At 69.2% G+C, this 110,888-nt stretch carries 108 protein-coding genes and 1 tRNA gene (2 of these 109 only partly in view); 66 read left to right on the forward strand and 43 right to left on the reverse strand.

Translation table 11 applies throughout. The annotated features are described in order from the left end of the window. Positions 1-278, reverse strand: partial view of a prolyl-tRNA synthetase associated domain-containing protein gene (locus tag PIB44_RS01060; protein WP_278071019.1) — the 5' portion only. The gene continues 277 nt to the left of window position 1, outside the view; the window shows 278 of its 555 coding nt (coding positions 1-278); it begins with the start codon at positions 276-278; its stop codon lies beyond the left edge, outside the window. Positions 279-370: 92 nt separating this feature from the next. On the opposite strand from PIB44_RS01060, the gene PIB44_RS01065 reads away from it, so the two are divergent. After that, on the forward strand, positions 371-1,111 hold the full coding sequence (locus tag PIB44_RS01065; protein WP_025976453.1) for a DUF6065 family protein: 741 nt from the start codon (positions 371-373) through the stop codon (positions 1,109-1,111). A gap of 362 nt (positions 1,112-1,473) precedes the next feature. Here the strand turns inward: PIB44_RS01065 and PIB44_RS01070 are convergent, their stop codons facing one another. The 4 genes from PIB44_RS01070 to PIB44_RS01085 form a co-directional block, all read right to left on the reverse strand. Beyond that, a complete protein-coding gene (locus tag PIB44_RS01070; RefSeq protein WP_025976454.1) occupies positions 1,474-2,028 on the reverse strand; it encodes a CC0125/CC1285 family lipoprotein in 555 nt (184 codons plus the stop codon). A 77-nt stretch (positions 2,029-2,105) separates the two neighbouring features. Then, positions 2,106-2,738 (reverse strand): LysE family translocator, encoded by a 633-nt coding sequence (locus tag PIB44_RS01075; protein ID WP_025976455.1) that lies wholly within the window; start codon positions 2,736-2,738, stop codon positions 2,106-2,108. A 52-nt stretch (positions 2,739-2,790) separates the two neighbouring features. After that, the gene (locus PIB44_RS01080; RefSeq protein ID WP_278070134.1) at positions 2,791-3,333 is read right to left on the reverse strand and encodes a hypothetical protein; all 543 of its coding nucleotides are present in this window, start codon (positions 3,331-3,333) and stop codon (positions 2,791-2,793) included. Positions 3,334-3,438: 105 nt separating this feature from the next. Continuing rightward, positions 3,439-3,906, reverse strand: coding sequence for a hypothetical protein (locus PIB44_RS01085; protein ID WP_227157618.1), 468 nt, complete (start codon positions 3,904-3,906; stop codon positions 3,439-3,441). A 228-nt stretch (positions 3,907-4,134) separates the two neighbouring features. Between PIB44_RS01085 and PIB44_RS01090 the strand changes: the two genes are divergently transcribed. The 11 genes from PIB44_RS01090 to PIB44_RS01140 all read left to right on the forward strand — a co-directional run bounded on the left by PIB44_RS01090 (position 4,135) and on the right by PIB44_RS01140 (position 12,685). After that, positions 4,135-4,695, forward strand: coding sequence for a NifU family protein (locus tag PIB44_RS01090; protein WP_278070135.1), 561 nt, complete (start codon positions 4,135-4,137; stop codon positions 4,693-4,695). A 66-nt stretch (positions 4,696-4,761) separates the two neighbouring features. Then, a complete protein-coding gene (locus PIB44_RS01095; protein WP_278070136.1) occupies positions 4,762-5,391 on the forward strand; it encodes a helix-turn-helix domain-containing protein in 630 nt (209 codons plus the stop codon). Positions 5,392-5,450: 59 nt separating this feature from the next. Further along, a complete protein-coding gene (locus PIB44_RS01100) occupies positions 5,451-5,819 on the forward strand; it encodes a type II toxin-antitoxin system RelB family anti-toxin (RefSeq protein WP_278070137.1) in 369 nt (122 codons plus the stop codon). 58 nt (positions 5,820-5,877) lie between these two features. Continuing rightward, entirely contained in the window at positions 5,878-6,576 is a 699-nt protein-coding gene (tsaB, locus tag PIB44_RS01105) for a tRNA (adenosine(37)-N6)-threonylcarbamoyltransferase complex dimerization subunit type 1 TsaB (RefSeq protein WP_278070138.1), read from the forward strand. Next, positions 6,573-7,007: a ribosomal protein S18-alanine N-acetyltransferase gene (rimI, locus tag PIB44_RS01110; protein WP_278070139.1), complete on the forward strand. Its 435-nt coding sequence runs from the start codon at positions 6,573-6,575 to the stop codon at positions 7,005-7,007. The genes tsaB and rimI overlap by 4 nt, the downstream gene beginning before the upstream one ends. A gap of 36 nt (positions 7,008-7,043) precedes the next feature. Beyond that, positions 7,044-7,514, forward strand: coding sequence for a Fur family transcriptional regulator (locus tag PIB44_RS01115; protein ID WP_025976463.1), 471 nt, complete (start codon positions 7,044-7,046; stop codon positions 7,512-7,514). Between the two features lie 64 nt (positions 7,515-7,578). Continuing rightward, on the forward strand, positions 7,579-8,982 hold the full coding sequence (miaB, locus tag PIB44_RS01120; RefSeq protein WP_278070140.1) for a tRNA (N6-isopentenyl adenosine(37)-C2)-methylthiotransferase MiaB: 1,404 nt from the start codon (positions 7,579-7,581) through the stop codon (positions 8,980-8,982). Between the two features lie 109 nt (positions 8,983-9,091). Continuing rightward, positions 9,092-10,111 (forward strand): PhoH family protein, encoded by a 1,020-nt coding sequence (locus PIB44_RS01125; RefSeq protein WP_278070141.1) that lies wholly within the window; start codon positions 9,092-9,094, stop codon positions 10,109-10,111. Next, entirely contained in the window at positions 10,111-10,581 is a 471-nt protein-coding gene (ybeY, locus tag PIB44_RS01130) for an rRNA maturation RNase YbeY (protein ID WP_278070142.1), read from the forward strand. The genes PIB44_RS01125 and ybeY overlap by 1 nt, the downstream gene beginning before the upstream one ends. Next, complete coding sequence (gene lnt, locus PIB44_RS01135; protein ID WP_278070143.1) at positions 10,578-12,167, forward strand: apolipoprotein N-acyltransferase; 1,590 nt, start codon at positions 10,578-10,580, stop codon at positions 12,165-12,167. The genes ybeY and lnt overlap by 4 nt, the downstream gene beginning before the upstream one ends. Positions 12,168-12,268: 101 nt before the next feature. Next, positions 12,269-12,685, forward strand: a complete 417-nt coding sequence (locus tag PIB44_RS01140) for a helix-turn-helix domain-containing protein (protein WP_278070144.1) — start codon at positions 12,269-12,271, stop codon at positions 12,683-12,685. Between the two features lie 79 nt (positions 12,686-12,764). Here the strand turns inward: PIB44_RS01140 and ahpD are convergent, their stop codons facing one another. Both ahpD and PIB44_RS01150 read right to left on the reverse strand, forming a co-directional pair. Next, complete coding sequence (gene ahpD / locus PIB44_RS01145; RefSeq protein WP_134581979.1) at positions 12,765-13,298, reverse strand: alkylhydroperoxidase, AhpD family; 534 nt, start codon at positions 13,296-13,298, stop codon at positions 12,765-12,767. A 251-nt stretch (positions 13,299-13,549) separates the two neighbouring features. Further along, positions 13,550-14,104 carry a peroxiredoxin gene (locus PIB44_RS01150; RefSeq protein ID WP_253111594.1) on the reverse strand — a complete coding sequence of 185 codons (555 nt, stop codon included), beginning with the start codon at positions 14,102-14,104 and terminating at the stop codon, positions 13,550-13,552. Positions 14,105-14,345: 241 nt separating this feature from the next. Here PIB44_RS01150 and PIB44_RS01155 point away from each other — a divergent pair, with 241 nt between their 5' ends. Beyond that, positions 14,346-15,239: a hydrogen peroxide-inducible genes activator gene (locus PIB44_RS01155; protein ID WP_278070145.1), complete on the forward strand. Its 894-nt coding sequence runs from the start codon at positions 14,346-14,348 to the stop codon at positions 15,237-15,239. A 169-nt stretch (positions 15,240-15,408) separates the two neighbouring features. Here PIB44_RS01155 and acnA read toward each other — a convergent pair whose 3' ends face one another. Continuing rightward, positions 15,409-18,114, reverse strand: coding sequence for an aconitate hydratase AcnA (acnA, locus tag PIB44_RS01160; protein WP_025976472.1), 2,706 nt, complete (start codon positions 18,112-18,114; stop codon positions 15,409-15,411). 186 nt (positions 18,115-18,300) lie between these two features. Between acnA and ccmA the strand changes: the two genes are divergently transcribed. Next, positions 18,301-18,921, forward strand: a complete 621-nt coding sequence (gene ccmA, locus PIB44_RS01165) for a heme ABC exporter ATP-binding protein CcmA (protein ID WP_278070146.1) — start codon at positions 18,301-18,303, stop codon at positions 18,919-18,921. Next, positions 18,918-19,583: a heme exporter protein CcmB gene (gene ccmB, locus PIB44_RS01170; RefSeq protein ID WP_278070147.1), complete on the forward strand. Its 666-nt coding sequence runs from the start codon at positions 18,918-18,920 to the stop codon at positions 19,581-19,583. Before ccmA ends, ccmB begins: the two co-directional genes overlap by 4 nt. Here ccmB and PIB44_RS01175 read toward each other — a convergent pair. The 3 genes from PIB44_RS01175 to PIB44_RS01185 are packed head-to-tail and all read right to left on the reverse strand — an operon-like array spanning position 19,580 to position 21,099. Further along, on the reverse strand, positions 19,580-20,227 hold the full coding sequence (locus tag PIB44_RS01175) for a Smr/MutS family protein (RefSeq protein ID WP_278070148.1): 648 nt from the start codon (positions 20,225-20,227) through the stop codon (positions 19,580-19,582). The genes ccmB and PIB44_RS01175 overlap by 4 nt on opposite strands. Positions 20,228-20,229: 2 nt before the next feature. Next, the gene (locus tag PIB44_RS01180; protein ID WP_024354407.1) at positions 20,230-20,463 is read right to left on the reverse strand and encodes a helix-turn-helix domain-containing protein; all 234 of its coding nucleotides are present in this window, start codon (positions 20,461-20,463) and stop codon (positions 20,230-20,232) included. Between the two features lie 24 nt (positions 20,464-20,487). Next, entirely contained in the window at positions 20,488-21,099 is a 612-nt protein-coding gene (locus PIB44_RS01185; protein WP_235599159.1) for a DUF2975 domain-containing protein, read from the reverse strand. Positions 21,100-21,540: 441 nt separating this feature from the next. Between PIB44_RS01185 and rdgB the strand changes: the two genes are divergently transcribed. The 9 genes from rdgB (at position 21,541) to PIB44_RS01230 (ending at position 31,762) form a co-directional block, all read left to right on the forward strand. Then, the gene (gene rdgB, locus PIB44_RS01190; RefSeq protein WP_025976477.1) at positions 21,541-22,143 is read left to right on the forward strand and encodes an RdgB/HAM1 family non-canonical purine NTP pyrophosphatase; all 603 of its coding nucleotides are present in this window, start codon (positions 21,541-21,543) and stop codon (positions 22,141-22,143) included. Positions 22,144-22,233: 90 nt separating this feature from the next. Continuing rightward, positions 22,234-23,433, forward strand: coding sequence for a radical SAM family heme chaperone HemW (hemW, locus tag PIB44_RS01195; RefSeq protein ID WP_278070149.1), 1,200 nt, complete (start codon positions 22,234-22,236; stop codon positions 23,431-23,433). Positions 23,434-23,466: 33 nt separating this feature from the next. Continuing rightward, positions 23,467-24,339, forward strand: coding sequence for a 16S rRNA (cytidine(1402)-2'-O)-methyltransferase (gene rsmI / locus PIB44_RS01200; protein ID WP_134581985.1), 873 nt, complete (start codon positions 23,467-23,469; stop codon positions 24,337-24,339). Beyond that, positions 24,336-24,779, forward strand: coding sequence for a YraN family protein (locus PIB44_RS01205; protein WP_278070150.1), 444 nt, complete (start codon positions 24,336-24,338; stop codon positions 24,777-24,779). Before rsmI ends, PIB44_RS01205 begins: the two co-directional genes overlap by 4 nt. After that, positions 24,776-25,588: a SirB1 family protein gene (locus tag PIB44_RS01210; protein ID WP_134581986.1), complete on the forward strand. Its 813-nt coding sequence runs from the start codon at positions 24,776-24,778 to the stop codon at positions 25,586-25,588. The genes PIB44_RS01205 and PIB44_RS01210 overlap by 4 nt, the downstream gene beginning before the upstream one ends. 121 nt (positions 25,589-25,709) lie before the next feature. Next, entirely contained in the window at positions 25,710-26,660 is a 951-nt protein-coding gene (gene gshB / locus PIB44_RS01215; protein WP_025976482.1) for a glutathione synthase, read from the forward strand. Between the two features lie 93 nt (positions 26,661-26,753). Further along, positions 26,754-28,364, forward strand: a complete 1,611-nt coding sequence (locus PIB44_RS01220; RefSeq protein WP_134581987.1) for a YifB family Mg chelatase-like AAA ATPase — start codon at positions 26,754-26,756, stop codon at positions 28,362-28,364. 72 nt (positions 28,365-28,436) lie between these two features. Continuing rightward, positions 28,437-29,969 (forward strand): response regulator, encoded by a 1,533-nt coding sequence (locus PIB44_RS01225; RefSeq protein ID WP_134581988.1) that lies wholly within the window; start codon positions 28,437-28,439, stop codon positions 29,967-29,969. 53 nt (positions 29,970-30,022) lie between these two features. Then, a complete protein-coding gene (locus PIB44_RS01230; RefSeq protein ID WP_278070151.1) occupies positions 30,023-31,762 on the forward strand; it encodes an AmpG family muropeptide MFS transporter in 1,740 nt (579 codons plus the stop codon). Between the two features lie 56 nt (positions 31,763-31,818). Here the strand turns inward: PIB44_RS01230 and PIB44_RS01235 are convergent, their stop codons facing one another. Next, entirely contained in the window at positions 31,819-34,098 is a 2,280-nt protein-coding gene (locus PIB44_RS01235) for an NADP-dependent malic enzyme (RefSeq protein WP_025976486.1), read from the reverse strand. Positions 34,099-34,185: 87 nt separating this feature from the next. After that, complete coding sequence (gene dapF / locus PIB44_RS01240; protein WP_278070152.1) at positions 34,186-35,088, reverse strand: diaminopimelate epimerase; 903 nt, start codon at positions 35,086-35,088, stop codon at positions 34,186-34,188. Between the two features lie 49 nt (positions 35,089-35,137). Here dapF and PIB44_RS01245 point away from each other — a divergent pair, with 49 nt between their 5' ends. From PIB44_RS01245 to PIB44_RS01275, 7 genes are all read left to right on the forward strand, one after another. Continuing rightward, complete coding sequence (locus PIB44_RS01245) at positions 35,138-35,941, forward strand: potassium channel family protein (RefSeq protein ID WP_278070153.1); 804 nt, start codon at positions 35,138-35,140, stop codon at positions 35,939-35,941. Between the two features lie 109 nt (positions 35,942-36,050). Next, positions 36,051-38,222, forward strand: a complete 2,172-nt coding sequence (locus PIB44_RS01250; protein ID WP_278070154.1) for a prolyl oligopeptidase family serine peptidase — start codon at positions 36,051-36,053, stop codon at positions 38,220-38,222. A 181-nt stretch (positions 38,223-38,403) separates the two neighbouring features. Next, positions 38,404-40,566 (forward strand): prolyl oligopeptidase family serine peptidase, encoded by a 2,163-nt coding sequence (locus PIB44_RS01255; RefSeq protein WP_376787752.1) that lies wholly within the window; start codon positions 38,404-38,406, stop codon positions 40,564-40,566. 183 nt (positions 40,567-40,749) lie between these two features. Beyond that, the gene (locus PIB44_RS01260) at positions 40,750-41,502 is read left to right on the forward strand and encodes a DUF1223 domain-containing protein (protein WP_025976491.1); all 753 of its coding nucleotides are present in this window, start codon (positions 40,750-40,752) and stop codon (positions 41,500-41,502) included. Between the two features lie 75 nt (positions 41,503-41,577). Beyond that, the gene (locus PIB44_RS01265) at positions 41,578-43,542 is read left to right on the forward strand and encodes a potassium transporter Kup (RefSeq protein WP_025976492.1); all 1,965 of its coding nucleotides are present in this window, start codon (positions 41,578-41,580) and stop codon (positions 43,540-43,542) included. After that, positions 43,539-44,936: an RsmB/NOP family class I SAM-dependent RNA methyltransferase gene (locus PIB44_RS01270; protein ID WP_278070156.1), complete on the forward strand. Its 1,398-nt coding sequence runs from the start codon at positions 43,539-43,541 to the stop codon at positions 44,934-44,936. Before PIB44_RS01265 ends, PIB44_RS01270 begins: the two co-directional genes overlap by 4 nt. A gap of 5 nt (positions 44,937-44,941) precedes the next feature. Continuing rightward, positions 44,942-45,709, forward strand: coding sequence for a class I SAM-dependent methyltransferase (locus tag PIB44_RS01275; RefSeq protein ID WP_278070157.1), 768 nt, complete (start codon positions 44,942-44,944; stop codon positions 45,707-45,709). A gap of 38 nt (positions 45,710-45,747) precedes the next feature. On the opposite strand, the gene PIB44_RS01280 is transcribed toward PIB44_RS01275, so the two are convergent. Beyond that, complete coding sequence (locus tag PIB44_RS01280) at positions 45,748-46,158, reverse strand: metallopeptidase family protein (protein WP_278070158.1); 411 nt, start codon at positions 46,156-46,158, stop codon at positions 45,748-45,750. A gap of 145 nt (positions 46,159-46,303) precedes the next feature. On the opposite strand from PIB44_RS01280, the gene PIB44_RS01285 reads away from it, so the two are divergent. Next, positions 46,304-48,628, forward strand: coding sequence for a PAS domain-containing sensor histidine kinase (locus PIB44_RS01285; RefSeq protein WP_278070159.1), 2,325 nt, complete (start codon positions 46,304-46,306; stop codon positions 48,626-48,628). Between the two features lie 54 nt (positions 48,629-48,682). After that, positions 48,683-49,537 carry an HAD family hydrolase gene (locus PIB44_RS01290; RefSeq protein ID WP_278070160.1) on the forward strand — a complete coding sequence of 285 codons (855 nt, stop codon included), beginning with the start codon at positions 48,683-48,685 and terminating at the stop codon, positions 49,535-49,537. 159 nt (positions 49,538-49,696) lie between these two features. Here PIB44_RS01290 and PIB44_RS01295 read toward each other — a convergent pair whose 3' ends face one another. From PIB44_RS01295 to PIB44_RS01325, 7 genes are all read right to left on the reverse strand, one after another. Beyond that, on the reverse strand, positions 49,697-50,488 hold the full coding sequence (locus PIB44_RS01295; protein ID WP_278070161.1) for a kinase: 792 nt from the start codon (positions 50,486-50,488) through the stop codon (positions 49,697-49,699). Position 50,489: 1 nt separating this feature from the next. Then, a complete protein-coding gene (locus PIB44_RS01300; RefSeq protein WP_024354432.1) occupies positions 50,490-50,810 on the reverse strand; it encodes a 2Fe-2S iron-sulfur cluster-binding protein in 321 nt (106 codons plus the stop codon). Positions 50,811-51,030: 220 nt separating this feature from the next. Then, the gene (locus PIB44_RS01305) at positions 51,031-51,828 is read right to left on the reverse strand and encodes a succinate dehydrogenase iron-sulfur subunit (RefSeq protein ID WP_024354433.1); all 798 of its coding nucleotides are present in this window, start codon (positions 51,826-51,828) and stop codon (positions 51,031-51,033) included. A 12-nt stretch (positions 51,829-51,840) separates the two neighbouring features. Next, positions 51,841-53,625, reverse strand: a complete 1,785-nt coding sequence (gene sdhA, locus PIB44_RS01310; protein WP_024354434.1) for a succinate dehydrogenase flavoprotein subunit — start codon at positions 53,623-53,625, stop codon at positions 51,841-51,843. A gap of 6 nt (positions 53,626-53,631) precedes the next feature. After that, a complete protein-coding gene (locus tag PIB44_RS01315; RefSeq protein WP_278070162.1) occupies positions 53,632-54,027 on the reverse strand; it encodes a succinate dehydrogenase, hydrophobic membrane anchor protein in 396 nt (131 codons plus the stop codon). Beyond that, complete coding sequence (gene sdhC, locus PIB44_RS01320) at positions 54,024-54,485, reverse strand: succinate dehydrogenase, cytochrome b556 subunit (RefSeq protein WP_278070163.1); 462 nt, start codon at positions 54,483-54,485, stop codon at positions 54,024-54,026. The genes PIB44_RS01315 and sdhC overlap by 4 nt, the downstream gene beginning before the upstream one ends. Before the next feature lie 128 nt (positions 54,486-54,613). Beyond that, a complete protein-coding gene (locus PIB44_RS01325) occupies positions 54,614-55,039 on the reverse strand; it encodes an HIT domain-containing protein (protein ID WP_278070164.1) in 426 nt (141 codons plus the stop codon). A 141-nt stretch (positions 55,040-55,180) separates the two neighbouring features. On the opposite strand from PIB44_RS01325, the gene mdh reads away from it, so the two are divergent. Beyond that, entirely contained in the window at positions 55,181-56,143 is a 963-nt protein-coding gene (mdh, locus tag PIB44_RS01330; protein ID WP_278070165.1) for a malate dehydrogenase, read from the forward strand. A 351-nt stretch (positions 56,144-56,494) separates the two neighbouring features. Here mdh and zapE read toward each other — a convergent pair whose 3' ends face one another. Next, positions 56,495-57,607, reverse strand: a complete 1,113-nt coding sequence (gene zapE, locus PIB44_RS01335) for a cell division protein ZapE (RefSeq protein ID WP_278070166.1) — start codon at positions 57,605-57,607, stop codon at positions 56,495-56,497. A gap of 149 nt (positions 57,608-57,756) precedes the next feature. On the opposite strand from zapE, the gene PIB44_RS01340 reads away from it, so the two are divergent. From PIB44_RS01340 to PIB44_RS01350, 3 genes are all read left to right on the forward strand, one after another. Further along, positions 57,757-58,803, forward strand: coding sequence for an aspartate-semialdehyde dehydrogenase (locus tag PIB44_RS01340; protein ID WP_278070167.1), 1,047 nt, complete (start codon positions 57,757-57,759; stop codon positions 58,801-58,803). Positions 58,804-58,908: 105 nt separating this feature from the next. Continuing rightward, a complete protein-coding gene (gene rarD, locus PIB44_RS01345; RefSeq protein WP_278070168.1) occupies positions 58,909-59,913 on the forward strand; it encodes an EamA family transporter RarD in 1,005 nt (334 codons plus the stop codon). Positions 59,914-59,946: 33 nt separating this feature from the next. Continuing rightward, positions 59,947-60,528 (forward strand): YybH family protein, encoded by a 582-nt coding sequence (locus PIB44_RS01350; protein WP_134582004.1) that lies wholly within the window; start codon positions 59,947-59,949, stop codon positions 60,526-60,528. Here PIB44_RS01350 and PIB44_RS01355 read toward each other — a convergent pair. The 3 genes from PIB44_RS01355 to PIB44_RS01365 form a co-directional block, all read right to left on the reverse strand. Then, entirely contained in the window at positions 60,525-61,670 is a 1,146-nt protein-coding gene (locus tag PIB44_RS01355) for a serine hydrolase domain-containing protein (RefSeq protein ID WP_278070169.1), read from the reverse strand. The genes PIB44_RS01350 and PIB44_RS01355 overlap by 4 nt on opposite strands. Positions 61,671-61,701: 31 nt before the next feature. Beyond that, positions 61,702-63,354, reverse strand: a complete 1,653-nt coding sequence (locus PIB44_RS01360) for a M28 family metallopeptidase (RefSeq protein ID WP_278070170.1) — start codon at positions 63,352-63,354, stop codon at positions 61,702-61,704. Positions 63,355-63,426: 72 nt separating this feature from the next. Next, positions 63,427-64,641, reverse strand: coding sequence for a TIGR03862 family flavoprotein (locus tag PIB44_RS01365; protein WP_278070171.1), 1,215 nt, complete (start codon positions 64,639-64,641; stop codon positions 63,427-63,429). 47 nt (positions 64,642-64,688) lie between these two features. On the opposite strand from PIB44_RS01365, the gene greA reads away from it, so the two are divergent. After that, positions 64,689-65,171 (forward strand): transcription elongation factor GreA, encoded by a 483-nt coding sequence (greA, locus tag PIB44_RS01370; protein WP_025976511.1) that lies wholly within the window; start codon positions 64,689-64,691, stop codon positions 65,169-65,171. A gap of 14 nt (positions 65,172-65,185) precedes the next feature. On the opposite strand, the gene PIB44_RS01375 is transcribed toward greA, so the two are convergent. The 3 genes from PIB44_RS01375 to groES form a co-directional block, all read right to left on the reverse strand. Continuing rightward, entirely contained in the window at positions 65,186-66,826 is a 1,641-nt protein-coding gene (locus tag PIB44_RS01375) for a leucyl aminopeptidase family protein (protein WP_278070172.1), read from the reverse strand. Between the two features lie 277 nt (positions 66,827-67,103). Further along, positions 67,104-68,747: a chaperonin GroEL gene (gene groL, locus PIB44_RS01380; RefSeq protein ID WP_278070173.1), complete on the reverse strand. Its 1,644-nt coding sequence runs from the start codon at positions 68,745-68,747 to the stop codon at positions 67,104-67,106. 56 nt (positions 68,748-68,803) lie between these two features. Next, positions 68,804-69,091 carry a co-chaperone GroES gene (gene groES, locus PIB44_RS01385; RefSeq protein ID WP_024354450.1) on the reverse strand — a complete coding sequence of 96 codons (288 nt, stop codon included), beginning with the start codon at positions 69,089-69,091 and terminating at the stop codon, positions 68,804-68,806. 240 nt (positions 69,092-69,331) lie between these two features. On the opposite strand from groES, the gene PIB44_RS01390 reads away from it, so the two are divergent. After that, complete coding sequence (locus PIB44_RS01390) at positions 69,332-69,817, forward strand: hypothetical protein (protein ID WP_025976514.1); 486 nt, start codon at positions 69,332-69,334, stop codon at positions 69,815-69,817. An 83-nt stretch (positions 69,818-69,900) separates the two neighbouring features. Here the strand turns inward: PIB44_RS01390 and pgi are convergent, their stop codons facing one another. Continuing rightward, positions 69,901-71,511, reverse strand: coding sequence for a glucose-6-phosphate isomerase (pgi, locus tag PIB44_RS01395; protein WP_278070174.1), 1,611 nt, complete (start codon positions 71,509-71,511; stop codon positions 69,901-69,903). 167 nt (positions 71,512-71,678) lie between these two features. Here pgi and PIB44_RS01400 point away from each other — a divergent pair, with 167 nt between their 5' ends. Then, positions 71,679-72,155 (forward strand): hypothetical protein, encoded by a 477-nt coding sequence (locus PIB44_RS01400; RefSeq protein WP_278070175.1) that lies wholly within the window; start codon positions 71,679-71,681, stop codon positions 72,153-72,155. A 92-nt stretch (positions 72,156-72,247) separates the two neighbouring features. Here the strand turns inward: PIB44_RS01400 and PIB44_RS01405 are convergent, their stop codons facing one another. The 4 genes from PIB44_RS01405 to PIB44_RS01420 all read right to left on the reverse strand — a co-directional run bounded on the left by PIB44_RS01405 (position 72,248) and on the right by PIB44_RS01420 (position 76,197). Beyond that, on the reverse strand, positions 72,248-72,922 hold the full coding sequence (locus tag PIB44_RS01405) for a thioredoxin family protein (protein ID WP_278070176.1): 675 nt from the start codon (positions 72,920-72,922) through the stop codon (positions 72,248-72,250). 22 nt (positions 72,923-72,944) lie between these two features. Further along, entirely contained in the window at positions 72,945-75,155 is a 2,211-nt protein-coding gene (locus tag PIB44_RS01410) for a protein-disulfide reductase DsbD family protein (RefSeq protein WP_278070177.1), read from the reverse strand. 104 nt (positions 75,156-75,259) lie between these two features. Then, positions 75,260-75,715, reverse strand: coding sequence for an OmpA family protein (locus tag PIB44_RS01415; RefSeq protein ID WP_235599157.1), 456 nt, complete (start codon positions 75,713-75,715; stop codon positions 75,260-75,262). 128 nt (positions 75,716-75,843) lie between these two features. After that, on the reverse strand, positions 75,844-76,197 hold the full coding sequence (locus tag PIB44_RS01420; protein WP_025976520.1) for a YMGG-like glycine zipper-containing protein: 354 nt from the start codon (positions 76,195-76,197) through the stop codon (positions 75,844-75,846). 155 nt (positions 76,198-76,352) lie between these two features. On the opposite strand from PIB44_RS01420, the gene PIB44_RS01425 reads away from it, so the two are divergent. Continuing rightward, positions 76,353-77,336, forward strand: coding sequence for a diacylglycerol/lipid kinase family protein (locus PIB44_RS01425; RefSeq protein ID WP_278070178.1), 984 nt, complete (start codon positions 76,353-76,355; stop codon positions 77,334-77,336). Continuing rightward, on the forward strand, positions 77,336-78,124 hold the full coding sequence (locus PIB44_RS01430) for a metallophosphoesterase family protein (RefSeq protein WP_278070179.1): 789 nt from the start codon (positions 77,336-77,338) through the stop codon (positions 78,122-78,124). The genes PIB44_RS01425 and PIB44_RS01430 overlap by 1 nt, the downstream gene beginning before the upstream one ends. 100 nt (positions 78,125-78,224) lie before the next feature. Here the strand turns inward: PIB44_RS01430 and PIB44_RS01435 are convergent, their stop codons facing one another. From PIB44_RS01435 to PIB44_RS01445, 3 genes are all read right to left on the reverse strand, one after another. After that, complete coding sequence (locus PIB44_RS01435) at positions 78,225-78,404, reverse strand: DUF1328 domain-containing protein (RefSeq protein WP_025976523.1); 180 nt, start codon at positions 78,402-78,404, stop codon at positions 78,225-78,227. Between the two features lie 101 nt (positions 78,405-78,505). Beyond that, positions 78,506-78,904 (reverse strand): hypothetical protein, encoded by a 399-nt coding sequence (locus tag PIB44_RS01440; RefSeq protein ID WP_134582015.1) that lies wholly within the window; start codon positions 78,902-78,904, stop codon positions 78,506-78,508. Beyond that, positions 78,904-79,248 carry a glycine zipper domain-containing protein gene (locus PIB44_RS01445; RefSeq protein WP_003167924.1) on the reverse strand — a complete coding sequence of 115 codons (345 nt, stop codon included), beginning with the start codon at positions 79,246-79,248 and terminating at the stop codon, positions 78,904-78,906. Before PIB44_RS01445 ends, PIB44_RS01440 begins: the two co-directional genes overlap by 1 nt. 139 nt (positions 79,249-79,387) lie before the next feature. Here PIB44_RS01445 and PIB44_RS01450 point away from each other — a divergent pair, with 139 nt between their 5' ends. The 9 genes from PIB44_RS01450 to PIB44_RS01490 all read left to right on the forward strand — a co-directional run bounded on the left by PIB44_RS01450 (position 79,388) and on the right by PIB44_RS01490 (position 91,532). Next, a complete protein-coding gene (locus tag PIB44_RS01450) occupies positions 79,388-80,041 on the forward strand; it encodes a fumarylacetoacetate hydrolase family protein (RefSeq protein ID WP_278070180.1) in 654 nt (217 codons plus the stop codon). Then, positions 80,038-80,685: a maleylacetoacetate isomerase gene (gene maiA, locus PIB44_RS01455; protein ID WP_278070181.1), complete on the forward strand. Its 648-nt coding sequence runs from the start codon at positions 80,038-80,040 to the stop codon at positions 80,683-80,685. The genes PIB44_RS01450 and maiA overlap by 4 nt, the downstream gene beginning before the upstream one ends. Positions 80,686-80,755: 70 nt before the next feature. Then, entirely contained in the window at positions 80,756-81,655 is a 900-nt protein-coding gene (locus PIB44_RS01460; protein ID WP_278070182.1) for an aldo/keto reductase, read from the forward strand. A 173-nt stretch (positions 81,656-81,828) separates the two neighbouring features. After that, the gene (gene mutS, locus PIB44_RS01465) at positions 81,829-84,459 is read left to right on the forward strand and encodes a DNA mismatch repair protein MutS (protein WP_376787753.1); all 2,631 of its coding nucleotides are present in this window, start codon (positions 81,829-81,831) and stop codon (positions 84,457-84,459) included. A gap of 150 nt (positions 84,460-84,609) precedes the next feature. After that, entirely contained in the window at positions 84,610-87,312 is a 2,703-nt protein-coding gene (gene glnD, locus PIB44_RS01470) for a [protein-PII] uridylyltransferase (protein WP_278070184.1), read from the forward strand. 30 nt (positions 87,313-87,342) lie between these two features. After that, positions 87,343-89,034, forward strand: a complete 1,692-nt coding sequence (murJ, locus tag PIB44_RS01475; RefSeq protein WP_278070185.1) for a murein biosynthesis integral membrane protein MurJ — start codon at positions 87,343-87,345, stop codon at positions 89,032-89,034. Positions 89,035-89,207: 173 nt separating this feature from the next. Beyond that, positions 89,208-90,245: a tryptophan--tRNA ligase gene (trpS, locus tag PIB44_RS01480; RefSeq protein WP_278070186.1), complete on the forward strand. Its 1,038-nt coding sequence runs from the start codon at positions 89,208-89,210 to the stop codon at positions 90,243-90,245. A gap of 100 nt (positions 90,246-90,345) precedes the next feature. Further along, the gene (locus PIB44_RS01485) at positions 90,346-91,071 is read left to right on the forward strand and encodes a GNAT family N-acetyltransferase (RefSeq protein WP_278070187.1); all 726 of its coding nucleotides are present in this window, start codon (positions 90,346-90,348) and stop codon (positions 91,069-91,071) included. Beyond that, complete coding sequence (locus tag PIB44_RS01490) at positions 91,068-91,532, forward strand: OsmC family protein (protein WP_278070188.1); 465 nt, start codon at positions 91,068-91,070, stop codon at positions 91,530-91,532. Before PIB44_RS01485 ends, PIB44_RS01490 begins: the two co-directional genes overlap by 4 nt. 1 nt (position 91,533) lies before the next feature. Here PIB44_RS01490 and PIB44_RS01495 read toward each other — a convergent pair whose 3' ends face one another. Continuing rightward, positions 91,534-92,274, reverse strand: a complete 741-nt coding sequence (locus PIB44_RS01495) for a dienelactone hydrolase family protein (protein ID WP_278070189.1) — start codon at positions 92,272-92,274, stop codon at positions 91,534-91,536. Positions 92,275-92,378: 104 nt separating this feature from the next. Here PIB44_RS01495 and PIB44_RS01500 point away from each other — a divergent pair, with 104 nt between their 5' ends. After that, positions 92,379-93,002 carry a PadR family transcriptional regulator gene (locus tag PIB44_RS01500; RefSeq protein WP_278070190.1) on the forward strand — a complete coding sequence of 208 codons (624 nt, stop codon included), beginning with the start codon at positions 92,379-92,381 and terminating at the stop codon, positions 93,000-93,002. Beyond that, on the forward strand, positions 92,999-93,814 hold the full coding sequence (locus PIB44_RS01505) for a siderophore-interacting protein (RefSeq protein ID WP_278070191.1): 816 nt from the start codon (positions 92,999-93,001) through the stop codon (positions 93,812-93,814). The genes PIB44_RS01500 and PIB44_RS01505 overlap by 4 nt, the downstream gene beginning before the upstream one ends. Before the next feature lie 77 nt (positions 93,815-93,891). Here the strand turns inward: PIB44_RS01505 and PIB44_RS01510 are convergent, their stop codons facing one another. Then, a complete protein-coding gene (locus PIB44_RS01510) occupies positions 93,892-95,193 on the reverse strand; it encodes an OmpP1/FadL family transporter (protein WP_278070192.1) in 1,302 nt (433 codons plus the stop codon). 171 nt (positions 95,194-95,364) lie between these two features. Next, positions 95,365-96,144 carry a competence/damage-inducible protein A gene (locus PIB44_RS01515; protein WP_278070193.1) on the reverse strand — a complete coding sequence of 260 codons (780 nt, stop codon included), beginning with the start codon at positions 96,142-96,144 and terminating at the stop codon, positions 95,365-95,367. Positions 96,145-96,293: 149 nt separating this feature from the next. On the opposite strand from PIB44_RS01515, the gene map reads away from it, so the two are divergent. From map to PIB44_RS01540, 5 genes are read left to right on the forward strand one after another with little or no spacing between them, the layout of a single operon-like run. Then, on the forward strand, positions 96,294-97,115 hold the full coding sequence (gene map, locus PIB44_RS01520; RefSeq protein ID WP_025976539.1) for a type I methionyl aminopeptidase: 822 nt from the start codon (positions 96,294-96,296) through the stop codon (positions 97,113-97,115). A gap of 26 nt (positions 97,116-97,141) precedes the next feature. Next, entirely contained in the window at positions 97,142-97,882 is a 741-nt protein-coding gene (radC, locus tag PIB44_RS01525) for a RadC family protein (protein ID WP_025976540.1), read from the forward strand. Further along, positions 97,879-98,445 (forward strand): GNAT family N-acetyltransferase, encoded by a 567-nt coding sequence (locus PIB44_RS01530; protein ID WP_278070194.1) that lies wholly within the window; start codon positions 97,879-97,881, stop codon positions 98,443-98,445. The genes radC and PIB44_RS01530 overlap by 4 nt, the downstream gene beginning before the upstream one ends. 55 nt (positions 98,446-98,500) lie before the next feature. After that, positions 98,501-98,743, forward strand: a complete 243-nt coding sequence (locus PIB44_RS01535) for a BolA family protein (protein ID WP_134582031.1) — start codon at positions 98,501-98,503, stop codon at positions 98,741-98,743. Between the two features lie 3 nt (positions 98,744-98,746). Next, positions 98,747-99,634, forward strand: a complete 888-nt coding sequence (locus tag PIB44_RS01540; RefSeq protein WP_278070195.1) for an aldo/keto reductase — start codon at positions 98,747-98,749, stop codon at positions 99,632-99,634. A gap of 10 nt (positions 99,635-99,644) precedes the next feature. On the opposite strand, the gene cysQ is transcribed toward PIB44_RS01540, so the two are convergent. Further along, positions 99,645-100,454: a 3'(2'),5'-bisphosphate nucleotidase CysQ gene (cysQ, locus tag PIB44_RS01545; protein ID WP_278070196.1), complete on the reverse strand. Its 810-nt coding sequence runs from the start codon at positions 100,452-100,454 to the stop codon at positions 99,645-99,647. A 77-nt stretch (positions 100,455-100,531) separates the two neighbouring features. Here cysQ and chpT point away from each other — a divergent pair, with 77 nt between their 5' ends. The 3 genes from chpT (at position 100,532) to PIB44_RS01560 (ending at position 102,507) form a co-directional block, all read left to right on the forward strand. Further along, the gene (chpT, locus tag PIB44_RS01550; RefSeq protein ID WP_376787724.1) at positions 100,532-101,236 is read left to right on the forward strand and encodes a histidine phosphotransferase ChpT; all 705 of its coding nucleotides are present in this window, start codon (positions 100,532-100,534) and stop codon (positions 101,234-101,236) included. A gap of 69 nt (positions 101,237-101,305) precedes the next feature. Continuing rightward, a complete protein-coding gene (locus tag PIB44_RS01555) occupies positions 101,306-101,698 on the forward strand; it encodes a response regulator (protein ID WP_029972356.1) in 393 nt (130 codons plus the stop codon). Continuing rightward, entirely contained in the window at positions 101,695-102,507 is an 813-nt protein-coding gene (locus PIB44_RS01560) for a CheR family methyltransferase (RefSeq protein WP_134582034.1), read from the forward strand. The genes PIB44_RS01555 and PIB44_RS01560 overlap by 4 nt, the downstream gene beginning before the upstream one ends. 16 nt (positions 102,508-102,523) lie before the next feature. Here PIB44_RS01560 and PIB44_RS01565 read toward each other — a convergent pair whose 3' ends face one another. After that, positions 102,524-103,915 carry a metallophosphoesterase gene (locus PIB44_RS01565; RefSeq protein ID WP_278070198.1) on the reverse strand — a complete coding sequence of 464 codons (1,392 nt, stop codon included), beginning with the start codon at positions 103,913-103,915 and terminating at the stop codon, positions 102,524-102,526. 241 nt (positions 103,916-104,156) lie between these two features. On the opposite strand from PIB44_RS01565, the gene PIB44_RS01570 reads away from it, so the two are divergent. The 3 genes from PIB44_RS01570 to PIB44_RS01580 all read left to right on the forward strand — a co-directional run bounded on the left by PIB44_RS01570 (position 104,157) and on the right by PIB44_RS01580 (position 109,470). After that, entirely contained in the window at positions 104,157-106,403 is a 2,247-nt protein-coding gene (locus tag PIB44_RS01570) for a TonB-dependent receptor (protein ID WP_278070199.1), read from the forward strand. A gap of 112 nt (positions 106,404-106,515) precedes the next feature. Then, positions 106,516-108,402 (forward strand): M20/M25/M40 family metallo-hydrolase, encoded by a 1,887-nt coding sequence (locus tag PIB44_RS01575; RefSeq protein WP_278070200.1) that lies wholly within the window; start codon positions 106,516-106,518, stop codon positions 108,400-108,402. A gap of 48 nt (positions 108,403-108,450) precedes the next feature. Next, complete coding sequence (locus PIB44_RS01580) at positions 108,451-109,470, forward strand: NAD-dependent epimerase (RefSeq protein WP_253121014.1); 1,020 nt, start codon at positions 108,451-108,453, stop codon at positions 109,468-109,470. Here the strand turns inward: PIB44_RS01580 and PIB44_RS01585 are convergent. Together PIB44_RS01585 and PIB44_RS01590 are read right to left on the reverse strand one after the other, a co-directional pair. Further along, the gene (locus PIB44_RS01585) at positions 109,467-109,712 is read right to left on the reverse strand and encodes a hypothetical protein (RefSeq protein WP_025976552.1); all 246 of its coding nucleotides are present in this window, start codon (positions 109,710-109,712) and stop codon (positions 109,467-109,469) included. The genes PIB44_RS01580 and PIB44_RS01585 overlap by 4 nt on opposite strands. A 155-nt stretch (positions 109,713-109,867) precedes the next feature. Then, positions 109,868-109,943, reverse strand: a tRNA-Ala gene (locus PIB44_RS01590). A gap of 122 nt (positions 109,944-110,065) precedes the next feature. Between PIB44_RS01590 and PIB44_RS01595 the strand changes: the two genes are divergently transcribed. Both PIB44_RS01595 and PIB44_RS01600 read left to right on the forward strand, forming a co-directional pair. Then, positions 110,066-110,371, forward strand: a complete 306-nt coding sequence (locus PIB44_RS01595; protein WP_025976553.1) for a YggT family protein — start codon at positions 110,066-110,068, stop codon at positions 110,369-110,371. Positions 110,372-110,520: 149 nt separating this feature from the next. Beyond that, positions 110,521-110,888, forward strand: partial view of a 3-hydroxybutyryl-CoA dehydrogenase gene (locus tag PIB44_RS01600; protein ID WP_134582062.1) — the beginning only. 511 nt of this gene lie beyond the right edge of the window; 368 of the gene's 879 nt are visible here — the first part of the coding sequence; the start codon lies at positions 110,521-110,523; its stop codon lies beyond the right edge, outside the window.

Genomic DNA, 110,888 nt, shown 5'->3' on the forward strand with positions numbered 1-110,888 from the left:
CGGTGAGCCCGTTTGAGGTCGATGACCGTGTCCTGGGCCGCCGAGATCAGCCACAGGCGGCCCTTCTTGTCCTTGAGGAACAGGTTCTTGGTGTGGACGCCGGGCAGGGCGGCCTTCAGCTCCAGCCCTTCCTCGACGCGGAAGACGGCGGGGTGGTCGTGGGTGGTTTGTTCGATCCCGTTTTCGGCCATCCAGGCCAGCAGGCGGGCGCGATCGTAGGCGGGATCGGGGGCGGGAGAAGACAGGGTTTGCGCGGCGGCGTCGGTGTTGGCGGTCATCTCGGTCTTGTCGGGCGGGCGGCGAGGGCGATAGGGGAGAGGGGCGACCCTCAGGGTCGTCACTTCATTCGTCAAGCTTGGGGAGCCGCGTCTTGGAACTGGAATGCTATCCGATGAATGCGCGTCCGTGCGACCTGGCGCCGGGCCGCCAGTCGCGCAACTGGATGGACGCCTTCGCCAGTCGGCACCCCTATCGCTGTCTGCCGCTGACCATGGCCAACACCACGGGCTGGGAGATCCTGTGTCCGTTCGGCTTCACCGCCGAGTGGAACGGCGGGCCGTCGCAGAACGACATCACCATCACGCCCGACCGGCCGCAGCCGGAGCTGGACCACTTCGTCACGTCGCACTTCTCGCGCGGGGTGCTGACCATGCACCCGCAGTATCTGTTCCGCACCCCGCCGGGCTGGGGCCTGATCGCGCAGGGGTCGCCCAATCATGTCAAGGACGGCATCCAGCCGCTGAGCGGCCTGATCGAGACGGATTGGCTGCCGTTCCCCTTCACCATGAACTGGATCTTCACGCGGCCGGGCCGGATCCGCTTCGATAAGGGCGAGCCGTTCTGCTTCATCCTGCCGGTCGAGCACCGCAAGGTGGAGGCGTTCGAGCCGGTGATCCGTTCGCTGGAATCCAATCCCGGCATGAAGGGTCAGTTCGACGCCTGGAACCGGTCGCGGACGGACTTCAACACCCGCCTGGCCTCGGGCGATCCCGACGCGGCCAAGGAGGCGTGGCAGCGCTTCTACTTCAAGGGCGAGGTGCCCGAGGCCCTGGGCAAGGCGCCGGCCACCCACGCCAATAAGCGCCGTCTGAAGAACCCGCGCGTGGGGTGAGGCGCGTTTCTCCTCCCCATGCCAATGGGGAGGTGGCGCGGAGCCGAAGGCGACGTGACGGAGGGGCTGCTGGGGGCCGTAGCTTTCGGCGCCTTCGTCTGTCGGCGCGGTCGTCAGCCCCTCCACCGCTACGCGGTCCCCCTCCCCATTGCATGGGGAGGAAAAGCAACGCCCGCCTCCGGTGACGGAAGCGGGCGTTGTCATTTTTCGCGCCCTTCGCCGCTCAAGCAGCGAGCCGCCGTGCGGTGAGCGATAGCGGTCTTTCATGCCGCTCAAGCAGCGAGCCGCCGCGCGGCGAGCGTTAGGGGTCTTTCATGCCGCTCAAGCAGCGAGCAACCCCGTCGCGAGCATTAGCGGCCTACTTAAGAAACCGGCCGGATCACGCGCGGGCCGAGGTTGTTGATGACCTCGCGGGCGTCGAAGGCGTTGACGTCGCCGGCGGGCTTGGGACCGCGGCCCATGACGATCTCGGCCGTGGCCTCATAGCGGTCCACCTGGCGGATGTCGCGGTCCCGGCCCCAGTAGGGGTCCCAGGTGCTCCAGTAGCCGCGCTGGTAGAAGCGCCAGGACGGACCCCAGAAGGGACCGTAGCGGTCGTAGTAGAAGGGGTCCGGCGTCGTGTAGAAGCGCGTGTCGCGGTCGGTGGCGCGGGTAACGGTGGCGAACCAGTCATAGCCGTTCTCGACCGTCAGTTCGGCCGAACGCAGCAGCAGCGACATCTCGACCTGATCGCGCGAGGTGACGGAGTTGCCCGAGAAGCTGACGGCGTAGCGGTTGGCTTCCAGACGCTGCTCGGCGTAGCCGCCGCGCTGGCCGTTGACGCCGGCAGGCTGGTAGGGGGTGGCCGTGGCGCACGCGCCGAGGGCGAGCGCGCCCGCCAGGGCGATCAGCACCGGGGTCTTGCGAAGCTTGATCATGGAAAACTCTCCTTGAGCGTTCACTGAACGCTCTTCGGTCTGAACGACGGGTGAACGGCCAAGTTCCGAAACGCGCTTCACAGACGCGAGACGATCAGGACGGCGGCCAACAGCAGAAGACATCCGACGACTATGCCGAACCCCTTGCGGAAACGCGGCGCGGTCATCTGTCGCGCCAGCGCCGCCCCGCCCAGGCCGTAGCCGCTCATCGACAGCGCATCCATGCCGACGGTGGTGACGGCGAACAGGGCCAGCTGGGGCGCCAGCGGACGGTTGATGTCCAGGAAGGGGGGCAGGACGGCGGTGAAGAACAGGATGGCCTTGGGGTTGGCGATCTGAACCATGAAGCCGTCGATCAGGGCGCTGCGCCCGCGCTTGACCTCGATGTGCGAAGGCTCGGCGGCGGTGGCGAAGGCGCCGCGCAGGGCCTTGACGCCCAGCCAGGCGACATAGAGGGCGCCCAGGACGGCGATGACGCGGAAGACCTGGGGGAAGGCCATCACCAGGGCGCCCAGGCCCAGGGCGGCGGCGCCGAACCAGACCAGGGTGGCGCAGTTCATGCCGACGACGGCGGTCAGGGCGGCGGCCTTGCCCTTCTCCATGCCGGTGGCGACGGCGAAGATGTTGGCGGGACCGGGCGTCACCGCCATCACGGCCATGACGCCGACAAAAGCCAGATACAGATGCGGATCGACGGGAAGCGCGGCCATGAGGCCCTTTCGAGCGCGCCGGGCGCTGCGTCAAGCCGTCGCGGTCATCGGATCAGGTTTCGGAGGGAATCGGCGGGACGGGCGGCGCGGGCGGGACGGCCAGGGCGGCTTCGACCTCGTCCATCGCATCCAGGGCCTGATCCATGCCGTACTGGGCGATCAGACCATAGGTGACCATGTGCTCGGGGTCGGCCTGGGCCCAGGCGCCGTTGGTCGACAGGCCCTCGACCATCGGGGCGATCCCGGCGGTCGCCTCGCGCACGACGGCTTCGATGTCGATTTCAGCCAGGGCGGCCTGGGCGATCTGGCTCGCCTGGCGCGTCGCCTCGGCGGTGAAGTCGGCGACGTGCGGCTGATAGTCCGACCACAGCGCGGCGATGCGCAGGCCCTTCTGGGTTCCGCTCAGGCTGTCGTCGGCCTGGATGCGTTCCGCCCGAGCGCCGAACTCCTCCATCTTCCGCTCGAAGACGGCGGCGGCGGATTCAAGGCTCAGTTCGGCGGAGGTCTTCTGGGTCTCGGCCACGGCGGTCGACACCGGCAGCAGCGCCAGGGCGGCGGCCAAAGACAGGGGAACAAGAGAGAGGGCGCGGACCATGACGAGGCTCCTTCGACGGACGCTGGCAGGGTCCGCCGAAGGGCGCGCGTGCTCAAGTGAAATCGCGGTAAGGCGCCGGGGGAGGGCGCCCTCTCTCCCGTTTGATCAGTCCTGGGCGTCGGGGGCGGCCGGGGCGGTCACGGCCTGGGCCACGGCCTGACGGATCTGGGCCGGAACGGCGCGGATCTGGGCCGGGGCGGCCTCGGCGGCGGCCAGGATCTGGGCCTTGTTCTCGGCGTTCTCGGGCTTCTCGGCGAAGGTGCGGAAGAAGGCGGCCAGTTCGTCGGCGAAGGCGTTGAAGGTCGGCTCATAGCGCGTGATGATGGCGTCGGCGCGCGTCTGCTTGGTCGCCGCGTCCAGAGCCGGGTCCTCGATCACGGCGTCCAGTTCGGCCTTCATGCGCTGGGCCTCGGCGTTGAAGGCTTCGCCCTTGGCCTGGAAGGCGGCTTCCTCGGGCGAGGGGGCGGGCTGGGCGGCGGGCGCAGCGGGCGCGGCCTCCTGGGCGGAGACGACGGCGGGGGCGGCGCAGACGGCCAGGGCCGCAGCAGCGGCGGCGAGGGTCAGGCGGGACATGTGGGGGGCTCCGGCAGGCGACGGGCGCGGCGCCCGTCAAGACTAAGAACTCGCCGGCCGGGAGCGACCGGAGATGGCCGCCACGGTGAGGGCGCCGTCGCCGAAGCGCAAGCGTGACCTTGTATGAAAGCGCTTTTGGGCGGGAAAGCGCGCGAGAGGCAGGAAAGCGCGTGAAGGCTGGCGGGCCGGCCTCTTGAACCCGTGCGCGACAGGGCGCATCTGCGGGCCATGTTCATCCAGACCGAAGCCACCCCCAACCCGAACGCCCTGAAGTTCCTGCCCGGCCGTGAGGTCGCGGGCGAACAGACGCTGGAATACCGCACCATCGACGAGGCGGCGGCCTCGCCCCTGGCCGAGGCTTTGTTCGAGCTGGAAGGCGTCGAGGGCGTCTTCTTCGGCGCCGACTATGTATCGGTCACGCGCGCGGCGGACGGGCCGGAGTGGACAGCGATGAAGGCGCCGATCCTGTCGGTGGTGATGGATCACTTCGTCTCGGGCGCGCCGCTGGTGCGGGCGGGGGCGGAAGCGGCGCCGGATGATGGGGCGCCCGACAGCGAGATCGTGGCCGAGATCAAGGGACTGCTGGACACCCGCATCCGTCCGGCCGTGGCCCAGGACGGCGGCGACATCCTGTTCGACCACTTCGACGAAGACACGGGGGTGCTGCGCCTGCGGATGCGCGGGGCCTGCGCCGGTTGTCCGTCCTCCTCGGCGACGCTGAAGGCCGGGGTCGAGCAGATGATGCGCCACTATGTCCCCGGAGTGACCAGCGTCGAACAGGTCATCTGACGCCTTCGCCGTTCTGTTTCACATGAAACGCTCGCGCCCGGCGGGGCGGCGCGGCATGATGGCGCGATGGCAGGTTCGGGCGAGACATCCGAAGCGCGGGCTCTGGGCGAGGCGCGGGCTCTGGGCGAGGCGCTGGCGGCGCTGCGGCGCGACTGCGGGCTGAGTCAGGCCGAAGCCGGCGCGCGAATCGGCATGACTGGCCAGGGCTGGGGCCTCTATGAAGCCGGCAAACGGTCCAGCCTGTTCCGCCCCGATGTTCAACGCCGGCTGACCGGAGCCCTGGGCGCGACGCCCGAGGCCTTGATGCTGCAAGCGCCGGGCGGTGCCGAGGTCTCGACCGACCGCCCGAAGACCTCCCATCCAGACAATGCGCCGGCGCACGGCCTTTCAGCGCGCGGTCGGGCGTTCGAGGGCGCCGCCTCGGACGTGCGACGGTTGCGGCTGGAGACGGACGAACTGGCGCCCTGGGCGTCGGCTGGCACGGTGCTGGAGTACGCTCTGGGACGTTGGCCGAGACGAGGCCAAGGCTGTGTGATCCAGCTTCAGGACGGCCTGCGCAAGGTCCGGCTGTATGACCGCGCCGACGAGGCGGAGATGGTGGTCTTGGGCGCCGGCGCCCTGGATCGGTCCGAGCGCATCGCGCGATCAGACGTCCAGTCCGTGTCAGCGGTCATCAGCCGCCTGGACGATGCGTGAAACGAAATAGTTGTATTTCATCGGCGGACGTGAAACGCTCTGGTTGAAACGGAGGGGTCATGCCGCGTCGCAGTCATCACATCGACCAGGTCGTCGGCCTGCGCATCGCCACGCGGCGGTCGGCCCTGGGGTGGTCTCAGTCGGCGCTCGCACGGGCGTTGGGCGTCAGTTTTCAGCAGGTCCAGAAATATGAGGCCGGGGCCAACCGGATCTCCGCGTCCCGCCTGCATCAGGCGGCCGCCGCCATGGGGTGTTCGGTCGCCGATTTCTTTCCCGCGCGCCCGGACGCCGAGGGTTCGGAGCCGCTGGTGCATCCGGTCATGGCCAGCGCCGAGGGGCGACACCTGGCCGAGGCCTTTGTCCGCATCTGCGACGCCGAGGCGCGCCGCGCTCTAACCCGCGTGGCCCAGGCTATGGCCGGAGCTTGATGAATCGGCGGGTCCGAAACGGTCGCATCGGCGCCGATTTCGCATTAGGAACAGGACCATGAAGGTCATGGTCATTGATACGGCGCTGGGCGCCTGCGTCGCCGGGGTGTTCGCGCCCGAGGCGGCGAGCGACGCGGTGCGCGCCCTGGGTCTGCGCCGGGAGCTGATGACCAAGGGCCATCAGGAACGGCTGGGCGGTCTGGCGCGCGATGCGGCGGCCGAGGCCGGCGGTTTCGACGGCGTGGATCGGATCGGCGTGACGGTGGGGCCGGGCTCCTTCACGGGGTTGAGGGTCGGACTGGCCTTCGCCCTCGGATTGGGCGCGGCGCTGGATCGGCCGGTGGTGGGAATCTCCACGCTGGACGCCCTGGCCGCTTCGGTTGCGGCGCCGGGTCTGGTCGCCGCCGTGATCGACGCGCGTCGGGGTCAGGTCTATGGGCGGCTGTTCCGCGACGGGGCGCCTGTGGGCGAGGCCGAGGCCTGGCCGCTGGAGACGGCGCGCGACCGTATTTTGGCCGAGGCGGGTCAGGGGGGCGTCCTGCTGGTCGGCAGCGGGGCGACGCTTCTGGCCGAGACCTTCCCAGACCTGGCGGGCGCAAGGATTGAGCCGCTGGCTGCGCCGAGCCCGGAGGCGCTGGCGCGTCTGACGATGGCCGCCGATCCGGCGAGGTCGCCGCCGTCGCCCCTATATCTTCGCGCCCCCGACGCCACCCCGCCCAGCCGCCTGCCGGGCCAGCCGCGCCAGCCCGCTGTATGAGCGAGGCGATCGTCCCGCCGGTCGATCCCGTTCGGCTGTCCGCCGTCCACGCCGAGGCCTTCGAGACGCCGTGGGACGCGGCGGCTCTGGCCGAACTTCTGGCCTCGCCGGGCGTGTTCGCCGTGGCGCAGGACGACGGCTTCATCCTGATGCGCGTCGTGGTCGACGAAGCGGAGATCCTGACCCTAGCGGTGCGGCCGTCGTCGCGCCGGGCGGGCCTGGGCCGGCGTCTGGTCGAGGCGGCGGTGGTGCGCGCCGCCGCCCTGGGGGCCGAACGGATGTTCCTGGAGGTGGCTGAAGGCAACGCCGCCGCCCGCGCGCTTTACGCCCGCTGCGGGTTCGTCGAGATGGGCCGCAGGCGCGGCTATTATTCGCATACGGACGGTCGCCGCGAGGACGCGCTGACGCTGGTCCTGAACTTTCCTCGATAGCTTCCATAAGGCGACGGTCCGGCCTATCTTCGCCGCATGGACCGGATCGAAAAACTCTGCGCCGAGCGCGGCATGCGCATGACCGAGCAACGTCGGGTGATCGCCCGCGTCCTGTCGAACGCCGAAGACCACCCCGATGTGGAAGAACTGTATCGCCGCGCCTCGGCGATCGACCCGCACATCTCCATCGCCACCGTCTATCGCACCGTGCGCCTGTTCGAAGAGGCGGGCGTGGTCGAGAAGCACGACTTCGGCGACGGCCGCAGCCGTTATGAAGAGGCCGGCGACGACCACCACGACCACCTGATCGACACCAAGACGGGCGAGGTCATCGAGTTCTTCGACGCCGAGATCGAACGGTTGAAGACCGAGATCGCGCGCAAGCTGGGCTATGAGCTGGTCGGTCATAAGCTGGAGCTCTACGGCCACGTCATCCCCGGCGCCGAGCCGGTCGAGCGCGAGGGCCTGATCTACAAGCGCCGCCCGCGCGACGAGGTCGAAGACTGATCCCGCCTGAGCCTGACCGGGGTCGCCGCTTGCCGTCGCCGGTTTCGGCGATCATAAGCCGGGCATGACCGATACGCTCCTAACGCCCGTCCTGGAGGACGGCGGCGCGCCGGAAGGCGGGGCCGCGCCCAAGCGCCTGTTCATCAAGACCTACGGCTGTCAGATGAACGTCTATGATTCCGAGCGCATGGCCGACGTGCTGCGGCCGCTGGGGTATGCGCCGACGGACACGCCGGACGGCGCCGACTTCGTCATCCTGAACACTTGCCACATCCGCGAGAAGGCGGCCGAAAAGGTCTATTCCGAACTCGGCAAGCTGCGGCAGATGAAGGAGGAGAAGGCGGCGGCGGGGCAGGGCGGCATGACCATCGCCGTGGCGGGCTGCGTCGCCCAGGCCGAGGGCGAGGAGATCATGAAGCGCCAGCCGGCGGTCGATCTGGTGGTCGGGCCGCAGGCCTATCACCAGCTGCCGGAGCTGCTGACCCGCACCGCGCGGGCGCGCGGCGAGCGCATCGGCGCCGACTTCGCCCCCAATGAGAAGTTCGACGCCCTGCCCGCGACGCGCGGGACCGAGGGCGTGACCGCCTTCCTGACGGTGCAGGAAGGCTGCGACAAGTTCTGCACCTTCTGCGTCGTGCCCTATACGCGCGGCGCCGAGTGGTCGCGGCCGGCCGCGGCGGTGCTGGACGAGGCCCGCGCCCTGGCCGACCGGGGGGTGCGCGAAGTCACCCTGCTGGGCCAGAACGTCAACGCCTATGACGGCGAGGGGCCGGACGGCAATCCCTTTACGCTGGCCAAGCTGGCCTACGCCTTGGCCGACATCCCCGGCATCGAGCGCATCCGCTATACGACCAGCCACCCGAACGACATGTCGGACGATCTGATCGCGGCGCATGGCGATCTGGACGCCCTGATGCCCTATCTGCACCTGCCGGTGCAGGCGGGCTCGGACCGCATCCTGCGGCTGATGAACCGCAAGCACGGGCGCGAGAAGTATTTCGACCTGATCGACCGCATCCGCGAGGCGCGGCCGGACATGGCGCTTTCGGGCGACTTCATCGTCGGCTTCCCCGGCGAGACGGATCGCGATTTCGAGGACACCATGGATCTGGTGCGGCGGGTGAACTACGCCAGCGCCTTCTCCTTCATGTATTCGCCGCGCCCCGGCACCCCCGCCGCGACCATGGCGGCGCAGGTCCCGGACGCCGTGGCCAAGGAACGGCTGCACGCCCTGCAGGCTCTGCTGACCGAACAGCAGGTCGCCTTCAACCGGTCGCTGGCCGGGCGCGTCCTGCCTGTGCTGTTCGAGAAGAAGGGCCGCCACGGCGCCCAGGCCATCGGCCGCTCGCCCTATCTGCAGTCGGTCCACGTCGAGGACGCAGATCAACTGATCGGCCGGATCGTTCCGGTCGAGATCGTCAGCGGCCAGCAGAACAGCCTGTCGGGCCGACTGATCCAGACGAACTGACGGATTCTTCTCAACCCATGCGGCGCGAGCGGCGTTAGGGACACTCACAATCCCCCCAAGCAGCCTCGCACCGCGTGCGAGGCGATAGGGGACCCAACAAGGAGACCTCATGGCGCGCGAGTCCGAGTTCCTGTCCCTCAGCGATGCGGCGTTGCGCGCCGTGATCGGGCCGCAGAGCCGCCACCTGGCCCTGATCGAGGACGCCTTCAAGGTGCTGGTCGAGACGCCGGGCGGCGGGGTGTCGATCAACGGTTCGACGCGGGACCGGGCCCAGGCGCGCCGGGTGATCGAGGCCTTGTCGACCCGCGCCGAGGCGGGCGCCGAGATCACCGAGGCCGACGTGCGCACCGCCCTGGGCGCCGCCGTCACCCAGCCGCGCGCCGAGCCGGCGGGCCGCAGCCAAGGCCGCAGCATGGGACGAAGCGTGCCTGAGGGCGCGGCCCTGCCGGTGGGTCGTCGCGGCGCCATCGCCCCCAAGACGGCGTCGCAGGCGCGTTATCTGGAGATGTTGGGCCGCTGCGAGCTGACCTTCGGCGTCGGTCCGGCGGGCACGGGCAAGACCTTCCTGGCGGCGGCCTATGGCGCCTCCCTGTTGAAGCGGGGGCAGGTGGACCGGCTGGTCATCACCCGCCCGGCCGTCGAGGCGGGCGAGAAGCTGGGCTTCCTGCCGGGCGATCTGAACGAGAAGGTCGATCCCTATCTGGCGCCGATCTGGGAGTCGCTGAACGACATCCTGGGCGTCGAGGACGTGCGCCGCCGCCGCGAGAAGGGCGAGATCGAAGCCGCCCCCATCGCCTTCATGCGCGGCCGGACGCTGAGCCACGCCTTCATCATCGTCGATGAGGCGCAGAACACCTCGCGGATGCAGATGAAGATGGTGCTGACCCGCCTGGGCGAGGGGGCGCGCATGGTGGTGACGGGCGATCCGTCGCAGGTCGATCTGCTGAACCCGCGCGATTCCGGCCTGGCCCACGCCCTGCGCATCCTCAAGGACGTGGAGGGCGTCGGCGTGCAGCAGTTCAAGTCCGAGGACGTGGTGCGCCACGCCATGGTCGAGCGGATCGTGCGCGCCTATGACAGCGACGCGGCGCGCAGCCGCCCCTTCCCGGACCTTGAGGACGACGCCTGATGATCGAGGTCGAGATCGACAGCGAGGACTGGACGCAGGCTTTGCCCGAGGCGGCGGCGATCGTCGAGCGCGCCGCAGCGGCGGCGCTCGGAACGGTCGAGGGCGATGTCGTGGTGCTGCTGGCCGACGACGCGGCGGTGCAGGATCTGAACGCGCGGTTCCGCGACAAGGACCGGCCGACGAACGTGCTGTCCTTCCCGGCGGCCGAGAGCGCCTTTCCCCATCTGGGCGACGTGGTGCTGGGCTACGCCTATTGCGCGGCCGAGGCGCAGGCGCAGGGCAAATCGCTGTCGGACCACCTGAGCCATCTGGTCGTCCACGGCGTCTTGCACCTGCTGGGCCGCGACCACGAGGACGACGCCGAGGCCGAGGAGATGGAGGCCGAGGAGCGCGAGATCCTGGCCGAACTGGGCGTCGCCGACCCCTATGCTGCGGAGAATGGCGCGGCCGAGCATGAGGGCGCCGCATGAGCGGGGCGCTCGCCGCCCGCTTCATGGGCCTGATGGACAACCGCTGGGGCCGGATCGCCTTGGCGCTTCTGGCCGGGGCGGGCGCCGCCTTGGTCCACCCGCCGTTCGGCGTCCTGCCGGGTCTGCTGGGTTATCCGCTGCTGTTGCTGCTGGCCGATCGGGCAGGCGGCATGAAGGGCGGCTTCTGGGTCGGCTGGCTGGCGGGCTTCGCCTATTTCTTCATCGGCTGCTGGTGGGTGGCCGAGGCTTTTCTGGTCAATCCGGCCCAGGCGTGGATGGCGCCGTTTGCGGCCAGCCTGCTGCCGGCGGGCATGGGGCTGTTCTGGGGGCTGGCGACGATGGCCTATCGCTGGATCCGTCCGGCCGGAGCGCGGCGCGTCGTGTTGTTCGCCGCCCTGTTCGCCCTGCTGGAGTGGACGCGCGGCCATGTGCTGACCGGCTTTCCGTGGAATCCGGCCGGCGCGGGCTGGGCGGCCGGATCGGCCATGTCGCAGTTCGCCTCGGTCGCCGGGGTCTATGGGCTGGGCCTGATCACGGTGGCGGCGGTCAGCGCCTTCGCGCCGCTGATGGACGCCGGGCCGCGACGCCCGCGTCTGATCGCGGCGGGGCTGGGCGCATTGATGCTGGGCGGTCTGTTCGCCTTCGGAGCCGTGCGCTTGTCCTCGGCGAAGGTGGTGGAGACACCGACGCTGGTGCGGCTGGTTCAGGCCGATATTCCGCAGGACTATAAGTGGAGCCCCGAGGCCTATCAGGCGATCCTGGGCCGCTATCTGGAGCTGACCGCGCGCCCGGCCGAGGCCCTGCCCGACGTGGTGATCTGGCCCGAGGGCGCCCTGCCGACCACGGCCAACGACCTGTTCTCTTCGTCGGACGCCCAGGCGGTGGCGGCGGCGCTGCAGACCGGACAGACCCTGCTGGCGGGGCTGAGCCGGGGCGAGCCGGACCCGAGCGCTGAAACCGGCGCCCGCTATTACAACAGCCTGTTCGCCCTGCATGACGAAGGGGCGGCGGGGCTGCGTATCGGCCCGATCTACGATAAGCACCGGCTGGTGCCGTTCGGCGAATACCTGCCGCTGGGCGATCTGATGGGCCGGATCGGCGTGCGCAGCCTGGTGCATGTGCCGGCCGACTTCAGCGCCGGGCCGGCGCCCGCGCCGATCAGCCTGGCCAACGCTCCGAGCGTGCAGCCGTTGATCTGTTACGAGGCCTTGTATCCCGGCTTCACCCCCGCGACGGCGGCGACGCGCCCGGCGTGGATCGTCAACGTCTCCAACGACGCCTGGTTCGGCAAGACGTCGGGGCCGCGCCAGCACCTGAACCTGGCCTCCTATCGGGCGCTGGAGACGGGCCTGCCGGTGGCGCGGGCGACGCCCACGGGCGTGTCGGCTATGATTGATCCGTGGGGGCGGATCGTCGAGGGGCGGCGACTGGACCCGGGCCAGGCGGGGATCATCGACGTGCGTCTGCCGCAGCCGGCGCCGCCGACCCTCTATGGTCGCTGGGGCGATCTGGGGTTTGCGATCCTGCTGATGATCATGCTGACGGCGGGGCGTCGTCGCGCCGGAAATGCGGGAGCGGATCGTTAAGCATGATAAGATGCCGGCGGCGCCCCTGTGACGCGAAAGCGCATGACAGGGGAGAGGGCGCGCGGCATGTGGATACCAGTACAACCGGGAAGGGGCTGGAGATGATCAGGCGTTCGGGGACGGAGGGTCCCCATCTGGTGGACCGGCATGTCGGGCGGCGCGTGTGCGAGAAGCGCATCGCCCTGGGCTATAATCAGACTGATCTGGGTCAGGCGCTGGGGGTGACCTTCCAGCAGGTGCAGAAGTATGAGAAGGGCGCCAACCGCATCTCGGCGTCCAAACTGTGGGACATCGCCCGCTTCTTCGGCGTGGATATCGGCTATTTCTTCGAGGGCCTGACCAAGGCCGCTCAGCCGGGCATGGCCGAGGGCGAGGCCGAGCCGTTCGTGCATGATTTTCCCGCCACGCGTCAGACGATCGAGATCGGGCGGCTGGCGCCGCGCCTGTCGTCGCGTCAGCAGAAGCTGGTGGTCGACCTGATGCGCGAGCTGGTCGAAGAGGCCGCCGAGGCCGACTGAGCGCCTCTGGGGAGGGGGTGCCAAGAAAAAAGGCGCGGGAAACGATCCGCGCCTTTCTCGTATGGGCTGCCGACCGGGATCAGGCGCGCAGCGCCGTCTCCGAGGCGATGATCCGGCTGGCGGCGTGGACCACGGCGCCGATGCGCAGGGCGGCCTGGATCTGGACGTTCGGCGTGCCGTGCTTGCGCAGTTCGCCTTCGTGGGCGTCCATGCAGGCGCCGCAGCCGTTGATGGCCGACACGGCGGTGGACCACAGCTCGAAGTCCAGCTTGTCGACGCCGGGATTGCCGATGACGTTCATGCGCAGCTTGGCCGGCAGGGTGGTGTATTCCTGATTTTTCATCAGGTGCAGCGACCGATAGTAGATGTTGTTCATGCCCATGATGGCGGCGGCGGCCTTGGCGGCGTTCATCGCCTCGGGCGACAGAACGGTCGCGGCGTGGGCCTCGATCAGTTTCACCACGGGGCCGACGCCGATGGCGTGGGCCGAGGCCAGGAAGCAGCCCCACTTCTGCTGGTCGTTCAGCACGGTCTCATTGGCGAGCGAGGACAGGTTCAGCGAGATGTCCTTGCCATAGGCCGGGATCAGATCGCGCAGGGCGTCGATGGACATTTTGGTTCCTTTCAGGAAGCGGCTATCGCGCGCGACGCGGTCGCTTGCTGCTTGAGCCGCAAATGGCGTGAAGGGGCGCTCAAGCCGAGGGACGATAGCGCTCCAAGCGCGCTCGAGCAGTCCGAAGGACGATAGCGCCCTAAAAACTAACAAAGGCGGCGACAGTCGCCCGCCGCCGCCTCTGTCGAGGGGCGGCCCGGACCCTACTCACGCGGTCCGGGCCTGGTCGTTGTCGACCTTTGGGCCGGTGCTTAGGCGGCCAGGGTGTCGCCGCCGACCGGGCGGTTGCAGGCGCACAGTTCGTCGGTCTGCAGGGCGTCGACGACGCGCAGCGTGTCTTCCGGCGAACGGCCGACGTTCAGGTTGGTGACATAGACGTGCTGGACGACGTTGTGCGGATCGACGACGAAGGTCGCGCGCAGGGCCACGCCTTCTTCTTCGTCCAGCACGCCCAAGGCGCGGGCCAGCTTGCCGCCGTTGTCGGCGAACTGCCAGATCGGCAGCTTGTTCAGGTCGGCGTGGTCGCGGCGCCAGGCCAGCTTGGTGAACTCATTGTCGGTCGAGCCGCCCAGAACCACGGTGTCGCGGTCCTCGAAGTCCTTGCCCAGCTTGGCGAAGGCGGCGATTTCCGTCGGGCAGACGAAGGTGAAGTCCTTCGGGTAGAAGAAGATGACCTTCCACTTGCCCTCGAAGCTGTCCTGGGTGATCGGCTCGAACGCCGAGGCGCCGTTTTCTTCGTGGCTGTTGAAGCCCGGCTTCACACCGATAATTTTGAAATCAGGCAGTTTTTGACCGACGCCGAGCATCGCGCTTCTCCTAGAGACGAATGATATTGACCGTCGGCTCGCCGGGGAGGGCGAACCGTCGAGGCCATGAGATGGGCCTTGGCGCTGCTTAAGTCAAATCGATCATTTTGCTCATGCGGATAGATTTGTCTTATGATGCGCGCCGTCCGCCGTCGTCTCCATAGAAACGATCGATGGATTTTGATTTCGGCATAGGCGACGCCTATGTCTGGAGCCGCCTCCCCAACAACCAGCGTGACCCATGTCCGTCCTGCCCACCTTGCGCCAGCTGCAATATCTGAAGCTCCTGGCCGAGCACGGCTCGTTCAGCCGCGCCGCCGAGGCCGCCCATGTCAGCCAGCCGGCCCTGTCGTCGGGGGTGCAGGAGCTGGAGCGCGTCCTGGGCGCCGCGGTGGTCGAGCGTACGCGCGGGGCGGTGATCCTGACCGCCGTGGGGGCCGAGGCGGTGCGCCGGGCCGAGGACGTGCTGGCGCGCGCCGAGGACCTGGTCGAGGCGGCCCAGAACGCGGGCAAGCCGCTGTCGGGCCGGTTCCGCCTGGGGATCATCCCGACGGTGGCGCCCTTCCTGCTGCCGCGCACCCTGCCGGGGCTGAAGACCCTGTATCCGGGCCTGCGCCTGTTCATCCGCGAAGACCTGACGCCGCGCCTGATCGCCGGGCTGAAGGCGGGCCAGCTCGACGCCGCCGTCATCGCCCTGCCTTACGACGCGCCGGGGATCGACCACGCCCATATCGGCGACGACGAGATCCTGGCCGCCGCCCCCGTCGGCCATCCGCTGGCGGGCGCCGGGCCGATCCCGGAGGGAATGCTGAAGGCCGACGACCTGATCCTGCTGGAAGACGGACACTGCCTGCGCGATCAGGCCCTGGCGGCGGTCAATATCGAGGCGCCGCGCGGCGAGGACGTCTTCGCCGCCACCTCCCTGCATACGCTGGTGCAGATGGTGTCCTCGGGACTGGGCGTCAGCTTCCTGCCGCAGATGGCGGTGAAGGCGGGCCTGGCCGATAGTCCGGGCGTCGTCGTGCGCCCCATTTCCGAAGACGCGCCGCGCCGCGAGATCGTGGTCGCCTGGCGCGCTGGCTCCAGCCGCGCGGCGGAGGCGCGCCTGCTGGCCGAGGCGCTGAAACTGGACTGAGGCGGGCGAGCGGCGAGGCGCCGCCTTTGACCATTCCGCCGTCATCCTCGGGTCAAGCCCGAGGATGACGGCGGGGTGGGGGGCGGGGGCAAAGAAAAAGGCCGGCGGATCGCTCCGCCGGCCTTCATTCTAGTCTGGTCTAACGCGCTTTCGCGCTGCTTGAGACCTCTTACTTCTCGTCGCCGCGCGCGAGGTTGCGCAGGACGTAGGGCATGACGCCGCCGGCCTTGAAGTAGTCCAGCTCGGTCTGGTTATCGATGCGGCAGCGGACCGGGAAGCGGGCCATCTTGCCGTCCGACGGGCGGAACAGCTCGACCCACAGGTCCTGACGCGGCTTCAGCTTGCCGACGTTGGCGTCGGTCAGGCCGCGGATGGTGACGATCTCTTCGCCCGTCAGGCCCAGCTTCTGCCAGCCGTCTTCCTTGAACTGCAGCGGGACGACGCCCATGCCGACCAGGTTTGAGCGGTGGATGCGCTCATAGCTTTCGGCGATGACGGCGCGGACGCCCAGCAGGCGGGTGCCCTTGGCCGCCCAGTCCCGCGACGAGCCGGTGCCGTATTCCTTGCCGGCGAAGACGACCAGCGGACGGCCTTCCGACTGGTAACGCATGGCCGCGTCGTAGATCGACATCGTGTCTTCCGAGGGGAAGTGCTTGGTGACGCCGCCCTCGATGTCCGGGGTGATCTTGTTGCGGATGCGGATGTTGGCGAAGGTGCCGCGCATCATGACTTCGTGGTTGCCGCGGCGTGCGCCGTAGCTGTTGAAGTCCAGGGCGTCGACGCCGTGGTTGGTCAGGTACTGACCCGCCGGCGAGGCCTTCTTGATCGAACCGGCCGGAGAGATGTGGTCCGTGGTGATCGAGTCGCCGAAGATGCCCAGAATGCGCGCCTCGACGATGTCGCTGACCGGGGTCGGCTCCATCGACAGGCCTTCGAAGTAGGGCGGGTTCTGGACGTAGGTGGAGGTGTCCTGCCACTCGTAGGTCTGGCCGCCGGCGACCTGGATGGCCTGCCAGTGCTCGTCGCCCTTGAAGACGTCGGCGTAGCGCTTGGCGAACATCTTGGGCGTGACCGACTTCTTCTGGATGGCGGCGATCTCTTCCGAGGTCGGCCACACGTCCTTCAGGAAGACGTCATTGCCCTTCTTGTCCTGGCCGATCGGCTCCTTGGTGATGTCGATATGCATGGAGCCGGCCAGGGCGTAGGCCACCACCAGCGGCGGCGAGGCCAGGTAGTTGGCCTGGACGTCGGGGTTCACCCGGCCCTCGAAGTTGCGGTTGCCCGACAGGACCGAGGTGGCCACCAGGCCGTTGTCGTTGATCGCCTTGGACACGGCCGGATCCAGCGGACCCGAGTTGCCGATGCAGGTGGTGCAGCCGTAGCCCACCAGGTTGAAGCCCAGGGCGTCCAGGTCCTTCTGCAGGCCGGCGTCGGTCAGATAGTCGGTGACGACCTGCGAGCCGGGGGCCAGCGAGGTCTTGACCCAGGGCTTGGGCTTGAGGCCGAGCGCATTGGCCTTGCGCGCCACCAGGCCGGCGGCGATGAGCACTGACGGGTTGGAGGTGTTGGTGCAGGAGGTGATGGCGGCGATGACCACGTCGCCGTCGCCCAGGTCGAACTTTTCACCCTCGACGGCGACGCGCGGGGCGTCGGCCGGGCGCGAGAAGACGTCGGTCAGGGCCGTGGCGAAGGCCGGAGCGGCGCTGGTCAGCTCGACGCGGTCCTGCGGACGCTTGGGACCGGCCAGCGACGGCACGACCGTCGAGATGTCCAGCTCCAGCACGTCGGTGAAGATCGGGTCTTCCGAGGTCTCGTCGATCCACAACCCTTGAGCCTTGGCGTAGGCTTCGACCAGGGCGACGCGCGCCTTCTCGCGGCCGGTGGCCGTCAGATAGTCGATGGTGGCCTGAGAGACCGGGAAGAAGCCGCAGGTGGCGCCGTACTCCGGGGCCATGTTGGCGATGGTGGCCTGGTCCTCGATGGTCATGCCGGCGATGGCGGGACCGAAGAATTCCACGAACTTGCCGACCACGCCCTTCTTGCGCAGCATCTGGGTGACGGTCAGCACCAAGTCGGTGGCCGTCGCGCCTTCCGGCAGCTTGCCGGTCAGCTTGAAGCCGACGACTTCGGGGATCAGCATCGGGATCGGCTGGCCCAGCATGGCGGCCTCGGCTTCGATGCCGCCGACGCCCCAGCCCAGGACGGCCAGGCCGTTGATCATGGTGGTGTGGCTGTCGGTGCCGACGACGGTGTCGGGATAGGCGACGGTCTTGCGGCCTTCCTCGGCGGTCCAGACGGTCTGGGCCAGGTGCTCCAGGTTGACCTGGTGGCAGATGCCGGTGCCCGGCGGCACGACGCGGAAGTTGTTGAAGGCCGACGAGCCCCAGCGCAGGAAGTTGTAGCGCTCGATGTTACGCTCATACTCGCGCTCGACGTTCTGGCCGAAGGCGGCGGCGTTGCCGAAATGATCGACCATGACCGAGTGGTCGATGACCAGATCGACGGGGACCAGCGGGTTGATCTTCTTGGCGTCGGCGCCGAGCTTGTCCATCGCATCGCGCATGGCGGCCAGGTCGACCACGGCCGGAACGCCGGTGAAGTCCTGCATCAGCACGCGGGCCGGACGGAAGGCGATCTCGTGCTCGACGGCGCCCTTGTTCTCGATCCAGGCGGCGACGGCCTTCAGGTCGTCCTCGGTGACCGAGACGCCGTCTTCGTTGCGCAGCAGGTTCTCCAGCAGCACCTTCATCGAGCGCGGCAGGCGGGAAATCCCGGCCAGACCGGCTTCCTCGGCGGCGGGAAGGCTGTAATAGGCGTATTTCTTGCGCCCGACCGCGAGGTCCTGGCGGGTTTTGAGGCTGTCGATCGACGGCATGGAGAGTAGTCCTCTGGCAAACGCCGCCCGACAATTCGGTTGCGCCTTCGCGCGCTGGACGTCGGGGCGCACAGGTCCCCGGCGCGCGCGGCGAAAGCCTGCTGCGGCGCTTGCGCATATAGTCCCGCGCGCGTGGGCCGTCCATGTATCCACACCCCCGACGTGGACATTGAGAGAGATTCGCAAGTGCTGACCCGGCTCGACATCGAGGCCCTGAGCCTGTCGCGGGGCGAGCGGCGGCTGTTCCATGGCCTGAGTTTCAGCCTGTCGGCGGGCGAGGCGGCGGCCCTGACGGGGGCCAATGGGGCGGGCAAGACCAGCCTGCTGCGCGCGGTGGCGGGCTTCATCCGCCCGGATGCGGGGGCGGTCGTCTTTCATGACGCCGAGGGCGAGATGGAGGCCGAGGGCGCGCGGCGTTCGGCGCTGCATCTGCTGGGCCATCACGAGGGTTTGAAGCCTCAGCGTGCGGCGCGGCAGGAGCTGGGCTTTCAGGTTGAATGGCTGGGCGGCTCGGCCGAGGCGATGGACGCGGCCGTCGTGCGGCTGAAACTGGGGCCCTTGCTGGATCTGGAGACGCGCAAGCTGTCGGCGGGGCAGAGGCGGCGGCTGTCGCTGGCGCGTCTGGTCGCCGCCCCGCGCGCCCTGTGGCTGCTGGACGAGCCGCTGGCGCCGCTGGACGAGGCCTGGCGCGGCGTCGCCGCCGAACTGATGGCCGAGCATCTGGCGGGCGGGGGCATGATCCTGGCCGCCGTGCATGATCCGCTGCCGGTCGCGGCGCGGTCGCTGGATTTAGGGGGCGTGCGATGAAGGCCGCCCGCGCCCTGTTCGCGCGCGAGCTGTCGCTGGCCTGGGGCGGCGGCGGGGGGCCGTTGCTAGCCTGCGGTTTTCTGTTGTGTCTGACGGCCATCCTGCCGCTGGCGGCGGGGGGCGATCCGCGTGTTCTGGCGCCCGCCGCCTCGGGGGTCAGCTGGATGGCGCTGGCGCTGGCGTCGCTGCTGTCGCTGGAGCGGATGTTCGAGCGGGATCTGGAAGACGGGGCGCTGGACCTGCTGGCGACCGGCCCCCTGCCGCTGGAGGCGACGGTGGGGATCAAGGCGCTGGCGCAGTGGCTGGCCACGGGTCTGCCGCTGGCGGTCGCGGCGCCGGTGGCGGCTCTGGCGCTGGGCCAGCCGCCGGAACTGATCGGCCTGACCGGCGCCTCGGCGGCGCTGGGTGGGCTGGGCTTCGCCTTTACGGGCGCGCTCGGCGCGGCGCTGGCGCTGGGCGCAAGGCGCGGCGGCCTGCTGATCGCCGTGGTGGTGCTGCCGCTGTTCATCCCGCCGGTGGTGTTCGGGGCGGGCGCCCTGACCCGCGCCGCCAGCGGTCAGAGCCCGGCCTCGGCGCTGGCCCTGTTGGGCGCCTATGTGCTGTTCGCCCTGGTGATCGCGCCGATCGCGGGCGCGGCGGCGGTGAGGAACGCGCAGGGCTAGCGCCCCTTCAGCGTCACATACAGCGCCCCGTCGCCGCCGTGGCGGCGGTGAGCGGGGGCGAAGCCGGACACGACGCCGCGCAGATAAGGCCCGGTCAGCCATTCATGCACCGAGGCGCGGATGATCCCGCCGCCGCGGCGGCCCTGGCCGGTGATCACCAGGACCGAGCGCAGGCCGCGCATCTGGCAACTGATGAGGAAGCCGCGCAGCTGGTCTTCGGCTTCGAACCGGCCGAAGCCGTGCAGGTCGATGCGCGCCTCGATCGGATCGCGCTCCCGGGTCAGGCGGCGCTTGCGGCCGGGCTCAAGCTCTTCGGGCGTTGGCTGGGCGCGGGGGGCGGGCCGGGGCGGCGCGGCGTTGGAGGCGCGGGGCACCGAGGCCGGGGTCGTCGAGCGCCCGGCCGAGGCGGGGGTGAGGGCGGCGTTGCGCTTCTTGCCGGCGGCGCCGCGCGCGACGGGCGGCGCCGCCGTCTCAAGCTCGGCTTCAGGCGGGACGACGGCCCCGGGCGTGACGCGGGCGGCCTTGCGCCGCACGGGCGGGGTGACCGTGCTGGCGACCCGCGCCCACAGGCGTTTGTCGTCGGCGTCAGGGGCGGCGTCAGGGGCGGCGTCGGTGCTGGCGGCCGGCGGGCCGCGGCGGGCCACGCTCAGTCCTCGTCGTCGACGGCGTCCGGCGGACCGGGCTCATGGGCCAGCAGGTCGCCGGGCTGGCAGTCCAGCTCGCGACACAGGGCGTCCAGGGTGGTGAAGCGCACGGCCCGCGCCTTGCCCGTCTTGAGGATGGACAGGTTGGCGACGGTCACGCCGACGCGGTCGGCGAGCTCCGTCAGCGACATGCGGCGCTGGGCGAGGATGCGGTCAAGTTGGACGCGGATGGCCATGAGGTGAGCTTTAGCGTGTCCCGGTCAGATCGTCAGTTCGGATTCGCGACGAAGGCGCGCGCCCTCGCGGAACACCTCGGCCAGGACGAAGACGACCAGGACCGAGAAGACGGGGGTGAGCAGGTCGCTGATCCCCTGCGGCTCCATCACCCCGGGCGCCAGACGCGCGGCGACCAGACCCTGAACGATCCAGACGCCGCCGGTGACGACGGCCAGGATCAGGCCGATCTGGCGCAGGCGGCGGACGTTGTCCGGCTGGAACGGATCGCCAAGGGTCAGGGTGCGGAAAATCTTGCGCAGATAACGCAGGATCAGCAGGAAGCCGCTGAAATAGGCGGTCAGGGCGCCCAGGCCGAACAGCAGCAGCGGGCGCGACAACGGCATCTCGCGGCCGTCCGCTCCGTCCGAAACCGTGACGTTCAGATTGTCGAGCGGAATGAAGATGGAGGCGACCCAAAGCAGCAGCAGCAGGCCGGTGACGAGGATCATCACCACATAGGCGACGTCCAGGGCGATCTTCAGCACGCTGGCGATCGAGCCGGGGCCGAGGGTGCGCAGATTGGGCGTGAGCAGATTGGGGTTGCGCCGACGGCGCGGCTTCGACTTCCCGGCGGGGTTCAGATTCGGGAAGCGCATGGGCGGCGTCTCAGGCCGGGGGAACAGGCGCGGTCGCCGCGGCGGGTCCGGCCGACCCGCGCGCGGCGTTATTCTTCGCGGCGTTCATGGCGATCGTCAAAGTCCCCCTCCAACCCGACAGGATCAGAAGCTCTGAACGATCAGGGCGATCGCTGCGGCCGGCAGGGCGGCCAGCAGGAAGGCGTTGCCCAGGCTGTGGGCCAGACGGTCCATCATGTTGGTCTTTCGCATGGCTTGCATATCGGTCTCTCCATCAAAGCACATTTTTTGTGCATTTATGCTGCGCCGCTGGATCGTTGTTGCGATTTGTTTCTCGCGTTTGAACGGTGCGGCCTCCGTTCTTGATAATGAAGATAGGTCATGCCCGGATGAAAGCCAACTTACATATCGTTTAACGATGTTACCATTTCGCAATGGATTCGACGGGAGTAAGGTCGCGCCATGAATCTCAAGCTCATCAAGGGGATGCGGCTCGTCGCCGCCACCCACAATCCCGGCAAGGCGCGCGAGATCGAAGCGCTGCTGGACGGACATTACCGGATCGTCACGGCCGGAGAGCTGAGTCTGCCCGAGCCGGACGAGACCGAGAGCACCTTCGCCGGCAACGCCATGCTGAAGGCGCGCCATGCGGCCCAGGCCTCGGGCGAGGTCGCCCTGGCCGATGATTCCGGCCTGTCCGTCGCGGCGCTGGACGGGGCGCCCGGCATCTATTCGGCGCGCTGGGCCGGGCCGGACAAGGACTTCGCCCTGGCCATGCGCAAGGTCGAGCAGCGGCTGGAGGAGACCGGTTCGCGCGATCGCTCGGCCTGGTTCACCTCGGCCCTGGCGGTGGCCTGGCCGGACGGGCCCTGCGTGGTGGTCGAGGGCCGGGTCGACGGCCAGCTGGTCTTCCCGCCGCGCGGCGACGGCGGCCACGGATACGACCCCGTCTTCCAGCCCGAAGGCTCGGACAAGACCTTCGCCGAGATGGACGCCGCCGAAAAGGACGCCGTCAGCCATCGCGGCCGGGCGTTCGACAAACTCAAGGCGGCGCTGATTGATTGACCGTGGTCCTTCTCCCCTTGGGGGAGAAGGCGGCGTGCGCAGCACGACGGATGAGGGGGCCGTCGGCTCCTGACATTACGAAAGCCTGTCATGCTCAACCCGCCCCCTCATCCGAGCGGCTCCGCCGCCCACCTTCTCCCCCGAGGGGAGAAGGGTTCCATCGCCCTTTACGTCCACTGGCCCTATTGCGCGCGCATCTGCCCCTATTGCGACTTCAACGTCGTGCGCGACCGGGGGCGGAGCGAGGAGCAGGCGGGGCTGGCGCAGGCCATTCTTGACGACCTGGAGGCGCAGGCGGCGCGGGTCGGCCCGCGGGCGCTGGCCTCGATCTTCTTCGGCGGGGGCACGCCGTCGCTGATGCCGCCGGACGCCGTGGCGGCGGTGGTCGAGCGCGCCCGCGCCCTGTTCCCGCCGACGGGCGTCATAGAGGTCAGCCTCGAAGCCAATCCGACCGACGCCGAGGCCGGGCGCTACGCCGCCCTGGCGCAGGCGGGGATCAACCGGCTGTCGATGGGGGTGCAGTCGTTCGACGATGCGGCGCTGAAGTTCCTCGGCCGCGACCATTCCGCCGACGAGGCGCGTCGGGCCATCGCTCTGGCGGGACGGGCCTTCTCGCGCCTGTCGATCGACCTGATCTACGCCCGGCCGGGACAGAGCGTCGCCGACTGGCAGGCGGAACTGTCCACCGCGCTCGATCTGGGGTTCGAGCACGTCTCGCCTTACCAACTGACCATCGAGGGGACGACGGCGTTCGGGCGGGCCGTGGCGCGCGGGGCCTGGTCGCCGCCCGACGAGGATCTCGCCGCCGAGCTCTATGAGGCCACGCAAGCGACGCTCGAAGCGGCCGGGTTCGAGGCCTATGAGGTGTCCAACCACGCCCGCGACGACGCCGCCCGCTCCAGCCACAATCTGCACGTCTGGCGCGGCGGGGATTACCTCGGCCTCGGCCCCGGCGCCCACGGCCGGATAACGCTGGCGGAGGGCCGGATCGCCACCGTCGCGCACCGCCGCATCGGCGACTATGTGCAGGGCGTCGCCGCCCGAGACCCCTGGGCCGAGCGCGAGGTTCTGGACCCCCGCGACGCCGACGAGGAGCGGGTGCTGCTGGGCCTGCGCACCGTTGAAGGCGTGCCCCTGTCCCTGCTGCAGCGGCTGGGCCTGTCAGCGGATGAAGGGAAGTTGGGCGACCTGCTGGCCGACGGCTTCGTCGCTCTCAAGGACGGACGGATCGCCGCCACGGCGACGGGGCGGCCGTTGCTGGACGCCGTGCTGAAGGCGCTGCTGACCTAGACCGCGCCGCGCCGGACTGGCAGGGTCCCGCCGATGTCCGACGCCCCGCTTTTCCCGCCGACCGCCCCGCCCGCGCGCCCCGTTTCGCCGGGCCTCTATCTGGTGGCGACGCCGATCGGGAATCTGCGCGACATGACGCTGAGAGCGCTGGACGTGCTGGCGGCGGCCGATCTGGTGCTGGCCGAGGACACGCGGGTGACGGCCAAGCTGCTGACCGCCTATGGGCTGAAGGCCAAGCTGGAGCGCTGCGACGACCACGCCTCGGCCCGCGCCGCCGAGATCGCCGTCGAACGGCTGAAGGCGGGCGAGGTGGTGGCCCTGGTGTCGGACGCGGGCACGCCCCTGGTGTCCGACCCCGGCTATGTGGTGGCGCGCGCGGCGGTGGCCGAGGGCCTGCCGGTCCATCCGGTGCCCGGCCCGTCCAGCCTGCTGGCCGCCCTGTGCATCGCCGGCCTGCCCGCCGACCGGATCCTGTTCGCGGGCTTCCTGCCGCCCAAGTCGGGCGCGCGCCGCACGGCGCTGGAGGAATTGCGCACCGGCCGTCAGACGCTGGTCTTCTTTGAAAGCGGCCCGCGCCTGAGGGACAGCCTGACCGATATGGCGCAGGTGCTGGGGCCGCGCCCCGCCGCGGTGGCCCGCGAACTGACCAAGCTTTATGAGGAATGCGTGCGCGGCGATCTGGCTGAGCTGGCCGCCGATCCGCGTCTGGACGCGCCCAAGGGCGAGATCGTGGTGGTGGTCGGCCCCGGCGAGGCCGAGACGGCCAGCGCCGCCGACGCCGACGCGGCCCTGTCCGAAGCCCTCACCCGCCTGCCGCCCGGCGAGGCGGCGGCCGAGGTGTCCAAGGCCCTGAACCTGCCGCGCAAGCCGCTCTACAAGCGGGCGCTGGAGCTGAAGGCGCGGTGAGCCCGGCCCCGCCCTCTCGCCTGTCGCGCCCGCCGCCGCCGCCCAAGCGGCCCAAGGCGGGCTGGCGCAAGGCGGTCGGCGGACGGGCGCATCGTCAAGGGCATGACGCCGAGTGGATCGCCGCCCTGTGGCTGATGCTCAAGGGCTATCAGGTGCTGGCCTTTCGCCTGAAGGGGCGGGGCAGCGAGATCGACATCCTGGCACGGCGCGGGCGGGTTCTGGCCGCCGTCGAGGTCAAGCGCCGCGCCACGCTGGAGGCGGCGGCGTTGGCCCTGGGGCCCGATCAACACCAGCGTCTGATCCGCGCGGCCGAGGCGGCGGCGCGCGGGCGGCCGGCTCTGGCGGGGCTGGACCTGAGAATCGACATGGTGACGCTGGCCCCCGGACGCTTTCCGCGTCATCTTCGCGGCGTGATCTCCAGGGGAGCGGATCGGCCTTGACGCGCGAGGAAGCAGAGGCGGTGCTGGCGCAGGCGGGCGAGAGGCCGGACGAGGCCTTTCCCCTGCTGGATTGCGCTATCGCCTGCGCCATCCACGACTATCCGTTCCGCGACGCCGACGGGGTGCGCATCCTGGCCGACCATGCCGCCCAGCGGCTGAAGGAGCGGGCGGCTCAGGAAAGCCCCGATGAGGCCCTGACCGAGGCGCTTGCCGGCGACCTGCGGCTGAACGGCGACCTGCTGAACTACGACCATCCGGCCAATACGGACGTGATCGACGTGGCCGAGCGGCGGCGCGGCCTGTCGGCGGTGCTGGTCATCTTCTATCTGGACGCCGCGCGCCGGGCCGGACTGAGCGCGGCGCCGGTCGACTTTCCCGGCCACGTCCTGTTGCGGGTCGAAACGCCCGAGGGGCCGGTGGCGCTGGACCCGTTCAGCCAGGGCCGGCTGGTGCTGCCGTCGGAGCTGACGCGCCGCGCCCTTCTGGCCGGATTGACGCCGCATGTGGCCGACCGGCTGGACCTGCTGATGGCGCCGGTCAGCGAGCGTCAGGCCCTGATCCGGCTGCAGAACATCCTGTTCAACCGCGCGCTTCACGCCGGCGATTATGAAAGCGCCGAGCGTTCGGCCCTGCGCCGCGCCCTGCTGGACCCCGAGGATCACCGCCCCTGGCTGGACGTCGCCGCCGCCCGCGAGAAGCAGGGCGCCCTGACCGGCGCCATGCACGCCCTGTCGCGCGCCCGCACCCTGGGCGAGCCGCTCGTCGCCTGCGACGTCCGGCTGGACCGGATGCGGCTGCAACTGAACTGAAGCACGGTCTTGCAGCCGAGCTGTCGCGGCCTCAAGTAACGCTCAGCGGCGTCCTTGCTCGGGCGCTCATTCAGCCAGCGCCCGCGGCGCGAGCGATAGCGCCCACCAAAAAGGACACCCCATGCTCAAGGTCGCCATCCAGATGGACCCGCTCGAGGCGGTCAACGTCGAGTCGGACACCACCTTCCTGATGGCCCTGACCGGCCAGGCGCGCGGCCACAAGCTGTGGGTCTACGACTTTCGTACCCTGGCCCTGGAGGACGGCCGCCTGTTCTGCCGCGCCCGTCCGGTGACGGTGCAGCGCAAGCAGGGCGACCACGCCGACTTCGGCCCCGAGCAGCGGCTGGATCTGGCTGAGGACGTGGACGTCATCCTGATGCGTCAGGACCCGCCCTTCGACATGGCCTATGTCACCGCCACCTATCTGCTGGAGCGGGTGCATCCCAGGACCCTGGTGGTCAATGATCCGGCTGAGGTGCGCTCGGCGCCCGAGAAGCTGATCGCCACCCTGTTTCCCGGCCTGCAACCCCCGACCCTGGTGTCGTCCGATCCCGAAGCCCTGGTCGACTTCCACCGCCGTCATGGCGATGTGGTGCTGAAGCCCCTGCATGGCGCGGCCGGGTCGGGCGTGGTGCGGCTGAAGGCGGACGATCCGAACCTGGAGGCCCTGATCGAGATCCACGCGACCGGGTCGCGCGATCCGCTGGTGATCCAGAAATTCATCCCGGCCGTCGCGGCGGGCGACAAGCGAATCATCCTGATCGACGGCGAGCCGGTCGGCGCCATCAACCGTATTCCGGCCAAGGATCAGGTGCGCTCCAACCTGCGCGTCGGCGGCACGGCGGCGCCGGTCGAGCTCACCCCGCGCGACCTGGAGATCTGCGCCGCCATCGGCCCCTATCTGAAGGAACGCGGCCTGATCTTCGTCGGCATCGACGTGATCGGCGACTATCTGACCGAGATCAATGTGACCTCGCCCACCGGCGCACAGCAACTGCTGAACTTCGCCGGGATCGACGCCACCGAGCGGATGTGGGCGGTCATCGAGCAGAGAAAGGCGGCGGCCGCCTGACGGCTGAAAAGCCGCCCACGCGCCTGATCGAACGGCGCTCTTGCAGTTTACTTGAGTTCGTGATTTGTTCTCTTTACCGAGGGAGAGAACACGATGGCGGCTCGAGTGGTGACGGTGGCGTTCGACGGCGTCGATGCGCGCCGGGTCGACGTTGAAGTGCAGCAGGTCGGCTCGCCCGCCGGGGCCTTCGCCATTGTCGGCCTGCCGGACAAGGCGGTGGCCGAAAGCCGCGAACGGGTGCGCGGCGCCTTCGCCGGCATCGGCCTGGCGCTGCCCGCCAAGAAGGTGATCGCCAATCTGGCCCCGGCCGACCTGCCCAAGGAGGGTAGCCATTTCGATCTGCCGATCGCCCTGGCCGTGCTGGCTTCGATGGGCGTGATCGGGCCGGACGCGCTGGACGGCTGGGCGGCGGTCGGAGAACTGGGGCTGGACGGCCAGATCGCAGGCGTCGGCGGGACCCTGCCTGCGGCCATGGCGGTGAACGCCATGGGGCTGGGCCTGATCTGCCCGGAGGCGAACGGGCCGGAGGCGGCCTGGGCGGGAGATGTGCGGCTGCTGGCGCCGCGTTCCCTGATCGGCCTGATCAATCATTTTCGCGGGACCCAGGTGCTGCGCCCGCCCCAGCCGGGGCCGGTGGTGGAGGGGGGCGCCGTGCCCGACCTGCGCGAGGTCAAGGGGCAGGAGGGCGCCAAACGGGCGCTGGAGATCGCCGCCGCGGGGGGCCACAACCTGCTGTTCGTCGGCCCGCCGGGTTCGGGCAAGTCGATGATGGCGGCGCGTCTGCCGGGCCTGCTGCCGCCGCTGACGCCGCTGGAGCGGCTGGAGACCTCGATGGTCTGGTCGGTGGCGGGCCTGATCGAGCGCGGGGCGCTGACGCGGGAACGACCGTTCCGCGCGCCGCATCACTCGGCCTCGATGGCCGCCCTGACCGGGGGCGGACATAAGGCCAAGCCGGGCGAGGCGTCGCTGGCGCACAACGGCGTGCTGTTCCTCGATGAACTGCCGGAATATTCGGCCCAGGCGCTCGACAGCCTGCGTCAACCGCTGGAGACCGGCGAGATCGTGGTGGCGCGGGCCAACGCCCATGTGCGCTATCCGGCGCGCTTCCAGCTGGTGGCGGCGATGAACCCTTGCCGCTGCGGCGTGGGCGGACCGGGCAGGGGCGCCTGCGGCAAGGCTCCGCGCTGTCAAAGGGACTATCAGAACCGTATTTCCGGCCCGATGTTCGACCGCATCGACCTGACGGTCGAGACGCCACCGGTCACGGCCGCCGACATGATCCTGCCGCCTCCGGCCGAGGGCACGGCCGAAGCCGCCGCCCGGGTCTTCGCCGCCATGCAGATGCAGGAGGCCCGCCAGGCCGAGGCCGGGCTGACGGGAATGCAGGCGCTCAACGCCCGGGCGTCGGGCGAGGCTCTGGAGCGTTTCGCCGCGCCGGATCAGGCCGGTCGCGCCCTGCTGATGAAGGCGGGGGAAGCGGGCGGGCTCACCGCGCGGGGCTGGACCCGCACCCTGCGTCTGGCGCGCACCATCGCCGACCTGGACGGGGCGGACGGCGTGCTGCGCCGCCATGTGGCCGAGGCCCTGATGTACCGACGCAGCACGGTCGGCGCCCGTGAGGATTTCGACCGCCAGGTCAGCCGACGCGGCTTGTTTCCCGTGAAGGAAGGCGCAGACGGGCCGAGGCCGTTCGTGTTGAATTAACCCCGGGAGGCCTAGCGTGGCCTTATGGGACAGACCCGCCGCAAACCGTCGCAGAACGCGCTCCTGCCAGCCATGTCCGGCTTGGGAGCGGGGCCGTCCGACGCGCCTGCGGACGGGGCCTCCCCCGAACAGCAGTTCCTGCGGCTGATGAGCCATGAGATGCGCACGCCTCTGAACGGGGTGATCGGCATGCTCGGCCTGTTGTCGCGCACGCGGCTGGACGGGGCGCAGCGCGCCTATGCCGAGGCGGCGCAGAAGTCGGCTGAGCATCTGTTGGGCCTGGTCAACGACCTGTTGGATTACGCGCGGCTGGAGGCCGAGGCGCTGGAGTTCGATCCGGCGCCGGTCGACCTGGAAGGCCTGGTTCGGGGCGTGGCCGAACTGCTCAGTCCGCGCGCCCACGACAAGGGGCTGGAGATCGTCTGGTCGGTGGCCGCCGACGCGCCCGACATCGTCGCCGACGAGGGCCGTCTGCGGCAGATCCTGTTCAACCTGGCTGGAAACGCCGTGAAGTTCACCGACCGGGGCGGGGTGCGTCTGGCGGTCGAAGCGGTGGGCGAACCGCGGGACGGCGCGCCCGTGCGGCTGGCCTTCATCGTTGACGACACCGGACCCGGCGTGCCGCAAGAGGCGCGCAGCCGCATCTTCGAAGAGTTCGGCCACGCCGACGCCTCGGACGCCGCCCGCTTCGACGGCGCGGGCCTGGGCCTGGCGGTGGTGCGGCGCCTGGCCCGCGCCATGGACGGAGCCGTCGTGGTCGAGGACCGCCCCGAAGGCGCCGGCGCCCGGTTCCGTTTCGAAGCCGCCTTCCCGCTCGCGCCCGGCGCCACGCCGCGCGCGCGGCCGCTGGCCAAGCTGGCGGTGGCGATCCGCACGCCCGATCCCTTCGTGCGACGCGCGGCGGCCGACCAGATCGAAGCCTCCGGCGGGCGGGTGGCGCGTCAGGCGCAGGTGACTCTGGTGGATCATGCCGGCGCCGACGTAGGGGCGCTGGCGGCCAAGCCGGTTCAGGGCCAGTCCATCATTCTGCTTCGCCCGAACGAGCGGGATCTGATCAGCCGCTACCGAGCAGCCGGCTTCTGCGGCTATTTGATCAAGCCCTTGCGCCGGGCCTCGCTGTCCGAGCAGGTGCTGGGGGCGCTGGCGCCGCGCCGGGGCGTTGCCGCGCCGCCGGTTCGATCCGGCGACGACGACCGGGTCGCCCATGTCGCCTTCAAGGGCGTGCGGGTCCTGCTGGTCGAGGACAATCCGGTCGGCGCGCTGCTGGCCAGGACCCTGCTGCGTCGCGAGGGCTGCGTCGTTCAGACAGCCGCCGATGGGCATGAGGCGCTGGAGGCGATGAAGGCGGCGCGCTTCGATCTGGTCTTCATGGACATGCGGATGCCGCGTCTGGACGGGCCCGGCGCGACGCGCGCCCTGCGCGCCCGCGGCGACCAGACGCCGATCATCGCCCTGACCGCCAACGCCTTCGCCGAGGACCGCGCCGCCTGTCTGGCGGCGGGCATGGACGACCACCTGTCCAAGCCGCTGGAGGCGGACGCTCTGCGAAGCGCGCTGGCCCGCTGGACGAACGGGGCCAACCGCGCCAAGGTCGCGGCTTCCTGATCTGCCAGTAGTTCGTCGTCCGTATCGCCCGGCGGCGCCCGCCGGAGCCACGTATGATTGATACCAAGACGCCCAACGCGCCTGCCGGACGTTTCGGGGGGCTGGCCGTCTATGGCGAGCGGCGGCCGATGGCCATGCTGCTGCTGGGGTTCGCGGCGGGCCTGCCGAACCTGCTGATCTACGATACCCTGTCGGCCTGGCTGCGCGACGCGGGCGTGACGCTGGAGATGATCGGCTTCTTCGCCCTGGCCACCCTGACCTATGCGTTGAAGTTCGTCTGGGCGCCGCTGCTGGACCGCACCAATATTCCCGGCCTGACGCGCTGGCTGGGGCATCGGCGGTCGTGGATGCTGGCGACCCAGGTGGTGATCATCGCCGGCCTGTGGCTGATCTCGGGCTCCAATCCGCAGACGTCCCTGGGCGCCGTGGCCGCCTTCGCCGTGATGGTCGGCTTCTTCGGCGCGACCCAGGACATCGCGATCGACGCCTGGCGTATCGAGGCGGTGGACGACAGCCGTCAGGGCGCGATGGCGGCGGCCTACCAGCTCGGCTATCGCGTCGCTCAGATCGTCGCCGGCTTCGTGCCTCTGGCGTTGGCGCAGTTCTACAACTGGAACCTGTCCTACGCGATCATGGCCGCCCTGATGGGCGTCGGCGTGATGGGCGTCCTGCTGGCGCCGCGCGAGAAGCAGCACGTCGTGCGCGCCATTCCCGTCTCCGACATTCCGTCCCGTCCCGTGGCCGAGAAGATCGAATGGGTGGTGCGCCTCGGCCTGATCTTCGTCGCGGCGGTGCTGATCGGCACAGGACTGACCGACAAGATCGACGCCTTCGCCTGGGCCTTCGGCGCGGTCCTGCCCGAAGCGGTTCTGGCCGTCCTGAGCGCGGGGCTGGCTGAAAGCGGGGGCGGCGGGGTGTTGATCCAGTTCGCCTGGATCGTGCTGGGCTTCGGCCTGCTGTTCTTCGCCTGCGCGCCGGTGCCGGGCTGGCGCACCCGTCCGGGCGCCTATCTGGCGGGGTCGTTCGGCGCGCCGTTGAAGGATTTCTTCGTCCGCTTCGGCAGGCTGGCCGGGCCGATCCTGGCGCTGATCTGCCTCTATCGCCTGGCGGATTTCGTGCTGAACATCATGAACCCCTTCTACATCGACCTGGGGTTCAGCCTGATCGAGATCGGCGAGGTGCGAAAGCTGTTCGGCGTCGTCGCCATGTCGCTGGGCGTCTTCATCGGCGGCTGGTCCGTCGCCCGCTTCGGCTTGATCCGGACCATGGTGGTCGGGGCCTTCATGAGCCCGGTGTCGAACCTGGTCTTCGCCTGGCTGGCGACCCAGGGGCATGATCTGACCGCCCTGTTCGTCTCCATCGGCGTGGATAACCTCGCCACCGGCTACGCCGGGACGGCGCTGATCGCCTATATGTCCAGCCTGACGTCGATCGGCTTCACCGCGACCCAGTACGCCCTGTTCAGCTCGCTGTACGCCCTGCCGGGCAAGCTGATCGCGTCCCAGTCCGGCAAGATCGTCGAGGCCTCGGCGCGGGCGGCCGACGCCGGGGGACCGTTGGGGGCGCTGAAGGGCCTGTTTCACGCCCTGCCGCCGGAATCTCTGGTCGCAGGCGCGGCCAAGAGCGGGGTTTCACCGGCCGGCCTGGGGGCGGGCTACGTCACCTTCTTCCTGTATTCGACGGTCATCGGCGTGTTCGCCATTCTGCTGGCCTTCTACGTCGCGCCGCGTCATGCGCGCCTGATCGCCGAGCAGAAGAAGGCGGCCGCCCCGGAAGAAGCGCCCGGCGCCTGAAACGCAAAGAGGCGGCCCGAAGGCCGCCTCTGAACGGTGTCGCGATGGCGAGGGGGTCAGTCCTCGATTTCCACCCCTTCGGCGTAGGCGGCGAAGGTGGCGGCGGTCATGATCTCGCCGACCGAGGCGCCCAGGGGCACGATCTGCACCGACTTCTCCAGACCCACCAGCAGCGGGCCGATCACCGTGGCGCCGCCCAGGGCCTGAACCAGGCGGGTCGAGATGGCGGCCGAATGGATAGCCGGCATGACCAGGACGTTGGCGTCGCCGGTCAGACGCATGAAGGGATAGTTGGCCCGCGCTTCGGAGTTCAGCGCCAGGGCCGGGGGCATCTCGCCTTCATATTCGAAATCGACGCCCATGCCGTCCAGGATGCGGATGGCCTCGCGCACCTTTTCGCCACGCGCGCCCGGCGGGTCGCCGAAGGTCGAATAGCTGAGGAAGGCGACGCGCGGCTTGCGGCCCAGGGTCTTGACCGTGGCGGCGGCCTTGACGGCGATCTCGGCCAGTTCGGCGGCGTCGGGCAGTTCGTGGATCGAGGTGTCGGCCACGAACAGGGTGCGCCCCTTGGCCAGCAGGATCGACAGGCCGATCATCCGGTCCTTGACGTCCAGGACGCGGCGGACCTCTTTCAGGGCCATGTTGAAATTGCGGGTCACGCCGGTGACCATGCAGTCCGCTTCGCCGCGCGCGACCATGGCGGCGGCGAAATAGTTGCGGTCCTGATTGATCATGCGCTGGACGTCGCGGCGCAGATAGCCGCGGCGTTGCAGGCGGGCGTAGAGCCAGTCGACGTAATCGGTGTTCCGCTCGGAAATCCGGGCGTTCATGATCTCAATGCCCAACTCATCGAAGCTCAGACCGGCCTCGGCGGCGTTCTGACGGATCAGTTCCTCGCGGCCGACCAGGATGGGCGTGCCCAGTTCGGCCTGTTTGAAGGCCCAGGCGGCGCGGATGACGGATTGCTCCTCGCCCTCGGCGAAGACGACGCGCTGCTTCGGACCCGAGCGCACGCTGGCCTGGATCTTCTGCATCAGGGCCGCCGACGGATCGACCCGCTGGCGCAGGCTGATGCGATAGGCGTCCATGTCCTCGATCGGCTTGCGCGCCACGCCGGTGTCCATCGCCGTCTGGGCGATGAAAGGCGGGATGTACCAGATCAGGCGCGGATCGAACGGCGTCGGGATGATGTATTCCGGACCGAACTTCAGCTTGCGGCCGCGATAGGCGGCGGCGACCTCGTCCGGCACGTCTTCGCGCGCCAGCGCCGCCAGGGCGTGGGCGCAGGCGATCTTCATCTCGTGGTTGATCTGCCGCGCGCGCACGTCCAGCGCGCCGCGGAACAGATAGGGGAAGGCCAGGACGTTGTTGATCTGGTTGACGTAGTCTGACCGGCCCGTCGCCATGATGGCGTCCGAACGCACGGACTTGACGTCTTCGGGCGTAATTTCGGGGTCGGGGTTGGCCATGGCGAAGATGATCGGATTGGGCGCCATGGAGGCGACCATCTCCTTGGTGATCGCGCCCTTGGCCGACAGGCCCAGCACCACGTCGGCGCCGACCATGGCCTCGGCCAGGGTGCGGTGCGGCGTGTCGGTGGCGTGCGCCGCCTGCCATTGGGAGACGTTGTCCCGGCCCTTGTAGATCACGCCCTGACGATCGCAGATGACGGTGTTCTCAGCCTTGACCCCGGCGGCCTTCATCAGGGCGATGGAGGACAGGCCCGCCGCGCCGGCGCCGGACAGGACGACTTTCACGTCTTCCAGCTTCTTGCCGACGATGTGGCAGGCGTTGATCAGGCCGGCGGTCGAGATGATGGCGGTGCCGTGCTGGTCGTCGTGGAAGACGGGGATGTCCAGCAGGTCCTGCAGCTGGGCTTCGATCTCAAAGCATTCGGGGGACTTGATGTCCTCCAGATTGATGCCGCCCCAGGTGTCGCCGATGTTCTTGACCACGGTGACGAACTCGTCCGGGTCCGTGGTCTTCACCTCGACGTCGAAGCTGTCGACGTCGGCGAAGCGCTTGAACAGGACCGACTTGCCTTCCATCACCGGCTTGGAGGCCATGTGGCCCAGATTGCCCAGGCCCAGGATGGCGGTGCCGTTCGAGATGACCGCGACCAGATTGCCCTTGGCGGTATAGTCGTAGGCCTTGTCCGCATCGGCGGCGATGGCCAGAACCGGCACGGCCACGCCCGGCGAATAGGCCAGCGACAGGTCGCGCTGAGTCGCCATCGGCTTGGTCGGGGCCATGGAGATCTTGCCCGGGATCGGATCGCTGTGGAACTCCAGAGCGTCGTCGTCTGAGAAGGTCTGTTTGTCGGTCAATTCGGGCATTTTAATCTCGGCAAGGGCAGGCGCGTCTCGTTCCTAGAGGGTGGGGCCGTCGCCGACAACCGCTGACGCTGGGTCAAGACGCAATGGTCAGGCTTCGGGCAGGAAACCGGCGCCTTCGACCTGGACCGGACCGGTCATGAAGACGTGGTTCGTAGCCTCGTCCCAATCGATGGTCAGCTGGCCGCCATCGACCGTCACCACGGCCTTTCGCCCGGTCAGGCCGCGCCGCGCGGCGGCCGCCAGGGCGGCGCAGGCGCCGGTGCCGCAGGCCAGGGTCAGGCCCGCCCCGCGCTCCCAGACCCGCAACCGAATGTGATCGGGCGACAGGACGTGGGCGAAGCCGACATTGACCCCTTCAGGGAACAGCGGGTGGCGCTCGACCAGCGAGCCGGAGCCGCGCACGAAGGCGTCGTCCTGCCGATCGGTGAAGAAGACCACGTGGGGATTGCCCATAGAAACAGCGCCGGGCGTGTGCAGCACGGGTGCGTCGATCGGTCCGACCTGAAGCTCGATCCCGCGCGTGTCCATCTCTTCGGACAGGGGCACCTGATACCAATCCAGACGGGGGGCGCCCATATCCACCGTGACTTGATGCTGGGCCGCGGTCGTCGACCCTGCGGGATCTCCCGACCCGACGCGGCCTGGAAGAGAGGATGCGGCGCGACGGGCGGTGGTCGGCCCGCTCAGGGTGTCGATCACCACCTCTTCCTTGTCGGTCGCCTCCAGCATCAGCCAGCCGACGCAGCGCAGGGCGTTGCCGCAGGTTTCGACCATCGAGCCGTCGGCGTTCCATACCCGCATGAAGGCGTCGGCCGTCTCGGATGGTTCGATGCCGATCAGCTGATCGAAGCCGCCCAGACCCGCCGCCGGGTCGGCCAGGGCGCGCACCTGGTCCGCCGTCGGGTGGAAGGGTTGCTCGAAGGCCTGGACGACGATGAAGGCGTTTCCGGCGCCGTTCATGCGGATGTAGGGGCGGGCGGGTTCACTCATGATGCTCTTCATATAGGATTTTGCGCCGGTTCATGTATCGCTGGCGACGATGACTTCCGATCAGAGCCAAACCGCCAGACCCGACGGCCTGAGACTGAGGGCGCGCCTGCGTTACCTCTATCACGGCGCCCAGCCGGCGGCGGTGAAGTTCCGCCTGATGGTCATTCTGGTCGATCTGATCATCATCGGCTTCTTTCTGGCGGCGCCGATCCTGAAGGAGGCGGGCTGGGTCTTCTATGTCGCCGACTATTTCATCGCCGCCATCCTGGGGCTGGACCTGGCGGCGCGGGCCTATGCCTATTCCGATGTCCGCGACTGGTTGAAGAAGCCGATCGTCTGGATCGATCTGTTCGTCCTGGCGACCCTGCTGTTTCCGGCCTGGCTGGCCAACTTCGGCTTCCTGCGGCTGCTGCGGTTCTGGAGCCTGCTGAACAGCGACCTGTTCTGGCGCACCATCGGCCGCCGGTTCGACGACACCCGGGTGGAGGAGATCACCCGCGCCCTGGCCGCGCTGATCACCTTCGTCTTCGTGACGACCGGCTTCGTCTACGCCTATTTCCGGGGCAAGGCCGAGCATATCAACGGCTATCTGGACGCGCTCTACTTCACCGTGGCCACCCTGACGACGACGGGGTTCGGCGACATCACCCTGCCGGGCAACTGGGGCCGGGTCATCTCCATCGTCGTCATGCTGGTGGGCATCACCCTGTTCATCCGCCTGGCCCAGACCCTGATCCGGCCGCACAAGGTGAAGTTTCCCTGTCCGACCTGCGGCCTGCAGAAGCATGATCCGGACGCCGTCCACTGCAAGGCCTGCGGCCAGATCCTGTGCATCCCCGACGACGGCGACTGATTTGATCCGGCGGCCGAAGATTACGCGCCGGTAATATGACTGACGCTTGCCCCTCGTCGTCGGCGTCGCCAAGGTGCCCGGCGAAACATTCGTCCGTTGGGGGACACCCATGATCATCCGCACCCTGGCGTCTGTCGCCGTCCTTTCCCTTGCCGCCGGAGCCGCACCTGTCGCCATGGCCCAAGCTTCCGTTTCCACCAGTGTCGCCTCTACCGCGCCGGGCTTCGCGACCAGCGACGCGACCGACCCCTATCTGTGGCTGGAGGAGGTCGAGGGCGAGCGCGCCATGGACTGGGTCAAGGCGCACAACGAGACCTCGCTGGGCGTGCTGCAGGGCGATCCGCGCTATGAGGCGCTGCACCAGCAGGCGCTGGAGCTGGTGCAGTCGCGCGACCGCATCCCCTCGCCGGGCTTCACCCACGACGGCCATATCGACAACTTCTGGCAGGACGCCGAACACGTGCGCGGGATCTGGCGCCGCACGACGCTGGACAGCTATCGCACGGATGCGCCGCAGTGGGAGACGATCCTGGACTTCGACGCCCTGTCGGCGGCCGAGGGCGCCAACTGGGTCTATAAGGGCGCGACTTGTCTGCCGCCTGAAGAGCGCTACTGCCTGATCTCCCTGTCGAACGGCGGCAAGGATGCGGTCACCCTGCGCGAGTTCGACAGCGTGACGCGCACCTTCGTGGAAAACGGTTTCAGCCTGCCGGAATCCAAGGGCGGCGCCAGCTGGATCGACAAGGACACCCTGCTGATCTCGCGCGACTTCGGCGAGGGCTCGCTGACGGACTCCGGCTATCCGCGCACCGTGCGCCTGATGAAGCGCGGCCAGACGATCGATCAGGCTGTCGAGGTCTTCGCCGGCCAGAAGACCGACGTCTCGGTGTCCGGCTACACCCTGCGCGACGCCGACGGCGTGGTGCAGGCGGTGCTGCTGAACCGGGGGATCAACTTCTATGAGAGCGAGACCTGGCGCCTGAACGCCGACGGCTCGACGACGAAGCTGGAGCTGCCGCTCAAGTCCAACATCAACGCCCTGGTCGCCGGACAGCTGGTGGTGACGACGGATCAGGACTGGACCGCGCCGTCGGGTCAGGAATTCAAGACCGGCGACGTCATCGCCTGGGACCTGCAGGCATGGCTGGCCGATCCGAAGGCGACCGCACGTCTGGTCATCCGCCCCGGCGAGCGCGAGGCGGTCGAGGGGATCAACGCCACCCGCAACAAGCTGGTCGTCGCCCTGTACGAGAACGTGCGCGGCTCGGTCTATGTCTACGACCCGGCCGACTGGAGCCGCACGCGTCTGGACCTGCCGCAGAACGTCTCGGTCGGCGTCGGCTCGGCCTCCGAGCGCGACGACAAGATCTTCGTCAGCGTCACCGGCTATCTCAACCCGTCCAGCCTCTATCTGGCCGATGCGGCGACCGGGGCCGTCGATCTGACCAAGGCCCTGCCGGACAAGTTCGACGCCAGCGGCATGCGCGTGGATCAGTTCGAGGCCCGCAGCGCCGACGGGACGATGATCCCCTATTTCGTCGTCCACAAGGACGCGATGGCGCTGGACGGGTCGAACCCGACGCTGCTGTACGGCTACGGCGGCTTCCAGTCGTCGCTGCTGCCCGGCTATTCGCCGACGGTCGGCAAGCTGTGGCTGGAGCGGGGCGGCGTCTACGTCATCGCCAATACGCGCGGCGGCGGCGAGTTCGGCCCGAAGTGGCACCAGGCGGCCCAGCAGGAAAATCGCCAGCGCGCGCATGAGGACTTCCAGGCCGTGGCTCAGGACCTGATCACGCGCGAGATCACCAGCCAGCCGCACCTGGGCGTCATGGGCGGCTCGCAGGGCGGGCTGTTCATGGGCGCCATGCTGACCCAGCGCCCGGACCTGATCAATGCGGCCGTGATTCAGGTGCCCCTGTTCGACATGCTGCGCTTCCACAAGCTGCTGGCCGGCGCCAGCTGGATCGGCGAATACGGCGACCCGGACATCCCGGAGCAGCGCGCCTGGATCGAACAATACTCGCCCTATCAGAAGCTGGCGGCGGGTCAGCCCTATCCGGAAGTCTTCATCCACACCTCGACCAAGGACGACCGCGTCCACCCCGGCCACGCCCGCAAGGCGGCGGCGCGGATGGAGGCGCTGGGCTATCCGGTGCTCTTCTATGAGAACACCGACGGCGGCCACGCGGCCGGCGCCAACCTGCGCGAGACGGCCCGCCGCATCGCCTTGGAATACACCTATCTGACCCGGCGGCTGATGGATCAGCCGGCGCAGCGATAAGACCCCGCCCGCTCACCCTCGCGGAGGCGGGGGCCCAGGCTTGAGCCCCGCGCTCGGCCTGGGCGCGGGCGAGAACTCTGAAGGCGGCTGATCGAGCCAAAGCACTGGGTCCCCGCCTCCGCGGGGATGAACGGAGAAGATTGTGAAAACCCTGTTCCTGTCCGTCGCCTTGCCGACCCTGATGTTGGCCGCCGCCCCCGCCCTGGCCGAGGGCGCGCCTATCGACCCCACGGCCGCCTCGGCCGCGACCCCGCCGCCGCACTTCCCGCGCGACCTGTCGCCCGAAGGGGTCAAGGCCGCCGACGAGCATCTGGCGCTGGAAGAGGTGGACGGCGCCGAGGCCCGCGCCTTTGTCGCCGCCTCCAATGAAAAGGCCCTGGCCGCCCTGACCGGCGACCGCCGCTATGAGCCGTTCCGCCAGCAGGCCGAAGCCATCCTGACGGCCACTGACCGCATCCCCGGCGTCAGCTTCCTGGGCGAGGGCCTCGGCAACTTCTGGCAGGACGCGGCCAATCCCAAGGGCGTCTGGCGCCGCACGACGCTGGACAGCTATCGCACCGCCCAGCCGCAGTGGGAGACCCTGCTGGACATCGACGCCCTGGCCAAGGCCGAAGGCCAGGACTGGGTGTTCAAGGGCGCCAACTGCCTGGCGCCGGACGAGACCCGCTGCCTGGTCAATCTGTCGAACGGCGGCATGGACGCCGTGACGGTGCGCGAGTTCGACCTGACGACCAAGACCTTCGTGGACGGCGGCTTCGTCATCCCCGAAGGCAAGCACCGCATTTCCTGGCTGGACCGCGACACCCTGCTGATCGCCACCGACTTCGGCCCCGGCAGCCTGACGGAGTCGGGCTATCCCTTCATCATCAAGTCGCTGAAGCGCGGTCATCCGCTGGAACACGCGACCGAGGTCCATCGCGGCCAGCAGGGCGACGGCGGCTATGGCGTCAGCCCCCGCGTCTTCCGCGACAAGGCCGGCGCGGTCGAGGCCGTGCTGTTCAGCCGTCCGCTGGACACCTTCCGTTCGGAAACCTGGATGCTGGGCTCGGACGGCAAGCCGCATCAGCTGGCCCTGCCCGAGCGCGTGGGCGTTCAGGGCGTGCTGGACGGCAAGCTGGTCTTTTCGCCCGAGCAGGCCTGGAGCTTCGACGGCCACGACTACGCCTCCGGCTCGCTTCTGGCTCTGCCGTTGGGCATGCTGGGCCAGCCGCGTCAGGACGTGCGCATCGACGCCAAGGCCGCGACCATCTTCGCGCCCGGCCCGCGCCAGTCGCTGCAGAACGTCAGCGTGTTCGAGAACAGCCTCGTCGCCGTCATCGCCGACAACGTCGTCGGCGCGCTGAAGCGCTTCACCCCGACCGCCGACGGCTGGACCGCCACCGACATCGCCGTGCCGGCCAACAGCGCCGTGGGCCTGGGCGACAGCTCCAAGGCCAAGGGGCAGGTCTTCGTCTCGACGCAGGGTTTCCTGACGCCGCCGACGCTCAGCCTCGCCGATGTCTCGACGGGCGCCCTGACCGAGCTGAAGTCGGCCCCGGCCAAGTTCGACGCCTCGACCCATGTGGTCGAGCAGTTCGAGGCGACCTCGACCGACGGGACCAAGATTCCCTACTTCGTCACTCGACCCAAAGACCTGGCGATGGACGGAACCGGCCCGACCATCCTGTTCGGCTACGGCGGCTTCCAGGCCAGCTTCCCGCCCGCCTACAAGCCCGAGATGGGCAAGCTGTGGCTGGAGAACGGCGGCGTCTTCGTTCAGGCCAACATCCGCGGCGGCGGCGAGTTTGGCCCCGGCTGGCACCAGGCGGCCCTGCGCGAGAACCGCCAGCGCGCCTTCGACGACTTCGCCGCCGTGGCGCGCGATCTGGAGCAGCGCAAGATCACCAGCCCGCGCCATCTGGGCATCTACGGCCGCTCCAACGGCGGGGTTCTGACCAGCGTGTCGATCACCCAGCATCCGGAGCTGTTCAATGCGGCCGTGATCGAAAGCCCTCTGATCGACATGCTGCGTTATCAAGAACTGCCGGCGGGCGCGTCGTGGATGGGCGAGTACGGCGATCCGCGCATTCCGGGCGACGCCGAATTCATCGCCCGCTATTCGGCCTATCAGCAGCTGCGGCCGGAGGTGAAATACCCGCGCGTCTACATCACGACCAATACGCGCGACGACCGGGTCCATCCGGGCCACGCCCGCAAGTTCGCGGCGCGTCTGGGGGACCAGGGCCACGATCATCTCTATTTCGAGGACACGGCGGGCGGCCACTCCAACGACGCGGATCCGGTCGCCAACGCCCGCCGCTGGGCGCGCCACTACGTCTATCTGGCCCAACAGCTGATGGATTAATCTGTTCGCCGACACGTCATCCCGCCGCAGCAGAGCGGAGAGCCGGGACCGCCGGAGACGCGACGTCGACGTTCCCGGGCGGTCCCGGATAGCGGCTGCGCCGTTTCCGGGATGACGTTTCCTCTTTTTCCGCTCACGCATTTATGAGCGGCGTTCTCGGGCCGAAGGGATAGGATCGCGCCCATGATGGCACGGGGCCTGTTCAGGTACGGGATGACGGCGGTGGTCGCGGGCGCAGGCCTGCTGGCCGTCGCCGCCGCGCCGTCGCGCGAGCGTGACGCCCCGGTCCAGCCGGTAGTGGTCGAACTGTTCACCGCCCAGGGCTGCGCCGGCTGCCCCGACGCCAACCGCACCGTCGAAAGCGTGGCGGCCGAGCCGGGCGTGATCGTCCTGACCTATGGCGTCGACTACTGGGACTATCTGGGCTGGCCCGACACCTTCGCCCGGCCAGAGTTCGCCGAACGCCAGCGCGCCTATCGTCAGGCGCTGAAGCTGAGAAACGTCTCGACGCCCCAGGTGGTGATCGACGGGCGCCGTCATGTCTCGGGCGCCCGCTCGCCGGAGCTGAAGGCCGCCGTCGAGGCCGAGGCGCGCGGTCGCGGCTGGCCGCCCGAGATCGAGTTCCGCGAGACCGGCGACCGCGTCGGCGTCGGCTCCGGCCGGGCGCCGCAGGGCGGGGCCGAGGTCGTCGCCGTGGTATATCGGCCGGGGCAGCAGACGGTCGAGGTCAAGGGCGGCGACAACCGGGGCCGCGCGGTGACCCACGTCAATGTCGTGCGCGAGGTGCGCCGTCTGGGCGACTGGAACGGACGCCCGGTGCTGTTTCCGCTGCCTGTCGAGGCGGGGGCGGACGAGGGTGTGGTGATCCTGCTTCAGGCCAAGGACGACCGTCGCATCCTGTCCTCGGCGGCGCGGCCGGAACCCGGGCGCGATTGAAGCGCTGACGGAAAAGGTCTAAAGGCCCGCGGCTCTTGATGGGCACGCCTCCTCGCGCGACCCGGAGAACAATGCATGGTCGGGGACACGCCCCGCGGCGACGCCGCGCCTAACGCCAACGCCTCATCCCCCGCCCACGCCCCGCCTCCCGCCGCCGGGGGTTCGCCGGGCCCTGGGGGCAAGGCAGGCCGCCGCGCCCTGATCCTGGGCGCCATCGGCGTGGTGTTCGGCGACATCGGCACCAGCCCTATCTACGCCCTGCGCGAAGCCATCGGCCACGCCCAGAAGGGCGTCGACGGCGATCTGGCCGTCATCGGCGTCGTCTCCCTGGCCTTTTGGGCCCTGATGGTGGTGGTGACGTTCAAATACGTCATGTTCCTGATGCGGGCCGACAACAAGGGCGAAGGCGGCACCCTGTCCCTGATGGCCCTGGCCCAGCACGCCATCGGCCGACGCAGCGCCTGGCTGTTCATCCTGGGCGTCTGCGGCGCGGCTCTGTTCTACAGCGACGGCGTCATCACCCCGGCCATTTCCGTGCTGTCGGCCATCGAGGGCCTGCAGGAGGCGCCGGGTCTGAATGGACGCCTCGATCCCTTCATCCTGCCGTTGGCGGCGGGCATTCTCATCGCCCTGTTCCTGGTCCAGTCGCGCGGCACGGCGGGGCTGGCGAAGTTCTTCGGCCCCATCACCCTGGTGTGGTTTCTGTCGCTGGGCCTGATGGGCGTGGCGCACATCTTCGATGACCTGTCGATCCTGAAGGCCCTGTCGCCCTATTACGGGATCAAGCTGCTGGTCGCCGACGGCTTCCTGGGCTTCGTCATCCTGGGCAGCGTCTTCTTGGCGGTCACCGGCGCCGAGGCGCTGTATGCGGACATGGGGCATTTCGGCAAGTCGCCGATCCGCCAGGGGTGGCTGTTCATCGTCCTGCCGTGTCTGACGCTAAACTATCTGGGGCAGGGCGCCTTCCTGCTGTCCCACCCCGGCGCGGCGAACAACCCCTTCTGGAACATGGTGCCGCAGCTGGTCTACTGGCCCATGCTGTTGCTGGCGACGGCGGCCACGGTGATCGCCAGTCAGGCGGTCATCACCGGCGCCTTCTCGGTGACGCAGCAGGCGGTGCAGCTGGGCCTGCTGCCCCGTCTGGACATCCGCAACACCTCCGAGACCCAGGCCGGCCAGATCTATGTGCCCGCGATCAACAGCCTGCTGATGGTGGGCGTGCTGTTCGTGCTGGTGACCTTCCAGTCCTCGCACAATCTGACGGCCGCCTATGGGGTGGCGGTGACCGGCACCATGATGGTCAACACCCTGATGTCCTTCACCGTCGTGCGGCATAAGTGGAAGTGGCCGATGTGGGCCATCCTGCTGACCCTGGTGCCGTTCGGCTTCATCGACGCGGTCTTCCTGACCTCGAACCTGCTGAAGATCCCGGCCGGGGCGTGGATGCCGCTGGTGCTGGGCGGCGGTCTGGTCATGCTCATGTGGACCTGGGTGCGCGGCACGCAGATCCTGACCGACAAGACGCGCAAGGACAGCCTGCCGCTGACCGATCTGATCGAGATGCTGCGCGCCCGCCCGCCGCACCGCGCGCCGGGCACGGCCATCTTCTTGACCTCGGACGCCGAGGTCGCGCCGGTGGCCCTGATGCACAACCTCAAGCACAACAAGGTGCTGCACGAGAAGAACATCATCCTGACGGTGCACACGTCCGACCGACCACGCGTGTCGGACTTGCAAAGGGTGGCGGTCGAGCCGATCAGCGATGATTTCAAGCGCCTGACGCTGACCTTCGGCTATATGGAGACGCCGAACGTGCCGCGCGCCCTGGCCCTGTGCCGCAAGCAGGGGCTGAAGTTCGATATCATGTCGACCAGCTTCTTCCTGGGCCGCCGGTCCGTCGTTCCCACCGCCCGTCAGGGCATGCCTCTGTGGCAGGACAAACTGTTTATCTTCCTGATGCGTAACGCCGCCAATCCGACCGACTTCTTCCGTATTCCGCCCGGCCGCGTGGTCGAGCTTGGCACCCAGGTGTCGGTGTGAGCGGGGACGCGCCCAAGGGCCGGAGCTCCGCCGCGCGCGGCCGCCGTATCGCCGAAAAGGCGCGCGGCCCGCGCCGTGAGCCGGCGCCGCGCCCGGTCGCGGACGACCCGCACGCCGACATCGGCGTCGAGGCGCGTCTGGTCGCCGGCGTCCTGCTGAACGCGGCGCTGGAGAAGCGCACGGGGCTGGACGAGGCCCTGTCGCAGTCGCCCGCGCGCGACCTGCCGCCGCAGGACCGCGCCTTCGCCCGCGCCGTGGCGATGGCGGCCCTGCGCCGTCTGGGCGAGATCGACCAGATCCTTGAGCGCCGTCTGCAAAAGGCTCCGCCGCTGGCGGTCATGACGATCCTGCGCATCGCCCTGGCCCAGACCCTGGTGTTGGAGACGCCCGCCTTCGCGGCCGTGTCGACGGCGGTGAAGCTGGCCGAGCGCGATCCCAAGACGCGGCCCTACAAGAATCTGGTCAACGCCGTGCTGCGCGGCGTCGGCCGCGACGGTCCCGGCCTGACGACCGCTGAATCCAACCTGCCCGACTGGCTGGCCCAGCGCTGGAAGGCGACCTATGGCCAAGGTTCCCTGATCGGCCTGGCCCTGGCTACGCGGGAAGAGCCGGCGACCGACCTGACGGCCAAGCCGGGCGTCGACCCGGCCGAGCTGGCGGCCTCTGTCGAGGGCGAGGTGCTGCCCGGCGGCACGGTCCGCACCGGCAAGCGCGGCGATGTCGCGTCCTGGCCCGGTTTCGAGGCGGGCGACTGGTGGGTGCAGGATGCCGCCGCCGCCGTGCCCGCGCGCCTGCTGGCCGTCAAGCCGGGCGAGACGGCGCTGGACCTGTGCGCCGCGCCGGGCGGCAAGACGCTGCAACTGGCCGCCGCCGGGGCTGACGTCGTGGCGCTGGACCGCTCCGAGGCGCGTCTGAAACGTCTGCGCCAGAATTTCGAGCGCATGAACCTCACGGCCGAGGTCGTCGCCGTCCCGGCCGAGGACTGGGAGGACGAGCGGACGTTCGACGCCGTCCTGCTGGACGCGCCGTGCACGGCGACCGGCACCTATCGCCGCAACCCTGAGGTCCTGCGCGCCACCCGCCCCGCCGACGTGGCCAAGCTGGCCGATGTGCAGCATCGCCTGCTCGACGCCGCCGCCGCGAAGGTCAAGCCGGGCGGCCGTCTGGTCTATTGCGTCTGCTCGCTGGAGCGCGAAGAGGGCGAGACGCAGGTGATCGCCTTCCTGCGCCGCAACCCGGCCTTCCGCACCGTCGCCGCCGTTCCCGCCGAGGTCGGCGCCCCGGACGAGGCCCTGACGCCCGAAGGCTGGCTGCGCATCCTGCCGTCGCAATGGGCGGAAAAGGGGGGGCTGGACGGCTTCTTCGCGGCCAAGCTGGAGCGGATCGCAGGCTGAGGTCGATGGCGGACGTCCTGAGCAATCGCTACGCCGGTCTGGCCGCCCGGGTCTATGAACTGGACAAGCCGGCCGGCCGATCTTTCGGTGATGTGGAGTTCTACGCCGCGCGGCTGAAAGGATGCGAGGGACCCGTGCTGGAGCCCGCCGTCGGGGCGGGCCGCGTGCTGGTTCCCCTGCTGGAAGCCGGGTTGGACGTCGTCGGCTTTGACGCTTCCGAAGCCATGCTGGAGCTGTGCCGGGCGGCGTGCGCCAGACGCGGCCTGAAGGCGGACCTGTCCGTCGCCCGTTTTGACGACTTCGCCTATGCGACGCGGTTCGGCGCCGCCATCCTGCCTGCCGGATCGTTCCAGCTGATCGCCACGGCGCAGGAAGGTCTGGCGGTGCTGAAGCGTCTTCACGATCATCTGGCGCCGGGCGGGCGTCTGATCCTCGACCTTGATCCGGTCAGCGCCGTCCTGGCGCCGCCGGGGTCGACCCGGCGGTGGACCGACAGGAACGGCGACGTTTTGACCCTGACCGAAGAGCGCGTCGATTCCGATCTGCTGAACCAGACGGTCGTCTCGCATCTGCGCTATGATCAATGGTCGGATGGTCGTCTGACTGCGTCGGAGCTGGAGCTGTTCGGCCTGCGCTGGTGGGGCGTCGAGGAAATGCGGCTGGCTTTGGCTGCGACGGGGTTCGTCGGCATTATCATCTCGGGCGGTTACGAGCATGGACGGCCGCCCCGTCGCGATGACGAAGTCATCACCTTCGAAGCCCGCCGCGCCTAGCTCAGCCGCCGCTCTGCATCAGCGGTCCCGCACCCGCCTCAGTCATCATCATCTTCGATGGCGTGGATCTGATCATCGTCCAGGCCCAGGTGGTGGCCGATCTCGTGGATCAGGACATGGGCGATGATCTCGGCCAGGCCGACGTCGCCGCGTTCGCACCATTCATCGAGGATCGGCCGGCGATACAGGAAGACGCGCGACGGCTCGGGCGCCGGGCCCATGCTGTCCCGCTCACCGATGTGGACGCCGGAATAAAGGCCGGTCAGTTCGAACGGGTCCTCGATCTCCAGGTCGCGCAGGGTGTCTTCGTCGGCGAAGTCGTCGATGCGGATGACGACGTCCCCGGCCGCCTGGCGGAACAGGTCGGGCAGGGCGGCGAAGGCCTCTTCCGCCAGGCGGGCGAAGTCGTCCAGGGAGGGGGCGGTCTGATCGGTCCAGGTCTGGCTCATGGCTAAGGATATCGCCCGGCGCGGCCGGTCCCGCAATCGGCGGCGACGCCGCATCGCAAATCGCGCAATCAGGTTATGGTAAACGCGAATCGGTCGGCGCGCTGACGCTCGGCGGCCGCCGCAGCGACGCATCATCCGGGGACCTATGGCCGAGGCCGACATCGCTTATGCAGCCACCGCAGGGGCGGCCGGTCTGGCGCTGGCGATCAGCGCCTGGACCTGGCGGTTGCGCGCGCGGCTGGGCGCGCGCGAGGTCGAGATCGAGCGCTGGCTGGGCGGCGCCCAGGCCTCGGCGGCGGCCAGCGAAGGGGCCCTGACGGCGTTCGACGACGTGCGGCTGGCCCTGAGCCCGAAGGGCGAGGCGCAGGCGGTGTTCGGTTCGGCCGAGGCCCTGTCGGCGCTGGCGCCCGGCCTTGAGGGGCTGGCGGCGGCGCAAGGCGTGGTCGAGGTCCTGACCGGTCTGCACACCGGGCGCATGGAGGCGCTGGTTCAGGCCGGGGAGGCGTTCGAGACCCTGATGGAGACGCCGCAGGGCGCCTGGGCGGTCGAGGGGCGGCCACATGGGGGGGCGGCCTGGCTGCGGCTGTCGCGCCTGACCGGGGTCGGCGGCGAGGGCGGACTGGACGGCGCCGTGGGGGCGGGGGTTCTGGCCGAACAGTCTCCGGCGCCGACCTGGGTCGTAGACGGGGCCGGGCGGCTGGTCTGGGCCAACAGCGCCTGGCTGGCCGAGACGGGGGCTGAGACCCTGGCCGAGGCGCGCGAGCGGGGGCTCAGTTTCGACCGCGGCGCCGACGGGGTGGTGGCCGAGGCCCTGCGCCTGAACGCGCGTCAGGACGGCTTTCGCTGGACCACGGCGGGCGGACGGCGCCGGGCGTGGAAGATCCTGGCCGAGCCGCTGGCGGGCGGGCGCGGCGCCGTGATCGCTTTCGCCATCGAGATGACCGAGGCCGAGGAGACGCGGGACACCCTGCGCCGCCACGTCGAAGCCCATGACGAGACGCTGAACCACCTGGCCGACGCTGTGGCCATCTTCGGCCCGTCCAAGCGGCTGGCCTTCCACAACACCGCCTTCCAGTCGCTGTTCGGGGTCGACCCGGCGTGGCTGGACGAGCGGCCGACCCACGCCGAACTGCTGGACCGGCTGCGCCAGAAGCGGCTGCTGCCCGAGGTCGTCGACTACGCCCGCTGGAAGGCGGATGAGCTGGATTTCTACGGCGCCGCCCAGGCCTCGCCGGACGACAGCTGGTCCCTGCCCGACGGGCGGACGCTGCGGGTGGTGCGCCAGCCGCACCCGCTGGGCGGCATCCTGCTGATCTTCTCGGACATCACCGGCGAGCTGCAGCTGCGCAGCCGCTACAACGCCCAGATCCAGGTCCAGCGCGCGACGCTGGACAAGCTGAACGACGCCGTGGCCGTGTTCGGTTCGGACGGGCGGCTGCGGCTGCACAACGAGGCGTTCGAGACCTTCTGGGGGGTGTCGGGCGAACGGCTGAACGAGGCGGGCGACTTCGACGCCGTGGCCGCCCTGTGCCGCCCGGTCCTGCCCGACGCGGCCCTGTGGCTGGGGCTGAAGGCGCGGGTCGCCGACCCGGATCCCGAAAGCCGGGTGCCGATCGCGGGCGAGGGCCGCACCGAGGACGGCCGCAGCGCCGCCTGGCAGACCCGTCCCCTGCCGGACGGCGCGACCCTGGTCGCCTTCTCGGACGTGACGGCCCGGCGCGGGCTGGAGCAGGCGCTGGCGGCCAAGGAAGCCGCTCTGGCCGAGAGCCAGGCGCTGAAACGCGAGTTCGTGGGCAGCGTCTCCTATGAGCTGCGCACCCCGCTGACGACCATCGTCGGCTATTCCGAACTGCTGGAGGCGATGGGCGACCTGCCCGAGCGCAGCCGCCAGCACGCCGGGGCCATCCGCGTGGCGGCCAGCCATCTGGCCCGCTCCATCGACGACGTGCTGGACATGGCCCAGATCGACGCGGGCGAGATGGAGCTGACGCTGGGCGACGTGCGGGTCTGCGACCTGCTGGACGAGGCGGCCGAGCGGATCCGGCCCAAGGTCGAGGGCCGCGGGGCGACGCTGAATCTGGCCTGCCCGGCGGGGCTTCAGCCGATCCGCGCCGACGCCCGCCGCATCGCCCAGGCGGTCGATCACCTGCTGGAGCACGCCTGCCGGGCGGTGTCCGAAGGCGGCGCCGTCAGCCTGAGCGCCGAGGCCGGACCGAACGAGGTGCGCATCCGCGTCGAGGACACCGGCCGGGGCATCCCCTATCACCTGCAGGCGCACGTCTTCGACCGCTTCGTGCGGCGCGAGCGCGGCGGGCCGGGCGTGGCCCTGGCTCTGGTCAAGGCCCTGGTCGAACTGCACGGCGGCTGGGCCGAGGTCCAGTCCGAACCGGGCAAGGGCGCGGCCTTCATCCTGCACCTGCCGATCGAGGCCGAGGCGCCGACCGCGGCGCCGGAGCTGCTGCTGGGCTGATATGGCCGGCCAGCCGTGCTAGAGGGCGTGTCCAAGCCTTCCCAGGACGCTTTCATGGCCAACACGCCCCGCCCCCTGCTCAAGACCGCCATCATCTATGATTTCGACGGGACGCTGGCCCGGGGGAACATGCAGGAGGTCAGCTTCATCCCCTCGATCGGAATGACGCCGGCCCAGTTCTGGAACGAGACCGTCCGACCCCGGACCATCGCCGCCGACGGCGACGGCATCCTGATGTACATGCAGATGATGCTGCTGGCCGCGCGCGAGCAGGGCACGCCGGTGACGCGCCAGACGCTGCGCGACCACGGGCGCGACGTGGCCCTGTTCGAGGGTCTGCGCGACCGCAGCTGGTTCGACCGCATGAACGCCTTCGGCGACCAATATGGTCTGGAGATCGAGCACTACATCATCTCGGCGGGCCTGACCGAGATGATCGAGGGCTGCCCCATCGCCGAGGCCTTCACTCACGTGTTCGCTTCGAAATACGCCTATGACGCCGACGACGTGGCGGTGTGGCCCGCCGTGGGCGTCAACTACACGACCAAGACCCAGTATCTGTTTCGCATCAACAAGGGCGTGCACAACCACTGGGAGGACGAGCGCATCAACCGCTTCATCCCCGACGAGGAGCGGCCCATTCCGTTCGACCGGATGATCTTCCTGGGCGACGGCGACACCGACGTGCCGACCATGAAGATGATGCACACCAAGGGCGGCTTCTCCATCGCCGTCTATGATCCCGACAGCACACCGCGCGACCACGACAAGATCCATCGCCTGATCTCGGAGGACCGCGTCAACTTCGTCGCGGCGGGCGACTATCGCGAAGGCTCGCCGGTCGACCTGATCGTCAAGGGTCTGATCGGCCGCATGGCCGTCACCTACGGCCGCATGCCGGCGGATTGACTCTTTCCTTCTCCCCTTGTGGGCGAAGGTGGCAGGCGAAGCCTGACGGATGAGGGGGGTGAGCGCCCGGCCTGGAAGTTTGATCTTCTGCCGGGCTTCAACGGCTCGCCTAGGCGCCGACACCCCTCATCCGAGCGCCTCCGGCGCCCACCTTCTCCCTCAAGGGGAGAAGGGACGACGCTGCCTATCCAGCGCAACCGTCACATCCGCCCGCACCCCGCCGGCCAGCATATGACGGGTGATGCGCTCGAAATGCTGGATGAAGACGGCCAGTTCGGCGCGCCGCGCGGGCGGCAGTTCAGCGAGGGGCAGGCCAATCAGGCCCGCCTCCTGTTCGCAGCGCCAGTCGAGCACCGCGTCGAAGGATGGGGCCTTCAGGAACAGGATGGCGTCGAAGCGGGCGAAAGTTTCGGCGTAGGCGACGGCCAAGGCGGCGTTGGCGGCGCGCCGCCATGTCCCGTCGCCATCGCGTTCGATTTCCAGAGCATTGATCGGCAGGCCCAGCTCCGTCTCAGCCTGCGGCGTCGCGCTCAGACACCAGCCGTCGATCAGCACCGCCGACGGCCGGCCCGCAAACACAGGCCACGATGCTTCCGGCGCCCGGTCGTCCGTCAGCTTGTCGAAGGCGGGCAGGGGCGTGCGGCTGTCAGGCCTCGCGGCGCGCAGGGCGGCGGCCGTGGCGTCCAGCAAGGCCAGATCATGCGTTCCTGGCGGGCCGCGCACGGCGAACAGGGGATGGACCTCGCGAGCGAGGGTCTGGCGTTCCGTTTTCGTCAGATAGACGTCGTCCAGCGACAGATGCGCTGCGCTGAAGCGTTCCGCCGCAGCGCGCGCCAAGGTGGTCTTGCCGGAGCCCTGGGCCCCCGCGATCCCGATCAGGGGGATGTGGTCCGGCCGCGCCTGGGCCGCGATCAGAGACCCGACCGCGTCCAGCAGCCGGGCGTCGACCATGTCAGTGCTGGCTTTGCGGCAGGCGGACGATCAGGCCGTCCAGATCGTCGGTGACGCGGATCTGGCAGGACAGGCGGCTGTTCGGCTCCACGTTCTCGGCGAAGTCCAGCATGGACTCCTCCATCGCCGAGGGACGGCCCGTCTCGGCGGCGAAGTCCGGATCGACATAGACATGGCAGGTGGCGCAGGCGCAGGCCCCGCCGCAATCGGCGTCGATGCCCGGCACATTGTTGCGGATTGCGCCTTCCATGACGGACAGGCCCTTCTTGACCTCGACCGTATGCTCGGTCCCGTCGTGCTCGATGTAGGTGATCTTGGGCATGGAAGCGGTCTTAACCCTGGATGCAGGCTTGGCAAGCCTTAGACCATTATCGGTTCGGAATCCGAACCTAGATCAATGGTACAAAATCAACATCTTGAGCGAATATCTGGGTTCACATGCGATCGCATGTGAACCGATTTCGCTTTAGGACAAGGCGGTCAGTAAAAACCCCCGGCGTCAGCGGCGCCGGGGGCTTTCAGTTTTAGCCTGATCGGCTGGATCAGGCGGCGGTCTTCTTGCGCGACGGCGAGACCATCAGCTTCTTGGTCTCGGCGATCGCCTTGGCCGGGTTCAGCCCCTTGGGGCAGACCTGGGCGCAGTTCATGATCGTGTGGCAGCGATACAGCTTGAAGGGGTCCTCGAGGTCGTCGAGGCGCTTCTGGGTGGCGTCGTCGCGGCTGTCGGCGATCCAGCGATAGGACTGCAGCAGGGCCGCCGGGCCGAGATACTCTTCCTGGTTCCACCAGTAGCTCGGGCACGAGGTCGAGCAGCAGGCGCACAGGATGCACTCGTAAAGGCCGTCCAGCTTTTCGCGGTCTTCCGGCGACTGCAGGCGCTCCTTCTCCGGATCCGGCAGGTCGGACTGGAGGTAGGGCTGGATGGAGTCGTACTGGGCGTAGAACAGCGACAGGTCCGTCACCAGGTCCTTCACCACCGGCTGGTGGGGCAGGGGGGCGATGGTGATGTTGTGCGACGAGCACTCAGCCCAGCCCTTGGTGCAGGCCAGGGCGTTGCGGCCGTCGACGTTCATCGAGCACGAGCCGCAGATGCCTTCACGGCACGAACGGCGGAACGACAGGGTGGGGTCGATCTCGTTCTTGATGTGGATCAGGGCGTCCAGAAGCATCGGGCCGTGATCGTCGGCCGAGACTTCATAGACGTCCCAGCGCGGATCGGCGTCCGTTTCCGGGTCGTAGCGATAGACCTTGTAGGTCTTGACGTTCTTCGCGCCGGCCGGGGCCTTGTGGACCTTGCCGGTCGTGGGCTTGGAGCCCCGCGGGAGGTTGAGCTGAACCATCTGCAATCCTCCTTAGTACACCCGAGCCCGGGGCTCGATGTAAGAGACCTCGTCGGTCATCGTGTATTTGTGCACCGGGCGATAATCGATCTGGACGCCTTCGCCCGGACGCTTCCACGCCAGGGTGTGCTTCATCCAGTTCTCGTCGTCGCGATCGGGGAAGTCCTCGCGGGCGTGGGCGCCGCGCGATTCCGTGCGGTTCAGCGCGCCTTCGATGGTCACCAGGGCCTGCGAGATCAGGTTGTCGTATTCCAGCGTCTCGACCAGGTCGGTGTTCCAGATCAGGCCGCGATCCGTGGTCTTGATGTCGGCGCCGGCGGCCTCGATCGAGCGCAGCTTGGCCACGCCTTCTTCAAGGGTCTTGCCGGTGCGGAACACGGCCGCGTCGGCCTGCATGGCGCGCTGCATGTCCAGGCGCAGGTGGGACGTCGGGGTCGAGCCCGAGGCGTTGCGGAAGCGGTCCAGGCGCGCGATGTGCTGGTCGGTCTGGGCCTTGGAGGCCGAAGGCACGGCCGAGTTCTTGTCCACGACCTCGCCGCAGCGCAGGCCGACGGCGCGGCCGAACACCACCAGGTCGGTCAAGGAGTTGGAGCCCAGGCGGTTGGCGCCGTGCACCGAGACGCAGCCCGCCTCGCCCACGGCCATCAGGCCCGGCACCACGCTGTCGGGGTTGCCGTCGCGCAGCGTCAGCACCTCGCCGTGATAGTTCGTCGGGATGCCGCCCATGTTGTAGTGGACGGTCGGGATGACCGGGATCGGCTCCTTGGTCACGTCGACGCCGGCGAAGATCTTGGCCGATTCCGAGATGCCCGGCAGGCGCGCGTGCAGCACGGCCGGATCGAGGTGATCCAGGTGCAGGAAGATGTGGTCCTTGTTCGGGCCCACGCCGCGGCCTTCGCGGATTTCGATGGTCATGGAGCGGCTGACCATATCGCGCGGGGCCAGGTCCTTCACGGTCGGCGCATAGCGCTCCATGAAGCGCTCGCCTTCGGAGTTGGTCAGGTAGCCGCCCTCGCCGCGTGCGCCTTCGGTGATCAGGCAGCCGGCGCCGTAGATGCCGGTCGGGTGGAACTGCACGAACTCCATGTCCTGCAGCGGCAGGCCGGCGCGCAGCACCATGGCGTTGCCGTCGCCGGTGCAGGTGTGGGCCGAGGTGGCCGAGAAATAGGCGCGGCCGTAACCGCCGGTCGCCAGCACCACCATCTTGGCGCGGAACTGGTGCAGCTGGCCGGTGTCGAGCTGAAGCGCGGTGACGCCGGTGCAGGCGCCGTCCTGCATGATCAGGTCCAGGGCGAAGTATTCGACGAAGAACTTCACTTCCCGGCGGACCGACTGGCCGTACAGGGTGTGCAGGATGGCGTGACCGGTGCGGTCGGCGGCGGCGCAGGTGCGCTGCACCGGGCCTTCGCCGAAGTTGCGGGTCATGCCGCCGAAGGCGCGCTGGTAGATCTTGCCTTCGTCGGTGCGGCTGAAGGGCACGCCCCAGTGTTCCAGCTCATAGACGGCCTGGGGCGCGTTGCGGACCAGGTATTCGATGGCGTCCTGGTCGCCCAGCCAGTCCGACCCCTTGACGGTGTCGTACATGTGCCACTGCCAGCTGTCCTCGCCCATGTTGCCGAGCGAGGCGGAGATGCCGCCTTGCGCCGCCACGGTGTGGGAGCGGGTCGGGAAGACCTTGGTGACGCAGGCGACCTTCAGGCCCTGCTGGGCGGCGCCAAGAGCGGCGCGAAGGCCCGAGCCGCCGGCGCCGACGACGACGACGTCGTATTCGTGATCAATAAGCTCGTAAGCAGCCATGGCGGATCAGACTCCGGCCGGCAGCGGGGCCGAGCCCAGCGCCAGACGCACGATGAAGAAGATGCTGGCGGCTGCCAGCACGAGGAAGACCAGGTTCGAAACCAGGATCAGGCCGGAGCGGGAACCGGCGGGGACGTAGTCCTCGATGATCACCTTCCAGGCCAGGCTGGCGAACAGGCAGAAGACCACCGCCGTCACGGCCGCAAGCCCGGCGTTCAGCGTGCTGCCGAACCAGGCGACGACCGCGCCGTAATCGGCGCCGGCCAGGGTGAAGCCCGACGACAGGACCCACAGGCCCAGCGGCATCAGGGCCAGCAGCGCCAGCTTCTCGACTTTCCATTCCGAGGCGCCGTGGCGCTCGGAGATTTTCACATTGTTCTTGAACTTGGGGGCGGCGCTCACAGCGAAACCTTTCCAGCAGCGAACAGCACGACCCAGAACAGGACGGCCAGGACGATCGGGCCCCAGACGGCGATCTGAGCCAGCAGGTTGGCCGACTTGATGGTCAGGCCGCGACCCGCGTCGTTGATCAGGTGGCGGGCGCCGTTCAGCAGGAAGGAGAACAGCACCCACGTCAGGCCGAACCACATGAACAGGCCGAACGGCGAGCCCGAGACGGCGGCGACCGAGGCGAAGGCGTCCGGCCCCGAGGCGGCGGCGGCGACCCAGCCCAGCAGCAGGACTGCGCCCACGCTGGCCGCGCCGATGGTGACGCGGAACAGGATCGACGCGACCATGGTCATGTGCCAGCGCCAGATATCGGTGAAGGGCGACATCGGTGCGACGTGCCCGTTGGGGTGACGGACGTAGCGGCCCGTCCGGTCGCCAGTTTCGCCCGCAGCCGGGGGAGTGTTCGACATGCGAATGATTCTCAAAAAACCCGAGGAATTTCAGGGCCGGATTGCAGTGCAACAGGCTTTAGTGACGCGGACGGGGGGGTGTCAACGAAGCGGGCCGATTCCCGTCAAGTTCTGCCTGCGAACGCCAATCAAAAGGCTGCGATATGCGACAGCGCCGTTTGGCGCGTCGCCGTCGTGCACGGAACCGCCCCCGGCCGCCCCCAGACCGGGTCAGGCCACAGCGGATCGTCACGGCGACGCCCGACCACGTGAATGTGAAGCTGGGCGGTGACATTGCCCAGGGCGGCGACGTTCAGCTTGTCCGCCGATTGATCGCGCAGAGCGCCCAGTTCGCGCACCAAGGCCCCGGCCCGCACGATTTCTTCGGTGAGCAGGGCGCGCTGGGCGAGCGATAGGTCTTCAAGTTCCACCGCCCCGGCGACGCGGGGCAGCAGGATCAACCACGGGAAACGGGCGTCGTCCTGAAAGCGGATCTGGCACAGCGGCCAGTCGGCGGCGAAGACGGAGGCCGCCTCAAAGGCGGGATCGGCGCGGAAGTCTAAAGGCGAGATCATGGGGAACCGTGACAGCCGCCGGCGGGGGGCGCAACGACGAAAGCCGTATCCCCGAACGCTTGCCGCGACCCGCCGACAGGTCTAGACCGCCGTTCCAGCGACTACCGTTTCGCACACGCAATATCGACTGGAGAGACCTGAATGGCTCGCGCGAAGATCGCCCTCATCGGCGCCGGAATGATCGGCGGAACCCTGGCCCATGTGGCCGCGCGCGAAGCGCTGGGCGACGTCATCCTGTTCGACATCGCCGAAGGCACGCCGCAAGGCAAAGCCCTCGACATCGCTGAAGCCTCGGCCGTCTTCGGTCAGGACGTGGCCCTGAAGGGCGCCAACGACTACGCCGACATCGCGGGCGCCGACGTCTGCATCGTCACCGCCGGCGTGCCGCGCAAGCCGGGCATGAGCCGCGACGACCTGATCGGCATCAATCTGAAAGTGATGAAGGCCGTCGGCGAGGGCATCAAGCAGCACGCCCCCAACGCCTTCGTCATCTGCATCACCAACCCGCTCGACGCCATGGTCTGGGCCCTGCAGAAGTTCTCAGGCCTGCCCAAGGAGAAGGTCATCGGCATGGCCGGCGTGCTGGACTCGGCCCGCTTCGCCTATTTCCTGGCTGAAAAGACCGGCGTGTCGGTGCAGGACATCCACGCCTGGACCCTGGGCGGCCACGGCGACGACATGGTGCCGATGGTGCGCCACTCGACCGTGGGCGGCCTGCCGCTGCCGGACGCCGTCGCCGCCGGCTTCCTGAGCCAGGCCGACATGGACGCCATCGTCGAGCGCACCCGCAAGGGCGGCGGCGAGATCGTGGCCCTGCTGAAGACCGGTTCGGCCTTCTACGCCCCGGCTGAATCCGCCATCGCCATGGCCAAGTCCTACCTGCTGGACCAGAAGCGCGTCCTGCCGTGCGCCGTGTGGCTGTCGGGCGAGTACGGCCTGTCGGACCTCTACGTCGGCGTCCCGGCGATGATCGGCGCGAACGGCGTCGAGAAGATCGTCGAGTTCACCACCAACGACGACGAAAAGGCGATGTTCGCCAAGTCAGTCGCGTCGGTCCAGGGCCTGATCCAGGCCTGCAAGGACATCGAGCCTTCCTTGGCTTGAGGCCAGCGGGCGCTATCGCGCGGCTCGCGGAGCCGCGCTGCTTGAGCGCCAATCAGGCCGCGTCGGGTCGAGAAGGCGACGCCTTCTGACCGCGGCCGGACTAAAAAATGAGAAGGGCCGCGTCTTCGGGCGCGGCCTTTTTTCGTGGGCGTGTTCGCCCACCTGCGTTGACCCCTGCCCCGCCGTCATCCTCGGGCTTGACCCTAGGATCGAGCGTTCAGCGGGCGGGAGGGCGGACAGGGCGCGGGCTAGGACGCCGCGAACAGGTGGATGACCCGATCCTCGGGTCAAGCCCGAGGATGACGGAGGATGGGGGGCTGCGCTTCGGCCGGGATGATGGAAGAGGAAGGGTTAAGCCGCTTCCGCTTCTTCGCGCTGCTCCAGCCAGTCCTCGCTCTGCATCTCGTTGAAGCGCGACACCGTCCGCTCGAACTCGAAGGCGCCGACGCCTTCGACATAGAGGGCTTCCGGCGCGGCTTGGGCCAGGACGACCAGGCGGGTCTTGGCCTCGTAGAGGGCATCGACCAGCGTCACCAGACGGCGCGCCTCGTGGTGGTTGGCCGGGCTGAGCAGGGGCACGTCAGCCAGGAACAGGGTGTGGAAGCGCCGGGCGACGGCCAGATAGTCCTGCGGCCCCAGCGGGCGGCCGCATAGCTCGTCAAAGGTCGCGCGCGCCATGGCGCCGACCGTGCGCTCCAGCTTCACCTCGCGGCCCAGCACCGGCAGGGCGATGGGCTCCTCCGTCTCGCCGCCCTTCAGGTCCGACCACAGGGTCTCGAAGCCCTGCCGGGCCTCGGCGTCCAGCGGCGAGAACCAGACCTTGGCCCCGGCCATGCGGTCCAGGCGGAAGTCGCGGGCGCCGGCCGTCTCAACCACGTCGCAGCGCTGACGGAGGATGTCGATGAAGGGCAGGAAGAGCTGGCGGTTGATGCCGTTCTTGTAGAGGTCTTCGGGCGCGCGGTTCGAGGTGACGGCCAGCACCACCTTCTTCTCGAACAGGGCCTCGAACAGACGGCCCAGGATCATGGCGTCGGCGATGTCCGTGACCTGCAACTCGTCGAAGCACAGCAGCCGGGCCTCGGAGGCGATCAGGGCTGCGATCGGCGGAATGGGGTCGTCGCCCCGGCTGGTCCCAAACACCTCCTTGCGGCTGCGCGCCGTGCCGTCGCGCCACTGTTTCACCAGGTCATGGATGCGCGCCATGAAGGCGTGGAAGTGGGCCCGCACCTTCTTCTGCTCGGGCGTCGAGGAATAGAAGAGGTCCATCAGCATGGACTTGCCGCGTCCGGGCGGGCCCCAGATGTAGATGCCGCGCACGGCCCGCTGGGCGCCGAACAGCCCCTTTTTCGACAGGTCGGTCTCCAGCCGTTCAAGCGCGCCGATCAGGGCGGCCTGGGCCGGCTCGGGCGTGATCACGCCTTCTTCCACGCGGATGTCGTAGGCGTTGCGGATGCGGGAGGTCATGCCCAGCAGATAGCCCCCCGACAGGGCCGGGGAAAGGCGGTCGCCGTTTCCGGCGTCGATTTGGAGGATTCCGGTTGCTTCACGGCTGCGAAGGACCCAAATGCAGAAGCGTTTCTCCCAAACGCCCCCGTACAAAGGATGATTTCATCATGGGCTATCGCGTCGCCGTCGTAGGCGCCACCGGCAATGTCGGCCGGGAAATTCTGGCCATTCTCGAAGAACTGAACTTTCCCGTCGAGAAAATGCACGCGATCGCCTCCCGAAAATCCAAGGGCGTCGAGGTCTCCTTCGGCGATCGCACCATCAAGTGCGAGGACATCGAACAGTTCGACTTCTCCAGCGTCGACCTGGTGCTGATGAGCGCCGGCGGCGCGGTGTCGCGCGAGTGGTCCGAGAAGATCGGCAAGGCCGGCCCCATCGTCATCGACAACTCCTCGGCCTTCCGCCAGGACCCGGACGTGCCGCTGATCGTGCCGGAAGTGAACCCGGACGACGCCAAGCTGGCGCGCAAGAAGAACATCGTCGCCAACCCCAACTGCTCGACCGCCCAACTGGTGGTGGCGCTCAAGCCGCTGCACGACGCGGCCAAGATCAAGCGCGTCGTCGTCTCGACCTACCAGTCCGTGTCGGGCGCCGGTAAGGAAGGCATGGACGAGCTGTGGAACCAGACCAAGGCCATCTACGGCCTGGGCGACGCCACGCCCAAGAAGTTCCCCAAGCAGATCGCCTTCAACGTCATCCCCTACATCGGCTCGTTCCGCGACGACGGCTATACCGACGAAGAGGCCAAGATGTGGGAGGAGACGCACAAGATGCTCGATCCCTCGATCAAGCTGACCGTCACCTGCGTGCGCGTGCCGGTCTTCGTCGGGCACTCCGAAGCGGTGACGGTCGAGTTCGACCGTCCGATCGCGCCGGACGAGGCGCGCGAAATCCTGCGCGATGCGCCCGGCGTCCAGGTCATCGATAAGCAGGAACACGACGGCTACATCACCCCGGTCGACGCGGCGGGCGAGCACGCCGTCTATGTGTCGCGCATCCGCAAGGACCCGACCGTCGAGCACGGTCTGTCGTTCTGGGTGGTGTCCGACAACCTGCGCAAGGGCGCGGCCCTGAACGCCGTGCAGATCGCCCAACTGCTGGACGAGACCGGCGTCATCACCCCGTCGAGCGGCTATCGCACTTTGACGGTCTAAGAAGCCCTAACGCCTTGCGCGCGGCGCGAGGCTGCTTGAGGGCGGTTTGAGCACTCCATGACCCCGCCGCGTCGGCGATGCGGCGGGGATCGAAAGGTTTCCAGCGTGAGCGCGTCGTCTGCTCCTCCTGCGTCCGAAGCCCGCGCCGCCCTGGGTGCGGGCGTATTCTGCTACCTGATCTGGGGGTTCGTGCCCCTGGTGTTCCAGCAGATGGGCCAGCAGGGGGCGGACGCCTGGGAGATCATGGGGCACCGGGCCGTCTGGGGCCTGGTCTGGGCCGCGCTGCTGGTCATGCTGTCGCGCCAGTGGACGCAGGTCATGGCCGTGCTGCGCCAGCCGAAGGTGCTGGGATGGCTGGCCCTGTCCGCTGTGCTGATCGCCGGCAACTGGACCACCTACATCATCGCCGTGAACAACGGGCGGACGCTGGACGCCTCGCTGGGCTATTATCTGAATCCGCTGCTGAACATGGCGGCGGGCGCCTGGCTGTTCCGCGAGAAGATCGACTGGGCCGGAAAGATCGCCATGGCCCTGGCGGCGGTCGGGGTGCTGCTGCAGACCATCGCCCTGGGCCATGCTCCGTGGGTTTCGCTCATCCTGGCGCTGACGTTCGCGGCCTATGGCATCATCAGGAAGCGCGTCTCGGTCGACGCCCAGACGGGCCTCTTCCTGGAGTGCCTGCTGCTGGCCCTGCCGGGGCTGATCTGGCTGATCCACATCGAAACGAGCGGCGCAGGCCACTTTACCCAGTCGGCCGGTTCGGTCTTCTGGCTTCTGTTCGCCGGACCTGCGACGGTCATTCCCCTGGCCCTGTTCGCCTGGGCGGCGCGGCGGATGCCCCTGTCCAGCATGGGCTTCCTGCAGTTTTTGGCGCCGACCATCGTCTTCATCATCGGCGCGCTTCAGGGCGAGGCTCTGGGGCCGCTGCGCATCGCGTCCTTCGTCTTCATCTGGATCGCCGTGGCCGTCTTCGCGGTCGGCGCCGTTCTGAAGGTGCGCCGCGCCTCCGCCACGGCCGAGACCATTGTCGCGCCTGAACCGGGCCTGCTGGACGATCCGGCCGAGGACCGGATGGACGCCATCGGCGAGAATCCGCCGCCCACGCGTTGAGGTCTGGCGTCGTCCCGTCCTAAAGAGAGGGGGATGATGATCCGCTCCCGCCTGCTCTCCGCCCTCGCCGTGTCCGTGCTGATCGCCGGGGGGACCTCCGCCTGCGCTCAAAGCAGCGGCGCCCTTGGCGGAGGCGACGACGTGATCCGCACCGCCCGCGCGGGGGTCGCCCGCGAGGCCGCGCCGTCCGCCGCCCCCGGCGCCCCGGCGACCGTCGCCGCGCCGCCGACCACGGCCGAGACCTTCGATGCTGTCAGCGACGCCCTGGACGCGGCGGCCGCCGCCTGGACCTCGGGACAGGTCGACGCGGTCATGGCCACCTATGTCCACGACGAGCCGCTGCTGGTCTTCCTGGGCGACACCCCGCTGAAGGGGCCCGACAGCGTGCGCGCGGCGCTGGACGCCCGCGCCGCCGAGCCCGGCGGGCTGGGGACGCTGTCCTATGAGTGGTTCGAGACCATGCAGTTCGACGTCAATACGGCGGTGGTTTCAGGGCGGGCGGTGATGACGCGCGGCGGCAAGACCCATCGCGGCCTGTTCACCCGCATCCTGCGCCGCACGGTCGACGGCTGGCTGATCGTGCACGACCAGCTGGCCTGGGGGCCGGAGGCCTAGAGGGCGCCGTAGAGCGCCTCGATCAGCCTCAACGCGCGCGGGTCGCCGATCAGATGCGGCGACTGGCGCGTCATGACATAGGCGGCCGATACCCCCGCCGCCTGGTCGGCGAACGCCATCGACCCGCCCCAGCCGCAGTGGCCGACCGCCTCGGGGTTGGGGCCGAAGATGTTCAGGCCCTGATTGCGGGTGAAGCCCGCCGCCCAGCTCATGTCGAAGGGCAGCACCTTGTCCGGTCCGTGGATGCGCTCGCGCGTGGCCTGGGCGAGCGTTTCCTCCGACAGCACCGCCCGATGGTCGAGCGCGCCGCCGGTGGCGACGACGGACATCATCCGCGCCAGATCCTTGGCCGTGGCGTGCAGATTGGCCGACGGAATCTCCGCCATCCGCCACTCGGTCGAGCCGCGTCCGCCGGGCGCCGAGCCGCGATCCAGGAAGGCGGCCTTCTTGACCGCGTCGATGGCGCCGAGGTCCGGCGCCGCGGCGGGCTTGCGCAGTTGGGCGACGCGGCTGTGTTCGGCCTCGGGCAGGCCGATCCACAGGTCCAGATCGAACGGCTGGGCGAAATCTTCGCGCAGGGCCGTCCCCATAGTCCGGCCGTCGACGATGCGGAACAGCTCGCCCGCCAGATAGCCGATGGTGATCGGGTGATAGCCGGACGCCGCGCCCGGCGCCCACAGCGGCGTCTGGGCCGCCAGTCTGTCGAGCACCGCCTGACGATCGAACCAGATGGCCGGCTCCACGCCGTCGGAAAAGCCCGGCAGGCCGGACTGGTGGCTCATCATCTGGCCGACGGTCAGCTGGTCCTTGCCGGCCGCGCCGAAGGCCGGCCAGTGGTCGGCGACCCGGTCCTCGTAGGACAACAGCCCCCTGTCGACGCAGCGCGCGATCATCAGGGCCATCACCGCCTTGCCGGTCGAAAAGACCGGGACCAGCGTGTCTTCGGCGAAGGGCCTGGTCCCCGCCAGATCGGCCGACCCGGCCCACAGGTCCACCGCCACCTCGCCGTCGATGGTCACGCTGAAACGCGCGGCCAGTTCGTTCAGCCCTTCGGGCGCGTCGGTGAAGTTGGCGGCGAAGGCGTCCTTCACCGCATTGAAACGCGGCGGGCAGACGCCGTGGAGGTCGGGGAGGCTGGTCATGGGTGCGGTTTAGCGCTTTGGCGGCTGCGGGTCACTTCCGAGACGACGCCGAGGCGTTGCGGGCGCCTTCGAACTCGTCGCCCGGCTTCCACGCGGGCCAGTCGCGCGAGTTGGCCAGGTCGCGGCCGACTTCGTACAGCAGCTGAACATCAGCGGCGGCGGCGTCCATCTTCCAGTCGGGCGTCCATTCGTCCGTCGGCTGATGATAGCGATTGGCGACGTAATCGCGGCTGGCTTCGTTGTGGCCTGTGAAGCCGGCGGCGGCGAACAGGGCGGGCACGCCCTTCCTCGCCAGCGGGAAGTGGTCCGAGCGATAGAAGGCCCCCGCGTGCGGCGCCGGGTCGGGGATCAGGCGGCGTCCCTCGCGCGCGGCCAGAACCGCCAGCCGGTCGTCCAGATCGTTCTTGCCCGCGCCGATGACGACGATGTTGGGGTCGATCTCGGTCCCCGGCAGCAGGCTGTCCATGTTGATGTTGGCGACCGTCGTCTCCAGCGGCCAGACCGGATTGGCGGCGTAGTATTCGGCGCCCAGCAGACCGGTTTCTTCCGCCGCCCAGCTGATGAACACGGTCGAGCGCTCGGGGCGCGGCCCCTCGGCGAACAGGCGGGCGATCTCCATGATCCCGGCCACGCCCGTCGCATTGTCCACGGCGCCGTTATAGATGTCGTCGCCGTTCTTGGGCGTCGCGCGGCCATAGGCGTCCCAGTGGGCGCCGAACATGACCGTCTCGTCGGGGTATTTGGTTCCTGGCAGGCGGCCGATGACGTTGCGCGTCTCGACCCGATCGGCCTTCTGACCGAAGTCGATGGACATGGTGACGCCGTCCAGCGCCACGGGGCGGAAGTCCGGCGTGCGCGCCTGATCCTTCAGGGCGGCGAAGTCCAGCCCGGCGTCCCTGAACAGTTGTTCGGCGACGGCGCCCTGAATCCACCCTTGAGCCGCCACCCGCTCCTTGTCGGGGTCGGCGCGGACGATGTCGAACTTGGGCGCGGTCGAGGAGTTCTCCAGCGTCGACCAGGGATAGCCCGCGCCGGGCGTGTCGTGGATGACCAGGACGCCCGCCGCCCCATGCGCCGCCGCGACCTGGAACTTATAGGTCCAGCGGCCATAGAAGGTCATGGCCTGACCGTCGAACTTGCCCGCGACCGGATGGCCTTCCGGCGCGCCGAAGTCCGGGTCGTTGACCAGGACCAGCATGATCTTGCCGGTCAGATCGACGCCCTTGTAGTCGTCCCAGCCGCGCTCGGGCGCATCGACGCCATAGCCGACGAAGACCAGCGGCGCATCGGTCAGGCTGATGCGCTCCACCGGCCGGTCGGACGAGACGATGACGTCCTTGGCGCGCTGAAGCTCGGTCGTGCGGCCCTTGGCGGACACGCTGATGGCGGCGGGGCCGTCCTGACTGGTGCGGCTGACCTGGGCGACCTGCACCCACGAGCCGTTCGGGCCGCCGGGCTCGAGACCGAGCGCCTGGAACTGCTGGCTCAGCCATTCGATGGTGCGGTCCTCGCCAGGCGTGACCGGGGCGCGGCCCTCGAACGCGTCGGAGGCGAGCACGCGGGTCGCTTCGTTCAGTCGGGCCGGGTCGATGCGGCCGGACGGGGCGCCGGCTTGAGCCAGCGCAGAGGTCGAACACATCAGGGCGGCGATCAGGCCGACGGCGGCGGAACGGGCGAGGGTCATGGGCGGGCTCGACATCTGGGAGTGTCGCGCCACGCTGCCCCCTGAGGGCGTCGCTGTCGACCCCGAAAGGCCTCAGCGTCCGTCCAGCCAGGCGCGCACGCCGTCGGCCGCGACGACGCCTGAGGCGAAGGAGGCCTGCAGCAGATAGCCGCCGGTCGGCGCCTCCCAGTCCAGCATTTCGCCCGCGGCAAAGACGCCGGGCCGCGCCTTCAGCATCAGCCGCTCGTCCACCGAGTCCAGCGTCACGCCCCCGGCCGAGGAGATGGCGCGGCTCAGCCCCTGAACCCCGGTCAGGGTCAGGGCGACGGCCTTGATCGGGGCGGCCAGTTCGGCCGGGTCTGCGGGCAGGGGGCCGCCTTCGCGCAACAGGGCGACAGCGGCCGCGTCCAGCCGCGCGGCCTTGCGCAGCCAGTTCGACAGACTGTCCTTGCCGCGCGGTTTCGACAGGCGCTGGGTCAGCGCTTCGACGCTTAGGTCGGGCCGAAGATCGAGCGTCAGCACGGTCGATCCGTCGCGCTCCACCGCCTCGCGCAATGCAGCCGACAGGGCGTAGACGCCGCCGCCCTCGATCCCATAGGCGGCGATCATGGCCTCGCCGCGCACGGTGCGGCCTTGGTGCGTCAGCGCGATCCCTTTCAGCGGCGTTCCGGCGAAGCGGTCGCCGAAGATCGGCGACCACGCGACGTCAAAGCCGACATTGGCGGGCCGGAAGGCGGCCACTTCGGCGCCCGACTGCTCCAGCGCAGGAACCCAGGCGGCGTCCGAGCCCAGCTTCGCCCAGCTGGCGCCGCCCATGGCCAGAATCACGGCGTCGGGCTGCTCGATCCGCTCGCCCTGGGGCGTGTCGAACATCAGGGCCTCGTCTTGCCAGCCGGTCCAGCGCGAGCGGGTGCGGAACTCGACGCCCAGCCCCTCCAGCCGCGTCAGCCAGGCGCGCAGCAGGGGCGAGGCCTTCATCGCCCTGGGAAACACGCGGCCGGACGAACCGATGAAGGTGGGCTGGCCCAGCCCCTCGACCCATTCGATCAGGTCGGCGGGCGAAAAGGCGTCCAGCCAGCCCTTGATGCGGGCCTGCGCGGCGGCGTCGTAGCGGTTCAGGAACGGCGCGAGCGGTTCCGAATGGGTCAGGTTCAACCCGCCGCGCCCGGCCATCAGGAATTTGCGCGCGACCGAGGGCATGCGCTCGTGCACGATCACGCGCAGGCCCGCCTGCGCCAGGCGCTCGGCGGCCATCAGCCCGGCGGGACCGGCGCCGATCACGGCGACTATGGAAGGGGAGGGCGTCATCGCCGTCTTCCTAGCGGGAATGGGCGCCGGGGCCTATGTTGATGGTCATGAGCGTCGCCTTTACCCGAGAAGAAGATCTGGAAGCCACGGCGGCGGACCTGCCGGACCGGCCGATTTCGCCGCATCCCAACCTGGTCACCCCGCAAGGGCTGGCCCAGATCGAAGCCGAGCTGGCGGCCGCGCGGGCGGCCTATACGGCGGCGCAGGCGGCGGGCTCCATCGAGGCCGACCGCACCGCCATGGCGAGGGCGACGCGCGACCTGCGCTACTGGTCGGCGCGGCGCAGCACGGCCCAGCTGGTCGAGGCGCCGCCGGACGGCCAGGTCCGCTTCGGCGATACGGTGACGATCGTGCGCGAGGACGGCCGCACCCAGACCTGGCGCATCGTCGGCGAGGACGAGGCCGATCCCGCCCAGGGCAGCGTCAGCCACGTCTCGCCCTTGGCTCAGGCCCTGATGGGCAGGCGCGAGGGGGATGAGGCGACGGTCGCGGGCCAGGCGGTCGAGATCGTCGCCATCAAGGAAGGCTGAGGCTGAAGGCGGCTTTAGTAGCCGCCCGTGCCCTTCTCCTTGGCCACCGGCTGGAAGTCGCGCACGAAGCGCTCCAGCAGACGGACGCTGTAGCCCGCCGAACCGGCCGGCTTGACGTCATTGGCGCCGCCGAAGGCCATGTTGGCGATGTCCAGGTGCGCCCAGGGCGTCTCGGGTCGGGCGAAGTAGCCGATGAAGTGGGCGCCGGTGCCCGCGCCCGCCCCGCCGTCGCCCGAGTTCTTGATGTCGGCGATGGTCGAGGAGGTGGCCCGCACATAGGACGGATGCAGCGGCAACTGCCACAGGGTTTCGCCCGTCGCCTCGCCCGCCGTCTTCAGCTGATTGGCCAGGGCGTCGTGACGGCTGAACAGGCCCGCATAGTCGCCCCCCAGTGCGCCGCCGACCGAGCCGGTCAGGGTGGCCACATCGACGATGGCGGCCGGGTTCATCGTCGTGTCGGCCCAGACCACGGCGTCGGCCAGCACCAGACGGCCCTCGGCGTCGGTCGAGACGATCTCGATGGTCTTGCCGTTCATGGCGGTCAGGACGTCGGCGGGGCGGATGGCGTTGCCGCCCGGCATGTTTTCCGACAGGGCGGCGACGGCGACCACGTCCACCGGCGCTCCGCCCTTGGCCAGGGCCAGGACGGCGCCGACGACGCTGGCGGCGCCGGACATGTCCATCTTCATATTGCCCATGTTAGAGCCGGGCTTCAGCGAGATGCCGCCGGAATCGAAGGTGATGCCCTTGCCCAACAGGGCCACCGGCCCTGCCGACGGCGCGCCCTGCCCGCGATAATGCACGGCCAGCATACGCGGCGGACGGGCCGATCCCTGACCCGAGCCGAGGATGGCGCCCATGCCCAGCCGCTGCATCGCCGGCACGTCCAGCACGGTGATCTCGACCCCCGGCACGCCGGCGAAGGCGGCGCGGGCGCGCTCGACGAAGGTCTCGGGATAGATGACGTTGGCCGGTTCATTGGACACGTCGCGGGTCCAGGCCATGGCCTCGACCAGAGCCGCGCCGCGACGATAGTGCGCTTGAGCATTGCCAACGTCGTCGGCCACCACGGTCAGGGCGCCGGGCGCCGGGCGGTCGCGGCCGGTGGTGACATAGAGGTCCGATCGGTAGTGGCCGATGCCCAGCCCCGTCGCCAGCTCCGACGCCATATCCGCCGTCAGGCCGGTCGCCAGGGCCGTCAGGGCGCCGGGCTGGCTGTTCAGGGCGCGGCCGGCGACGATCCCGGCAGTCTGGATGTCGGCGGCTTTTGGCGCTTCGCCGAGACCCACGATCAGGATGCGATCCCAGCCGCCGACGCCGTGCAGGTTCAGGGTCTGGCGGGGCTTATAGTCGAAGCGGGCGGCGCTGATGGCCGAGGCGATGGCCTGACGCGTGGCGGCGTCCAGGGACGCGCCGCGCGCGTTGAGCTCAGTCTCCGACGCCAGAGGCAGGACCAGAGAGCCAGACGGCGCAGCAGCGGCGGCGAAGGTCACGGCGCGCGCCTGAGCCGGGGCGGCGCGGGCGGGCCAATCGGAACGCTCGGCGGCGGGCGCGGCGCGGCGCGATTGCGCCTCGGCCGGGACGGCGACGCTCAGACCGGCGGCGGCGATCAGCGCGGCTGCGGCGAAGGACGGAATACGGGTGGTGCGGCGCATCGATCAGGGCCCCCTCTGTGACGATGAAGGCGCCTTTATGGGCGGGACCGTCGCGTGGGAGCAACCGCTCCGCTGACGGAAGGGCGCGACGCCTTGTCGCGCCGGGTCCGCGCGATCGGGAAGGCGCAGCCCAAAGAGAAAGGGCGGGACCTTTCGATCCCGCCCTTCCGTCGTCTGAGCTTTAAGAAGCCGGACCTCTTTAGAAGTCCATGCCGCCCGCTGGACCGACGTCAGTCGGTCCAGCCACTTTGAGTGATGGGCGTCACGATGGACTTCCTTAGAAGTCCATGCCGCCCATACCGCCCATGCCGCCCATGTCGGGGGCGCCGGCCGCGGCCTTCTTGGGCGCGTCGGCGATGGCGGCTTCGGTCGTGATCATGATGCCCGCGACCGAGCCGGCCGAGGCCAGGGCCGAGCGGACGACCTTGGCCGGGTCGATGACGCCCATCTCCACCAGGTCGCCGTACTCCTCGGTCTGGGCGTTGAAGCCGAAGTTGGCCTTGTCCGACTCCAGCACCTTGCCGACCACGATCGAGCCTTCGACGCCCGAGTTTTCCGAGATCTGACGGATCGGAGCCTGCAGGGCGCGACGGACGATGTTGACGCCGGCCGTCTGGTCGGCGTTGTCCACCTTCAGCGCGGCCAGCACCTTGGAGGCCTTCAGCAGGGCCACGCCGCCGCCCGGGACGATGCCTTCGTCGGCAGCGGCGCGGGTTGCGTTCAGGGCGTCGTCGACGCGGTCCTTCTTCTCCTTGACCTCGACCTCGGTCGAGCCGCCGACGCGCAGGACGGCGACGCCGCCGGCCAGCTTGGCCAAGCGCTCTTGCAGCTTCTCACGGTCGTAGTCCGAGGTGGTGTCCTCGATCTGACGCTTGATCTGGCCGACGCGGGCTTCGATGCCGTCCTTCTCGCCAGCGCCTTCGACGATGGTGGTGTCGTCCTTGGTGATCTGGACCTTCTTGGCCTTGCCCAGCATGTCGAGCGTGACCGTTTCCAGCTTGATGCCGAGGTCTTCCGAGATGACCTGGCCGCCCGTCAGGATGGCGATGTCTTCCAGCATGGCCTTGCGGCGGTCGCCGAAGCCCGGAGCCTTGACGGCGGCGACGCGCAGGCCGCCGCGCAGCTTGTTGACGACCAGGGTCGCCAGGGCTTCGCCTTCGATGTCCTCGGCGATGATCAGCAGGGGACGACCCGACTGAACCACGGCTTCCAGCACCGGCAGCATCGGCTGCAGCGAGGTCAGCTTCTTCTCGTGGAGCAGGATGAGCGGCTCCTCGAGGACGGCCTCCATCTTGTCCGGGTTGGTGATGAAGTAGGGCGACAGGTAGCCGCGGTCGAACTGCATGCCCTCGACGATGTCGACGGTGGTTTCGGCGGTCTTGGCTTCTTCGACGGTGATGACGCCTTCGTTGCCGACCTTGGCCATGGCCTGGGCGATCAGGTCGCCGATTTCAGCGTCGCCGTTGGCCGAGATGGTGCCGACCTGGGCGATTTCCGAGTTGTTGGAGACCGGCTTGGAGTTCGACTTGACCTCTTCCAGCACCGCTTCGACAGCCTTGTCGATGCCGCGCTTCAGATCCATCGGGTTCATGCCGGCGGCCACGGCCTTCAGGCCTTCCTGGACGATGGCCTGGGCCAGGACGGTGGCGGTGGTGGTGCCGTCGCCCGCCTTGTCGTTCGCCTTGGAGGCGACTTCGCGGATCATCTGGGCGCCCATGTTCTCGAAGGCGTCTTCCAGCTCGATTTCCTTGGCCACCGAGACGCCGTCCTTGGTCGAGCGCGGGGCGCCGAAGGACTTCTGGATCACGACGTGGCGGCCCTTCGGCCCCAGGGTCACCTTGACGGCGTCAGCCAGGATGTTGACGCCCTTGAGCATCTTGTCGCGGGCGTCGGTGTTGAACTTTACGATTTTAGCGGCCATGCGGGCTGCTCCTATCTAGATGTTTTTACGCGAGAAACCGGAAACCAGGACGCGTCTTACGACAGCACGCCCAGGACGTCGGTTTCCTTCATGATGATCAGGTCTTCGCCGTCGATCTTCACTTCGCTGCCCGACCACTTGCCGAACAGGACGCGGTCGCCGGCCTTCAGCTCCAGGGCGACGAACTTGCCGTCTTCGTCACGGACGCCGGGGCCCACGGCGACGACTTCGCCTTCCTGGGGCTTTTCCTTGGCGGTGTCGGGGATGATGATCCCGCCCTTGGTCTTGGATTCTTCTTCAACGCGCTTGACCAGCACGCGGTCGCCGAGCGGACGAAACGCCATCTGAGTAACTCCCGTTAGGATGTTGGTTTCAGCCCTCGGAGCCCGCGACTTTTGGCAGTCGCCCTCCCCGAGTGCTAACGACCGGGGAGTTAGGCAGGGGAGCCGCAGGCGTCAAGGGCGAGGCGGCGCCAAATTAGGCGCCTGGATGAAGCGAAAATGAACAGAGGCCCCTGGGGTCGTTCAGACAGGCTTCGCTAAAAAGGAAACAACGGATCAACCGGCTTTCGAAAGGAGCCCGCCATGAAGACCCTGTTCAAGATCGGCGCCGGCGCTATCGCCCCTGCTCTGGTTGTGACGATGCTGGCCACGACCCCGGCCGCCGCGCAGAATTATCGTGACCGCGATCGCGACAACACCGGCCGTGACGCCGTTCTGGGCGCCGTGGTCGGCGGCGTCGCCGGCGCGCTGATCGGCCAGGGCGATGGACGCTATGTTGCGGGGGGCGCGCTAGCCGGCGCGGCCCTGGGCGCGGCCTCGAACCGCGGCGACGGCTGTGAATATTACCGCGGCGGCCGCTGCTACCGGAACCAGGGCCATTGGGAGCGTGAGCACGGCATCAATAGCCGCGACGGCTATTATAACGATCGCTATGAACGCAATAACGGTCGCTATGAGCGCAACAACGGGCGCTATTACCGCGATGGCCGCTACTGGAGGAACCACGGCGAGTGGCGCAGCTACCAGAACCGCCGCGATCGCGACTACCGCTACGACCGCCGCTGGTAAGCGGACGGCGCGCTAAGGAAAGGCCCGGTCTCGCGACCGGGCCTTTTTTCGTTGGGAGACGCAGTCCTTGGGCCTGTGCGCGGTCAGCGCGCAGGCGCCAGCCGGCTCAGCAGGGCGGCCGTGGACGGGTCCAGATCAGCCGACGGCGCGCCGCTGGCGACGTCCTTCAACAGGGCCTTGGCCAGAACCTTGCCCAGTTCCACGCCCCACTGATCGAAACTGTTGATGTCCCAGATCACGCCCTCGACGAAGGTCTTGTGCTCATAAAGGGCGATCAGGGCCCCCAGGGCCTGCGGCGTCAGCCGCTCCATCACAACTGTCGTCGACGGGCGGTTTCCGGGAAAGGTCTTGTGCGGCGCCAGGCGGTCGGCCTCTGCTTCCGAGGCGCCCGAGGCGATCAGTTCAGCATGCGCCTCAGCCTCGCTCTTGCCCAGCATCAGGGCCTGGGCCTGGGCCAGGGCGTTGGCCCACAGGGCGGTCGCCGATGCTTTCTCGCAGGTGCGACGGACGACGATGAAGTCGATAGGAACGACCTGCGGTCCCTGATGCAACTGCTGGAAGAAGGCGTGCTGGCCGTTGGAGCCGGGTTCGCCGAAAACGACGGGACAGGTCTGGCGCCCGGCGGCCGATCCGTCGCGGCGCACCTGTTTTCCGTTCGACTCCATCTCCAACTGCTGCAGGAAGGCGGGCAGGCGGCGCAGGGCGTGGGCGTAGGGCGCGACGCTGCGGGCCCCGCGATGCAGGCCGTCGACATTGTAGATCTCGGCCAGCGCCAGCAGCACCGGCGCATTCTTCTCTAGCGGGGCCTCGAGGAAGTGGCGGTCCATCTCGGCGGCGCCGTCCAGAAACGCCTGAAACACCTCCCACCCCAGGGCGATGACGCACGACAGGCTGACCGCCGACCACAGGGAATAGCGACCGCCGACCCAGTCCCGGAACGCGAAGGTGCGGCCGCAGCCGAAGGCCTGCGCCTTTTCCGGCGCGGCGGTGACGCCGATGAAGTGTTTGGCCAGCCCCTCGGCCGGCAGGGAGGCCGCCAGCCACGCCTTGGCGGCCTCGGCGTTGGTCAAGGTTTCTTGGGTGGTGAAGGTCTTGGAGACTACGACGACGAGGGTGGTTTCCGGGTCCAGCCCGACCAGGGCCTCGGCCATGTCGCGCGGGTCGATGTTGGCGACGAAGCGCAGGTCGATGTCCGGGTCCAGCGGACGCAGGGCGTCCCAGATCAGGCGCGGCCCCAGGTCCGAGCCGCCGATGCCGATATGAAGCACCGCCTCGAACCGGCGTCCTGTGGCGCCTGTCTCATTTCCGCACCGCAAAGCTTGGGCGTAGGTCTTCATTTCGGCGCGCACCGCCTCGACCTCGGCCGACACCGGCTCGCCCAGCGCATGGAATGACGCGCCGTCCGGCGCCCGCAGGGCCGGATGCAACACCGCCCGCCCTTCGGTCAGGTTCACGGCCTCGCCCGCGAACAGGGCGGCGCGGCGGCCCTCGACGTCGCAGGCCCGCGCCTGCGCCAGGGCGGCCTCGAACCCGGCCCGGGACCAGCTCTGCTTGGATAGGTCCAGGTGCAGGCCTGCCGCGTCCAGCGTCATCCGCGAGAGCCGGTCGGGGTCGGCGGCGAACTGGTCCTGGATGCGGGACTGCGCGTCCTGACGGGCGGCGGCCTCCAGTTCAGTCCAGGCGACATGCGGCATCTTGGTCTCCCATAGGGGGCCGTGCTCGGAAGCGATCCGCGCTCTGGCCCGGGGTTTGCAGGCTCTGGTTTACGGCTCAGGCCGAGAAGAGTTCAATCCGAGATGGGGTCAAGCTGGATTTCCAGCCGGAAGCCGATTGTCCCCCAGTCCTTTGTGAAAGGCACGCCATGTCCTGCGGAATAGCCCTCGCGGTCGCCCTGATGCTGGCCGATCCCGCCGTCGCCGAAGCCGCCGCCCTGCCGCCCGTCGCCCCCGCGGCTCCGGTGTCGGTGGCGCAGGAGCCTCTGTTCGCCGATCTGGTCGCCCGTTCGGGCGCGCTGAAGTCGATCGTCGACGGCTGGATGGCCTCGGGCGAGGCGGACCGCTCGGGCTTCTTCACCGGCGCGGCCTGGGCGGCGTTCAAGGGGCAGGCGGCGGACCTGGCCCGGCGCGACATGCAGGGTCACCTGATCCTCAAGGAACGCGGCACGGACAACGACCTGAAGTGCATCCTGCGCGGCATCTCAGAAGACATTCCGCTGAAGGTCGCCGCGCTGGAGAGCGCCGCCGACGCTTCGGCCCGCAAGCTGGCGCTGGACGAGCTGTCCTACCTGCTGAACGACAACGTCGAGGTCATCACTTCGCCGCCACAGCCCGAGGCTTGATGTTTGGGCCTACCGCGCTTCGCGCTGCTTGAGGCCCGATGTGGGCTGCCCCGCCTCGAGGAGGGCCGGTGTCCTCGTGAGAAAGGCCGTTCTCAGCCCTCGACCGTCTCCGGGTATTTGATGGCGCAGCCGTAAGGCGCGGCGTAGGCGGTCTGGACCGGGCGTCCGGCCTTGGCGTCGGCCAGGGCGGCGCGGACGAAGTTGTTGGCGCCGTTCAGGTCCTCGACCTTGTTGGTCGGCCGGTCGTCGATGCCGCCGACGTAGATCAGCCGCCCGTCCGGGTCGATGATGCGCATGTCGGGCGTGGTCTTGGCGTCATAGCGCTTGCCGACCTCGCCGGTCGGATCGAGCAGCAGATGGGTGAAGGCGGCCTTGTGCTTGGCCTTCCAGGCTTGCGCCTCCTCGCCCTCGACGAAGCCCTGCGTGCCCGGCACCGAGGAGATGATGGTCAGCCAGACCACCCCGTCGGCCGTCGCCTCGCGCTGCAGGGCCTGCATGGCGCCGGTGTAGTGCTTCTTCACGAAGGGACAGCCTTCGTTGGTCCATTCCAGCACGACCGTCTTGCCGCGGAAATCGGCAAGAGACCGCTGCTGCCCCTGCGCGTCGACCAGGGTGAAGGCGGGGGCCATTTCGCCGGGGCCCGGCGCCTCGGTCGCTTCCGGCGCGGCGGCGGCGTTCTCAGTGCGTTCGGGCGATGCGGCAGGCGGCTGCTGGCAGGCGGCCAGCAGCAGAAGCGAGGCGGAAGCGGCGGTCAGCAGGCGGAACATGGCGGTCTCCCCAGAGATGAAATCAGTCGATGGCGTCCTTCAGCGCGTCGATGACGACGCCTTCGGTCAGAAGTTGCGGCAGGATGCGCGGCTGGGCCCGGCCCGGCACATAGACCAGATAGAGCGGCACGCCCGAGCGGCCGTGGCGTTGCAGTTCGGCGGTGATGGCGTCGTCGCGCCGTGTCCAGTCGCCGACCAGATAGACGGCGTTGGCTTGGTCCAGCGCCTGCGCCGTGCGGGCCGAGGACAGGGCCGTGCTCTCATTGACCTTGCAGGTCACGCACCAGTCGGCGGTGAAGTTGACCAGAACCGGACGCCCTTCGGCGAGGGCGGCCTGAACCGCCTGCTCGGACCAGGGCTGAGACGACAGGCGGGAGGCGGCGGCGGCGCTCTCAGAGGAAGCGGCGGGGGCCTTGCCCGCCAGCACGCCCAGGCCCAGCGCCGCGATCGCGGCCAGCAGAGCGCCGATAGCGGCCGTTCGGGCCTTGCCCGATGCGGCCTGCGCCCGGCCATAGAGCCACAGCGCCAGCGCCAGCATCAGGCCCGCGCCGAAAAGCAGGGCGAGCGCGTCGGCGGTCTGGCGGCCGTAGACCCAGGCCAGCCACAGGGCGGCGCCGTACATGGGGAAGGCCAGCAGGTTGCGCAGGGTCTCCATCCACGGCCCCGGCTTGGGCAGGCGGGCCAGCAGGCGCGGATTGAGGCTGATCAGCACATAGGGCAGGGCCAGCCCCAGCCCCAGCATCAGGAAGACCGCCAGCCCCATCGGCCAGGGCATGAACAAGGCGGCGCCCAGGGCGAAGGCCATGAAGGGGGCGGTGCAGGGGGCGGCCACGACCACGGCCAACACGCCGGTGAAGAAGGCGCCCGCGACGCCGGGCAGGCGCGACAGCGGGCCGTGCCCGGCGCCCTGCAGTCCGGCGCCGATGTGGAAGACGCCCGACAGGTTCAGCGCCACCGCCAGCATCAGCAGGGCCAGCGCGGCCACCACGCCCGGCGACTGCAGTTGGAAGCCCCAGCCCAGCGCCTGGCCGCCCGCGCGCAGGGCCAGCAGGGCGCTCGCCAGCACCAGGAAGGTCGCCAGCACGCCGGCCAGGAAGGCCAGGCCGTCGCGGCGCGCCTCGGCTGGGTCATGGGCGGCGCGGCTGAGCGAGGCCGCCTTCATCGCCAGTATGGGGAAGACGCAGGGCATCAGATTCAGGATCAACCCGCCCAGCAGGGCGAACAGGGCCGCCTTGGCGAAGTCGGGCAGGGCGGGGGCGGCGGCTGTCTGCGCGCCCTCGCCGTCGCCGATCGCGCCGTCGCCTGTGACGCCGGTGAGGGCGGCGCCCGGCTCGGCCGTGATCTCCCAGGCGCCCAGATCGGTGGACAGGACGCCGCTGATCGGTCCCTTCAGCCCATTGGACGTCAGGCCGCGCCCGGCGGCGACGGTCACGGTCAGGCCCTGCGGCCCGCGCTCGCCCGACTGGGCGGCGGCGTGGTCGATCACCCCGCCCTCGAACGGATGGAAATAGGCCCACTTGGGCGCGGCGCCCGCCAACGGGCCGCCGCTGGCCGTCAGCACCAGATGGCCGTCGGCCAGGGCGACGCGCGCTTCGATCCCGGCGGGACGCGGAGCGGCGGCGACCACGTCCTGGATCGCCTGACCGAAGCGCGGGTCCAGCGGCGCCGCGCCCTCGCGCACCGGCAGGTCCAGCGCCAAATCAAGGTCTTCGGGCACGCACATCTCGTCGCTGCAGACGTAGAAGTGCGCGGTGACGCGCAAGGGAAGGCTGGGGCCCGGCGCGGCGTCCGCCGGTATCTCGATCGGGACGGGCAGGAAGACGGCGCCGGAATAGCCGTAGTTCATCAGGCTCTGCAGCCGCTGACGCTCGGGCAGGGGCCACAGGATGTCGCCTGGCGCGACGCCCGCAGGCAGGGACCAACTCAGGGTCGTCGGGCCGCCGGAATCGCCCTGATTGCGCCAATAGGTGTGCCAGCCGGGCTTGATCTGCTGGCGGATGGCGACGACGGCGGTCGAGCCGGGGACGGCCCAGGCGCTCATGGGGACCAGCTCCGCCTCGATCCGCTCGGTGCGCTGGGGGCCCGGCGCAGCGGAGGCCTTGGCGACCGGCGCGGCCCCGGCCGCCAGGGCGTCGCGCAGGGCGACCTCGGACGCCGGGACGCTCGCCGCCGCCGGAAGGGCCGAGGTCAGGCCAAGGGCGAGCCAGGTCAGGAGCAGAAACAGGATGCGCAAGGGAGAGGCCGGAAACAGGGTCAGGGGAAAGGCGCGAGCTTAGACCCTCTAGCCTCGCCTAGCCACGGCCCGCGACGGCGGGCCGCAGCGGACGGCCCAAGGCCTCAGCGCGGGGCGACGACCTCGATCAGCACCTCGGTGCGGCGGCGCAAGGGGTCGTTGACCCCGCCCACGACTGCGCCGTCTGCCCCGGCGGCCTCGATGTCGAAGGCGGGGGCGGGCAGGCCGGCGCCGGCCAGGGCCTCGGCGACGGCGCGGGCGCGCCGTTCGGAAATGCTCTGATTGGCGGCCGCCGTGCCGCTGCGGGCGTCGGCCAGGCCGGTCACCTTGACGTGCTTGATCTGGCAGCCCTGAAGCTGGGTCGCCGTCATGCCGATGGCCATGCGGGCGGCGTCGGTCAGGGTGGCTTGATCGGGGACAAAATAGACTTCGAACCGTTTGTCGGCGCAGGCCGACGGGTCGCTGACCAGATCGCTGCGCTGCTTATAACCGCTGGTGGCGGCGCAACCGGCGGCGGTCAGGCCCAGGGCCATCATAACGACTGCGGAAACACGCTTCATCTCAGCCCCCTCGCGCGCGCCATGCGGCGTGCGCTGCCTTCAGCAAAAAAGGGCGACCCGCGCCGTGCGGATCGCCCTTTCAAGATTGTCCCGAAAACGCTTCGGGCGCCAGAGGCTATGCGCCGGGATCAGTAACGGCGCTGGCCGTTCTCCCAGTAGCACTCGCTCTGGCGGTTGTCGTAGCAGTAGTAGTAGCGGCCCTGATTGTCGCGGTAGCGCTGCTGGTTGTTGCGGTCCTGGCTGGAGCCGCGGATGGCGCCTGCAGCGCCGCCGGCCAGGGCGCCGATAGCTGCGCCCGTCGCTGCGTTGCCGCCGCCGACGTTGTTGCCGATGATGGCGCCGGCCACGGCGCCCAGGCCCGCGCCGACGGCGCCTTGACGGACGGCCTGGCTCGAGCCGGCGCCGCCGCCGTAATACGGGTCGCTGGCGCAGGCGGTCACCAGAAGACCGGCGCCGGCAATGGCGAGAATCGCCTTGTTCATGGTTCTGTCCTTCATCCCTTAGGGGGCACCCCTGAAGCTTCGATAACGCAGGGCGAACAAGGCGGTTCCGAGGCCGAACGGCGTAAGCTTTACTTTGAATCGCGGCGTGGGTTCGCAGAAGGGGAACCGCCCGTGTGCGCAGGCGTTCGCCGCCCATGAACACTGACGCTCAGAACGACGCCTCGCCTGCGCCGAACGCGGTTGAAACCGGAGCGCCGCCGCCCGGCGATGCGGCGCAGGGGCGGCGGCCGCTGACGGGGGAGGTCCGGCTGGAGCGGGTCGTCATCCTGGTCAATCCGCTGTCGGGCGGTGTTGGAGGTCAGGCGGCCGAAGAAGCCGGCGCCATCCTGGCCGAATACCCCCTCGAGGCCGAGGTGGTGGTGCTGGAGGGCGCGCGCATGGCCGAGCAGATCGCCGAGGCGCTGGCCGCCAAGCCGGACGTGCTGTTCATCCTGGCGGGCGACGGGACGGCGCGGTCTGTCGCCGCCCGAGCCGGCGCCGACGGCCCCCTGATCGCGCCCCTGCCGGGCGGGACGATGAACATGCTGCCCAAGGCTCTGTACGGCACTGGCGACTGGAAGAAGGCGCTTCGCCTGGCGCTGGAGGAAGGGGCGCCTTTGGCTGTGGCCGGCGGAGAGGTCGAGGGCGAGGCCTTCTATTGTGCGGCCATCCTGGGCTCGCCCGCCCTGTGGGCCCCGGCGCGAGAGGCCATTCGCGAGGGCAAGCTGAAGATGGCCTGGACCTATGGTCGACGGGCGCTGAAGAAGGCTTTTTCCGGCCGGGTGCGCTATGCTCTGGACGGCGGCCAGAAAGAAAAGGCCGAAGCCTTGGTGCTGATCAGTCCGCTGATCTCCAAGGCGATGCAGAAGAACGACGGGCTGGAGGCTGCGGCCATGAATACGGGGGACGCGGCCCAGGCCTTTCGCCTGGCCGCCCATGCTCTGTTCGACGACTGGCGTCATGATCCCAACGTCACCACGCGCCCGGCGCGCCGCGTCGTGGTCGAGGCCCGTTCGCGCGTTCCGGCGGTGATCGACGGCGAACCCATGCTGTTGGGTCGCGAGGCGGCGGTGCGCTTCCTGCCGCGCGCCTTCATGGCGCTGGCGCCCAAGCCTGCGGCCGCCGAGGATAGCGTCTAGTGGGGGTCGTCCTCCAGTTTTCCGACATTCATTTCGGTTGCGAGCATGAACATGCGGTGGCCGCCGCCGCCGATTACGCCCACGCTGTCGCGCCGGATCTGACCCTGATCACCGGCGACATCACGCAAAAGGGCTTTCCGGCCGAGTTCGCGGCGGCCGGGGAATGGATCCGGGCGTTGCCCAAGCCGGTCTTCGTCATCGTCGGCAATCACGACGTGCCCTATTGGGACGTGATGGCGCGGCTGTTCTGGCCCTGGCGGGCGTTTGAACAGGCGACGGGCCACCCTGCCCACGATCATGAGTTCCGCTCGGATCGCCTGATGGTCCGCGGCGTCACCACCGCGCGCGGCTGGCAGGCCCGTCTTAACTGGTCCAAGGGGGTGATCGACCTGGACCAGACGCGCCGAGCGGCGGACGCCCTGCGCCAGGCGTCGCCAGGCGCCCTGCGGGTGCTGGCCTGTCATCACCCGCTCATTGAAATGATCGGCGCGCCGATGACCGGCGAGGTCAAGCGCGGCGAGCGGGCGGCCCGCATCTTCGCCGACGCAGGCGTCGACCTGATCGTGACCGGCCACGTCCATGTGCCGTTCGCCCTGCCGGTCGACGTGGGCGACAACTGCTCCTACGCCGTCGGCTGCGGGACCCTGTCGCATCGGGAGCGCGGGGCGCCGCCCAGCTTCAACCGAATCGAATGGGATGAGGAGGCCGTGACGGTGTCGGCCGTGGCCTGGGACGGGCGGCGGTTCGCCGATCATCAGACCTGGCGCCTGCCGCGTCGTCGTCCCTGAAGTTCTAGCCCCTGAAGCTCTAGTCCTGAAGCTGGTCCAGCCACGAAAAAGGGCCGCGACGCCAAGGTCGCGGCCCTGATTTTCTAAGCAGCAGCGGGCGCTAGATGCGCGGTCCGCCGCGGCCCCTGATGCCGCCCACCACCAGGGAGACGACGAACAGGATCACCGCAATAATGGCGATGAATTTGGCGATTTCAAACGACATGCCCGAGATGCCGCCGAAGCCGAGAACGGCTGCGACCAAGGCGATGATGAAGAAAATAATAGCCCAGCGAAGCATAGGCGAACCCTCCTTAAGATGTTGACGGGAGCGAGCTTTCGACCACTCCCGTCGTCAGCGCCGCTTGCTTGAAACAACGCGGCGGAGGCTTGGCTGTTCCGTTAGCGTCGACGGCGAACCCTGCTTTTTTCGGTAAAGGCGGCCGCCACCATTGTCGCCAGCGCGGGATTGCGCAGGAAGATGAAGCCGCCGGCGAGGGCGGCGACGGCGCCCAGAACCGGACGCTGCTGGAACAGATGCAGGGCGCGAGCGCCCAAGCCCTCAGGCTCCGCGTCTTCCTCATCATCGTCGTCGCCGCGGGCGCGGCGCACGAACACCAGGGCGACGATCGCAGCGATGAGGGCGAACAGCAACGCCGTCAGGGCGGCGGCGATCACGGGGATCACGACCAGCAACAGCAGGTAGTAGACCGTGGCCCCCACGGCGACCATCGACACGAAGGCCGCGCCGGCGGCGACGAACGTCGCCACCGCGCGGTTGATGAGCCCCCGGCCGATCATCAGCGCCGACGCCCGGCCAGCAGCAAGCCCAGCACGACGCCGACGCCCAGCGCGATGGCCGTCGACTGAATCGGACGCTCCTGCACCCGTTCGACGACATAGCGTTGGGCCTCGTCGAACTTCTCGGCGGCGTCGTCGTAATACTCGCGACCGCGCACCTTGGCGTCGTCGTAGTAGCCGCGCGCCTTTTCGCGCAGTTCCTCGCCCTGCTCGCGCAGGCGCGCTTCGGCCTCGGAGGCCTTTTCCTTCAGACGCTGGGTTTCCTCACGGGCGCCGGCCTTGAGGTCCTCCTTCAGGGTCTTGAGGTCGTTCTTGATGTCTTCACGAGCCTTGGACGTGGCCATGATGCGCGCTCCGCTCCTTGTGTAAGCTTGACGATTAAATAGAGAAGCCCTGCCCGGAACGCCACACCGACGATCAAGGTTCCTGTAGCGAGCGGCTTCCCATCTGGCGCGCCGCGCGCCACGCTTCTAGAACAGCGCCATGACCCAATGGTTGTTCCCTCCCGCTCCGACGCCTTCCTTGCCGATCGACGGCGATCCGCGTCGCCTGCCCGTGCGGCGCATCCTGTGCGTCGGCCAGAACTACGCCGCCCATGCCCGCGAGATGGGGGCCGACCCGGACAAGCCCGCCCCCTTCTTCTTCGCCAAGCCGAGCGACGCCCTGGTCGCGGACGGGGCGGACCCGGCCTATCCGCCGGCGACGCAGAACCTGCATTACGAAGTCGAACTGGTCGTGGCGCTCGGCGAAGACGTGCGGCCGGTCGGTTGGGCCGTTGGCGTCGATCTGACGCGGCGCGACCTGCAGGCCGAGGCCAAGGCCAAGGGGCGGCCGTGGGAGGCGGGCAAGGCGTTCGACCAGTCGGCTCCGTGCGGCGCGCTCAGCCTGACGCCGCCGGCGCCCGATGCGGCCATTGAGCTGAAGGTCAACGGCGCGGTGCGTCAGTCCAGTCGGCTGTCGGACATGATCTGGGACGTCGACGGCGTCCTGTCCAAGGCGGCCGAACTGTGGACGCTGAAACCCGGCGACCTGATCTTCACCGGAACGCCCGAAGGGGTCGGCCCCCTGAGTCCCGGCGATCGGGTCGAGGCGGTCATCGCGGGCCTGCCGCCACTCAGCTTCACGGTGCAATCATGATCCTGCATGGCTACTGGCGCTCGGGCACCAGCTATCGCACCCGCATCGCCCTCAATCTGAAAAAACTGGAGTATCGACAGGCGCCGCTGGACCTGCGCACGGGCGCGCAGAAGTCCGACGCCTACCTCAGGCTCAATCCGCAAGGGCTGGTCCCGGCGCTGGAAACCGACGACGGGCTGGTGCTGACCCAGAGCCCGGCCATTCTGGAGTGGCTGGAGGAAACCCATCCTGAGCCGCCCCTGCTGCCTTCGGACGCGGCGGGCCGGGCGCAGGTGCGGGCGATGGCGGCGTTGATCGGCTGCGACATCCATCCGCTCAACAATCTGCGGGTTCTGAAGGCGGTGCGAGGCCTGACCTCCGATGGAATGGGCGCCGATCAGACGAGTGTGGACGCCTGGGCCGGTCAGTGGATCATCGACGGCTTCACGGCGCTCGAGACCCTGGTCGTGCGCCACGGCGACGGCTGGTGCTTCGGCGGGGCGCCGACTTTGGCGGACTGCTATCTGATCCCGCAGCTTTATTCGGCGCGGCGGTTCCACGTCGATCTGGCGGCCTTCCCCCGCTTGCTGGAGATCGAGGCGCGGGCCGAAGTCCACCCCGCCTTCATCGCCGCCCTGCCGGAAAACCAGCCGGATGCGGATTAAGCGTCTTCGTTCACCAACGACCTTGATTTCGGTCAATCTCCCTTAAGCTTTGAGATGGATGATCGGGGGCGTGAGATTCGCCGTTCCGCCCTCTCCGGCCGACAAACTCGCCATCGCCCTGGTGGTCGAGCCTGATCGGTCTCGCCCGTTGCCGCCCGGCCAGCGGGAGGAGGCGACGCGCCATCTGCTGCAGACCGCAGGCGACGCCGGGATCGGCCTGGTGGCCACCCGGCCCGAAGGCGACGTGGAGCGCATGCTGGGCCAGGCCTGGCCCTTCCCCTCGCCCTTCCGCGTCACCGTGCGCACCGTGCCGCTGGCCGACGGCCTGGACCGGGTCGAGGCCCGCGCCCGCCGCTCGCTGGAGCGTATGGGCTTGCCGCGCGGCGACGCCGTTCTGGTGCAGAACGCCGCCGATCTGGCGGGCGCCGAGGGGCGCGCCCTGTGGGACCGCCTTCAGGCGCTGAAGGATCGCGGCGTCTTCCGCAAGGTCGGCTTCATCGCCACGGTCGAGGACGGCCCGGCCTTGCTGGCGCGCCGCTTCCAGCCCGACGTGGTGCAACTGACCTGCAACATCCTGGATCAGCGCGCGGCGCGGTCCGGCGTCATCGCCGCTCTGGCCAGCCAAGGGATTGAAGTGCATCTGGCCTCGGTCTTTGCGCAGGGCCTGCTGTTCGCCAACCGCGAGAGCCTGCCGCCCGAACTGGCCGCCCACGGCATGGCCCTGTCCCGCACGCGCCGCCGTCTGGCCGAGGCGCGGGTCGATCCGATGCAGGCGGCCCTGGCCTACGCCCTGACCCTGCCGGGGGTGGCCTCGGTCATCGCCAGCGTGGCCTCATCGGCCGAGCTGCGCGCCATCATCGCCGCCTCCCACGCCCCGCGCCCCGACATCGACTGGGACGCCCTGGCCCTGGACGAGACCCCCGCCGCCCTGGCCTCGCGCCCGCGCCTGCGCCTCGTCAGCGCGGCCTGATCCACAAAGCTGTCCACAGGCGGTCCTTCGCCTGTGCATGAGGGGCGCCGCCCGCGCTTGAGGCGGCCGTCCCGATCCGCCACCCTGCGGGTCAGATGAACGCGCCGCTTTCCCACCCCCCCAAGACCTTGGCCAAAACCGACCTCAAGCCCGACGCTGGCACCACGCCGGTCATGGCCCAATACCTGTCGGTCAAGGCTACACAGCCCGAAGCCATGCTGTTCTTCCGCATGGGCGACTTCTACGAACTGTTCTTCGAGGACGCGCAGAAGGCGGCGGCGGCCCTGGGGATCGCCCTGACCAAACGCGGCAAGCACCAGGGCGAGGACATCCCCATGGCCGGGGTGCCGGTCCACGCCATGGACGGCTATCTGGCGCGGCTGATCCGTCAGGGCTTCAAGGTCGCCGTCTGCGAACAGCTGGAAGACCCGGCCGAGGCGAAGAAGCGCGGCTCCAAGGCCGTGGTCCACCGCGACATCGTGCGGGTGGTGACGCCCGGCACCCTGACCGAGGACACGCTGCTGGACGCGCGCGGCGCCAACCGGCTGGCGGCCGTGGCGATCCGCAAGGGCAGGGCCGCCGTGGCGGTGGTCGAACTGTCGGCGGGCGTCGTGGATTCGGTCGCCTGCGACCTTAACGATCTGGGCGCGGCCCTGGCGGCGTTCCGCCCGTCCGAGGTGCTGGTCCCCGATCGCCTGTTCTCGGACGAGACGATGAAGGGGGCGCTGGACGGCTCCGGCGGGGTGGTCCAGGCCATGCCCCAGGCCCTGGCCGAGCCGGTCGGGGCCAAGGATCGGGTGCAGCGGCTCTACGGCGTCTCGGCGCTGGACGGTTTCGGCGCCTTTGAGGAGGCCGAGATTTCGGCCCTGGGCCTGATCGCCGCCTATCTGGAGACGACGCAGGCGGGCAGGATTCCCGCTCTGACCCCGCCGCGCCGCTCGGGCGAGAGCGGCTTTCTCGCCATCGATCCGGCGACGCGCCTCAGCTTAGAGATCGACCGCACCCAAAGGGGCGAGCGCGACGGCAGTCTGCTGCACGCCATCGACCGCACCGTGACCTCGGGCGGGGCGCGGGCGCTGGCCGAACGCATCTCGCGGCCCTTGCGCGATCCGGCGGCGATCAACGCCGGGCTGGACGCCGTGGAGTGGTTGCTGGAGCGGCGCGATCTGCGACGCGACCTGCGCGACGCCTTGCGCGCCTCGGCCGACGTGGCGCGGGCGACCTCGCGTCTGGCGCTGGGGCGCGGCGGGCCGCGCGATCTGGCGGCGATCCGCTCGGGGTTGAAGACGGCGCAGGGTCTCAGCGCCCTGTTCGCCGCGTGCGCCAACGACCCGCTGACTGGGCCGCCGGCGCGGGTCACGGCCTGCCTCGACCGGCTGGCGCTTGAGGGCGAGCTGTCGCACCTGCTGGCCGAACTGGCCGACGGCTTGATGGATGAGCCGCCGCATCTGGCGCGCGATGGCGGCTATGTGAACCCCGGCCATCGGCCCGAACTGGACGCCGCCCGCACCCTGCGCGACGACAGCCGCAAGATCATCGCCGAGCTGGAAGCCAAGGCGGTCGCCGACAGCGGCGTCGCCTTCAAGGTGCGCCACAACGCCGTCCTCGGCTATTTCCTCGAGACCAGCGCCAAGGCGGCCGAAGGCCTGTTGCGCGCGGGACCGGACAGCCCCTTCATCCATCGCCAGACCCTGGCCAATCAGGTGCGCTTCACCACGGTCGAGCTGTCCGAGCTGGACGCCAAGATCAGCCAGGCCGGGCACCGCGCCCTGGCCATCGAGGCCGAGACCTTCGAGGGCTGGCGCCGCGAGGTCGCACGTCTGGCCGGACCGCTGCAGGGCGTGGCCGAGGCGCTGGCCGAACTGGACGCCCACGCCGCTCTGGCCGAATGGGCCGAAGAGGTCGGGGCCGTGCGCCCCCGCGTCGACGACAGCCTGTGCTTCGCCGTCGAGGCCGGCCGCCACCCGGTGGTCGAGGCGGCGGTGAAGGCGCAAGGCCTGCCTTATACGCCCAACAACTGCCAGCTGGCGGGCGACGGCGTCGGCGCCTCGCGCCTGTCCATCGTCACCGGGCCGAACATGGCGGGCAAGTCGACCTTCCTGCGTCAGAACGCGCTTCTGGTGGTGCTGGCGCAGGCCGGGGCCTTCGTGCCGGCGCGGTCAATGAAGCTGGGCGTGGTCGACCGGCTGTTCTCCAGAGTCGGCGCGGGCGACGATCTGGCGCGCGGCCGCTCCACCTTCATGATGGAGATGGTCGAGACGGCCGCCATCCTGACTCAGGCGACGGAGCGCAGCTTCGTCGTGCTGGACGAGATCGGGCGCGGCACCGCCACCTACGACGGCCTGGCCATCGCCTGGGCCACGGCCGAGGCCCTGCACGAGACCAACCGCGCCCGCACCCTGTTCGCCACCCACTATCACGAGCTGGCCCAGCTCGAGGAACGGCTGGACCACGTCTGCAACCTGTCGATGAAGGCGCGCGAGTGGAACGGCGAGCTGGTCTTCCTGCACGAGGCGGCGCCCGGCGCTGCGGACCGCTCCTACGGCGTGCAGGTGGCGCGTCTGGCGGGTGTGCCGACGGCGGTGGTCGGCCGCGCTCGCGAGGTGCTGGAGCGGCTGGAGAATGAAAAAGCGGCGACCGCCCGCCTGGACGACCTGCCGCTGTTCGCCGCCGCCGCTGAACCGCCCCCGCCGCCGATGAGGTCCCTGCTGGACGAGGCCGTCGCCGCCATCGACCCTGATGACCTGACCCCGCGCGAGGCGCTGGAGGCGCTATATCGGCTGAAGGGGATGGCGAAGGGCTAGAACCCCGCTCATCCCGGCGGACGCCGGGATCCAGTGAGAGCTTCGTCCTCCATCGGTAAGGCTGGAGCGGCCAATGTCTAAGCGCGCGCCTAAAGCCAAAGGACTGGATCCCGGCGTCCGCCGGGATGAGCGGGAATAAGAGGGCGTGCTATGCTTCACGCCGTGACCGCCTCGCCCCCGCTCTCGCCCGCTGTTCTCGACGCTGCCTCGGCGCCGGACCCGCGCGCCGCCGTCACCGCGCTCTTGCGTGAAAGCTTCGACGCCGACCGCGCCCGCGCCGCCCGCCGAGCCGAAAGCGCCACCGACGGCGCCGAGGCGGCGCGCCTCTACGCCGAGGCCGCCGACGCCCTGCTGACCACCCTGTGGCGGTTCGCGACCGAACAGGCCCATCCGGCCCCGGACGAGCGGCTGACCCTGCTGGCCGTCGGCGGCTATGGACGCGGGGTGCTGGCGCCGTTTTCGGACCTCGATCTGCTGTTTCTCCGGCCGGGGCAGGCGATCAGTCCGCGCGCCCAGGCGGTGGTCGAGTTCGTCCACTATGTCCTGTGGGATCTGGGGTTGAAGGTCGGCTCGGCCTTCCGCTCCATAGGCGAGACCCTGGCTCTGGCGCGCGACGACATGACCGTGCGCACCACCTTGCTGGAGGCGCGGGTGCTGGCGGGGGATGCAGGCCTGGGCGAAAGCCTGCTGAAGCGGTTCCGTAGCGAAGTCGCCCGCGCCGACCCGCGCCCCTTCATCGCCGCCAAGATGTCCGAGCGCGACGTGCGCCTGCAGAAAACCGGCGCCGTCCGCTACCGCGTCGAGCCCAATATCAAGGACGGCAAGGGCGGTCTTCGCGACCTCAACACCCTGTTCTGGATCGCCCGCTCGCTGGCGCCGGACAGCGAGCGAGGGCAGGCGGCGCTGGAGGGCCTGCTGACCGCGCGTGAGCTGCGCAGCTTCCGCGAGGCGATCGGCTTCCTGTGGCGGGTGCGCATCCTGCTGCATCTGGTCGCGGGAAGGCCTGAGGAGAAGCTGACCTTCGACGTCCAGCCCGAGATCGCCCGGCGCATGGGCTGGCGGGGGCGCGGCGACGAACTGGCGGTCGAGCGTTTCATGCGCCGCTATTTCCAGGTGGCGCGCGAGGTCGGCGCCCTGACCCGCGCCGTCTCGGCCCAGCTGGAGGCGCGTCAGCAGAAGAAGGCGGAAGGGCTGGCGCGCGGCCTGTCGCGGCTGATCCGGCGCCGCCGGGTCAAGCTGGCGTTCGACGGTCTGGCGGTGGAGGAAGGGCGGCTGACCGTCACCGGGCCGAACGTCTTCGCCCGCGATCCGGCGCGGCTGCTGATGCTGTTCGTCGAGGCGGACCGGCTGGACCTGGACCTGCACCCCGACGCCTTCGCCGCCGTGATCCGGTCGCTGACGCTCGTGACGCCCGCCCTGCGGCGCGACACGCGCGCGGCCGAGGCGTTCCTGAGGGTGCTGGCGCATGGACAGCGGCCCTATCGCGTCCTGTCGATCATGAACGAGACGGGGCTGTTGGGCCGCTTCCTGCCCGAATGGGGACGGATCGTCGGCCAGACCCAGTTCAACATGTACCACGCCTATACGGTGGACGAGCACACCCTGCAGGCGGTGGGGATCATCAACGATATCGCGCGCGGCAAGCTGAAGGCGGACCATCCGGCCTCGACCGCCATCGTGCCGCGCATCGCCGATATCGAGGCCCTGATGTTGGCCATGCTGCTGCACGACGTGGGCAAGGGCGGCGACCGGGGCCAGCTGGAAGACGGCGCCATCGCCGCGCGCCGGGCCTGCGAGCGGCTGGGCGTCGATCCGCGCCGGATCGAGCTGGTCGTCTGGCTGGTGCGCCATCATCTGCTGATGAGCGACTACGCCCAGAAGCGCGACGTGTCCGATCCCTCGACCGTGCGCGCCTTCGCTGAGGCGGTGGGAGATCCAGAGCGCCTGCGGATGCTGATGGTGCTGACCGTGGCCGACATCCGCGCCGTGGGGCCGGGCGTTTGGAACGGCTGGAAGGGGCAGTTGATGCGCGCCCTGTTCGAGGCGACCGAGGCCCTGTTCCGGGGCGACGCCGTGACGCGCGAAGACCCTCTGGCCGACCACCCGGCCCTGGTCGAGCGGGCGCGGCGAGAGGGGGCGGCGGTCGAGGCCCTCCCTGCCGAGGGGCCGCTGGAGTCGACCGCCCGCGTGGCTGTGGCGGCGCGCGACCGGCCCGGCCTGTTCGCCGATCTGGCGGCGACCCTGTCGATGGCGGGCGCAGACGTGGTGGGGGCGCGGTTGGCCACGGTCGATGACGGCATGGCGCTGGACGTGTTCGAGATTCAGGACGGGGCGGGCGAACCCTATGGCGGGCGCGAGCCGCGACGGCTGGCCATTCTGGTCAAGGCGATGGAGCGGGCGGTGCTGAAGGGCGCCCGGACCTCGGCCATGCAGGCGCCGCGCGTCAGCGCCCGCCGCGCCGTCTTCGATGTGCGGCCGGTGGTGCGGATCGACGCCGATACGGGCACAAGCGCCGTGGTGATCGAGGTCTCGGGCGCCGACCGCCCCGGCCTGCTGGCCGATCTGGCGCGGACGATTTCGGCGCATGGCTATTCGACCCGCTCGGCCCACGTCGCCAGCTTCGGCGAGCGGGCGGTGGACGGCTTCTACATCACCGACGCGGACGGCCGGAAACCGAAGAGCAAGACGAAGTTGGAGGCGCTGAAGGCGGATCTGCTGGAGGTGCTGGATCGCGCGCCGCAAGGCCCGGCCGGGCGCAGCATCACGCCCGTGCGCGCCAGCGTGCGTGACGTCTCGGATCTGGAAGGCGCACTGGGCCGCAAGGCCGTATCCAGCGGCCCGCAGGCGCGCTAAGGCGTTGCGGGACCGAGCGCAGGAACAGCCGTGAACGACAAGACCGATCCCATCGAACCGGCCGCGCCCATCTCTGCGGCAAATGCCACGGTCGAGCCGGTCGTCCAGCCGCCTGCATCTGCTGCAACAGCCAAGGCGGGCGGAGTGGCGCGCTCTTCGGCCATCTTCAGCGCCATGACCCTGCTCAGCCGTCTGGCCGGGTTCGCGCGTGATCTGCTCATCACGGCGGCGTTGGGGGCCTCGGCGGGACCGGCGGCCGACGCCTATTATACGGCGCTGAACTTCCCCAACCTGTTCCGGCGCATCTTCGCCGAAGGGGCCTTCGCCGCCGCCTTCGTGCCTGCCTACGCCAAGACGCTGAAGAGCGAAGGCGAGGCGGCGGCCGACAAGGTGGCGACCGACGCCCTGGCCGCCGTGGCCGCTGTCACCGTGGCCCTGACCCTTGTCGCCCAGCTGGCCATGCCGTGGCTGATGACCGTCATCAACATCGGCTTTCTGGACGATCCGGCGCGCTTCAAGCTGGCGGTGATCCTGACCCAGATCACCATGCCATACCTGCCTTGCATGGCGATCGCCGCCCTGCTCAGCGGCGTGCTGAACGCGCGGGGGCGCTTCATCGTCTCGGGCGCCTATCCGATCCTGCTGAACCTGATCATGCTGGCCGCCGTCATCCCGGTGAAGGGCGACCAGATCGAGGCCGCCTATGCCGCCTCCTGGGCCGTGCTGGTCGCGGGCGTGGCCCAGGCGGGTCTGTGCTGGTGGGCGGCGCGCCGGGCGGGGGCGAACATCCGTCTCAGCCTGCCGAAGATGACCCCGGCGGTGAAGGCCATCATCATCACCGCCATTCCGGCCGCCATCGGCAACAGCGCGACCCAGATCAACGTCTTCATCTCCGGCAACCTGTCCAGCTTCGTGAACGGCGGCCGCACCTGGCTGGCGACGGCAGACCGGCTGTATCAGCTGCCGCTGGGTCTGGTCGGGGTGGCGATCGGCATCGCCCTGTTGCCCAAGCTGTCCTCGGCGGTCGCCTCCAAGGACCATGTCCAGCAGCAGGCGTCGATGGACGAGGCGCTGATCCTGTCGATGGCCCTGACCCTGCCCGCGGCGGCCGCTCTGATGGCCATGCCCTATTTCCTGATCGACGCCCTGTTCACGCGCGGCGCCTTCCTGCAGGTCGACGCCGTCAACACGGCTCGGGCTCTTCTGCATTTCGGCTGGGGCGTGCCCGCCTTCGTGCTGATCCGCATCCTGGCCCCGGCCTTCTTTGCGCGGGGCGATACGCGTCGGCCCATGGTCTTCGCCCTGATCTCGGTGGCGGTGAACGCCGTGCTGGCCATCGGCCTGTTCAACCTGGGCATGGGGGTGTCCGGCATCGCCGCGGCGGTCAGCGCCTCGGCCTGGACCAATGTGCTGCTGCTGGGCGCAACCCTGTGGCGGCGCAAGCACTACCGGCCCAGCCCGCGCGCCGTCTGGCGTCTGGGCCGCATCGCCCTGGCCAGCGCGGGGCTGGCGGCGGTGGTCGGCGCGGCGTCGTGGGCGCGGCCGATGCTGCAGGCGCCGGTCGCCGACCTGCTGGCGATGGCGGGTTCGAGCCACGGCGCCAAGGAGATCACCCTGCTGCTGGTCGTGGCGGCGGGCGGCCTGGCTTATGTCGTCCTAGCCTTCCTGACCCGCGCCGTGACCATGGCCGAGGTCAAGGGTCTGGTGCGGCGGTCGCGGTGAGCTTGCCCTTCGCAGCCCGAACCGATAAGCGCGAGGACATGGCGCTTTCGGGACGATTTCTCGCTCACGGACGATGGCGCGGCTGATCCGCCGCCCCGGGCTTCCGCACGCCCGCCTTTCGCACGCGAAACCGTGCGCCGACATCCGCCTTTCGATTTCCGAGATCCGCTATCATGACTGACCAGACCCCGGCCCAATACACCGGCCCGCGCCGCATCCTGTCCGGCATCCAGGCCTCAGGCGCCCTGCACCTGGGCAACTATCTGGGCGCGCTGAAGCGCTTCACCGAACTGCAGGAGACGGGCGCGCCCCTGTTCGTCTTCGTCGCCGACATGCACGCCATCACCGTCTGGCAGGAGCCCGAGAAGCTGGCCGCCCAGACGCGCGAGATCGCGGCGGCCTATCTGGCCTCGGGCCTGGACCCGGCCAAGGCCGTCATCTTCCCGCAGTCGGCGGTGCCCGCCCACGCCGAGCTGGCCTGGATCTTCAACTGCGTCGGCCGCCTGGGCTGGCTGGACCGGATGACCCAGTTCAAGGAGAAGTCGGGCAAGCACAAGGAACGGTCCAGCGTCGGTCTCTACACCTATCCGGTGCTGCAGGCGGCGGACATCCTGCTCTACAAGGCGACCGAGGTGCCGGTCGGCGAGGATCAGAAGCAGCATCTGGAGCTGACCCGCGACATCGCCCAGAAGTTCAACAACGACTTCAACGCGCCCGGCTACTTCCCCCTGCCTGAGCCGCTGATCCAGGGCCCGGCGACGCGGGTGATGAGCCTGCGCGACGGGGCGGCCAAGATGTCCAAGTCCGATCCGTCGGATCTGTCGCGTATCAATCTGACCGACGACGCCGACGCCATCGCCAACAAGGTCCGCAAGGCCAAGACCGACATGGAGCCGCTGCCGGAAACGGTCGAGGGCCTGGAAGGCCGGCCCGAGGCCAAGAACCTGGTGGCCATCTACGCCGCCCTGGCCGACACGACGCGCGAGGCGGTGCTGGCCGAGTTCGCGGGGCAGGGCTTCGGCGCCTTCAAGCCGAAGCTGGCAGAGCTGGCTGTGTCGTCGATGGCCAATGTCACCGCCGAGATGCGCCGCCTGATGGCCGACCCGGCCGAGATCGACCGCGCGCTGGCCGCCGGCGCCGAAAAGGCCCGCGAAGTGGCCGAACCGACCATCGCCGAGGTCAAGAAGATCGTTGGCTTCTGGCAGGGCTGATGCTTCTGGGCTGATGCTTGTGGGCTGAGCGGCGGGTTTCGGACGCGGCGATGCGAGTCTCGCTTCCGTCGCCGCGTCCTCGCGCCTAGAGCGTCGAGGCATGAGCCATCCTCTTGATCGGGCGGTGTTCAACGCCCTGACCACGCGTCTGTCGCCCTTCGCCACGCCGGATTCCGGAGCGGCCGCCGTGCGCATCGACCCTGAGATCGGGGTGTTCCTCGCGGCGGCCGACGCGACGCCGGACAGCCGCCGGGCGCTGACCGAGCTGGACCGGCGCCATCCCGGCGGGGGCCTGGTCGAGCGCGAGGACGGGCCGATGGTCGACGTCCTGCCCGACGGCGCCGTGATCGCCGCGCGGGTCGGCCTGGTGCAGATGACGGCGACGGTGCTGACGCCCGCCGGCCCGGCGGGAGCGCGTCTGGACGGCGTCATCGAGGAGCTGGACGAGGCTGACGCGCCGGCCATGCTGGCGCTGGCGACCCTGACGCGGCCCGGTCCCTTCCGCTCGCAGACGCGCAAGCTGGGCCCGTTCATCGGCGTCAAGCGCGAGGGCCAGCTGGTCGCCATGGCGGGGCGGCGGCTGCGGGTGGACGGTTTCACCGAGCTGAGCGGTGTCTGCACCCACCCGGATCATCGCGGCCAAGGCTATGCGGCGGCTCTGTCCCGCGCGGTGGTCGGCGAGATCCTGGCCTCAGGCGAGGCGGCCTTCCTGCACGCCTTCGCCGAGCATGAGGCAACGATCGCCTTCTATCGCGGCCTGGGATTTCAGGCCCGGGCGCGCATGATCTATACCTTGTTGGGCGAGGCTCAGGAGGAGCGGACATGAGCGTGCATCGGGCGACGGTCGAATGGCGCCGAGGCGATCAGCGGTTCAGCGACAACAAATACGGTCGCGGCCATGACTGGCGCTTCGACGGCGGGGCCGTGGTGCGCGGTTCGTCCGCGCCCTCGGCCCTGTTGCCGCCGCCCCTGTCGGACGAGACGGCGGTCGATCCAGAGGAAGCCCTGGTCGCCTCCCTGTCCAGTTGCCACATGCTGTTCTTCCTGGCCTATGCCCGCAAGGACGGCTTCATCGTCGACAGCTATCGCGACGACGCCGAGGGGACGTTGGGCCAGGACGAGCGCGGCAGGGTGTCGATCACCGAGGTGACGCTGCGCCCCTCCGTCATCTGGTCAGGCGACACGTCGCCGGACGCGGCGGCCCTCGCCGAGCTGCACCATCGCGCCCACGACAGCTGCTACATCGCCAACTCGATCCGCGCCGAGGTCAGGATCGAGCCTCGCTGACCTAGGTTGCAGTCTGCAGGAAGGCTCCGAACCGGCGCAGGGCCTCCTCGGTCAGGTCGGGGTGGTGGCGCATCGGCCCGTTGTTGGTCGGTTCGTCAAAGGCGTGGGTGCCGTCGGCGACCCAGCTTTCGACCTGCGCCCCGCCCGCGCGGATCATGGCGTTGACCCGTTCCGCGTTGCGCACCGTGGTCAGGTGATCGCGTCCCGCCGTCAGCGCCAGGACGCGCGGGTGACGGCGCCACGGCTTCATCCGGTTGAAGGCCCAAGGGCCGATATAGGCGTAGGCCAGAAACACGGCCTTGACCCCTGACAGGTCGACGGCGTCCGGGTCGGCGACGCCCATGCGGCGCGGGGCGGGCGTCTCGCTCATCATCTCCATGATGGCCCATCCGCCGTGGCTCCAGCCCGCCAGGGCCAGTTGGGAAGCGTCCACGTCCGGCCGCTGCGACAGGCCGTGGATGGCGGCCAGGACATCGCCGGCCCGCTCATATCCCCGGAACAGCACGCCGGTGCACACCATGGTCAGCGTCAACGCCCGGCCCCAGCCGCGCGGACCATAGGAATCGATGATGGCGGCGCGCCAGCCGGCCGCTTTCGCCGCCTCGGCATAGCGCGGCAGATGGCTGCGCAGACCGCCGCAACCGTGGAACAGCAGGACCGTCGGGCGCGGGCGGTCGTCGTCAGGCCCGACGATCTGCACATGCGGCTGCAACCGAGCCCAGCGAGCGGCGATGGTGTCCATCCCTGCAATCTAGGGCGCCGTTCTTTTCAGGGAAGGGGTCTTGCGCTTGGCTCATTCAGATATATCTGTTGTCGGTTCGATATATCTAAATGAGAAAAGAAGAGATGAGAGGACCCAAGAGGATCGGAAGGCGCGGCCACGGCATGGGCCATGGCGGGGAGCACGGACCCGAGCGCGGCCTGGGTTGCGGCGGCTATGGCCGGACGATGCGCCCGGAAGCCCGGCGGACGGGCGAGGGCCGGATGCGCGGCGAAGGTCACGGACGACGCGGCGGCGGCCGCATGTTCGAACACGGCGCCCTGCGCTGGGTGCTGCTGTCGCTGATCGCGGACAAGCCCAGCCACGGTTATGAACTGATCAAGGCCATCGAGGCGCGAGTGGGCGGGGCCTATGCGCCCAGCCCCGGCGTCATCTATCCCAGCCTCGCGCTGCTGGAAGACATGGGCGCCGTGAACGCCGTCGCCGACGGCGGCAAGAAGCGCTACGCCGTCACCGACGAAGGCCGTCGCCTGCTGGTTGAAAACGCCGAGGCCCTGGCCCACGCCGAGCGCAAGATGAAGGCCTTGGGCGGCCGCGCCGACCGGCCGGCGCGCATCGCCCAGGCTATCGAGGCCTTCCGCGCCGCGACGCATGATCGCCTGACCCAGGAGCCGCCGCTCAGCGAAGCCCAGGTCGAGGCTCTTGCCGACATGATCGAAGCCGCAGCCGAAAAGGTGAGACAGGCATGAGCAACGCCCTGTTGAGACAACCGCGCCGCGTGCGGCATGAGCTGAAATTCCGCCGCGCCCGTGTCCAAGCCGTCGAGCAGTTGACCCCGGTCCTGAAGCGCGTCGTGCTGACCGGCGACGAGCTGGAGGGCTTCTTCAGCCCCGGTTTCGACGACCACGTGAAGATCTTCCCCGTGCCGCGCGGCGAGCCGTTGGCGCTGCCGACGTCGGGGCCAGACGGGCCGGTGTTCCCGGACCCCCGGCCAGTGGCGCGCGACTACACCCCGCGCGCGTTCGACGCCGCCAACCGTCGGCTGACCATCGACTTCGCTGTCGGCCACGGCGGCCCGGCCACCGCCTGGGCCGAAGACGCGCAGCCCGGCGACGAACTGGGCCTGGGCGGGCCGCGCGGATCCTTCCTGGTTCCGACCAGCTTCGCCGAGCACCTGCTGGTCGGCGACGAGACGGCGATCCCCGCCATCGCCCGCCGTCTGGAGGAGCTGCCGAAAAGCGCGCGCGCCATCGCCTGCATCGAGGTCGACGATGCGTCCGGCGAACTGGACCTGCCCAGTCCGGCGGACGTCGGGATCGTCTGGGTCCATCGCAACGGCGGCCCGCGCGGAGGGGCCGAAGCCTTGACGGCGGCGGCGATCGCGGCGGCGAAGCGGATCGACCCGGCCGACGCCTATGTCTGGGTCGCCTGCGAATCCTCGGTCGCCCGCTCGATGCGCGCGGCGCTGCTGGCCGCCCGGCCGTTCAACCCGAAATGGATGAAGGTCGCCGGCTACTGGCGGCTGGGCGGCGTCGGCTCGAACGATGTGATCGAGGACTGAAGGCCAGACACAAAAAACCCCTCCCCCTCGAGCGGGGGGGAGGGGCGTCGGCGCCATCAAACGCGCTCAGGCGAAGATCAGAAGGCCCAGCGGGCGCCGATCGAGGCCACCAGGGCCGAGCCTTCGGCCTCGCCGCGCAGGTGCGAGGTCACGGCCGCCGGGGTGCCGGCGTAGAAGGCGCGGTCGTCCTGGATCGTCGAGTCGCTGAAGGCGATGTAGGTCAGGCCTGCATCGAAGGTCACGCCCGGCGTCACCTCGGTCGAGCCGCCGACCGAGAACAGCCAGCGGTCGGCGTCCGGAATGCGGGCCGTGCGCAGGCTGTCGCGGGTCGGGGTCGGGTCATAGCCGACGCCGGCGCGCAGGGTGGTCTTGTCGCTGAGGGCGTAGTCCAGGCCGATGGCGCCGGTGGTGACGTCCTTGTAGTCTTGATGGATGACGTCGCCGCCGTTCGGATATTCGACGGTGATGGCCTGGAACTCGGACCAGCCGATGCGGTTGACCTGGGCGTTCAGCGTCAGCTTGTCGTTGACGGCGTAACGCACCGAGGCCGAGGCGAACCACGGGGTGTTGAAGCTGGCCGTGCCGCTGGTGGTGACGCTGTTGGGCGCAAGGGGGCCGGTCAGGGCGATGGCGATATCCCCGTCCAGCTCATGCTCGATCTTGGAGCGGTAGGACAGGCCGAAGTCCCACGGGCCCTTGTGGACCTGGGCGCCGACGTTCCAGCCGAAGTCCCAGCCGTCGCCTTCCAGCGAGGAGGAGCCGTCCGGCAGCAGGGGCGAGACCGACGGCATGGCCGAGGTCAGCTTGGCCTTGACGTACTGGGCGTTCAACCCGGCGCCGACGTCCAGCCAGTCGTTGACCTGATAGGCCAGGGTCAGGCTGGCGTCGCCCGAACGCAGCTCCGAGGTCAGGGCGTCATAGCGCGCGAAGGAGCCCTGCTCGTACTTGGTGGTGAAGTTGTACGGGGCCGCCACCGAGACGCCCAGGGCGAGGCGGTCGCCGATCGGGGTGGCGAAAGCGAAGTTCGGGACCAGGCCGCTTTCGATCGGGTCGACCTCGGTGTTGCGCGGGTTGACCACCGGCACGTCCACGCCGCCCGGATAGGTGACGTAGGAACCGGTGTTGCGCACCTCGGAGTCGATCTTGATGGCGTGCAGGCCGACGGAAAGTTCGCGACCGCTGCGCGCGATCGAGGCGGGGTTCCACCACAGCGAGCCGACGCCGCGATCGGCGGCCTCGCCGGAGAAGGCGCGGCCGGCGCCGCGCACGGACTGTTCCTGCAGATAGAAGGAGCCGGCGAGGGCCGGGGCCGCCACGCCCGTCATCAGGACGGTGGTCAGAGCCAGGCCGCCGAGGCGGGCCATGTTCCTGGGGGTCATTTACGCTTCACCTATGTCGAGGGCCGGCCATTGAAAAGCGGACGGCCTTTGTTCGGGGAGAGCCGCCACGCCGCCATCACAGCGTCCGTGTCATGAAAGCGTTGCGTCCAAGGCTGGTGTCGGACGGCTTCCCGGCAAAAGCGTGGCGCAAAAGGTGCGCAATTTCACACCTTAGTGAGGTGACGTAAGGGCAATTTCGATGCCTGCCGAACGCAGGTCGTCGGCTAAATCGTGTTCGGCTGCGTCAACTTCCGGCTGGTTCCTCCCGCGGATGACCAGTTGGGTGCCGATCTCGCTGGGCTTATGGTCCCCGCTGAAGCCGAAGGGATAGGAGCCGAAGGACAGGTGCGGCCGCGCCTCAGCGGCGGCGCGCAGGATGTCGGCCACCGCGCCTTCGCCCACGCCGGTGACGCGAAGGCTGCGGCTATGCACCGGGGAGCCGGTCTTCAGGCGCGGCGCCACGTCGTCGAGCATGGCCTCCATGATCTTGGGCACGCCCGCCATGACGAAGACGTTGTCGACCTGAAAGCCGGGCGCGCCGCTGACCGGATTGGCGATCAGGACGCCGCCTTCGGGCACGCGGGCCATGCGGCGGCGGGCGGCGTTGAACTCGCCGAGCGCATAGCGGCGCTCGAGGATGGCGAGCGCCTCGGGGTGTTCGCTGACCGGCACGCCGAAGGCCGCGCCGACGGCGTCGGCGGTGATGTCGTCATGGGTCGGGCCGATGCCGCCGGTGGTGAAGACATAGTCGTGCGCGGCGCGCAGGGCGTTCAGGGCCGCGACGATCTGGTCCTGACGGTCGCCGACCACCCGGGCCTCCATCAGATCGACGCCCAGCGGGGCCAGGAAGCGGGCCAGGGTGTTCATATTGCTGTCACGGGTGCGGCCTGACAGGATTTCGTCGCCGATGATCAGGACGGCGGCGGTGGGGGAGGGCGAGAGCTTGGACATGGCCCCTACATAGGAAACCAAGGCCCCTGCGTCAGCGGCGAACCCTGACGGGCTTGAGGTTTTGTGCTAGTCTGACCATCTGAAGTCCTGAAAGCCGTTTCTTCGCCCGGTCCGCCTGATTGCGGAGCGCGCCTCCCCGAAAGCCAAGCATGTACGAGACCCCCGACCTGGAAACCGACGTCTTCGTCCGCAGCCACGAAATCCGCATATATGACGCGGAAGGGTTCGAGGGCATGCGCAAGGCCGGCCGCCTGGTCGCCGAGGCGCTGGACATGATCGGCGAGCATGTGAAGCCGGGCGTGACCACGGGCGAGCTGGACGATCTGGTGCGCGAGTTCACCCTGGACAACGGCGGCACGCCCGCCTGCCTCGGCTACAAGGGCTACACCAAGACGGTCTGCACCTCGATCAACCACGTCGTCTGCCACGGCATTCCCGGCGACAAGGTCCTGAAGGAAGGCGACATCGTCAACATCGACCACACCGTCATCGTCGACGGTTGGCATGGCGATTCGAGCCGCATGTATGCGGTCGGCGAGATCAACGCCCGCGCCAAGCGGCTGATCGACGTCACCTATGACTCGCTGGATCTCGGCCTGGCCCAGATCAAGCCGGGCAACACCTTCGGCGACATCGGGTTCGCCATCCAGAAATTCGTCGAGGCCCAGCGCATGAGCGTGGTGCGCGACTTCTGCGGCCACGGCATCGGCCGGGTCTTCCACGACAGCCCCAACGTCCTGCACTACGGCCGTCGCGGCGAGGGCGCGGTGCTGAAGCCGGGCATGTTCTTCACCGTCGAGCCGATGGTGAATCTGGGCAAGCCGGCGGTGAAGGTGCTGTCGGACGGCTGGACCGCCGTGACCCGCGACAAATCGCTGTCGTCGCAGTGCGAACACTCGATCGGCGTGACCGAGGACGGGCTGGAAATCTTCACCGCCTCGCCCAAGGGCCTGTTCCGCCCGAAATTCTGAGCTAGTCTCCCCCTCGGGGGAGGCTGATGCTCGATCAACCGCCAGAAAAATCGTCGGAACCCAAGGCCAAGCCGCACCACGCCGGTCATCGCGAGCGGCTGCGCGAACGCGCGCGCACGGCGGGCCTGCATCATCTGCCCGACTATGAGCTGCTGGAGCTCTTCCTGTTCCGCAGCCAGCCGCAGGGCGACGTCAAGCCGGTGGCCAAGGCCCTGCTGACCCGGTTCGGATCGCTGGCGGCGGTGCTGGCGGCCTCGGTCGAGGATCTGATGACGGTCAAGGCCGAGGATTCGCGCGGTCGGGCCAAGGGGGTGGGCGCCGAGACGGCGCTGGACCTGGCCGCCCTGCATGAAGTCTCGCGCCGGGTGGCCAAGGAGGAGGCGAACCGGCGCACCGTCATCTCGTCGTGGACGGCGCTGCTGGCCTATGTGCGCCTGTCGCTGCAGCATGAACCGCGCGAGCAGTTCCGCGTCCTTTACCTCGACAAGAAGAACCAGCTGATCCTCGACGAAATCCAGAACCGGGGCACGGTCGACCACGCCCCCGTCTATCCGCGCGAGGTGGTGCGCCGGGCGCTGGAGCTGTCGGCCAGCGCCATGATCATCGTGCATAATCACCCCTCGGGCGATCCGACACCCAGCCGGGCGGACATCGACATGACCAAGCAGGTGATCGAAGCGGCGCGCGCCCTCAGCGTCACCGTGCATGACCATCTGATCGTCGGCCGCGAAGGCGTGGCCAGCTTCAAGCAATTGGGACTGATGTGACTGTGCTTTCGACTGAGCGTTTGACGCTGACGCCCGTCGCCGCGGGCGACATGGACGACCTGACCGCCCTGTGGGCCGACGCCGATTTCACCCGCCATATCATGGGGCGCGGCCTGTCGGAGGAGGAGGTCTGGTTTCGCCTGCTGCGCGATGTCGGCCACTGGCAGGTCAAGGGCTATGGCAACTGGTCGATCCGCGAGACGGCGACGGGCGCCTATGTCGGCAGCGTCGGCGTGCTGGACTATCGTCGCGACATGACGCCGCCGTTCGATGCGCCGGAGCTCGGCTGGGGCGTGGCGCCGGCCTTTCAGGGGCGCAGCATGGCGCGCGAGGCCTTGCAGGCGGCGCTGGCCTGGACGGACGAGCACAGGACTGAGCCGCGCACCGTCTGCATGATCTCCCCCGACAACGCCGCCTCCATCCGTCTGGCGGAACGGGTCGGCTACCGCCCCTATGGCCATGCCGACTACAAGGGCTCGGTCGTCACCCTGTTCGAGCGGGTCAAAGGCGGGCCGACCGAGGCGGTCGGAGGGGCGGCTGACAGGACCGGCGGGGCCGGGTAAGCTTTACATTCTCGGGCCGGTTCGCCGCCCCGTCGCCTTCCGGAGTGCTTTTCCCATGCCTATGTCCGCCGACGATCTTCGCGCCCATCTGACCGAGGCCTTCCCCGACGCGGACATCGCCATCGAGGATCTGGCCGGCGACGGCGACCACTATCGCGCCCGCATCGTGTCCGAGGCGTTTCGCGGTCTGAACCGGGTGCGCCAGCACCAGCTCGTCTATGCGGCGTTGAAGGGCAAGATGGGCGGCGAACTGCACGCTCTGGCGCTGGAGACCTCGACCCCGGCCGAGGCGGGCTGACCCATGCGCTATCGCCCCTTCGGCGTCTCGGGGGCGGCTGTCTCCAATCTGACCTTGTGCCTGGGGGCGGATGCGGCGGCGCGCGGCGGGGCGCATGTGCGCCAGATGATCTTCGCGGCGCTGGAGGCGGGCATCAACGCCTACCATTTCGACAGCGCCGATCCGGCGCTGCTGCGAGCGGCGGGCGAGGCCCTGGGCCATGTCGAGCGGCGTCTGGTCATCGCCAGCGTGAGCCTGGGCGTCGGGCGTGATTTCTCGCCGATCAGCCTGGGGCGCGAGATCGAGCAGGGACTGCACGCCTCCGGTCTGGGCTGGTTCGATCTGGCCGTGCTGGACCGCCCGGGCGAGAATGAGCTGCCGCAAGCCGCCCTGACCGCGCTGAAGGCGATCCGCAAGGCGGGCCATGTGCGGATGCTCGGCGTGTCGAGCGATGAGGCGGTGAGCGACCTCTATGTCTCGACCGGCGCCTTCGACGCCCTGTTCACCCCCTTCCACGCCAATATCGAATGGCGGGTGCGCGCCCGGATGCGGGCCGCGCTGGAGCGGCAGATGAGCCTGTTCGTCTACGGCTATTTCCCCGACAGCCTGTCGACCGAACGAAAGGCGGCCGAGGCCGGGGCCCCCAAGAAGCGCGGCCTGTTCGGCCTGGGCGGGCGGGCGCCGGTCGAGGAGACGCAGCGCGGCTCCTTCGCCTTCCTGCACCAGACGCGCGGCTGGACCGCCGAGGCCATCTGCCTGGCCTACGCCCTGACCGACCCGGGCGTGTCGAGCGTCCTGATCCGGCCGCGCGACCGAGCGGAGCTGGAAAAGCTGGCGGCGACGCCGGAGCGCGACCTGCCCGCCGGTCTGTCGGCCCAGATCGAGATGGCGCGCGTCGACGCCTTGGTCTGACGCCGCCCTTTCAGGCGCCGATGGCCGAGAAGGGACCGTTCAGAAAGCCCGGCTTGCCGTAGGCCAGGGGGCGGCCGTCCTCGGCCACGACGCGGCCGCCGGCGGCTTCCAACACCGCCTGGCCCGCAGCCGTATCCCATTCGCAGGTCGGGCCGGTGCGAGGATAGGCGTCGTAGCGGCCCTCGGCGATCATGCAGAACTTCAAAGAGGAATCCATGCCCTGCCAGAGCCGGCAGCCGTTGCGGCCGGCCAGGCGTTCGGCGTCTTCGTCGCTGATGCTGTGGCTGACCAGGGCGGTGGCGTCCTGAGGGCGCTCGCGCACGCGCGCCGGTTTCCAGGCCTCGCCAAAGGCGCGGCGTTGGGCGCCTTCGCCCGGCGCCACGGAGCGCCAGGTCAGGGCAAGAGCCGGCGCCGTCACCACGCCGGCGACCACGGCGTCGCCGCACACCAGGGCGATGTTGACGGTGTAGCTTTCACGTCCCTGGATGAAGCCTTTGGTGCCGTCCAGCGGGTCGATCAGCCAGAACCACTGGCCGACCGAGGGGGGCAGGCCGTCGGCGGCGGCGGCCTCTTCGGCGACGGCCTGAACCTGGGGCCAACGGGCGGTCAGACGTTGCAGGATCAGCGCCTCGGCGGCGCGGTCGGCAGCGGTGACGGGGCTGTCGTCGGCCTTGATCTCGGCCGTCGTCCCGGCGCGCCAGTAGGGCAGGATCAGCTGGGCCGCCTCTTCGGCGATGTCGGCCAGGGCGTCGGTCAGCCGTCCCGAGACGAGATCGTCTTCAAGTTCGGCGAAGGCGGAGGGGGAGGCGGGGACAGTCATGCCGCACCCGATAACCCATGCGGCCGGTTTCAAGAACCGGCAAATCAGGCCACCTTGGCCTTAACGATTTGCAAACCTTGCCGCCGAACGCCGTGTCCGACCTGACTTCATCGCCCTCCCTCGCCGACCTGCCCGACGCCAGCCTGCCTGTAGACGGGGCGGAGCTGGCCGCCTTCATCGCGGCCAAGCTGTGCCATGACTTCATCAGCCCGGCGGGCGCGGTGATGTCGGGTCTGGACCTTCTGGACGACCCCAGCGCCCAGGACATGCGCGACGACGCCCTGGGGCTGATTCGCCAGAGCGCGGCCAAGATGGTGGCCCTGGTCCATTTCGCCCGCGTGGCCTTTGGCGCGGCGACCTCCAGCGAGCAGTTTTCCGGCGCGGAGCTGCGTGGCCTGCTGACGGGCTTGACCGACGGCGGGCGGGCGACGCTGGACTGGCGCGTCGGCGAGGAGGTCTTCAGCAAGCTTCAGGCGCGCGCCCTATTGAACTTGGCCTATCTGACGGTCGGCGCCCTGCCGATGGGCGGAGCGGCCACGGTCGCCGTGCGTCGCGAAGGGGGCCAACTGATCCTGATCGGTTCGGCCGAGGGCGCGCGGGCGCGGCTCAAGGCCGAGGCTCTGACCGGGCTGAAGGGCGAGCGTCTGACGGAGGGTCTCGCCGGGCAGTGGATTCAGCCCTATTGGCTGTGGCTGACGGCCTGCGACGCCGGGGGGCGGCTGGAGACGACGGTCGAGGACGGCCGTGTCGCCCTGATCGCCCGCCTGCCTCTGGCGGACTAGACCAACCTTACGTTAACCGGCGTCAGACCATTCTGGCGTGAATATCGTCGTTATTCGCTTTTCGCGAGAATGAGTCCCGTGGACGCCAAGACCTGTCTGATCGTCGATGACAGCCGGATCATCCGCAAGGTGGCCCGGCGCATCCTCGAAGACCTCGCTTTCGAGGTGCAGGAGGCGGCTGACGGCGCCGAGGCGCTGGAGGCCTGCGTCGGCGCCATGCCGGACGTCGTGCTGCTGGACTGGCAGATGCCGATCATGGACGGGATGACCTTTCTGGGCCGTCTGCGCGCCCTTCCGGACGGGCGGGAGCCCAAGGTGCTGTTCTGTTCGGTCGAGACGCGCGCCGACCGCATCGCCGAAGCTTTGTCCGCCGGGGCGGACGAATATGTTATGAAGCCGTTCGACGGCGACATCCTGCAGTCCAAGCTCGCCGAAGTGGGAGCGATTCAGACGCCGTCATGACGCCGGAGGATTTCGACCGCCTTCAAGCTCTGCTGGCCTCGCGCGCGGGATACCGCCTGTCGCGAGAGCGGATGCAGCTGGCCGAGCATCGGTTGGGACCGGTCGCGCGTCGTGAAGGCTATCACAACGTCGAGGCCATGCTGGCCAGCCTGTGGAGCCGCCCGGTGGCGTCGCTCGGCTGGGGGGTGATCGAAGCCCTGCTGAACGCCGAGACCTGGTTCCGGCGCGACCGGGCGGCGTTCGAGGTGCTGGAGCGCGAGTTGCTGCCCGCCCTGACGGCGGCGCGCGGCGGGCCGGTGCGGATCTGGTCGGCGGGCGCCGGATCGGGTCAGGAAGCCTATTCGCTGGCCATCGCCGCCCTTGAGGCCGGGGCGCGGGTCGAGGTGCTGGCCACCGACCTGTCGCGTCAGGCGATCGAGAAGGCCCTGTCGGGCCTCTACAGCTCCTTCGAGATCCAGCGGGGGTTGTCGGCGCGGACCATGCTGCGCTGGTTCGAACAGGTGGACGATCACTGGCGGGCGCGGCCGGAACTGCGCGCAGCCGTCACCTTCAAACGCGCCAATCTGCTGGACGCGCCGGCTGACGAAGGGCGGTTCGACATCATCTTCTGCCGCCACGTGCTCGGCGACATGACGCCGGAGCGCCGGCCGCGTCTGCTGGACGGGCTGGAGCGGGGGCTGGTCGATGACGGTTGCCTGTTCCTGGGCGCGGACGAGCGCCCCGACGGCGACAGCGTCGCCTTCAGGCCCGTGGCGGGACGGCGCGGCCTCTATGTGAAGTCGCCCTCGGCCTATCGCCGGGCGGCCTGACGTTCAGGAATGACGCTCAGGCCTGCAGCAGGCCCTGCGCCGCGACGGCCTTGACGCCGGGGCCGGGGACCTCGGTGAAATCCAGATCGGCCACGCCGAAATACTCCTGCTGGTTCAGGGCGCACCAGTCGGTGGTGACGATGCGGATCGTATCGCGCTTCTCGTCGCCCTGGACCGCGCCATAGACAAAGTCGCCGGTGCGTCGCGCGAACGGCATGACGCGGTCCTGATTGGCCAGGGCGGTCAGTTCGCTGAGACGCGCGGCCGGAACCTCGGCGGCCATCAGCTTGCCGTCGAACCGCACCACGGCGTCGAAGGCGTAGCGGCTGATCGGCCCGGCGGGCAGGCCCGTTCCTAGAGTCGTATGGCCGATAAAGCCCGCCTGGGCTCCGGCGAAGCGGGCGAAGGCGGCGGCCACGGCGCGGCCGGTGTCGCCCAGCGACAGGGCGGCGGGACTGGTCCCCAGGACGGCGCGTTCCTGCGCGCTCAGATGCTGCGCCAGCGTCGCGCGGATCAGGGCGGCCAGAGCCGGGTCGGCGGGACCGTCCAGGGCGACGCTGCGCGACTGGGCCCGCACGCTTCCATCGCTGAGATAGTCGGCCGCCGTATAGGCGTTGTTCCACGATCCGGTGTGGGCGTAGAGGCCGCGGCCCCGCGGCTCCTGAAACAGCAGGTGGTTGTGTCCGCCGATCATCAGGGCGCCGTCGGGCAGGGCGGACAGCATCCCCCGGTCGCCCGCCACCCCGGCGTGGCTCATCACCAGCGTCAGGTCGGCGCCGTCCAGAAGCGGCGGCAGGTGGGCGCGCGCCCAGTCGGTCGGATCGGGGATCGACAGCCAGTCGCGGCTGTTCTTGGGATAGGTGTTCAGCGAATTCGTGCCGAAGCCGATGATGCGCAGGCGCCGCTGGCCCAAGGCGATCTCGGTCGCCGCCGGGGCGTAGGGCTGACCGGTGCGCGCGTCGATGATGTTGCTGATGACGCTGATCCCCAGGCCCTGCATCCGGGCGACCACGGCGTGCAAGTCCGGCGTCAGATCATTGTCGTGGTTGCCCAGATTGACCACCGTCGGCGCGATGGATGGCAAGGCGGCCAAAAACGCCCAGTCGATCGCGCCTTGGGACCGCACCGAGACGACGTTGCCGTGCTCGAAGATGTCGCCGTCCAGGGCGATCAGGTGCGGAACCGACTGGCGGCGGACTTCGGCGCGCAGGGCGGATAGAACCTGGGCGCTGCGCTCATAGGCCGAATGCAGGTCGGACATGGCCAACACTCGGGCCACAACTCGGGCGCGCGCGCGGCCGACATCCGGGGCGGACTGATCGGCAGCGAACGCGGGCGTTGCGCCGATCAGGGGCAGGGCGGCGACGCCTGCGAGGAAACGTCGGCGGGAGGGGGCGACGGGGGGCATGAGCGTCTCCTGCGGCGTTCAGCAAGGGTCGGGCGCAGCCGATCTGCTTTGCATGTCCTGCCGCAGGGCTCAATGTCACAACCGGGTCGGGAAGGAATCGAACGCCGGTTTCCCTCGGCCTGTGTCCCTGTCGCGAAAGGTTCATGCGGGGCGGGGCTTCTGGGCTGGAAACAGCTCGGCTTCGGGCCTAGGGGCTGCGGCGAATTAACCCGCCCAAGATCATCAAGAAGGGGATATCTCGATGACGCGTCTCTCGGTTCTCGCCGCCTCCGCCAGCGGTCTGGCCCTGCTGCTTTCCACGCCGGCTTTGGCCCAGTCCGCCGATGTTCAGGCCGAACAGGCCGCCGCGGTCGGCGACATCGTCGTCACCGCCCAGCGCCGCAGCGAAAGCATCCGTGACGTACCCTTCGCCGTCACCGCGATGAACACCGAGACGCTGAACGCCGTGAACGCCGGCGGCGGCGACATCCTGCAGCTGTCGGGCCGGGTGCCCAGCCTGCAGGTCGAAAGCTCCAACGGCCGCTACGCCCCGCGCTTCTACATCCGGGGTCTGGGCAATGTGGACTTCGACTTCACGGCGTCTCAGCCGGTGTCGATGGTGATGGACGAACTGGTTCTGGAAAGCGTCTATCTGAAGGGCTTCCCCCTGTTCGACGTGAAGCAGCTGGAAGTGCTGCGCGGACCGCAGGGCACCCTGTTCGGCCGCAACACCCCGGCGGGCGTGATCAAGATCGATACTGTTAAGCCGGGCGACGACTTCACCGGCTTCGGCTCGATCACCTACGGCAACTATGGTTCGACCCGGGCCGAGGCGGCTGTGACCCTGCCGGCGTCGGATACGCTGTCGGTCCGCGTCGCCGCCCTTTGGAACCACCGCGACGACTATATCAACAACGCCTATGACGCCCCCTTCGCCAAGAAGGACGGCAAGGATCTGGGCAATTTCGATGATGTGGCGGGCCGCATCCACGTCGCCTGGACCCCGACCGACCGCCTGTCGACCCTGCTGACGCTGCAGGCGCGCGACTATGTGGGCACAGGCACGATGAACCGCGCCAACGTCCTGACCAAGGGCTCGAACAAGCTGAACGACAACTTCGACCGCGAGACGGTCTGGTATGACGGCGGCCGCAACAACTTCCAGAAGCAGCAGACCACCTCCCAGGCGTTGCAGGTCGCCTATGATTTTGGCCCGGCGACCCTGACCGGCGTGGTCGGCTCCTTCCAGGGCTGGTCCCAGGGCGACGGCGATATCGACGGCGGCGTCTCGGCCGGCGCACCGGCGGGCGCGGGTTACAAGACCCCGTTCCCGGTCGAGTCGGGCACCCTGTCCAGCGACCTGCTGCAGAACACCTATGAACTGCGCCTGTCCTCGAACGGGGCGGGCCGTCTGGGCTGGCAGGTCGGCGCCTTCTATTGGGACGAGCGTATCAACCTGGTCTCGGGCACGTTCGACGGCGTCGGCGGCATCATGCCGACCAAGGTCACCGACATCGTGCAGAAGTCGGACTCCTGGTCGGTCTTCGGTCAGGCCAACTATCAGGTCACCGAGGCCCTGAAGCTGACCGGCGGCCTGCGTTACACCGACGACAGCCGCGACTATCACGGCCGCATCGTGGTCGGCACGCCCGCCAATGCGCAAGGCCAGGTCTCGGTCGGCGACGAGCAGGTCAGCTGGGACGTCAGCGCCCTGTATGAGGTCAATGACAGCCTGAACCTGTTCGCCCGGGTGGCCAGCGGCTATCGCGGCCCGTCGATCCAGGGCCGCAACCTGCCGGTTCTGACCACGGCGGATTCGGAAACCGTCATGTCCTATGAGACCGGCTTCAAGGCCCGCCTGTGGGACGGCCGCGCCCGTCTGAACGCCACGGCCTATCTGTATGACGTCAAGGACATGCAGTTCACGGCCATCGGCGGCATCGACAACTCCAACCGCCTGATCAACGCCGACAAGGGTCAGGGCTATGGTCTGGAGATCGACGGCGACGTCTATCTGGGCGCGGGCTTCACCCTGGCGGGCGGCGTGGCGTGGAACCACACCGAGATCAAGGACAAGGACCTGCTGGTCGCCATCTGCGGCAACCATCTGTGCACCATCACCGATCCGATCGTGAAGGTCGGAACGAGCGACCGCGCCAGCATCGACGGCAACCCCTTCCCGCAGGCGCCGGAATATTCGGCCAACCTGACCCTGTCCTACGTCCGCCCCATCGGCGACGATCAGGAGCTGTTCGCCTCGACCGACTGGGTGATGCAGAAGGACTTCAACCTCTTCCTCTATGAGGCGGTCGAGTTCCGTCAGGACGCCAACTTCGAAGGCGGCCTGCGCGCGGGCTGGCGCGACCTGAACCGCGGCCTGGAAGCCGCCGCCTATGTCCGCAACATCACGGACGAGGCCAATGTCATCGGCGCCATCGACTTCAACAACCTGACGGCCTTCGTCAACGAGCCGCGCATGTACGGCGTGGAGCTGTCCAAGCGCTTCTAAGCCGCTAAGGCGGATCGCATCGGGAGGGCGGCGACGGGGCGACCTGTCGCCGCCCTCTTGCCATCCGGCGTTCGCTTGGTCCTACTGCCGCTCGGATCGGGGAGGATCTCTCATGCGGCTGGCCCTGCTGTTCGGATCGCTGACGCTCGCCTTCTTGCTGGCGGTATGGACCACCCAGGCGCCGACGCCCCGACCGGCGGACGCGCCCGCCGTCGCCTTCTCGGCCGCGCGGGCGATGATCGACGTCGAGCAGATCGCCCGCGCCCCGCACCCGGTCGGGTCGCCCGAGCACGTGCGGGTCCGCGCCTATCTCAGCGCACGGCTGACGCAGCTGGGGCTTGAGGTCAGCGAGCAGGCGGGGCCGTTGTCGCCCGCCTCGGTCAAGCGGCTGGCGCGTGCGGGCGGCGATCCTGGCGCGGCGAACAATCAGGCGATCAATCTGGTCGGCGTCCTGCCCGGAAAAGACCGCAGTCAGCCCGCCGTCATGCTGATGGCTCATTACGACACCGTGGTCGGCTCGCCCGGGGCGGCCGACGATTCCGCCGGGGTCGCCGCCATTCTGGAGGCGGTGCGGGCGCTCCAGGCGCGCGGCCCGGCCGAGCGCGACCTGGTCGTCCTGTTGACCGATGCGGAGGAACTGGGTCTGGACGGAGCGCGGGTCTTCTTCGGCGGCCATCCCTTGCGCGACCGCATCGGGGCGGTGGTCAACCTTGAGGCGCGCGGCGGCGGCGGCCGCGCCGCCATGTTCGAGACCGGGCGCGAGGCCGGGCCGACGGTCCAGCTGTTCCGCCGCGCGGCGGCCAAGGCCGACGGCGGGACCACCGCCACCTCCATCGCCGCCTTCATGTATGAGCGGATGCCCAACGGCACCGACTTCACCGTGCCCAAGGACCGGGGGATCGGCGGCCTGAACCTGGCCTTCATCGGCCGCCCGGATCAGTATCACGCCGCAAACGCCACGCCCGCCAATCTGGATCAGGGCGCGGTGCAGCACCTGGGCTCTCAGGCGCTGGAGGCGGCCGACGCCTTGCTGCGTGCGCCCAGCTTGCCGGGCCGGGGCGAGAACCTGGTCTATGCCGACATCTTCGGCCGCTGGGTGATCGCGCATAAGCAGGCGACGGGCTGGGTCTTGCTGGCTTTGGCGGCGGCCTTGGGCGGTTTCGCCGCCTGGCGGGCGCGGCGAGGGGCAGGGCTGACGGCGAAGCAGGTCGGTCTGGGCGCGCTGGACGGGCTGTGGTTCCTGACCGGCGGCGTCATCCTGCTGCAGGCGACGCGCCTGCTGGCCGGACCGATGTCGAGCCGCCCCGCCTCGCCCGACGTCTATTACACCCTGCTGCGCCGCCTGCCGTGGATGGAGGCGGGGGCGGCGCTGGCGGCGCTCGCCCTGGCCTTGGTCCTGCTGACCGGCGCGCGGCGGGCGCGGCCGCGCGTGATCGGCGCGGCGTTCGCCGTCCTGACCGCCGTCGTCCTGCTGGTCGGCGGGTTCAGTCCGGTGATGCTGGGGCTGGGCGTGGCCGCTATCATCCTGTCGCTGTGGTCAGGGCGCGCCGAGTGTTCGGCCTGGGGCGGTTGGTTGGGCCTCATCGCCCTGATCTTCGCCTTTGGTTGCGCCTTGCAGGGCGCAGCGCCTGAAGCGGCCCTGCTATTCGTCTGGCCGGTGTTGCTGGCCGCGACGGCGGCGGCTCTGGCGGCCTTGATCGACCCTGACCTGACGCGGCCGCTCGGCCTTCTACCCGTCTCCGTGGCGACCGTGCTGGGCGGCGCCTGGCTGCTGGCGATCGGCCACTTCGTCTTCCTGGGCGTCGGGATGGACCTGCCGGGGGCCTTGGCCGTGGTCGCCCTGCTGGTCCTGCTGTTCGCCCGGCCCCTGGCGCCGGGCGCGAAGGCGGCGCGCCTGGTGCTGTTGGCGGCGGCGGCCTGCCTGATCGCAGGTGTCGGACTGAATGTTTCGGCGCGACTTCTGGCGCCGGCGCCCGCTGTGGCCGAGGCGCTGCCCTAGCGTGCGGACGCTGGCGTCCGACCGCGCGACCGTTTATCGCAGCCGATCATGAGCGATCCCGTCCTCGTCACCGGCTCCGCCGGCTTCATCGGCTTCCACACCGCCCGGCGCCTGCTGGAGCGGGGCGAGACCGTTATCGGCCTGGACAACCTCAACGCCTATTACGATCCGGCGCTGAAGCAGGCGCGCCTGGCCCAGCTTCAGGCCCATCCCGCCTATCGCCACCATACGCTGGATCTGGCCGATCGCGACGGCGTCGCCGCCCTGTTCGCCGAGCACCAGCCGCGCCGGGTGGTGCATCTCGCCGCCCAGGCGGGCGTCCGCTACAGTCTGGAAGCGCCCGAGACCTACGTCGATTCCAACGTCGTGGGCTTCCTCAGCATCCTCGAGGGCTGCCGCGCGGTCGGGGCGGCCCATCTGGTCTTCGCCTCGACCAGTTCGGTGTTCGGCGCCAATCGCGCTCTGCCCTTCTCAGTGCGCCAGCCCGCGGATCATCCGCTGACCGTCTATGCGGCGACCAAGCTGGCGAATGAAGCGATGGCCCATTCCTACGCCCACCTGTTCGGCTTTCCGGCGACGGGCTTGCGCTTCTTCACCGTTTACGGACCGTGGGGCCGGCCGGACATGGCCCTGTTCAAATTCACTCGAGCGATTCTGAAAGACGAGCCGATCGACGTGTACGGCGAGGGGCGGATGAGCCGCGACTTCACCTATGTCGACGACATCGTCACCGGCGTGATCGCCGCGCTCGACTGTCCCGCCGCCATCGACCCGACATGGGACGCGACTGCGCCCAATCCGGCCACCAGCGGCGTCGCTCCCTGGCGCATCCTGAACCTGGGCGCGGGCCGCCCGGTGCCGCTGATGCGCTATATCGAGGTGCTGGAGACCAAGCTGGGCCGCAAAGCCAAGTTGAACCTGATGCCGATGCAGGACGGCGACGTGGCCGACACCGAGGCGGACGTGACCGACACCCTGGCCGCCCTCGACTACGCGCCGTCGACGCCGGTGGAAGAAGGCGTCGCCCGCTTTGTCGACTGGTACTGCAACTTCTATCGCGAAAACTAACCCTGGCCGCCCGGTGCGCATTTGTCCGAGGCGGCGGTTTCGGGCTTACGGCGTCCCATGGTCCAGTTGGCCATCATCCGCACCTTGGGGTTGGGCGCGCACCATATCTCGCCGCTGTCATTGATGGCGGTGACCCAAATCAGATTGTGCTCCTGGCCATAATCGATGACGGCGAAGGCATAGCCGGCCCCCTTGTCCTGAACGTGGATCGGCAGCGGCGGGTCGAGCTGGGTGAAGGTCATGGCGTATCCTGTGGGCACAGGGAACGCTTCGTTTTCTCCTAGGTTGCCGCCGCCGCCTGCTTAGCGAACCACTGCTGCTAAGGCGGGCCCGGCACACCGCTTAGGCTGTTGGCTGTATCTGCCTGGGCTTCCCGCCACTTGGCAGGACGGAGCCTTGGTGGAGCCGAGGGGAGTCGAACCCCTGACCTCGTCATTGCGAACGACGCGCTCTACCAACTGAGCTACGGCCCCGACCGACAGGCAGGGGCGGGAAATAGAAGGGACAACGGGGGCGTGTCAACGGGCCGCGCACGAATCCTTGGCGATCGGCGGCCGGGCCGCTAGAAGCGGCGGGAACGTAGCAGGAGTTTCTCATGGGTTTTGCCCTTGTCTGGCTGGTGAACGCCGTCGTCACCTTGATGATCTGGTGCATCATCGCCTCGGCGATCCTGAGCTGGCTGTTCGCCTTCGACGTGGTCAATCCGCGTAACCGTTTCGTGGGTCAGATCGCCTATGTGCTGGACACGGTGACCCGCCCGATCCTGGGGCCGATCCAGCGGGTGGTGCCGCCGCTGGGCGGCATCGACATCACGCCGATCATCGCCCTGCTGGCGCTGCAGTTCCTGAGCGTGCTGTTCAACCGGACGGTCGCGCCCATGCTGATCATGTCGCTGGGCTGAGGTCGAGGTTGGGGCTGGGGCGCCGTTGAACCGGAGTCACGGCCGGGGGGATTCAGCGGCTGGCGCTCATTTCCGCCCTTGCGCGGCGCGAGCGGGCTCCTAAGGTGCCGACGACAGGTTACTGGCGGACCGTATACAGTGCGTAATTCATGACTACCATCAGGACAGTCGCCGTCATCGGCGCCGGGCAAATGGGTTCGGGCATCGCTCAGGTGGTGGCCGCCGGCGGCTATGAGGTGAAGCTGTACGACATTGCGTCGGATCGGGTGACCCTGGCTCTGGGCGAGATCGCGGCCAGCCTGGCGCGTCGTGCGTCGCGCGGCCTTTCGAGCGAGGCGGAAGCCCAGGCGGCGCTTCAGCGCATCACCGCCGTGGCGACCCTGGCCGAGGCGGCCAGGGCGGATCTGGTCATCGAGGCCGCGTCCGAGGAAGAGGCGGTCAAGAAGGGCGTCTTCACCGAGCTGACGCCGCTGTTAGGGCCGGATACGCTGCTGGCGTCCAACACCTCCTCGATCTC

This window comes from Brevundimonas sanguinis, from assembly GCF_029636725.1.
Lineage (GTDB): Bacteria > Pseudomonadota > Alphaproteobacteria > Caulobacterales > Caulobacteraceae > Brevundimonas > Brevundimonas sanguinis.

What these genes read in the sequence shown, in the direction of transcription:
- PIB44_RS01070 (WP_025976454.1), bottom strand. Translation starts at nt 2,028, where the DNA reads ATGATCAAGCTTCGCAAGACCCCGGTGCTGATCGCCCTGGCGGGCGCG.
- PIB44_RS01075 (WP_025976455.1), bottom strand. Translation starts at nt 2,738, where the DNA reads ATGGCCGCGCTTCCCGTCGATCCGCATCTGTATCTGGCTTTTGTCGGC.
- PIB44_RS01080 (WP_278070134.1), bottom strand. Translation starts at nt 3,333, where the DNA reads ATGGTCCGCGCCCTCTCTCTTGTTCCCCTGTCTTTGGCCGCCGCCCTG.
- PIB44_RS01085 (WP_227157618.1), bottom strand. Translation starts at nt 3,906, where the DNA reads ATGTCCCGCCTGACCCTCGCCGCCGCTGCTGCGGCCCTGGCCGTCTGC.
- PIB44_RS01090 (WP_278070135.1), top strand. Translation starts at nt 4,135, where the DNA reads ATGTTCATCCAGACCGAAGCCACCCCCAACCCGAACGCCCTGAAGTTC.
- PIB44_RS01095 (WP_278070136.1), top strand. Translation starts at nt 4,762, where the DNA reads ATGGCAGGTTCGGGCGAGACATCCGAAGCGCGGGCTCTGGGCGAGGCG.
- PIB44_RS01100 (WP_278070137.1), top strand. Translation starts at nt 5,451, where the DNA reads ATGCCGCGTCGCAGTCATCACATCGACCAGGTCGTCGGCCTGCGCATC.
- tsaB (WP_278070138.1), top strand. Translation starts at nt 5,878, where the DNA reads ATGAAGGTCATGGTCATTGATACGGCGCTGGGCGCCTGCGTCGCCGGG.
- rimI (WP_278070139.1), top strand. Translation starts at nt 6,573, where the DNA reads ATGAGCGAGGCGATCGTCCCGCCGGTCGATCCCGTTCGGCTGTCCGCC.
- PIB44_RS01115 (WP_025976463.1), top strand. Translation starts at nt 7,044, where the DNA reads ATGGACCGGATCGAAAAACTCTGCGCCGAGCGCGGCATGCGCATGACC.
- miaB (WP_278070140.1), top strand. Translation starts at nt 7,579, where the DNA reads ATGACCGATACGCTCCTAACGCCCGTCCTGGAGGACGGCGGCGCGCCG.
- PIB44_RS01125 (WP_278070141.1), top strand. Translation starts at nt 9,092, where the DNA reads ATGGCGCGCGAGTCCGAGTTCCTGTCCCTCAGCGATGCGGCGTTGCGC.
- ybeY (WP_278070142.1), top strand. Translation starts at nt 10,111, where the DNA reads ATGATCGAGGTCGAGATCGACAGCGAGGACTGGACGCAGGCTTTGCCC.
- lnt (WP_278070143.1), top strand. Translation starts at nt 10,578, where the DNA reads ATGAGCGGGGCGCTCGCCGCCCGCTTCATGGGCCTGATGGACAACCGC.
- PIB44_RS01140 (WP_278070144.1), top strand. Translation starts at nt 12,269, where the DNA reads ATGATCAGGCGTTCGGGGACGGAGGGTCCCCATCTGGTGGACCGGCAT.
- ahpD (WP_134581979.1), bottom strand. Translation starts at nt 13,298, where the DNA reads ATGTCCATCGACGCCCTGCGCGATCTGATCCCGGCCTATGGCAAGGAC.
- PIB44_RS01150 (WP_253111594.1), bottom strand. Translation starts at nt 14,104, where the DNA reads ATGCTCGGCGTCGGTCAAAAACTGCCTGATTTCAAAATTATCGGTGTG.
- PIB44_RS01155 (WP_278070145.1), top strand. Translation starts at nt 14,346, where the DNA reads ATGTCCGTCCTGCCCACCTTGCGCCAGCTGCAATATCTGAAGCTCCTG.
- acnA (WP_025976472.1), bottom strand. Translation starts at nt 18,114, where the DNA reads ATGCCGTCGATCGACAGCCTCAAAACCCGCCAGGACCTCGCGGTCGGG.
- ccmB (WP_278070147.1), top strand. Translation starts at nt 18,918, where the DNA reads ATGAAGGCCGCCCGCGCCCTGTTCGCGCGCGAGCTGTCGCTGGCCTGG.
- PIB44_RS01180 (WP_024354407.1), bottom strand. Translation starts at nt 20,463, where the DNA reads ATGGCCATCCGCGTCCAACTTGACCGCATCCTCGCCCAGCGCCGCATG.
- PIB44_RS01185 (WP_235599159.1), bottom strand. Translation starts at nt 21,099, where the DNA reads ATGCGCTTCCCGAATCTGAACCCCGCCGGGAAGTCGAAGCCGCGCCGT.
- rdgB (WP_025976477.1), top strand. Translation starts at nt 21,541, where the DNA reads ATGAATCTCAAGCTCATCAAGGGGATGCGGCTCGTCGCCGCCACCCAC.
- hemW (WP_278070149.1), top strand. Translation starts at nt 22,234, where the DNA reads ATGCTCAACCCGCCCCCTCATCCGAGCGGCTCCGCCGCCCACCTTCTC.
- rsmI (WP_134581985.1), top strand. Translation starts at nt 23,467, where the DNA reads ATGTCCGACGCCCCGCTTTTCCCGCCGACCGCCCCGCCCGCGCGCCCC.
- gshB (WP_025976482.1), top strand. Translation starts at nt 25,710, where the DNA reads ATGCTCAAGGTCGCCATCCAGATGGACCCGCTCGAGGCGGTCAACGTC.
- PIB44_RS01220 (WP_134581987.1), top strand. Translation starts at nt 26,754, where the DNA reads ATGGCGGCTCGAGTGGTGACGGTGGCGTTCGACGGCGTCGATGCGCGC.
- PIB44_RS01225 (WP_134581988.1), top strand. Translation starts at nt 28,437, where the DNA reads ATGTCCGGCTTGGGAGCGGGGCCGTCCGACGCGCCTGCGGACGGGGCC.
- PIB44_RS01230 (WP_278070151.1), top strand. Translation starts at nt 30,023, where the DNA reads ATGATTGATACCAAGACGCCCAACGCGCCTGCCGGACGTTTCGGGGGG.
- PIB44_RS01235 (WP_025976486.1), bottom strand. Translation starts at nt 34,098, where the DNA reads ATGCCCGAATTGACCGACAAACAGACCTTCTCAGACGACGACGCTCTG.
- dapF (WP_278070152.1), bottom strand. Translation starts at nt 35,088, where the DNA reads ATGAGTGAACCCGCCCGCCCCTACATCCGCATGAACGGCGCCGGAAAC.
- PIB44_RS01245 (WP_278070153.1), top strand. Translation starts at nt 35,138, where the DNA reads ATGACTTCCGATCAGAGCCAAACCGCCAGACCCGACGGCCTGAGACTG.
- PIB44_RS01250 (WP_278070154.1), top strand. Translation starts at nt 36,051, where the DNA reads ATGATCATCCGCACCCTGGCGTCTGTCGCCGTCCTTTCCCTTGCCGCC.
- PIB44_RS01255 (WP_376787752.1), top strand. Translation starts at nt 38,404, where the DNA reads ATGTTGGCCGCCGCCCCCGCCCTGGCCGAGGGCGCGCCTATCGACCCC.
- PIB44_RS01260 (WP_025976491.1), top strand. Translation starts at nt 40,750, where the DNA reads ATGATGGCACGGGGCCTGTTCAGGTACGGGATGACGGCGGTGGTCGCG.
- PIB44_RS01265 (WP_025976492.1), top strand. Translation starts at nt 41,578, where the DNA reads ATGGTCGGGGACACGCCCCGCGGCGACGCCGCGCCTAACGCCAACGCC.
- PIB44_RS01275 (WP_278070157.1), top strand. Translation starts at nt 44,942, where the DNA reads ATGGCGGACGTCCTGAGCAATCGCTACGCCGGTCTGGCCGCCCGGGTC.
- PIB44_RS01280 (WP_278070158.1), bottom strand. Translation starts at nt 46,158, where the DNA reads ATGAGCCAGACCTGGACCGATCAGACCGCCCCCTCCCTGGACGACTTC.
- PIB44_RS01285 (WP_278070159.1), top strand. Translation starts at nt 46,304, where the DNA reads ATGGCCGAGGCCGACATCGCTTATGCAGCCACCGCAGGGGCGGCCGGT.
- PIB44_RS01290 (WP_278070160.1), top strand. Translation starts at nt 48,683, where the DNA reads ATGGCCAACACGCCCCGCCCCCTGCTCAAGACCGCCATCATCTATGAT.
- PIB44_RS01295 (WP_278070161.1), bottom strand. Translation starts at nt 50,488, where the DNA reads ATGGTCGACGCCCGGCTGCTGGACGCGGTCGGGTCTCTGATCGCGGCC.
- PIB44_RS01300 (WP_024354432.1), bottom strand. Translation starts at nt 50,810, where the DNA reads ATGCCCAAGATCACCTACATCGAGCACGACGGGACCGAGCATACGGTC.
- PIB44_RS01305 (WP_024354433.1), bottom strand. Translation starts at nt 51,828, where the DNA reads ATGGTTCAGCTCAACCTCCCGCGGGGCTCCAAGCCCACGACCGGCAAG.
- sdhA (WP_024354434.1), bottom strand. Translation starts at nt 53,625, where the DNA reads ATGGCTGCTTACGAGCTTATTGATCACGAATACGACGTCGTCGTCGTC.
- sdhC (WP_278070163.1), bottom strand. Translation starts at nt 54,485, where the DNA reads ATGTCGAACACTCCCCCGGCTGCGGGCGAAACTGGCGACCGGACGGGC.
- PIB44_RS01325 (WP_278070164.1), bottom strand. Translation starts at nt 55,039, where the DNA reads ATGATCTCGCCTTTAGACTTCCGCGCCGATCCCGCCTTTGAGGCGGCC.
- mdh (WP_278070165.1), top strand. Translation starts at nt 55,181, where the DNA reads ATGGCTCGCGCGAAGATCGCCCTCATCGGCGCCGGAATGATCGGCGGA.
- zapE (WP_278070166.1), bottom strand. Translation starts at nt 57,607, where the DNA reads ATGACCTCCCGCATCCGCAACGCCTACGACATCCGCGTGGAAGAAGGC.
- PIB44_RS01340 (WP_278070167.1), top strand. Translation starts at nt 57,757, where the DNA reads ATGGGCTATCGCGTCGCCGTCGTAGGCGCCACCGGCAATGTCGGCCGG.
- PIB44_RS01350 (WP_134582004.1), top strand. Translation starts at nt 59,947, where the DNA reads ATGATGATCCGCTCCCGCCTGCTCTCCGCCCTCGCCGTGTCCGTGCTG.
- PIB44_RS01355 (WP_278070169.1), bottom strand. Translation starts at nt 61,670, where the DNA reads ATGACCAGCCTCCCCGACCTCCACGGCGTCTGCCCGCCGCGTTTCAAT.
- PIB44_RS01360 (WP_278070170.1), bottom strand. Translation starts at nt 63,354, where the DNA reads ATGACCCTCGCCCGTTCCGCCGCCGTCGGCCTGATCGCCGCCCTGATG.
- PIB44_RS01365 (WP_278070171.1), bottom strand. Translation starts at nt 64,641, where the DNA reads ATGACGCCCTCCCCTTCCATAGTCGCCGTGATCGGCGCCGGTCCCGCC.
- greA (WP_025976511.1), top strand. Translation starts at nt 64,689, where the DNA reads ATGAGCGTCGCCTTTACCCGAGAAGAAGATCTGGAAGCCACGGCGGCG.
- PIB44_RS01375 (WP_278070172.1), bottom strand. Translation starts at nt 66,826, where the DNA reads ATGCGCCGCACCACCCGTATTCCGTCCTTCGCCGCAGCCGCGCTGATC.
- groL (WP_278070173.1), bottom strand. Translation starts at nt 68,747, where the DNA reads ATGGCCGCTAAAATCGTAAAGTTCAACACCGACGCCCGCGACAAGATG.
- groES (WP_024354450.1), bottom strand. Translation starts at nt 69,091, where the DNA reads ATGGCGTTTCGTCCGCTCGGCGACCGCGTGCTGGTCAAGCGCGTTGAA.
- PIB44_RS01390 (WP_025976514.1), top strand. Translation starts at nt 69,332, where the DNA reads ATGAAGACCCTGTTCAAGATCGGCGCCGGCGCTATCGCCCCTGCTCTG.
- pgi (WP_278070174.1), bottom strand. Translation starts at nt 71,511, where the DNA reads ATGCCGCATGTCGCCTGGACTGAACTGGAGGCCGCCGCCCGTCAGGAC.
- PIB44_RS01400 (WP_278070175.1), top strand. Translation starts at nt 71,679, where the DNA reads ATGTCCTGCGGAATAGCCCTCGCGGTCGCCCTGATGCTGGCCGATCCC.
- PIB44_RS01405 (WP_278070176.1), bottom strand. Translation starts at nt 72,922, where the DNA reads ATGTTCCGCCTGCTGACCGCCGCTTCCGCCTCGCTTCTGCTGCTGGCC.
- PIB44_RS01415 (WP_235599157.1), bottom strand. Translation starts at nt 75,715, where the DNA reads ATGAAGCGTGTTTCCGCAGTCGTTATGATGGCCCTGGGCCTGACCGCC.
- PIB44_RS01420 (WP_025976520.1), bottom strand. Translation starts at nt 76,197, where the DNA reads ATGAACAAGGCGATTCTCGCCATTGCCGGCGCCGGTCTTCTGGTGACC.
- PIB44_RS01425 (WP_278070178.1), top strand. Translation starts at nt 76,353, where the DNA reads ATGAACACTGACGCTCAGAACGACGCCTCGCCTGCGCCGAACGCGGTT.
- PIB44_RS01435 (WP_025976523.1), bottom strand. Translation starts at nt 78,404, where the DNA reads ATGCTTCGCTGGGCTATTATTTTCTTCATCATCGCCTTGGTCGCAGCC.
- PIB44_RS01440 (WP_134582015.1), bottom strand. Translation starts at nt 78,904, where the DNA reads ATGATCGGCCGGGGGCTCATCAACCGCGCGGTGGCGACGTTCGTCGCC.
- PIB44_RS01445 (WP_003167924.1), bottom strand. Translation starts at nt 79,248, where the DNA reads ATGGCCACGTCCAAGGCTCGTGAAGACATCAAGAACGACCTCAAGACC.
- PIB44_RS01450 (WP_278070180.1), top strand. Translation starts at nt 79,388, where the DNA reads ATGACCCAATGGTTGTTCCCTCCCGCTCCGACGCCTTCCTTGCCGATC.
- maiA (WP_278070181.1), top strand. Translation starts at nt 80,038, where the DNA reads ATGATCCTGCATGGCTACTGGCGCTCGGGCACCAGCTATCGCACCCGC.
- mutS (WP_376787753.1), top strand. Translation starts at nt 81,829, where the DNA reads ATGGCCCAATACCTGTCGGTCAAGGCTACACAGCCCGAAGCCATGCTG.
- glnD (WP_278070184.1), top strand. Translation starts at nt 84,610, where the DNA reads ATGCTTCACGCCGTGACCGCCTCGCCCCCGCTCTCGCCCGCTGTTCTC.
- trpS (WP_278070186.1), top strand. Translation starts at nt 89,208, where the DNA reads ATGACTGACCAGACCCCGGCCCAATACACCGGCCCGCGCCGCATCCTG.
- PIB44_RS01485 (WP_278070187.1), top strand. Translation starts at nt 90,346, where the DNA reads ATGAGCCATCCTCTTGATCGGGCGGTGTTCAACGCCCTGACCACGCGT.
- PIB44_RS01490 (WP_278070188.1), top strand. Translation starts at nt 91,068, where the DNA reads ATGAGCGTGCATCGGGCGACGGTCGAATGGCGCCGAGGCGATCAGCGG.
- PIB44_RS01495 (WP_278070189.1), bottom strand. Translation starts at nt 92,274, where the DNA reads ATGGACACCATCGCCGCTCGCTGGGCTCGGTTGCAGCCGCATGTGCAG.
- PIB44_RS01500 (WP_278070190.1), top strand. Translation starts at nt 92,379, where the DNA reads ATGAGAGGACCCAAGAGGATCGGAAGGCGCGGCCACGGCATGGGCCAT.
- PIB44_RS01505 (WP_278070191.1), top strand. Translation starts at nt 92,999, where the DNA reads ATGAGCAACGCCCTGTTGAGACAACCGCGCCGCGTGCGGCATGAGCTG.
- PIB44_RS01510 (WP_278070192.1), bottom strand. Translation starts at nt 95,193, where the DNA reads ATGACCCCCAGGAACATGGCCCGCCTCGGCGGCCTGGCTCTGACCACC.
- PIB44_RS01515 (WP_278070193.1), bottom strand. Translation starts at nt 96,144, where the DNA reads ATGTCCAAGCTCTCGCCCTCCCCCACCGCCGCCGTCCTGATCATCGGC.
- map (WP_025976539.1), top strand. Translation starts at nt 96,294, where the DNA reads ATGTACGAGACCCCCGACCTGGAAACCGACGTCTTCGTCCGCAGCCAC.
- radC (WP_025976540.1), top strand. Translation starts at nt 97,142, where the DNA reads ATGCTCGATCAACCGCCAGAAAAATCGTCGGAACCCAAGGCCAAGCCG.
- PIB44_RS01535 (WP_134582031.1), top strand. Translation starts at nt 98,501, where the DNA reads ATGCCTATGTCCGCCGACGATCTTCGCGCCCATCTGACCGAGGCCTTC.
- PIB44_RS01540 (WP_278070195.1), top strand. Translation starts at nt 98,747, where the DNA reads ATGCGCTATCGCCCCTTCGGCGTCTCGGGGGCGGCTGTCTCCAATCTG.
- cysQ (WP_278070196.1), bottom strand. Translation starts at nt 100,454, where the DNA reads ATGACTGTCCCCGCCTCCCCCTCCGCCTTCGCCGAACTTGAAGACGAT.
- PIB44_RS01555 (WP_029972356.1), top strand. Translation starts at nt 101,306, where the DNA reads ATGAGTCCCGTGGACGCCAAGACCTGTCTGATCGTCGATGACAGCCGG.
- PIB44_RS01560 (WP_134582034.1), top strand. Translation starts at nt 101,695, where the DNA reads ATGACGCCGGAGGATTTCGACCGCCTTCAAGCTCTGCTGGCCTCGCGC.
- PIB44_RS01565 (WP_278070198.1), bottom strand. Translation starts at nt 103,915, where the DNA reads ATGCCCCCCGTCGCCCCCTCCCGCCGACGTTTCCTCGCAGGCGTCGCC.
- PIB44_RS01570 (WP_278070199.1), top strand. Translation starts at nt 104,157, where the DNA reads ATGACGCGTCTCTCGGTTCTCGCCGCCTCCGCCAGCGGTCTGGCCCTG.
- PIB44_RS01575 (WP_278070200.1), top strand. Translation starts at nt 106,516, where the DNA reads ATGCGGCTGGCCCTGCTGTTCGGATCGCTGACGCTCGCCTTCTTGCTG.
- PIB44_RS01580 (WP_253121014.1), top strand. Translation starts at nt 108,451, where the DNA reads ATGAGCGATCCCGTCCTCGTCACCGGCTCCGCCGGCTTCATCGGCTTC.
- PIB44_RS01585 (WP_025976552.1), bottom strand. Translation starts at nt 109,712, where the DNA reads ATGACCTTCACCCAGCTCGACCCGCCGCTGCCGATCCACGTTCAGGAC.
- PIB44_RS01595 (WP_025976553.1), top strand. Translation starts at nt 110,066, where the DNA reads ATGGGTTTTGCCCTTGTCTGGCTGGTGAACGCCGTCGTCACCTTGATG.